Source organism: Guptibacillus spartinae (genome assembly GCF_028610625.1).
Lineage (GTDB): Bacteria > Bacillota > Bacilli > Bacillales > Guptibacillaceae > Guptibacillus > Guptibacillus spartinae.
This window is the reverse complement of sequence record NZ_JAQQWU010000011.1, coordinates 1-115343: the sequence shown is the minus strand read 5'-3', so window position 1 is coordinate 115343 and position 115343 is coordinate 1. Positions and strand designations below refer to the sequence as shown.

Annotated in this window: 103 protein-coding genes (1 of these 103 running past the window's edge); 41 read left to right on the top strand and 62 right to left on the bottom strand. The window is 39.4% G+C overall.

Annotation, left to right across the window (positions count from 1 at the left end; all coding sequences use genetic code 11):
- Both menD and PQ511_RS17490 read right to left on the bottom strand, forming a co-directional pair.
- Positions 1-1728, bottom strand: the 5' portion of a protein-coding gene (gene menD, locus PQ511_RS17495; protein WP_273853215.1) for a 2-succinyl-5-enolpyruvyl-6-hydroxy-3-cyclohexene-1-carboxylic-acid synthase. 24 nt of this gene lie to the left of the window's left edge; 1728 of the gene's 1752 nt are visible here — the first part of the coding sequence; it begins with the start codon at positions 1726-1728; its stop codon lies beyond the left edge, outside the window.
- A complete protein-coding gene (locus PQ511_RS17490; protein WP_273853213.1) occupies positions 1721-3124 on the bottom strand; it encodes an isochorismate synthase in 1404 nt (467 codons plus the stop codon). Before PQ511_RS17490 ends, menD begins: the two co-directional genes overlap by 8 nt.
- Before the next feature lie 274 nt (positions 3125-3398).
- Between PQ511_RS17490 and PQ511_RS17485 the strand changes: the two genes are divergently transcribed.
- From PQ511_RS17485 to PQ511_RS17475, 3 genes are all read left to right on the top strand, one after another.
- Positions 3399-3677, top strand: a complete 279-nt coding sequence (locus PQ511_RS17485; RefSeq protein ID WP_098444637.1) for a hypothetical protein — start codon at positions 3399-3401, stop codon at positions 3675-3677.
- Between the two features lie 215 nt (positions 3678-3892).
- On the top strand, positions 3893-4837 hold the full coding sequence (locus PQ511_RS17480) for a 1,4-dihydroxy-2-naphthoate polyprenyltransferase (RefSeq protein WP_420541729.1): 945 nt from the start codon (positions 3893-3895) through the stop codon (positions 4835-4837).
- A gap of 242 nt (positions 4838-5079) precedes the next feature.
- Positions 5080-5460: a hotdog fold thioesterase gene (locus tag PQ511_RS17475; RefSeq protein WP_273853212.1), complete on the top strand. Its 381-nt coding sequence runs from the start codon at positions 5080-5082 to the stop codon at positions 5458-5460.
- Positions 5461-5665: 205 nt separating this feature from the next.
- Here PQ511_RS17475 and PQ511_RS17470 read toward each other — a convergent pair whose 3' ends face one another.
- Positions 5666-5827 (bottom strand): hypothetical protein, encoded by a 162-nt coding sequence (locus PQ511_RS17470; RefSeq protein ID WP_273853210.1) that lies wholly within the window; start codon positions 5825-5827, stop codon positions 5666-5668.
- 73 nt (positions 5828-5900) lie between these two features.
- Here PQ511_RS17470 and PQ511_RS17465 point away from each other — a divergent pair, with 73 nt between their 5' ends.
- Positions 5901-6617: a thermonuclease family protein gene (locus tag PQ511_RS17465; protein ID WP_273853209.1), complete on the top strand. Its 717-nt coding sequence runs from the start codon at positions 5901-5903 to the stop codon at positions 6615-6617.
- A gap of 93 nt (positions 6618-6710) precedes the next feature.
- Complete coding sequence (locus PQ511_RS17460; RefSeq protein WP_273853206.1) at positions 6711-7265, top strand: DUF3231 family protein; 555 nt, start codon at positions 6711-6713, stop codon at positions 7263-7265.
- A gap of 32 nt (positions 7266-7297) precedes the next feature.
- Here the strand turns inward: PQ511_RS17460 and PQ511_RS17455 are convergent, their stop codons facing one another.
- From PQ511_RS17455 to PQ511_RS17435, 5 genes are all read right to left on the bottom strand, one after another.
- Positions 7298-9322, bottom strand: coding sequence for an ABC transporter ATP-binding protein (locus tag PQ511_RS17455; RefSeq protein ID WP_273853204.1), 2025 nt, complete (start codon positions 9320-9322; stop codon positions 7298-7300).
- Positions 9323-11074 carry an ABC transporter ATP-binding protein gene (locus tag PQ511_RS17450; protein WP_273853202.1) on the bottom strand — a complete coding sequence of 584 codons (1752 nt, stop codon included), beginning with the start codon at positions 11072-11074 and terminating at the stop codon, positions 9323-9325.
- A gap of 328 nt (positions 11075-11402) precedes the next feature.
- Positions 11403-12449 carry a M20/M25/M40 family metallo-hydrolase gene (locus PQ511_RS17445; protein WP_420541728.1) on the bottom strand — a complete coding sequence of 349 codons (1047 nt, stop codon included), beginning with the start codon at positions 12447-12449 and terminating at the stop codon, positions 11403-11405.
- Positions 12450-12581: 132 nt separating this feature from the next.
- The gene (locus tag PQ511_RS17440; protein WP_273853201.1) at positions 12582-13538 is read right to left on the bottom strand and encodes a carbohydrate kinase family protein; all 957 of its coding nucleotides are present in this window, start codon (positions 13536-13538) and stop codon (positions 12582-12584) included.
- Between the two features lie 98 nt (positions 13539-13636).
- The gene (locus tag PQ511_RS17435) at positions 13637-15007 is read right to left on the bottom strand and encodes an aldehyde dehydrogenase (protein WP_420541727.1); all 1371 of its coding nucleotides are present in this window, start codon (positions 15005-15007) and stop codon (positions 13637-13639) included.
- A gap of 180 nt (positions 15008-15187) precedes the next feature.
- Between PQ511_RS17435 and speD the strand changes: the two genes are divergently transcribed.
- Positions 15188-15580, top strand: a complete 393-nt coding sequence (speD, locus tag PQ511_RS17430; protein WP_224593757.1) for an adenosylmethionine decarboxylase — start codon at positions 15188-15190, stop codon at positions 15578-15580.
- A gap of 43 nt (positions 15581-15623) precedes the next feature.
- On the opposite strand, the gene PQ511_RS17425 is transcribed toward speD, so the two are convergent.
- Entirely contained in the window at positions 15624-17438 is a 1815-nt protein-coding gene (locus PQ511_RS17425; RefSeq protein ID WP_273853199.1) for a terpene cyclase/mutase family protein, read from the bottom strand.
- Positions 17439-17569: 131 nt separating this feature from the next.
- Between PQ511_RS17425 and PQ511_RS17420 the strand changes: the two genes are divergently transcribed.
- A complete protein-coding gene (locus PQ511_RS17420; RefSeq protein ID WP_273853198.1) occupies positions 17570-19072 on the top strand; it encodes a hypothetical protein in 1503 nt (500 codons plus the stop codon).
- 40 nt (positions 19073-19112) lie between these two features.
- On the opposite strand, the gene proC is transcribed toward PQ511_RS17420, so the two are convergent.
- The 5 genes from proC to PQ511_RS17395 form a co-directional block, all read right to left on the bottom strand.
- Positions 19113-19910 carry a pyrroline-5-carboxylate reductase gene (proC, locus tag PQ511_RS17415; protein ID WP_273853197.1) on the bottom strand — a complete coding sequence of 266 codons (798 nt, stop codon included), beginning with the start codon at positions 19908-19910 and terminating at the stop codon, positions 19113-19115.
- A 74-nt stretch (positions 19911-19984) separates the two neighbouring features.
- Entirely contained in the window at positions 19985-21631 is a 1647-nt protein-coding gene (locus tag PQ511_RS17410) for a b(o/a)3-type cytochrome-c oxidase subunit 1 (protein ID WP_273853196.1), read from the bottom strand.
- Positions 21628-22101 carry a cytochrome c oxidase subunit II gene (locus tag PQ511_RS17405; protein WP_273853195.1) on the bottom strand — a complete coding sequence of 158 codons (474 nt, stop codon included), beginning with the start codon at positions 22099-22101 and terminating at the stop codon, positions 21628-21630. The genes PQ511_RS17410 and PQ511_RS17405 overlap by 4 nt, the downstream gene beginning before the upstream one ends.
- Positions 22102-22116: 15 nt before the next feature.
- Positions 22117-22278, bottom strand: a complete 162-nt coding sequence (locus PQ511_RS17400; protein ID WP_273853194.1) for a cytochrome c oxidase subunit 2A — start codon at positions 22276-22278, stop codon at positions 22117-22119.
- A gap of 189 nt (positions 22279-22467) precedes the next feature.
- A complete protein-coding gene (locus tag PQ511_RS17395) occupies positions 22468-23193 on the bottom strand; it encodes a Crp/Fnr family transcriptional regulator (protein ID WP_273853193.1) in 726 nt (241 codons plus the stop codon).
- A 174-nt stretch (positions 23194-23367) separates the two neighbouring features.
- Between PQ511_RS17395 and mobA the strand changes: the two genes are divergently transcribed.
- A complete protein-coding gene (gene mobA / locus PQ511_RS17390) occupies positions 23368-23901 on the top strand; it encodes a molybdenum cofactor guanylyltransferase (RefSeq protein ID WP_273853192.1) in 534 nt (177 codons plus the stop codon).
- Between the two features lie 151 nt (positions 23902-24052).
- Entirely contained in the window at positions 24053-25180 is a 1128-nt protein-coding gene (locus PQ511_RS17385; RefSeq protein ID WP_273853191.1) for a CapA family protein, read from the top strand.
- A gap of 200 nt (positions 25181-25380) precedes the next feature.
- Here the strand turns inward: PQ511_RS17385 and PQ511_RS17380 are convergent, their stop codons facing one another.
- Entirely contained in the window at positions 25381-25578 is a 198-nt protein-coding gene (locus tag PQ511_RS17380; protein WP_273853190.1) for a hypothetical protein, read from the bottom strand.
- Between the two features lie 82 nt (positions 25579-25660).
- On the opposite strand from PQ511_RS17380, the gene PQ511_RS17375 reads away from it, so the two are divergent.
- Positions 25661-26125, top strand: a complete 465-nt coding sequence (locus tag PQ511_RS17375; RefSeq protein WP_273853189.1) for a divergent PAP2 family protein — start codon at positions 25661-25663, stop codon at positions 26123-26125.
- A 370-nt stretch (positions 26126-26495) separates the two neighbouring features.
- Here PQ511_RS17375 and PQ511_RS17370 read toward each other — a convergent pair whose 3' ends face one another.
- Complete coding sequence (locus PQ511_RS17370) at positions 26496-26744, bottom strand: hypothetical protein (protein ID WP_224592863.1); 249 nt, start codon at positions 26742-26744, stop codon at positions 26496-26498.
- A gap of 205 nt (positions 26745-26949) precedes the next feature.
- On the opposite strand from PQ511_RS17370, the gene PQ511_RS17365 reads away from it, so the two are divergent.
- A complete protein-coding gene (locus PQ511_RS17365; RefSeq protein WP_273853188.1) occupies positions 26950-28071 on the top strand; it encodes a DEAD/DEAH box helicase in 1122 nt (373 codons plus the stop codon).
- A 73-nt stretch (positions 28072-28144) separates the two neighbouring features.
- On the opposite strand, the gene PQ511_RS17360 is transcribed toward PQ511_RS17365, so the two are convergent.
- Complete coding sequence (locus tag PQ511_RS17360; RefSeq protein WP_273853184.1) at positions 28145-28936, bottom strand: TIGR00266 family protein; 792 nt, start codon at positions 28934-28936, stop codon at positions 28145-28147.
- Positions 28937-29044: 108 nt separating this feature from the next.
- Positions 29045-29431, bottom strand: a complete 387-nt coding sequence (locus tag PQ511_RS17355; RefSeq protein ID WP_273853183.1) for a response regulator — start codon at positions 29429-29431, stop codon at positions 29045-29047.
- A gap of 283 nt (positions 29432-29714) precedes the next feature.
- Here PQ511_RS17355 and PQ511_RS17350 point away from each other — a divergent pair, with 283 nt between their 5' ends.
- A complete protein-coding gene (locus tag PQ511_RS17350; RefSeq protein WP_255461919.1) occupies positions 29715-29843 on the top strand; it encodes a hypothetical protein in 129 nt (42 codons plus the stop codon).
- 154 nt (positions 29844-29997) lie between these two features.
- Here PQ511_RS17350 and PQ511_RS17345 read toward each other — a convergent pair whose 3' ends face one another.
- From PQ511_RS17345 to PQ511_RS17330, 4 genes are all read right to left on the bottom strand, one after another.
- The gene (locus PQ511_RS17345; protein ID WP_273853182.1) at positions 29998-30630 is read right to left on the bottom strand and encodes a YtxH domain-containing protein; all 633 of its coding nucleotides are present in this window, start codon (positions 30628-30630) and stop codon (positions 29998-30000) included.
- 2 nt (positions 30631-30632) lie between these two features.
- A complete protein-coding gene (locus tag PQ511_RS17340; protein ID WP_273853181.1) occupies positions 30633-31073 on the bottom strand; it encodes a DUF948 domain-containing protein in 441 nt (146 codons plus the stop codon).
- An 88-nt stretch (positions 31074-31161) separates the two neighbouring features.
- Positions 31162-31716 (bottom strand): HD domain-containing protein, encoded by a 555-nt coding sequence (locus PQ511_RS17335; protein WP_273853180.1) that lies wholly within the window; start codon positions 31714-31716, stop codon positions 31162-31164.
- The gene (locus tag PQ511_RS17330) at positions 31703-32893 is read right to left on the bottom strand and encodes a DUF418 domain-containing protein (protein WP_273853179.1); all 1191 of its coding nucleotides are present in this window, start codon (positions 32891-32893) and stop codon (positions 31703-31705) included. The genes PQ511_RS17335 and PQ511_RS17330 overlap by 14 nt, the downstream gene beginning before the upstream one ends.
- A 291-nt stretch (positions 32894-33184) precedes the next feature.
- Between PQ511_RS17330 and PQ511_RS17325 the strand changes: the two genes are divergently transcribed.
- Positions 33185-33715 carry a sigma-70 family RNA polymerase sigma factor gene (locus tag PQ511_RS17325; RefSeq protein ID WP_273853178.1) on the top strand — a complete coding sequence of 177 codons (531 nt, stop codon included), beginning with the start codon at positions 33185-33187 and terminating at the stop codon, positions 33713-33715.
- A 12-nt stretch (positions 33716-33727) separates the two neighbouring features.
- Entirely contained in the window at positions 33728-34333 is a 606-nt protein-coding gene (locus tag PQ511_RS17320; protein WP_273853177.1) for a hypothetical protein, read from the top strand.
- A gap of 33 nt (positions 34334-34366) precedes the next feature.
- On the opposite strand, the gene PQ511_RS17315 is transcribed toward PQ511_RS17320, so the two are convergent.
- Together PQ511_RS17315 and PQ511_RS17310 are read right to left on the bottom strand one after the other, a co-directional pair.
- Positions 34367-35659, bottom strand: coding sequence for a DUF2254 domain-containing protein (locus tag PQ511_RS17315; RefSeq protein WP_273853176.1), 1293 nt, complete (start codon positions 35657-35659; stop codon positions 34367-34369).
- 111 nt (positions 35660-35770) lie between these two features.
- The gene (locus PQ511_RS17310; RefSeq protein ID WP_273853175.1) at positions 35771-36271 is read right to left on the bottom strand and encodes a methyltransferase family protein; all 501 of its coding nucleotides are present in this window, start codon (positions 36269-36271) and stop codon (positions 35771-35773) included.
- Positions 36272-36749: 478 nt separating this feature from the next.
- On the opposite strand from PQ511_RS17310, the gene proB reads away from it, so the two are divergent.
- From proB to PQ511_RS17295, 3 genes are all read left to right on the top strand, one after another.
- Complete coding sequence (proB, locus tag PQ511_RS17305) at positions 36750-37892, top strand: glutamate 5-kinase (protein ID WP_165997402.1); 1143 nt, start codon at positions 36750-36752, stop codon at positions 37890-37892.
- Positions 37893-37925: 33 nt separating this feature from the next.
- Complete coding sequence (locus PQ511_RS17300) at positions 37926-39191, top strand: glutamate-5-semialdehyde dehydrogenase (RefSeq protein WP_273853174.1); 1266 nt, start codon at positions 37926-37928, stop codon at positions 39189-39191.
- Between the two features lie 181 nt (positions 39192-39372).
- Complete coding sequence (locus PQ511_RS17295) at positions 39373-40482, top strand: NADH:flavin oxidoreductase (RefSeq protein WP_273853173.1); 1110 nt, start codon at positions 39373-39375, stop codon at positions 40480-40482.
- A gap of 89 nt (positions 40483-40571) precedes the next feature.
- Here the strand turns inward: PQ511_RS17295 and PQ511_RS17290 are convergent, their stop codons facing one another.
- The 6 genes from PQ511_RS17290 to PQ511_RS17265 form a co-directional block, all read right to left on the bottom strand.
- Positions 40572-41201: a YczE/YyaS/YitT family protein gene (locus PQ511_RS17290; protein ID WP_420541730.1), complete on the bottom strand. Its 630-nt coding sequence runs from the start codon at positions 41199-41201 to the stop codon at positions 40572-40574.
- Positions 41202-41442: 241 nt separating this feature from the next.
- A complete protein-coding gene (locus PQ511_RS17285; protein ID WP_273853172.1) occupies positions 41443-42399 on the bottom strand; it encodes a peptidoglycan-binding protein in 957 nt (318 codons plus the stop codon).
- Between the two features lie 312 nt (positions 42400-42711).
- Positions 42712-44463 carry a thiol reductant ABC exporter subunit CydC gene (gene cydC, locus PQ511_RS17280; protein WP_273853251.1) on the bottom strand — a complete coding sequence of 584 codons (1752 nt, stop codon included), beginning with the start codon at positions 44461-44463 and terminating at the stop codon, positions 42712-42714.
- Entirely contained in the window at positions 44460-46175 is a 1716-nt protein-coding gene (gene cydD / locus PQ511_RS17275) for a thiol reductant ABC exporter subunit CydD (protein ID WP_273853171.1), read from the bottom strand. Before cydD ends, cydC begins: the two co-directional genes overlap by 4 nt.
- Entirely contained in the window at positions 46175-47188 is a 1014-nt protein-coding gene (gene cydB, locus PQ511_RS17270) for a cytochrome d ubiquinol oxidase subunit II (RefSeq protein WP_273853170.1), read from the bottom strand. The genes cydD and cydB overlap by 1 nt, the downstream gene beginning before the upstream one ends.
- Positions 47185-48579 carry a cytochrome ubiquinol oxidase subunit I gene (locus tag PQ511_RS17265; protein ID WP_273853169.1) on the bottom strand — a complete coding sequence of 465 codons (1395 nt, stop codon included), beginning with the start codon at positions 48577-48579 and terminating at the stop codon, positions 47185-47187. Before PQ511_RS17265 ends, cydB begins: the two co-directional genes overlap by 4 nt.
- Positions 48580-49006: 427 nt before the next feature.
- On the opposite strand from PQ511_RS17265, the gene PQ511_RS17260 reads away from it, so the two are divergent.
- Positions 49007-49909: an EamA family transporter gene (locus PQ511_RS17260; protein WP_273853249.1), complete on the top strand. Its 903-nt coding sequence runs from the start codon at positions 49007-49009 to the stop codon at positions 49907-49909.
- Positions 49910-49955: 46 nt separating this feature from the next.
- Here PQ511_RS17260 and PQ511_RS17255 read toward each other — a convergent pair whose 3' ends face one another.
- Positions 49956-51116 (bottom strand): TerD family protein, encoded by a 1161-nt coding sequence (locus tag PQ511_RS17255; protein WP_273853168.1) that lies wholly within the window; start codon positions 51114-51116, stop codon positions 49956-49958.
- Between the two features lie 304 nt (positions 51117-51420).
- Between PQ511_RS17255 and PQ511_RS17250 the strand changes: the two genes are divergently transcribed.
- Entirely contained in the window at positions 51421-51855 is a 435-nt protein-coding gene (locus tag PQ511_RS17250; protein ID WP_273853167.1) for a MarR family winged helix-turn-helix transcriptional regulator, read from the top strand.
- Between the two features lie 58 nt (positions 51856-51913).
- On the top strand, positions 51914-52540 hold the full coding sequence (locus PQ511_RS17245) for an FMN-dependent NADH-azoreductase (protein ID WP_273853166.1): 627 nt from the start codon (positions 51914-51916) through the stop codon (positions 52538-52540).
- 64 nt (positions 52541-52604) lie between these two features.
- Here the strand turns inward: PQ511_RS17245 and PQ511_RS17240 are convergent, their stop codons facing one another.
- Positions 52605-53477, bottom strand: a complete 873-nt coding sequence (locus tag PQ511_RS17240) for a pirin family protein (RefSeq protein ID WP_273853165.1) — start codon at positions 53475-53477, stop codon at positions 52605-52607.
- A gap of 225 nt (positions 53478-53702) precedes the next feature.
- On the opposite strand from PQ511_RS17240, the gene PQ511_RS17235 reads away from it, so the two are divergent.
- The 8 genes from PQ511_RS17235 to essA all read left to right on the top strand — a co-directional run bounded on the left by PQ511_RS17235 (position 53703) and on the right by essA (position 64762).
- Complete coding sequence (locus PQ511_RS17235) at positions 53703-53900, top strand: spore coat protein (protein WP_273853164.1); 198 nt, start codon at positions 53703-53705, stop codon at positions 53898-53900.
- Between the two features lie 15 nt (positions 53901-53915).
- Positions 53916-54413: a spore coat protein gene (locus PQ511_RS17230; protein ID WP_273853163.1), complete on the top strand. Its 498-nt coding sequence runs from the start codon at positions 53916-53918 to the stop codon at positions 54411-54413.
- 499 nt (positions 54414-54912) lie between these two features.
- Entirely contained in the window at positions 54913-55206 is a 294-nt protein-coding gene (locus tag PQ511_RS17225; RefSeq protein WP_273853162.1) for a WXG100 family type VII secretion target, read from the top strand.
- A gap of 56 nt (positions 55207-55262) precedes the next feature.
- The gene (gene yukD, locus PQ511_RS17220) at positions 55263-55505 is read left to right on the top strand and encodes an ESX secretion system protein YukD (RefSeq protein WP_273853160.1); all 243 of its coding nucleotides are present in this window, start codon (positions 55263-55265) and stop codon (positions 55503-55505) included.
- 14 nt (positions 55506-55519) lie between these two features.
- Positions 55520-56788, top strand: coding sequence for a type VII secretion protein EssB (essB, locus tag PQ511_RS17215; protein WP_273853159.1), 1269 nt, complete (start codon positions 55520-55522; stop codon positions 56786-56788).
- A gap of 15 nt (positions 56789-56803) precedes the next feature.
- On the top strand, positions 56804-61255 hold the full coding sequence (gene essC / locus PQ511_RS17210) for a type VII secretion protein EssC (protein WP_273853158.1): 4452 nt from the start codon (positions 56804-56806) through the stop codon (positions 61253-61255).
- Positions 61252-64299, top strand: coding sequence for a type VII secretion protein EsaA (gene esaA, locus PQ511_RS17205; RefSeq protein WP_273853157.1), 3048 nt, complete (start codon positions 61252-61254; stop codon positions 64297-64299). Before essC ends, esaA begins: the two co-directional genes overlap by 4 nt.
- Positions 64289-64762, top strand: coding sequence for a type VII secretion protein EssA (gene essA / locus PQ511_RS17200; RefSeq protein WP_273853154.1), 474 nt, complete (start codon positions 64289-64291; stop codon positions 64760-64762). Before esaA ends, essA begins: the two co-directional genes overlap by 11 nt.
- A 62-nt stretch (positions 64763-64824) precedes the next feature.
- Here essA and PQ511_RS17195 read toward each other — a convergent pair whose 3' ends face one another.
- Positions 64825-65844, bottom strand: coding sequence for a serine hydrolase domain-containing protein (locus PQ511_RS17195; protein ID WP_273853153.1), 1020 nt, complete (start codon positions 65842-65844; stop codon positions 64825-64827).
- Between the two features lie 229 nt (positions 65845-66073).
- Between PQ511_RS17195 and PQ511_RS17190 the strand changes: the two genes are divergently transcribed.
- The gene (locus PQ511_RS17190; RefSeq protein WP_273853152.1) at positions 66074-67726 is read left to right on the top strand and encodes a M4 family metallopeptidase; all 1653 of its coding nucleotides are present in this window, start codon (positions 66074-66076) and stop codon (positions 67724-67726) included.
- 66 nt (positions 67727-67792) lie between these two features.
- Here PQ511_RS17190 and PQ511_RS17185 read toward each other — a convergent pair whose 3' ends face one another.
- The 3 genes from PQ511_RS17185 to PQ511_RS17175 all read right to left on the bottom strand — a co-directional run bounded on the left by PQ511_RS17185 (position 67793) and on the right by PQ511_RS17175 (position 71026).
- Complete coding sequence (locus tag PQ511_RS17185) at positions 67793-68866, bottom strand: M42 family metallopeptidase (protein WP_273853151.1); 1074 nt, start codon at positions 68864-68866, stop codon at positions 67793-67795.
- Positions 68867-68936: 70 nt separating this feature from the next.
- A complete protein-coding gene (locus PQ511_RS17180; RefSeq protein WP_273853150.1) occupies positions 68937-70553 on the bottom strand; it encodes an ABC transporter substrate-binding protein in 1617 nt (538 codons plus the stop codon).
- Between the two features lie 32 nt (positions 70554-70585).
- Positions 70586-71026: an Lrp/AsnC family transcriptional regulator gene (locus PQ511_RS17175; RefSeq protein ID WP_165997453.1), complete on the bottom strand. Its 441-nt coding sequence runs from the start codon at positions 71024-71026 to the stop codon at positions 70586-70588.
- 432 nt (positions 71027-71458) lie between these two features.
- Between PQ511_RS17175 and PQ511_RS17170 the strand changes: the two genes are divergently transcribed.
- The 5 genes from PQ511_RS17170 (at position 71459) to PQ511_RS17150 (ending at position 77337) form a co-directional block, all read left to right on the top strand.
- On the top strand, positions 71459-73543 hold the full coding sequence (locus PQ511_RS17170) for a ribonuclease YeeF family protein (RefSeq protein WP_273853149.1): 2085 nt from the start codon (positions 71459-71461) through the stop codon (positions 73541-73543).
- Between the two features lie 33 nt (positions 73544-73576).
- On the top strand, positions 73577-74086 hold the full coding sequence (locus PQ511_RS17165; protein ID WP_273853148.1) for a hypothetical protein: 510 nt from the start codon (positions 73577-73579) through the stop codon (positions 74084-74086).
- A 42-nt stretch (positions 74087-74128) separates the two neighbouring features.
- Positions 74129-74548 (top strand): hypothetical protein, encoded by a 420-nt coding sequence (locus PQ511_RS17160; protein ID WP_273853147.1) that lies wholly within the window; start codon positions 74129-74131, stop codon positions 74546-74548.
- Positions 74549-74582: 34 nt separating this feature from the next.
- Complete coding sequence (locus PQ511_RS17155) at positions 74583-75971, top strand: vWA domain-containing protein (protein ID WP_273853146.1); 1389 nt, start codon at positions 74583-74585, stop codon at positions 75969-75971.
- A gap of 157 nt (positions 75972-76128) precedes the next feature.
- A complete protein-coding gene (locus tag PQ511_RS17150; RefSeq protein ID WP_273853145.1) occupies positions 76129-77337 on the top strand; it encodes an aminotransferase-like domain-containing protein in 1209 nt (402 codons plus the stop codon).
- 75 nt (positions 77338-77412) lie between these two features.
- Here the strand turns inward: PQ511_RS17150 and PQ511_RS17145 are convergent, their stop codons facing one another.
- Complete coding sequence (locus PQ511_RS17145; RefSeq protein WP_273853144.1) at positions 77413-78663, bottom strand: VWA domain-containing protein; 1251 nt, start codon at positions 78661-78663, stop codon at positions 77413-77415.
- A 129-nt stretch (positions 78664-78792) separates the two neighbouring features.
- A complete protein-coding gene (locus tag PQ511_RS17140) occupies positions 78793-79287 on the bottom strand; it encodes a lactoylglutathione lyase family protein (RefSeq protein WP_098444693.1) in 495 nt (164 codons plus the stop codon).
- A 139-nt stretch (positions 79288-79426) separates the two neighbouring features.
- On the opposite strand from PQ511_RS17140, the gene PQ511_RS17135 reads away from it, so the two are divergent.
- Entirely contained in the window at positions 79427-79756 is a 330-nt protein-coding gene (locus PQ511_RS17135; protein WP_273853143.1) for a winged helix-turn-helix transcriptional regulator, read from the top strand.
- Between the two features lie 66 nt (positions 79757-79822).
- On the opposite strand, the gene rpiA is transcribed toward PQ511_RS17135, so the two are convergent.
- Positions 79823-80488: a ribose 5-phosphate isomerase A gene (gene rpiA, locus PQ511_RS17130; RefSeq protein ID WP_273853142.1), complete on the bottom strand. Its 666-nt coding sequence runs from the start codon at positions 80486-80488 to the stop codon at positions 79823-79825.
- Between the two features lie 176 nt (positions 80489-80664).
- Between rpiA and PQ511_RS17125 the strand changes: the two genes are divergently transcribed.
- Positions 80665-81075, top strand: a complete 411-nt coding sequence (locus tag PQ511_RS17125; protein ID WP_273853248.1) for a cbb3-type cytochrome c oxidase subunit I — start codon at positions 80665-80667, stop codon at positions 81073-81075.
- 198 nt (positions 81076-81273) lie between these two features.
- Positions 81274-82407 carry a zinc-dependent alcohol dehydrogenase gene (locus PQ511_RS17120; protein ID WP_273853141.1) on the top strand — a complete coding sequence of 378 codons (1134 nt, stop codon included), beginning with the start codon at positions 81274-81276 and terminating at the stop codon, positions 82405-82407.
- Positions 82408-82502: 95 nt separating this feature from the next.
- Here the strand turns inward: PQ511_RS17120 and PQ511_RS17115 are convergent, their stop codons facing one another.
- Positions 82503-83300 carry a cytochrome c oxidase assembly protein gene (locus PQ511_RS17115; RefSeq protein ID WP_273853140.1) on the bottom strand — a complete coding sequence of 266 codons (798 nt, stop codon included), beginning with the start codon at positions 83298-83300 and terminating at the stop codon, positions 82503-82505.
- Positions 83287-83775: a DUF2243 domain-containing protein gene (locus tag PQ511_RS17110; protein WP_273853139.1), complete on the bottom strand. Its 489-nt coding sequence runs from the start codon at positions 83773-83775 to the stop codon at positions 83287-83289. The genes PQ511_RS17115 and PQ511_RS17110 overlap by 14 nt, the downstream gene beginning before the upstream one ends.
- A 235-nt stretch (positions 83776-84010) precedes the next feature.
- Between PQ511_RS17110 and PQ511_RS17105 the strand changes: the two genes are divergently transcribed.
- On the top strand, positions 84011-85087 hold the full coding sequence (locus tag PQ511_RS17105) for an AbrB family transcriptional regulator (RefSeq protein WP_273853138.1): 1077 nt from the start codon (positions 84011-84013) through the stop codon (positions 85085-85087).
- A gap of 110 nt (positions 85088-85197) precedes the next feature.
- Here the strand turns inward: PQ511_RS17105 and PQ511_RS17100 are convergent, their stop codons facing one another.
- The 4 genes from PQ511_RS17100 to PQ511_RS17085 form a co-directional block, all read right to left on the bottom strand.
- The gene (locus tag PQ511_RS17100; protein ID WP_273853137.1) at positions 85198-86067 is read right to left on the bottom strand and encodes an alpha/beta fold hydrolase; all 870 of its coding nucleotides are present in this window, start codon (positions 86065-86067) and stop codon (positions 85198-85200) included.
- Positions 86068-86367: 300 nt separating this feature from the next.
- The gene (locus PQ511_RS17095; RefSeq protein WP_273853136.1) at positions 86368-86952 is read right to left on the bottom strand and encodes a DeoR family transcriptional regulator; all 585 of its coding nucleotides are present in this window, start codon (positions 86950-86952) and stop codon (positions 86368-86370) included.
- 178 nt (positions 86953-87130) lie between these two features.
- Positions 87131-88477: a hypothetical protein gene (locus tag PQ511_RS17090; protein WP_273853135.1), complete on the bottom strand. Its 1347-nt coding sequence runs from the start codon at positions 88475-88477 to the stop codon at positions 87131-87133.
- Between the two features lie 588 nt (positions 88478-89065).
- Positions 89066-89656 (bottom strand): TetR/AcrR family transcriptional regulator, encoded by a 591-nt coding sequence (locus PQ511_RS17085; protein WP_273853134.1) that lies wholly within the window; start codon positions 89654-89656, stop codon positions 89066-89068.
- 755 nt (positions 89657-90411) lie between these two features.
- Here PQ511_RS17085 and PQ511_RS17080 point away from each other — a divergent pair.
- The gene (locus PQ511_RS17080) at positions 90412-91983 is read left to right on the top strand and encodes a high affinity choline transporter 1 (RefSeq protein ID WP_273853247.1); all 1572 of its coding nucleotides are present in this window, start codon (positions 90412-90414) and stop codon (positions 91981-91983) included.
- Between the two features lie 621 nt (positions 91984-92604).
- Here PQ511_RS17080 and betA read toward each other — a convergent pair.
- Complete coding sequence (gene betA / locus PQ511_RS17075) at positions 92605-94284, bottom strand: choline dehydrogenase (protein ID WP_273853133.1); 1680 nt, start codon at positions 94282-94284, stop codon at positions 92605-92607.
- A gap of 172 nt (positions 94285-94456) precedes the next feature.
- Entirely contained in the window at positions 94457-95929 is a 1473-nt protein-coding gene (gene betB, locus PQ511_RS17070) for a betaine-aldehyde dehydrogenase (RefSeq protein WP_273853132.1), read from the bottom strand.
- A 286-nt stretch (positions 95930-96215) separates the two neighbouring features.
- Here betB and cudC point away from each other — a divergent pair, with 286 nt between their 5' ends.
- Entirely contained in the window at positions 96216-96767 is a 552-nt protein-coding gene (gene cudC, locus PQ511_RS17065; protein WP_273853131.1) for a choline uptake/conversion transcriptional regulator CudC, read from the top strand.
- Between the two features lie 172 nt (positions 96768-96939).
- The gene (locus PQ511_RS17060) at positions 96940-97821 is read left to right on the top strand and encodes a glycine betaine ABC transporter substrate-binding protein (protein ID WP_273853130.1); all 882 of its coding nucleotides are present in this window, start codon (positions 96940-96942) and stop codon (positions 97819-97821) included.
- Positions 97822-98022: 201 nt separating this feature from the next.
- On the opposite strand, the gene ltaE is transcribed toward PQ511_RS17060, so the two are convergent.
- The 15 genes from ltaE to PQ511_RS16985 all read right to left on the bottom strand — a co-directional run bounded on the left by ltaE (position 98023) and on the right by PQ511_RS16985 (position 114948).
- Positions 98023-99048, bottom strand: a complete 1026-nt coding sequence (gene ltaE / locus PQ511_RS17055; protein ID WP_273853129.1) for a low-specificity L-threonine aldolase — start codon at positions 99046-99048, stop codon at positions 98023-98025.
- Positions 99049-99124: 76 nt separating this feature from the next.
- Positions 99125-101287, bottom strand: a complete 2163-nt coding sequence (locus tag PQ511_RS17050) for a GDYXXLXY domain-containing protein (RefSeq protein ID WP_273853128.1) — start codon at positions 101285-101287, stop codon at positions 99125-99127.
- 247 nt (positions 101288-101534) lie between these two features.
- Positions 101535-102041, bottom strand: coding sequence for a pyridoxamine 5'-phosphate oxidase family protein (locus PQ511_RS17045; protein WP_273853127.1), 507 nt, complete (start codon positions 102039-102041; stop codon positions 101535-101537).
- A 68-nt stretch (positions 102042-102109) separates the two neighbouring features.
- Complete coding sequence (locus PQ511_RS17040; protein ID WP_273853126.1) at positions 102110-102859, bottom strand: SDR family NAD(P)-dependent oxidoreductase; 750 nt, start codon at positions 102857-102859, stop codon at positions 102110-102112.
- 482 nt (positions 102860-103341) lie between these two features.
- Positions 103342-104814 (bottom strand): argininosuccinate lyase, encoded by a 1473-nt coding sequence (gene argH / locus PQ511_RS17035; protein WP_273853125.1) that lies wholly within the window; start codon positions 104812-104814, stop codon positions 103342-103344.
- A gap of 229 nt (positions 104815-105043) precedes the next feature.
- Positions 105044-105895 (bottom strand): DegV family protein, encoded by an 852-nt coding sequence (locus PQ511_RS17030; protein WP_273853124.1) that lies wholly within the window; start codon positions 105893-105895, stop codon positions 105044-105046.
- A gap of 318 nt (positions 105896-106213) precedes the next feature.
- The gene (locus tag PQ511_RS17025; protein WP_273853123.1) at positions 106214-106900 is read right to left on the bottom strand and encodes a DUF421 domain-containing protein; all 687 of its coding nucleotides are present in this window, start codon (positions 106898-106900) and stop codon (positions 106214-106216) included.
- A gap of 313 nt (positions 106901-107213) precedes the next feature.
- Positions 107214-108149, bottom strand: coding sequence for an aldo/keto reductase (locus PQ511_RS17020; RefSeq protein WP_273853122.1), 936 nt, complete (start codon positions 108147-108149; stop codon positions 107214-107216).
- A gap of 298 nt (positions 108150-108447) precedes the next feature.
- Entirely contained in the window at positions 108448-109788 is a 1341-nt protein-coding gene (locus PQ511_RS17015; RefSeq protein WP_273853121.1) for an FAD-binding oxidoreductase, read from the bottom strand.
- A 412-nt stretch (positions 109789-110200) separates the two neighbouring features.
- Positions 110201-111280, bottom strand: a complete 1080-nt coding sequence (locus PQ511_RS17010; protein WP_273853120.1) for an RES family NAD+ phosphorylase — start codon at positions 111278-111280, stop codon at positions 110201-110203.
- The gene (locus PQ511_RS17005) at positions 111277-112218 is read right to left on the bottom strand and encodes a sce7725 family protein (RefSeq protein ID WP_273853119.1); all 942 of its coding nucleotides are present in this window, start codon (positions 112216-112218) and stop codon (positions 111277-111279) included. The genes PQ511_RS17010 and PQ511_RS17005 overlap by 4 nt, the downstream gene beginning before the upstream one ends.
- A gap of 2 nt (positions 112219-112220) precedes the next feature.
- A complete protein-coding gene (locus PQ511_RS17000) occupies positions 112221-113066 on the bottom strand; it encodes a sce7726 family protein (protein WP_273853116.1) in 846 nt (281 codons plus the stop codon).
- Between the two features lie 642 nt (positions 113067-113708).
- Complete coding sequence (locus tag PQ511_RS16995; protein WP_159787660.1) at positions 113709-113903, bottom strand: helix-turn-helix domain-containing protein; 195 nt, start codon at positions 113901-113903, stop codon at positions 113709-113711.
- Positions 113890-114042: a hypothetical protein gene (locus tag PQ511_RS16990; protein WP_273853115.1), complete on the bottom strand. Its 153-nt coding sequence runs from the start codon at positions 114040-114042 to the stop codon at positions 113890-113892. Before PQ511_RS16990 ends, PQ511_RS16995 begins: the two co-directional genes overlap by 14 nt.
- Positions 114043-114102: 60 nt before the next feature.
- The gene (locus PQ511_RS16985; protein ID WP_273853114.1) at positions 114103-114948 is read right to left on the bottom strand and encodes a hypothetical protein; all 846 of its coding nucleotides are present in this window, start codon (positions 114946-114948) and stop codon (positions 114103-114105) included.
- Between the last annotated feature and the right edge of the window lie 395 nt (positions 114949-115343).

Genomic DNA, 115343 nt, shown 5'->3' with positions numbered 1-115343 from the left:
CACGATGGCAGTTTCCTTCGAAACCTTTGCAAACATTTCGCGATGAAGTAAAAGATTTGCATCACGATCGGTAGGAACTTCTATAATGCTTAGACCATGGTGGTTCTGACTTTTCACATATGCCTCTCTAAACTCGTTCCAATTTGAAATACGTTCAAAGCTTGCCTCATATAAAGCCGCCGCATGCTCATAATTTAAGCCATGTGGCGTTCCGAACAGTTGCTCGAAATGATTGCTTTGCTCACGTTGAGGTAGAAATGAGAAAATTCCTCCCCCATCGTTGTTCACTACAATGACAGTCAAATTGATTTCATATAGCTTGGCTAATAGAAGACCATTCATATCATGGTAAAAAGAAAGGTCTCCAATAACGAGAACGCTAGAAGAATAGGCCGTACTTGCTCCAATAGCTGTAGAGATAATGCCATCAATCCCATTCGCCCCTCGGTTTCCCATTACGGTTGGACGAGAATTTTCCGGCAAGAAAAAGTTCTCCATATCCCGAATTGGCATACTATTGCCTACGAAAAGAAGCTCTCCCGCACTCATCAATTTCCCTAATTCTCTAAACACATGACCCTCGAATAGTCCATCAGAATCCAAATCTTTGTGAAGCAATGGAAGAGTTGTTTGGTTCACGGCATTCCACTTTTCCAACCAATCCGTCTCATTAAAGCCCGTCCTTCCTACAGTTGGAAGGAGACTGTTCACGAACGAGACAGGGGAAACGGTTAGCATATCCGAACTAGCTAGCGTTGGGTCTCTCCAGCCTCTCTCATCGACAACAATTTGAACAGGGCTAGCTACCTTCTTCATAAAGAGCATAAAAGCTTTTGAAACCGGCATTGCTCCAAACCGAATGACCACTTCAGGATAAAGAAGCGAATCAACATCACCTCTAAGAAACGCGTCATATCCTTCAATAAGGTTAGGAGAGTCTGAATGGCGACACTTGGAAAGAGGGTCCGCTAAAACGGGATAACCCAACTTCTCAGCCAAAGCAAACAGGGGTTCAGCTAATTCTTCACTATCCTGTGGGCCGACTACAATAATGCCTTTTTTACCAACCAGTTTGTTTGCATACTCCGCTATGACCTCTTCACTTAGCATACGTAGATGATCCGTAGCCTTTACCCAAGGGCTATGATCGGCCCGTCCCTCAGAAAAGAGACCTGAATAAGCAAGATCTGGTATTAAGGGATCTCTAAATGGAAAATTAAGATGCACAGGACCAGCTGGCACACTCGATGAAACAGCTGTCGCTCGAGAAGCCGCTGTTCGGACATAACGATTTAAATCTGGAGACGAGGAAGGCATCGCCATTTCCATAAACCACTTCACATAGTCGCCATATAGCTTGATTTGGTCAATCGCCTGTGGCGCGCCATTATCACGTAGCTCATGTGGGCGATCACCAGTCAACACGATCAACGGAACATTCGATTGAGCAGCTTCAATAACTGCTGGATAATAATTCGCTCCAGCTGTACCAGAAGAACAAAGAAGGGCGACCGGTTCTTGATGCGCTTTAGCCATGCCAAGGGCAAAAAAACCAGCAGATCGCTCATCAATGTGCATCCATACTTTTAATAAAGGATGCTCGGCCATCATCATGGCAAGAGGGGTAGAGCGCGATCCTGGACTAACAACAGCATGTTTTACGCCTGACCGCACAAGCTCATCAACAAATGAACCAACGTAGCTTGATAATATTTCTTGATCAGTCATATCTCTTACCTCCAAGTGCGGTTAGCATCGGTTTAAACTTCATTTTTGTTTCTTCATACTCACTGTCAGGGTCTGAGTCTCCAACGATGCCACACCCTGCATAGAGCGTAGCCTGATCGTCATCTAATAAACCTGATCGAATAGCAACAGCAAATTCACCATTCCCCTGATAATCGACCCACCCAACCGGACCAGCATACCAGCCACGGTCGAGTTTTTCGATTCGCTTAATCTCATTGACCGCCTCTACTTGAGGGTATCCGCCAAGCGCTGGCGTCGGATGCAAACGTTCAACCATCCGTAGAAGACTTGTTTTTTTGCCAGCCCTTGCGACAACAGGTGTAAACAAGTGTTGAATATGAGGCGTTTTTAAAATTTCAGGAGTTGATGGAACTTGAACAAATTCACACTCCTTTTCCATCGCCGTTCGAATCATTTGAACAACTAAATCATGTTCGATGCGATTTTTTGGATCATGAAGTAGTTCTTGTCCAAGCGCTTGATCTTGTTCTTCTGATTTCCCTCGTTGAATCGATCCAGCAAGACACGTTGAATAGACCTGATGCCCCTCTCGTTTCACTAAGCGTTCAGGTGAGGCACCAAGAAAACATTTTTCTCCGTATTCAAATGCAAACACATAGCTATCATTTTGCTGATCTTTTAAATTCGAAAGCGTTCGTGTAGAAGAAAATGACTGGGTGGCTTGCAACTTAATTTCTCTAGCCAGTACTACTTTAGCTAGCTGACCTTCTCGTATATTCCGAGCAGCACTTCGTACCGTTTCTTTCCACTGAATAGGTTGAATCTCTTCTATAGAAAATGAGCCTCCATTTTGTGGGTTTACGGTCGTAATTTTGTTTAGCAAGTCAGCGTGTTGCTCGAGAAGCTTATCTGAGAGTTTCTCTGGGTCGTCATCTTTACTTACCACAGCGTTTATTGTAAGCCAAGCCTGGTTAAGTGCAGAAGTTAGCATCATTTCCGGAAGAACCATACCGCCCTCAGGAAATCCTCTCCACTCACCGCTTTTAGGGGCAAGGGGATCGAAAGAAAAACCACCAAGCAGTACAGGTCCAACACCTGGACGAGATGGCGCACCATCAATTACAGCATTTTCAAGAAACCGCTGCCACTCTTCTTCTATTGTACGGAAGCGATCGCGGTCCGCATGAAATTGTTTCATTCGTCCGAGCCCAACAATGGTCGTATCATTCTCTGGATCAGACCAAAACGTTCGATCATATTTATAAGTAAACGAACCTGCTGCATAAAAGGAGAGGGGATCGACAGCAGCTACTGATAGCACCTGACTAACAAGTACAGACGTTCCCCGCTTTTCTGCCTTACTAACACCTTGATGAAGCAGGCTAAATAGTTCTTGATGTTGTAATGTAGACACCGACTTCTCCCCCCAACTTTCTGTCCATGCAAAAGCAGACCGAGTTAGCCTCGGCCACAGTTAATTAAAGGATACACCTGCGTAGCTAAGACTGTCAACGAAGCTGTTTGACCGTTTTTACGACCTTCTTATGTATTGATTCCCCATCTGCGTTAAAAAAACCATTTTAATGCTCCGCAAGTGCCCTTAGCAAAATAATTGATGCGCATACACTGATAAAAGTAGACGATGGAAAATTGTCGTCTATACACTAAATGATGAGGGAGTGTCTCACATGTCCAGACACTATTATCATGGAGTTTGTCGTCAGCATATTGGACAATGTGTTGAAATCAAATGCCATGACGGTCAATTGCACAGAGGCCATATTGAAGACGTTGATGATGAATTCGTCTACATTCGCCCTTTAAATCGCAATTGTGATGGACCACAACATCCCGAGGGCCCCGGAATGTTTTTCTTCGGTGCTTTTGCAGGCGGCTTTCTTGGCGGATTATTAGGGGTAGGTTTGGGAAGCATCGCGTTTTTTAGACCCTATCCCTATTATTACTAATGACACAAAAGCGATCACTTACTAGTGATCGCTTTTGTTTGTGCCCATTCTCTTTTAAATAACGATTGTTAGCCGATGATGGGCTTTTTTTCTATTGACAGAGACTTCTTGATATTGACAAAAGGATTGACACCCTTTATCCGTTTTTTTAAACTATAATGGTTACATGGGGAATTATTAAGAAGTTTATTATTTTAAGGGAGAGACATGATTCTATGGAAGAGCGTATGAACAACAGCAACGATAAGCTGAACAAAGTGACGCCTTCAAAACCAACATGGCAGGTGTGGTGGCGCCTATTGAGACCTCACACATTAACTGCTTCCTTCGTCCCGGTTTTTCTGGGCACAATGCTTGCCCTTCAAAGTCATACATTACATTTTGGATTGTTTATGGCGATGATGATCGCTTCTATCCTTATTCAATCAGCAACAAATATGTTTAATGAATACTATGATTTCAAAAGGGGCCTTGATCACGCTGGTAGCGTAGGAATTGGAGGCGCCATCGTACGAGATGGAGTTAGTGCTAAAACGGTTTTGAACCTTGCTCTTATTTTCTTTGGAGTAGCCATTCTTTTAGGTGTATACATCTGCATTTTAACAACATGGTGGATTGCAGTTATTGGTTCCATCTGTATGGCTGCAGGATATTTTTATACTGGTGGGCCTTACCCAATTGCCTATACGCCTTTTGGCGAAATTGCTGCCGGCGTTTTTATGGGACTTATCCTTGTTTTACTGTCATTTTTTATTCAAACAGGCCACATTACATTTGAAAGTGTTCTCGTTTCGATTCCTATTTCCATACTTGTTGGCGGCATTCTTATGGCGAACAATATCCGTGACCTAGAGGGTGACAAAGAAAAAGGACGTAAAACACTCGCGATTCTACTTGGCCATGATAAAGCTGTGACCTTTTTAGAATGGATGTTTATTGTTTCTTACCTTTGGGTTGTTGCACTTATCATTACCATTGATTCATCTCTGTGGTTGCTGTTAATCATTCTAAGCATACCTAAAGCATTCAAAGCCATTCGCTTGTTTGAAGGAAAAAAAGAGGCAGCTCAAATGATGCCTGCTATGCAAGCTACAGCTCAAATGCACACCCAGTTTGGGTTATTAATGGCGGTTGGTTTATTGCTCGCTTACTTTATTTGATAGGTATTCAAGTCAGAGACGAACGCAGTCTCTGGCTTTTTTATATCATTAGAATTGCCCCGTTTGTTCCCGTATTTAAAACATAGAGAAGATTTGAGATAGATGAATTGAACGAATTTCTGTTGAATTTTTACTTTTTCTAATAGATGGCTCGTGTATACTGTAAACATGTACATAGAAAACGGTGTAGGCGTCGGTTTAAAGTTAAGGGCTGGACGCTACAGCTGAATTGGAGGAATTTGATGGAATTTGAAAACACAATGCTCGAGGCACTAGGAATTACAGCCATTACATTAACTCCTGAGAAAGTAATTCTTGAAATGCCAGTCGGTCCAAGTACTCATCAACCACTTGGCTTTCTTCACGGTGGCGCATCTGTTGCGCTTGCAGAATCAGCAGCTAGCATTGGAGGCACGCTCAATCTAAACGCAGAAAACGAAGCAACGTTCGGAATGGAAATCAATGCAAACCACCTACGCAGCAAGAAAGACGGCGTCGTCCGAGCCATCGCTGAACCTATTCATATCGGTAGAAGAACCATGGTCTGGGAAATCAACATTGTCGACGAAAAAGAAGAACTAATCTGCATATCCCGCTGCACCCTAGCCGTTAAAAGGTATTAAGAAAAGCGGAAGTGGGCGTTTAGAGTCGACAAGCGCTGGAGCGCCATAAAAAGAACACGGTCTTTGTGTTCATTTTATGGGGTGAAGCGATCGAGACCCTGCCCACTGCAGCTAGACATGAAAAGCGGAAGCGACCGAGGGTCTGACCACATGCAGTTCAACATTACTACACTCATTTAAACGATAGAGCCTAAAAAGAATCCCGTCACGATTGACGGGATTTCTGTTCTATTTTTCGTTCACCAATTTCTCGATAATTTTCATGATACGTGTCTGATATCGCATAATGACAAGCATCGCACACCATCCTTCTTCTTTCCCACGGGAAGAGCAATTCTTTCTCACAGTAAATACATCCGTGATTCAATTGGATCACCCCCTTTTAGAGTATGACAAATCAGGATGTCTAAGACCTAAAAGCAAGGAAAGGAGAACGCAACATGAAACTTAACCTATTACCCTATTTATTCATGTTACTATTGCTAGCTGCCTGTTCTGTTAGTTCCTCTCATAACGATCTTCCAGAAAACACGATTCCAGCCACGGTTGATCGAATCGTTGATGGCGACACATTAAAGGTCACAATGAAAGATCGAGAAGAAACGATTAGACTTCTTCTAGTTGATACACCCGAGACAAAACATCCAAGTAAGCCTGTTCAGCCATTTGGACCAGAAGCCTCTCAATTTGCAAAAGAGCAGTTAGAAGGCCAGGAAGTGGGCATCGAGATAGATGTCTCAGAACGTGATAAGTATGGTAGACTGCTCGCATACGTATGGATCGGGGATCAGATGTTCAACGAAATGCTTCTTGAAGAAGGACTGGCGAGGGTTGCGTACATTTATCAACCAAACGTAAAATATGTCGATCAATTTCAAAAAATACAGCGCAAATCTCAAGAAGAAGGAAAAGGTATTTGGAGCATGGAAGACTATGTTCAGGAAGAAGGGTTTAACGAAGAAGCCGAAACGCCTAATTCTTCTATTTCAAAGAAAGATTCTAACGAAAAATGCCAAATCAAAGGAAACATTAACTCAAAAGGTGAAAAGATCTATCATGTTCCTGAAGGTTCTTATTACAAAATAACGAAAGCAGAAGAAATGTTTTGTAGTACAACGGAAGCAGAAGCAGCTGGTTTTCGTCCATCTTCTAGATAAATAGAACTAACGTTTATTTACCCTCTCACTTTAGGCAAGCGCACATAATTTATAACCTCCTGAACCATTATAGGATAGAGGAGGTAGCTGACGATGAAATCTATTTTAAAATCAATGCTTGGGATACTACAATCTCATACTGACAATGAGCCAAAACCACCATTACATGTTGGGGAAGTCATGAACTGCTGGACAACTTTTGCAATTTTTAAAGAAGCGCAAGTTTTTTATCGCATGGCCTTGAATACAACTGATGACGAGCAATTAAAGAAAAAGACACAGGAGATTTTTAATGCTTCTGTTAGGGACCAGAATAAACTAAAACATTTTCTAATAAAAGAAGGGGTGCCTCTCCCCCCTACTTCTGAAGCAAAACCTGATTCTTCTTCAGATAAGATTCCAATGGGTGTGAAGCTAACAGATGATGAAATTGCCAACGGAATCTCTCTGAAGCTCGCCTCTGTAAATGTCCTCTGTGCAACGACCGTTTCTCAGTCTATTCGAACCGACGTGGGGTTAATGTTTCTTGAGTTCCAAACTCACATTCTCCTTTTTGCTGCGGATTTTAAAACGTTAATGGAAAAGAGAGGGTGGCTAAAATCACCTCCCCCATACCTTCCACCAGGTGCACCAACACAAAAGCCGTAGCTATTAAGGCTACGGCTTTTACTCATTTTCTCTTAGACGGCTTGCTCAATCTTTTTTCCTTGTTGCAGCTGATACATTTGAAAATACCTTCCTTTTTGCTTCATCAATTGGTCATGATTGCCTCGTTCAACAATCTCGCCTTGATGAAGAACAAGAATTTGATCTGCTTCTCGAATCGTTGACAATCTATGGGCAATGATGAAGGTTGTACGGCCCTTTTTCAAAATATCCAGCGCGTTTTGAATCATCATTTCTGTTTCAGTATCAACATTGGAAGTCGCTTCATCAAGTATAAGCACGGCAGGATCAAACGCCAAAGCCCTTGCAAACGAAATGAGCTGACGCTGTCCTGACGAAAGCGTGCTTCCTTTTTCAATAACTGGCTCATCGAAACCTTTTGGAAGTGAACGAAGTAACTGTTCAGCCCCCACATCCTTTAACGCCTTTTCTACTTTTTCTCGTGAGATCGCTGGATCATCAAGGCTTACATTAGACGCAATCGTCCCTGTAAATAAAAATGGATCTTGAAGAACAATCGCCATATGCTGCCTTAACTGCTGCTTTGGAATATCCTGTATGTTCTCTCCATCAATAGATATCTTGCCTTTTTGATTATCATAAAATCGGAACAATAAATTCATAATTGAACTTTTTCCCGAGCCCGTATGCCCTACTAAGGCAATCGTTTGACCTTTTTTCGCCTCAAAAGATAAATTCTTCAGAACGTACTCCTCTTCTTTATAGGCAAATGAAACATCATCAAAAGTAACATTTCCATCGTAGCGTGGAAATGTTCCATCTGATACATCTTCCCCTTCTTCGTCTAGGAGCTCAAAAACTCGATCTGCAGCCACCAGTGCCTGTTCTAAATTCGCAAGCTGATTGACCATGTTTGTAACTGGTTGAAACAACCGATTTAAATAATCGACAAACGCATAGAGAACACCAAGACTGATAACGGTACCTGAAGTAAGCGATGCACCTCCAAAATACCAGATCAGCGCGACAAAGGAGATATTTCTCAAAATGTTTACGAGGTTATGAGACATTAAAGAATTTAAATTTAATAGCTTATTTTGATAAGTGAAGTGACTATCATTTAACTCTTCAAATTCCTGCTCCGTCATTTTTTGGCGTTTAAACGCTCTAATGATTGACATACCCTGAATGGATTCATTAATCATTGCATTAATATCACTTATCCTCGTCCGAATCACTTTATTGAATTTCGAAGCATATTTCCGGTAAACAATGATCCATACAACGAGGAGGGGAACGATCGTTAGAGTAATAAAGGCAAGTTTTACATCTAGCAAGAACAGAGCAATGAAGATTCCAGTCATATAAAAAATACTGGTAAAAAAAGTTGCAAGCACGGTAACGTATAGTTCACGTATCGCCTCTGTATCATTCGTTATTCTAGCCACTACTTTCCCTGCTGGTAAATTATCAAAGTAATTGATGTGTAGACGCTGAATTTGTGCGTAGACATCTGTCCTCATTTTTTGAATAATGCGGTTGGCTGAAGTTTGCAAGAGTAGTCCCTGACCATATTCAAAAAATGAAGCAAAGACAAGAAGTCCAAAATAGAGTGCTATGAGCCAAATCATCGGTTCAACTTGAGGTTGATAAAAAGCAAGTAGCTGTTCATTGCTTATTTCAGATGTTTCATAGGATCGTTGTTCTCCATCTTTTTGGATCGTAAGCGTATCTCCCTCTACCGCTCGCTCTCCATCGAAGGCGATCGGTTCATCAACAAAGTAATATTCCCGCCCCACTTGAAGAATCCTTACTTCTTCTCCTTTCCCTTCATTTTTCTCAAAATGATCACTCCGTTTATACCACTCGCCTTCATATCGAACAGCGTCTTCTCCTACTTCAGCTTCATACCATGGATATTCAACTCCAAGAATATGAACATCAATCATCCGTTTAGCAATGAAAGGACCAGATAGTTCCGCTGTAACAGCAACGGTTAAAAGCAGAAGTGCAATGATAATATTTTTCTTAAAACCAAGCGCATATTTTACCAGCCGTTTTCCTACATGTCGATTCATTTACAGCACCTCCTTCAGAGAATCTTCAAGCTGCTGTCTGTCATATTGCTCTCGATACCATCCTTTTTGATCAAGAAGCTCTTCATGGGTACCTTCTTCAATGACTTTTCCTTCTTCAAGTACAACAATCCAATCAGCATGCTTTACACCCGAGAGTCGATGTGTTGCAATAAGCGTTGTTTTTCCCGTGCGCTCTCTCCGTAAATTGGAAAGAATTTGCGCTTCTGTTTTCCCATCAACAGCTGACATCGCATCATCGAGGATTAGAATCTCTGGGTCAACCATGAGTGCTCGAGCAATCGAAACTCGCTGTTTTTGTCCTCCTGAGAGAGCCACTCCTTTTTCTCCTACAAGCGTTTCTAACCCCTGAGGAAGAAGATGGATGTCTTTTTTAAAATCGGCTAGATGAAGCACGCGATCAACTTCTTGATCAGTTCCATCTTTCTTACCAAAAAGTAGATTTTCTCGCACAGATCGAGAGAACAACATTTGATCCTGTGGAACGTATCCAATCCATTTCTGAAGGGTTTCAAGAGAAAACTCCTCGATCGGTATTCCAGATATGCTAATCTTCCCGTCTCCAACTGGATATTCTCGTAACAATTGTTTCAGTAAAGTTGTTTTGCCACTACCCGTTCGCCCAACGATGCCCAGCGTCTGTCCTTTTTTCAAGGTAAAAGAAATATCATCTAAATTCGTGACAGATGAGGATGGATACGTGAACCGTACATTCTTAAATGCGATAGTGCTAGGTGAATCGATGCTTTTCGGAGAGTGATGTTCCTTAACATCTTCTTCGTAAGATAACGTATCTAGCACACGGTTTAATGATGCATTTCCGCGTTGCATAACATTAATAAGTTCCCCGACCGCAATCATTGGCCAAATCAGCATTCCGAGATACACGTTAAATGATACGAGCTCACCTAACGTGAGAACTTTATGAAAAACAAGATACGCGCCGTACCCTAAACCAATTAAATAACTGATACCTACTAGAACTTTTATCGTCGGTTCGAACAAGACATCTACCTTTGCTACTTCAATGTTTTTGTTGTATACATCTTCTGTTAAAGTTTGGAATTTTTGTTGATCGGCTCGTTCCTGAACATAAGCTCGTGTTACCCGCACCCCAGCAATTGATTCTAGCACTTGATCATTCATATGCCCGAATGAATCCTGGGCAGCAGTAAAACGCTTATGAATGATCTTCCCATAACGATTCATTGCAAGGGCCATTAAAGGGAGAGGGAGAATCGCTGCTAGCGTTAACTTCCAACTAATCAAAACACCCATCGTAACCAAGATAAGAAACATAAAGATGGTTGAATCGACTAAAGTTAAAATCCCAAATCCTGCTGTTAATGATACAGCTTTAAGATCGTTCGTTGCTCTTGCCATTAAATCCCCAGTTCGGTTTTTTTCGTAAAACGATGGGGTCATTTTAAGGAGGTGTTTCATAAATCGAGATCGAAGCATTCTTTCAACTAGAAAAGCACCACCAAATAGCTGGTACATCCATACATACGTAACAAGGTAAACGACAATTAATAACGTGCCATAAAAGAATAGATAATTTCGTAAGCTTTCCCACGTCAAACTTCCCACATTAATTTCATCGATCGCCATACCAATTAATTTAGGCGGAATAACTTCTAGAATGCCACCTAAAATTAACAACCCGATAGCAATGCTATAGCGCTTCCAATGCTGTTTAAAAAACCAACTTAATTTGCGTAAAATCGTAAACATTCTCTTCCCTCCAATCTTTCCTCACCAATGTGCATGGAGAGGCGGCCACTTCTTTAACCACTGTCACCATTTTCAGAAATTAAAAAAGACATAGCCGTATGCGGCTATGTCTCATAAATTCATTAGACATAAAAAAGGCACACGTCTAAGACGCGTGCCGTTTCCTTTAGGTGACAAAGGGGTTACTTCACTGGCAAAGTGCGTCTATGAGTACATGAAATTTGTTGGGCTCTTTCTTTTAAAACATGTCTCATCACACACACTCTCCTTTACCGTAATTTTTTCACTCTGTCATCTTAGCATTATTGTCACAATTTTGTCAATATTATTATTTACTTAACGGATTTACACTCTCTTCACCCGTTAAATCAGCAATCATTTCAACTAACAAATCAATTTCTTCCTGCATATCTTTAAGACTTACTGTTTCTACAGGCGCATGCATATAACGTAACGGAAGAGATACGAGAGAAACCGGAACACCTTGTCCGGTTAACCGAAGCTTATCAGCGTCGGTTCCTGTCATTCTTGGTGTTAATTCATATTGAAGTTTAAGATCAAGCTTTTTGGCAGCTTTTTCGAGTAGCTGGTTGATTTTAACATTAATTGGAGCCCCTTTTGCAAGAACTGGTCCGTCTCCTAGATTAACCTCCGTATGTTTTCTTGCATCAATTCCAGGATAGTCAGACGAAAATGTGACATCGCAAGCAATCGCCATCGTTGGCTGAATACCTGCACCAGCAAAATATGCTCCACCCATGTTTGTTTCTTCATTGACTGTGCTAACCGCATAGACACCAACTTTAGGATTACGCTTTGCAACTTTCCGAAGAACCTCTGCGACGATAAACGCACCGGTACGATTATCCAGACCTCTACCACTTATCCTGTCATTTAATAAGTGTTCAACTTCTCGTTTGTAAACAGCTAAATCCCCTATTTGAACATACTTTTCAACCTCTTCTTTCGAAGTCGCACCACAGTCTATGTAAAGATCTTCAAAATTGAATTCTTTTGCTCCCCCATGGTGCTCCGCATTTACGCCAAATACCCCAGTTAATTTTCCATGCGTGCCAAGAATCGTTACCTTCATGCCTATTGCCGGTTTATGGCTAATACCGCCTAACTTTTCTACACGAATAAATCCATCATTATCAATTTTTTTCACCATAAAGCCTATTTCATCACAGTGCCCTGCAAGTAAAACTTTATATTCAGCATTTGGATTAAGAATGCCAATCGCATTTCCTGCATTGTCTGTTTTCATTTCATCTGCAAATTCCTTCACATAGTTCATCCACTTATGCTGTATTTCCATTTCTGCTCCAGATGGTGAAGGGGTTGATAATAATTCAAGTAAAAATTCCTGATTCATAAGAAGCACCTCCAAATAGTTGAATCGTTCTTTTTTCATTGTATCTTACAGCTAGTCTTCATTCTAGTTTTGGATAGGATTGATTCTCTTTAAATCAAAAAAGCCCCCCGTATAATTGTACGGGGCAGCTGGTTATTTCAATTCTTTTAATAAAATTTCTTCCACTTCTTCTTTCGTTGGCAGGGCCGTCATCGCGCCTTTTGTTGCAGCCGCTAATGCACCAGAAACGCTCGCAAATTGCGTCATTCGCTCAAGCTCTTCACGCGATAGTTCAGAGAGTGAGCCATGATATTCGTTAAAACCATGAAGAATTCCAGATACGAATGCATCCCCAGCTCCTGTTGTATCAACTGCTTTCACCTTCATTGCTGGAACTCTAAGAGAATAATCAGGTGTATAAACTAGACTACCTTCCCCACCCATCGTAATGAAAATGACTGGTATACGGTAATGAGCTAGCTTTTTAATTCCGGCTTCGACGGTTTCTTCACCCGTTATAAAAGTAAGTTCTTCTTCTGAAAGCTTTAAAATGTCAGCTTCAGATAACATCGAAATAATCGTTTCTTTTGCGCGATTTTCACTTTCCCATAGACCAAGTCGTAAGTTTGGATCATAAGAAATGAGCAACCCATTCTCCTTCGCTTTTTCAACTGCTTTCTTTGTAGCGGTTCGAGATGGTTCACTAATCATGGAGATCGATCCGAAATGAAGGATGCGATGACGCTCAAATAATTGATCGCTAATTTCTTCCACGTTCAAGAAGCGATCCGCACTTGGGTTTATGTAAAAATCAAAGCTCCGCTCCCCATTTTCTGCATTCGTTACAAATACTACACCGGTTCGTGCAGATTCAGTTAAAATCATCGTGGAGACATCCACACCATAATTCTTTAACGTTTCTTGTAGAAATCGTCCAAGCACATCATCGCCAACTTTTCCAAGGAAAGTGGCGTTAACACCTAGTCGAGCAAGACCAACCGCTACATTTGCTGGAGCTCCCCCCGGGCTTTTTTGATACGTCAGATTATCTTTATCAAGAGGAATAAAATCGATTAATGCTTCCCCTAAACTAATAACACCTTTACTCATTTCGCATTCCTCCTACGCCATTGATAGAGCTGCCTCAAACGATCAGCTTTTCCGTCATCATACCATGACAGGGTAAAACACTAAAGAATTAAACGATCTTATCCCATAATTTTTTTGATGATTTTCAAGCCATTTTTAGCAGATGGATAACGAAATGCAAAATCAAATTTCGTTGTTTGTTTTACAATACTCTTCTGATGTGAGAACGCTTCAAAGCTTGCTTTCCCATGATAACTGCCTGTACCACTGGAACCTACGCCACCGAATGGCAAATAAGGAGAGACGATGTGCATAAATGTGTCGTTCATGCATCCCCCACCAAAGGAAATAGACGAATTAATCACTTCTTGCTTTTCTTCAGATTCAGAGAAAAAGTAAAGTGCCAGCGGTTTTGGGCGGCGGCGAACTTCGTCAATAACCTTATTAAGATCTGAAAATTCCAGCACAGGTAAAATAGGACCGAAGATCTCCTCTTGCATCACTGAATCTTCCCACGAAACGTTGTCCATAATTGTTGGCGCAATAACTCGATCACTTTCCTTATGCTGACCTCCAATGAGTACGTCTCCATCGGCTAAAAAGCTTTTTAAACGATCAAAATGACGCTTACTAACAATATGACCGTAGTTTTCATTAGAAATTGGATCTTCACCATAGAATTCGAGTAGCACCTGATTCATTTGTTCAATTAATGCCAACTTCACGTCGCTATGAACATACAAATAATCAGGCGCGATACACGTTTGACCGGCATTAGTGAATTTCCCCCACATGATTCGTTTGGCAGCAAGAGTCAAATCAGCATCTTTATCAACAATTGCCGGACTTTTCCCTCCCAATTCAAGCGTCACAGGAATGAGTTGTTTGGCAGCCGCCTCCATCACAATTTTACCTACTGGAACACTTCCAGTGAAAAAGATATGATCAAACGGTTGTTTTAAAAGTTCTGTACTAGTCTCAACTCCGCCTTCAACAACAGCAATATACTTTTCAGGAAAGACTTCACGAATCATTTTACTTATAAGACTTGAGACTGCAGGCGTTAATTCAGATGGTTTTAATACCGCACAATTGCCGGATGCGATCGCTCCAATGAGTGGAGCTAACTGAAGTTGAAAGGGATAATTCCAGGGCGCGATAATTAAAGTGACGCCATAAGGCTCTCGGTGAATGATGCTTTTGGAACCAAAATGAGTAACAGGAGACTTTACTCTCTCCGGCGTCATCCACTCTTTTAAATGTTTTAACGTAAACTTAATTTCTTCTAAAAGAAAGCCAATTTCAGTCGTATAAGCTTCCCATTCTGATTTGTGCAAATCCTCTTTAAGCGCTTGTAAAATTTCAGGTTCATATTCTTTGATAATCTCTCTTAAGGTTTCAAGCTGTTTTTTTCTATACGAATAGAACTTTGTTTCTCCTGTATAATAATATTCCTTTTGCATCGATACTTTTTCAGCAATGTGTTCCACCTTACACTCTCCTTATAAATTAACTTTATGGTTTCTTAGTTTAAACATTTGAACATAAGATGTCAATGTTAAAGATTTTCTATAGGTTTACTTCTTCCTCTTTGAGGGGATATCCTGCATAAAAGCAATTCCTGTAATCAACACTATACAAGGATGTAGTTTAAAAGGAGGCTATTTATTATCGAAACACTTGGTCACCATATCATTGCTGAAATGTGGAACTGTAACAAAGAAAAATTAAACGACTTAGTCTATATAGAGGAAACATTTGCTAGCGCTGCTCTTGAAGCTGGCGCGGAAATAAGGGATGTTGTATTTCATCCATTTGAACCTCAAGGCATAAGTGGGGCCGTTATTATAGCAGAATCTCACTTAACCATTCATAGTTTCCCCGAACATGGCTATGCTTCAGTTGACGTCTATACCTGCGGAGATAAAATTGACCCTTCCGAAGCTGCGAATGCCATAGCAAGGTCGTTAGAAGCTAAAACCATTCACACAGTTAAAATCCCCCGTGGCGCAGGAGAAATTACTGTTAAAGAAATTGAAAAAAGTGGTGTAGAATCACCATAATGCACGAGAGAGGCGGTGCCATTCGCCTCTCTCATATCTTTTTTTACAGATTTATTTGTAACTTCTTATAGTGAGAAAGTGCAAGGAGTGGCCAAATCACATTATAACTGTGATACCGGATATAAAAGCCTCCTGGTAACCCAGCACCAGTCGGATAAGTGCGTTCTTCTTTATCAAAAGATTCTTTAAGAAGGTAATCCACCCCTCGATTTAACGATTCACCCGTTGCTTTACATATGGATAAGGCATCAACGGCCCAAGCTGTTTGAGATGGCGTGCTAAAATGTAAAGGAACATATTTCATTTGATCATCACTTTTACAGGACTCCCCCCATCCTCCATCTTTCCTCTGAATTTTTTTTAGAAATTGAATCCCTTTATGAACTGGAAGAAAATCAGAAGAATAGCCTGCTGCTTTTAATGCGGTTAAAGCTGACCAGGTACCATAGATGTAACAAATTCCCCATCTGCCTCTCCACGAGCCATCCCTTTCTTGATTTTGAATCAACCAGTTGATCCCCCTTCTAATTGAAGGATGCTCCCGATTTAGTTCAGCATAATTACATAAAAACTCAATTGTTCTTCCAGTTAAATCTGCCGATGAATCATCTGGAAATGAAGAGCTCGCCCCATCAATTGGTAATTCTTTTAATAATATTGCCTCGCGATCCGGTTCAAACGCTGGCCAACCTCCATCCTGGTTTTGCATCGCAAGAACCCAACTGACTCCTTGGTGCCAGCGGTTTGATACCTTTTTCAAATCTTTCAATGCTCTTAATGCAGCCGTTGTATCGTCTATATCAGGGTGAAGTGTATTTCCCTCAGAAAATCCCCATCCCCCTGGTGAAATTCCTTTCTTTGTAATGGACCAGTCCCCATATTTCGTCTGTTGATGGTTGACTAAATAATGATTAGCCTGCCTCGCAGCTGGTACTGCATAAGCTAAACCCGCTTCTTGTATCGAAAGAGAAAGAAGAGCAGTATCCCAAATAGTGGACGGTGAATTTTGCAGATGAGATTCTGGATCCCAAACCATTCCTTTCAGGGCATAAAAAGCACGTAAAATCGCGGGAGCATTTTTTTCATACCCAAGCGCCAACATGGCATAAATCATAAAGAAAGTAGCCGTTGCATAGTTCAATAATGACCCATCTTCTTCTACTCTCTGAAGCATGTATTGTTCCGCTTGCTTTCTCGCCTTGTATAGTACGTTTGAAGGGAATTGACTAACAACCTTCCACGCGCTATTCAATCCAATGAATCGATCCTCCAAAAGTAAATCAGTAAGATCAGGCGTCCACTTCGTTGTAATGGAGTAACGAAGATCCTGACATAGGAGAATGGGTGCAAAATGCGCTCTTGCATAAGAACTTAAATCATAGAAAGAGATTGGGGAGATCTGTGGTATAAGGAGGAAGAGCAATGGGAAATGACCTAATCGAGGCCATTTTAGTTGACCATTTAATGCTAGAAAAACAGCCGTCATCGAATCAACCCTTTCGAGCCCTCCCCATTTTTGGATATAGTGTTTCGCTTTTTTCATTTCAGTTTTTTCTGCCGGTATTTCACCTGAATATAAGAGACTATAATAAGCCTGGACAGTTGCAGACAGATTCCCTTGATCGTCTTCATATAACTTCCAATATCCTTCTTTAGATTGTTTTGATAAAAGGCGTTGGATGAGAGCATTTAATAATGATTTTTCTGGAAGATCCAGCATTCGTATTAAAACAATCATCATCGCATCTGTTAAAAGGCTATTTTCAAAACAAAAACGAAAAGCACCATTTTCCTGTTGATGTTTAAGTGCTTCTCTCGTCAACTCTTCCAATTTTCGTTCTAATTTTTCCCTCTTCATTACGCTCCTCCTTGAAGTAGGCTATCGTATTGTATTCACAAAATCTTTTGGCGATTCACACCAAAAACCATTGTAAATTTTTTGAAACTTGTGTAAAATTCAATCGTATGTAAGGAACAAGGAGGAATAAAATGAAGAAAATAGGACTACCCCTTCTCACCGGTCTTATCATTTTACTGTTGGTTTATTTTCATCAGTTAGCTATTCTTCAAGAAAAACCGGCTGCAGATTGGAGCAGATCAGTCAGTCTTGATGTGGCTGCTGAAGACAACGAGATGTTTGTTCAACGTGAGGGAAATAGCAGCACTCTCTTTTTTAGCGGTAATCCCGTTCGAAAAGTTGTGGTGAACGAACAATTAGACACAACGACAGAAAAACTCAACTACACCATTCCAGAAGGCTATTCATTTTATGTCGATGATCAACAGGCCATTTATAAGAAGAGCGATGAATTGATTTATGCGACAAATGGAAAAGAAACACCCATTCTCAACGATATTGAAGGCATCAATGTATCAGAAAATGGTGTGATCGCTTGGTCGCGGCACACTGCATATACCATTTCACCAGACGGCAAAATCCAGTCAGAAACCGAATTACCTCAATACATAAAAAGCGGAACATTGACTGAAAATGGACTAGCATTCCTTTATGTTCAATCGGAAGATACCAATCAGTTTCTTACACTTAATGCTGAAAAAGAACCCCGTATTTTGTATGAAACGCCCCTTACATCAGGAGAAATCTACAGCAACCTTCAAATGATTGAACTTGGGGACAAACTTACATTCACTTATACGGTTGGTGCTACAAGGCAGGGGACACGAATAATCAATACATATCTAGGAGAAAGTGCGGGGGGTAAAGAAGCCGACGTTCATCTTTTAAAAATCAAAAATGCAGAAACAGGTGACAGCTTCGAAAAACCTAATTACTTCTCTTTAACAGAAAAAGATGGTGAAGCGCATCTTCTTTTTAGCTCAAATGGAGAAATTTCACCAAAACGCTCCGTCATTAGCATCTATGAAGCGACACAACAAGACGGAAAGTGGGTTGCATCCCGAAGGAGTACGACAGAGGAGTTATCCATCCGCCCTGTTTCCATTACAGATCAATCTCTCGTTTGGATGGACCAAGAGAAAAGCGAACTCGTCTTACACGGCGCCTCCACGGATCCTACTGTTGTGAAAAAAAGCAGCTCACTATCAAGTGATGATTTAACCTATGCCCTTTACTATACGTTCACAGCGATTGTTGGCATGTTTGCGATGTTAGCTTTCTCATTTGGCTTTCTGATCCTACCTGCCGTAGCATTAATGTACTTCTATTTCGCCAATACGACAGCAATTGAACAAGACAAAAAATGGGTTGAATGGACAATCGTTCTGCTTTGTGTCGCATCTCAAATTCTTTTCCTTCCATCTATTCTTGATGGACCATTTCAGTATCTTGCTCCATCCTACTTAACCTTTGCAGGGGCAGCATACGTTTGGCCACTGATTGTCTTTGTTGCTGCTTATCTCATAAGTCGTTTGGCTCAAGATCAAGAGTGGACCATCATGCAGCGGACCTCCTATCAGCTTGGATTAAACCTGGGGATTTTGATCTTCCTATTAGGACCTTATATTCTCTAACGACTAAAAAAGCATGCCCTCTAGCAGAGGACATGCTTTTTTACTTTGCTTGTTCAGCAGCTTTATGATTGACAGCTAATACGGCTTCATGAATAAGTTGAGTGAATTCAGCTTTTTCTAGAACTTCAAGTCCAGCAGCTGTAGCCCCTCCCGGTGTTGTTACTTGATCGCGAAGGTCTCCTGCTTCACGTCCATCTTTGAGCATGGACGCTGAACCATAAATCATTTGCACAACGAGCTTTCTCGCTACTTCTGATGATAAACCGTAGGATGCTGCCGTCTTTTCAAGCGCTTCGGCGAAATGATAGACAAAAGCAGGGGCACTCCCCGTGATCGCTGTTAGATCATGAATCTGTTGTTCTGATAACTCTTCTGATTCCCCGATGGCATTTAGAATCAGTTGAAGGACTCTTCGATGTTCTTGCTTCACTTCTTTGCCACAAGTATACAGTGACATTGACTCCCCAATATCAGCAGCAGTGTTTGGCATAATCCATGCTGTTGGAAGCCCCGGTAAGGAAGCTTCTAATACAGAAGGGCCAATTCCAGCCGCCACTGTAATTACAAATTGTTCCGTTACTTTACTAGAGAGCTCATGAAGCACCTCAGGATGAGCCGCGGGAGGCATCGCTAGAATCACAACATCATGTTTCGAAAGTACATTTTGCCATGCACCCGTTTCCACATGATACGTTGCTTTCAAGTGAGCTAATTTCGTTTGATCCGATTGATTTGAAATTGTAATCTTCCCAATCGAATCCGACTGTTTTAGTCCAGAGAAAATAGCCTCAGCCATTCGTCCGGCACCAATAAATAAGATATTCGGTTTATCCACCATAACCCCTCCTCAATTTCCTCCTTAACTATACCAAAAGGTTTCAAATTAGAAAAACGCCGGCTAATTGCCGGCGTTTACCAGAATTTATATCCAGGAGAACCTGGTGGAGCATGCTCAATCATATGAACCACGGGTACAGTATAAGCTACAAGAATAAGTACAGTGGCGATACCGAGCCATAATCTCCAATTCTCTAATATAGAAGGCGTTTTCTCGGCGCCCTCTGCCACTTCCCCAATCGGAAAATCTTCTTTCCCTTTTGGAGCAAAAAAAGCAAGATCCGTTATAATGTAGATTAATAGCAAAATAGCAATAAAGAGAATCGAGCCACCAACCGCCATTGCCACCTCATAAGGCATCCAACCTAAGGCATCAGGATTATTCTGATAGGTTGTATAAGCTGTTCTCCTCGGGGCACCAAGTAAACCAACGGTATGCATCGCCCCTGACATAAAGAACATGCCAACCGCCCATAAAATCGTTTGCAAGTTTGCCATTTGATGCATTTTACCTGTTAGCACACGACCAGTTAGGTGTGGGATTAGCCAGTACGCGATGCCGAAGAACGTTAGCGCCACACTCGAAGCAACCGTTAGATGAAAATGCCCGGTCACCCAAAGGGTATTATGAACAATTTGATTCATTTGGTTACTAGCATTAATAATTCCACCCGCACCTGCCGGAATGAAGATTAACATACCGACCATCGGAGCAAAGAATCTCGCATCTTTCCAAGGCAATGCACGAAACCAACCAAATAATCCTTTCGCTCCCTTTTTCCGCCCTGCCATTTCAAATGAAGCAAATAGTGAAAAGGCAGTCATGAGAGAAGGAACGATGACCATGAACGTTAACACAACCTGTAAATATTTCCAAAATGGAGATATGCCAGATTCAAGTAACTGATGATGGAAACCAACCGGAATTGAAAACAACAAGAAAAGGACAAAAGACAACCGTGCTAAAGAATCACTAAAAATTTTACCTCCAATGATTTCAGGAATAATAACATACCAGCACACGTAGGCAGGTAATAACCAAAAATACACGAGAGGGTGACCAAAATACCAGAAAAGCGTTCGACTGAGTAAAATATTAATCTCATCAACCCAACCGAATGACCAGGGAATGAACTGAAAGATAACGGAAACAGCGACTCCAATCGTAGCGACAAACCACAAAACCATTGTCATAACAGCCATAAAGCTAAATAATGGTGAAATTTTTTTATGAGAAACCTTTTTCCAAATATAATACTGATGACACATTGCGCCGCCCGCTAACCAGGTCCCAACAATAAATAACGTAAGACCAATATAAAACCATGGGGAAGCTTTTAACGGGGCATAAAAAGTATATAGTACGGTTCCTTCATTTAACAAAATCATGATTGTTGTAAGTACCGTTCCAATTGTCATCACGATGTAGCCAAGCCACCCCAATCGATAAGGCTGATCATAGAACTTCCCCATTGTCCTGCTCATGCCGGCATAGAAAAACCCAATAATAAAATAAGTTGTAAAAACTAGTGCAAGTAAAATACCGTGAGCTGTCAGGAGTTGGTAATAACCTATCCCTGCTGGAAGTACAATGGTTCCACTTCTTACAAGTGTTTGCAAAAGCCCTGCAATCCCACCCAAAAGCACAGCTGCGAAAGCAATATAGAGATGCGCCATACTAAGCTTTGCATCATTTCGATCAACGATCATTTGGTTCATCATTTTATCACCTCCAGAGGGACACCCATTGCCTGGTGACCTACCCCACAATATTCATTACACAAAATGAGAAACTGACCTGCTTCATCAAATGTATGTGTAATTGTATTAACATGACCTGGCGTAATCATCATATTGACATTCGTTTTCGGAATTTGAAAACCGTGAACCACATCTTTACTCGTTACTTTAAAATGAACCGTTGCGCCTTCAGGAATTTTCAGTTCATCGTTTGATTGAAAAGTAAAAGCCTGCGCAACTAAAACCAACTCATATTCGTTATCACCAATCTTCTTTAACCCCGGATCGTCAAATGGTGCCGTTAAATCGACTTGAGTAGGGTCTAGAATATCACGATCACTTGGTGGTGTATGCCCCATTGCGAAAGCATTCACACCTATTACCAATAAAAACACAACAAGTGCACCACTTCCGATTATTAGCCATAACCTTTCTAATTTGTGCATGTGCATGTTGTTTCCCCCTTTCTAAAGACGAACGAGATAAAGCCAGTAGACGCCAAACCAGGATAGGACAATAAATCCCCCAAGTAACATGACAGCGATCATCGTTCCTTTCAGGTTTGGTCCTTCTTCCTTTGTCGTAACGACTTTTCGAGCCGTTTCCTTTTTCTCCTCAAGAACCCCCATTGTTCCTCCTCCTTTGTATGCTCGGTATAAATTTAGTTTAGGAGAATGTCCGGGTAGAAGCTGTGACTTAACTCACAAAACAAAGGGAGGTTTTGGATTTGGTCAATAAAACCCAACTTTAGCCAATATAGTAAGTTTTCAGCCAATAAAACCTCAAAAAAAAAGAGAGCAGGTAACTCCCTGACCTCTTTATAACCGACATATGTTTTTAGGACAGCCTTCACAATGACAAATGGCTTTAAGTCTTTCAAGATCCTCAATCATGATCGTCCCGTTTTCATAAGCAATGATTTCATCCTTTTTTAATTGATTTAACATTCGGTTCACCGTTTCACGCGTTGCGCCAATTAAATCCGCAATTTCCGTATTTGTAAATTTTGTCGTTAAACGAATGGTATTTCCTTCTTCAATACCATAACTGTTTGCAATTCGAATCAGTGTAGAAGCAAGGGCACCGTGCTTACCAAAAAACATTAAATCACGAAGTTTCGTTTGCGTAAAACGCTGCATATATCCCATCCATTTCATAAATTCAATAGCAAGGTCACCGTTCTGCCAGAGGATAGTTTCTAGATCTTTCTGCTGTATGATGCCAAGACTACAATCTGTCATCGCTTCTGCACTAAAGCTATTAAGAATATGGGAGTCATCTCCAATTTCACCAAATAAATCGCCTGCCTGGAAATGGTAGAGTACGAGGTCCTTGCCTTCATCTGAACTTTTCGTAAGTTTCACCGCTCCACTTTTTAAATAATAAAGATGACTGCAGTTATTTCCTTCCCAGTAGATCTTCTCACCACGTTTCACCTGCTGCTCATACATTAACTCTTCTAATTTAATAAAATTCTCCTTCGTAAATGACTGTGTATTGTACCCACCTTTATTCATCATCGTAACTGGACAAGTGATTTTCATCATTTTCCCCCCTAGAACACTTCTGTTACTTCTATTATAGAAGGTCACTTCTTATTCAGGTGTGATAAACATCACATCTCGCTCATTTCCCCAAAAATATGTGACATTCCTTACAGTAAATTTATCAAGCGCAGGATACATTTAGACTAACAAACGAATTGGAAGGTGAAGAGCATGCTAACAGGAGTTATTTTAGCCGGAGGACCAAATGATCATGTCTACGGTCGTCATAGATCCCTTCTACCGCAACATAGTGAACCGCTTATTCAGTTTCAGATTAGAGAAATGCGGAAGATCGTTGATGAAATAATCGTCGTGACAAATACGCCTAGAGAACTACTACCATATGTACCAGCCGATACCCGCATCATAACAGATTTTTTCCAAAACAAAGGACCGTTAGGTGGACTACACGCTGGGCTTTCACTTTCTAGAATGGAAGTTGCTTGGGTCATCGAATCAGATAACCTCATGCCTTCTACTTGTGTGGCAAGTAGATTAATAAAAAATTTATTGAAATTGGAGGTGGATGCAGCACTTCCTATTATCAACGGGGCCCTAGAAGCATTTGAAGGGGTTTACAGGACAAGCGTAAAATCAAAATTGACGGAGTTTCTTCAACAAGAAGAGGCTAGCGTTTCTTCGTTTCTAGAAAACATTACCACCTCCTCAGTCATCCTTGAAAGTGATCGCCTCTTCCTCAAATAGACATGGCTCACGAGCCATGTCTATTTGAATAAATCCTTTTCCTTTCTTAACATGAAAACTCCCTTTTATAAATCGACATGCTTTTCTGATAAAAAGGTGGTACGATAACGGTGAGAACGCTTTACCACATAAATGGATATAGGTGAAAACAATGAAAAAAACGCTACCTCTACTCATCATCCTTCTAATTTCAATTGGAGGATTGAGCTTTTGGCTATCCAGTCAAAAAGAAGAGCCTAAAAACGCATCAGATCTCCAAACTTATCGAAACGTGTCGCAAAATTTGGAGCATGCTTCTCTTGATAAGAGCTCTGTAACACTCGCGGCAATTGGAGATATTCTTATCCACGATCGTGTATACGAAAAAGCAGTAGAAGGAGGAGGATACAATTTTAACCCGATGCTTCAAGACGTTCAAAACCTCCTACTAGATGCAGACATAACCATCGCTAATCAAGAAACGGTCATCGGTGGAACAACAATAGGGCTTTCTTCGTATCCCGCGTTTAACAGTCCAACTGAAGTTGGCGACGCCCTTAAAAATGCCGGAGTTGATATCGTTTCAATGGCAAATAACCATACATTAGATCGTGGAGAAAAGGCGATTCAAAACGCCATTCAACACTGGAAGAAAATCGATATGCTTTATACTGGAAGCTACACATCGAAAAAAGACCGTGAGCAAATTCGAACGATTGAGCATAATGGCATCACGTTAGCTTTCCTTTCTTATACGTATGGGACAAACGGCATTCGTCCTCCTGCTAATAAACCATACCTCGTAAACTACATAGATAAAAAGGTGATGAGTCGGGATATTCAAAATGCGAAAAAACAAGCTGACGGGGTTGTAGTAAGTGTACACTTTGGAACTGAATATGAACGGTTACCGAATCATACCCAAATAGAGCTGAGTTCATTTTTAGCTGAAGCAGGAGCTGATCTGATTTTAGGTCACCATCCACATGTGCTTCAACCATTAGAATGGATTGAAACAAAAGACGACCGGAAGGTTCTTGTTGCTTATTCATTAGGTAATTTCTTGTCCGGTCAAAAGGGAGATTACAAAGATATCGGTGGAATGTTAAAAGTAGAATTTGCGAAAGAAAAGTTTAGAGGCAATACGACGTTCTCGGTCACATCACCATCTTTTATCCCTACGTTTGTAGACAAAGAATATCATGTTCATCCATTAAAAAAAGTAAAACCAAAACGATTAGATGAGATTAACAATCATATGAGCAAATGGATTCCGAATTTAAAGGTACCGAAGTCATAAAAAAACTGCACTGATATGGGGAGCATCGCGTTCTATCCACATTGGTGCAGTAAATTATGACACTATGCCTGTCACGGTTACAACTCTTCTCTTGAGTTCCTTCCCTTCATTTTTTGTTTCTAGCGTAATGGAAGAAAGGAATTTGATCCTAACTTGAATCGGCTTTCAATCACCTCTCGCAAGCTCACAAGCTAAAAAGCTTAGGTTAATTGAGACGAACCGTGGTTTTCCTTTTCCACTCCAGCATTCATAAATCCTTCTAAATCACCAAGCTGGTTCACTGAAGGAGTAAGAGCTAATTTTTCTAAAACTGCCACATAGTTCTCTTTATTTGAATCGTTCATTAGTGAGGTTAACGCAGAACGTATTACCTCTGCCTCATGCTGAGTAATGTTCAAAGCTTTCTCTCCTTTCATTGTCATTCATATTTTTTCCTGCAGGTTTCATAAACATGCGGTTTTTTGCCAGAATAACAATGAGGTGAGTAAAATGAATAAAGGGATAAACGTGGCACTTTCAGCCATTTTTCTAGCACAGGGTTTAAAAATACTGACACATAAAACGACATCAGGCAAGTGGGATTGGCGTCCTCTCTTTCAAACAGGCGGCATGCCAAGTTCTCATTCAGCAGGGGTATCTGCATTAGCTACTTATACAGCCTTAGAAACAGGAAGGCATTCAATTGAAACCGCCCTTGCTGTTGTTTTTGGAGTTATTGTCATGTACGATGCTCAAGGAATAAGGCGACACACAGGTGAAATTGCTCAACTTGTTAATGACCTTGATGAAGACATTGAGCTTTTATCAGGTCATTACCCTGACCTGCTCCATGCAAGAAGGGATGTAGAATTAAATGAACTGCTTGGACATCAGCCCGCCGAAGTTGGCGGTGGCGCCTTACTCGGTATTGCACTTGGATTATTAGGGTATTTTTCTAAAAAATAACAGAATCCTATTTGACTTATGCAATCAAACGTGTATAATAAGTAATTGGGTATCAACAAACCCCTATTAACAACTAGCTCCTTTAAAATAAGGAGAACTAAAATTCATAACTGGAAAGGTATGAACAGCATGATTCTAATTGGCTTGTATCAAGTTAATGGCCATACTACAATTGCTGTTGATCCTCCTCACTCACACTGGCGCGGCTTCGGAGCCGTAAGGATGGAAGAGAGGTAGGGCTTTCGTTGTTTGAGAGATCAACAGATCTCTATGGTATGTTTACCGCGGCAATGAAGGAGTTACTGTTAATAAATAACGATCGTTATATATAATGAAAGAGCGCATCGAGGCGATGCGCTCTTTATCCATTTTATGGAGAAATTTGTTCGTTTTTTTGAGCAATAATATCCGCTATTACACCACCCGTGTATAGGATCGAAGAAATGATGCCGCTGATGCCAAATGCCCCAATTCCAATTAGCCAACGCATTGGATACGGCTCCTCAATTGTAGCGTAATTCGGTAGGTTTTCTCCTAGCGTAATGCCAATAAAAATTGCGGCGATGATTCCGGTAAGTAATGTATATACAGCCATTTTTCTAAGTAAGTATCCATTCATGTCCGTTGTCCCTCCCTCTAGCTTGTTTATTCCCTCTTAGAATTCAACAAAACATTAATAGACGCCCTAACGAAAAAGATTCCGATCGCATTCTGAGAAATTGCTGACTATGTTAAAATAAATATGGCTAAGATAACCGAAACAAGCTTGATAAAATAATCCTGCCTTTCAGGTGGAACGTATATGATAATAAAGGAGTAACCCTATGACTATGTTTGATCAACACCCATTCCTTAATGAAAACTGGAAATCTTCTGGTTTTACAACTTTCTCTGCTGTCCAAGAACAAGCGATCCCTCGTATCTTGAATGGAGAAGATTTACTTGTTGAAGCACCTACTGGAACTGGTAAGACACTAGCCTTTCTATTACCAATTATGCAGAAACTTGATCCAACTAAGAAAAACACGCAGGCAATCATTCTAGCACCAACTCGAGAACTTGCCATGCAAGTATTTGAAGTTGCACAGAAATTTTTACAAGGTAGTGAAATGACTGCAGCCTCCATGATAGGAGGAGCTGCAATCAAACGCCAATTGGATAAACTAAAAAAACACCCACAGCTAATCATAGGAACACCAAACCGAATCGCAGAACTAATAGAGATGAAGAAGCTTAAAATGAATGAAGTGAGAACCATCGTTGCCGATGAAGCCGATCAGGTGCTACATCCATCTACAATGGAAGATGTCTCTTACATTTGTCAGTCTGCTTTAAGAGACTGTCAGCTTCTCTTCTTCTCAGCTACGCTTAGTGACAAAGTCCTCATGCAGGCGAAAAAGCTTTCCGATAATCCTTCTGTGTTAAGCATTAAAGCTACAGCTGAAGCAAAGAAAGCCATCAATCACAGTTATTACGTAACCAACCGTCGCGAGAAACCCGAATTACTTCGAAAACTTGCACGTAAAGAAGGGGTTAAAGCTCTAGCTTTTGTGAATAATAGCAACTACCTTTCCCGTCTAAAGGACATTCTTGCAACTAAGAAAATCTCTTTCGACGTATTAGACAGTTCTACGAATAAGACTGAAAGAAAAAATGTCTTAAATCGTTTCCGCAATGACCAAATTCAACTATTGCTCACAACTGACCTTGCGGCAAGAGGATTAGATATTGATAACATTACACATGTTTTCCACTACGACTTATCTGAGGATGCCAAAACATACCTTCATCGTTCAGGCCGCACAGGACGAATGGGGAAAGAGGGCTCCGTTGTAACACTTCTGCTTCCCGGCGAAGAAAAATACCTGGAGAAAATCACACAAAAACTAGATCTCGAATTAACGAGAAAGAATGCACCAGCTCCTAAAGCTCGTAAGCGCAAATAAAGATTCACTCCCTAATCTAAATAAAGCAACCTTCCATCTCTTAATGATGGAAGGTTGCTTTTTAAAATAAGAATTAATCTCCACTAAACATATCAAAGAGTCCTTTTGCCATACTACCTTCTCCTTTACTCCCGCCTGGAGTTTGTGGCATTGCAGCGAACACGCGACTTGCTAAGCGACTAAATGGAAGAGATTGAACCCAAACCGTCCCTGGCCCTTTGAGAGTGGCAAAAAACAATCCTTCTCCGCCAAACAAAGCTGTTTTTATTCCTTTTACAAACTCAATATTATAATGAACATCGCCTGTCATAGCTACTAAACAACCGGTATCAAGGCGAAGCGTTTCACCTGGCTGTAGTACTTTTTTATGTATGGTTCCACCAGCGTGAACGAATGCTAAACCGTCTCCTTCAAGCTTTTGCATAATAAATCCTTCTCCGCCAAAGAACCCGGTTCCTAACTTCTTTTGTAATTCAATCCCAACCGATACACCTTTTGCAGCAGCGAGAAAAGCATCTTTTTGACAAATAATTTTTCCTTCCCATTCACTCAGATCCATTGGAATAATTTTGCCCGGATAAGGAGAAGCAAAGGATACGTGCCTTTTCACCTTTCCTTCATTTGTAAAAGCCGTCATGAAGAGACTTTCACCTGTAAGTACGCGTTTTCCTGCACTAAACAATTTCCCTACTAAACCACTCTGGCGTTCGCTTCCATCGCCAAAAATCGTTTCCATTTCAATGTGATCTTCCATCATCATAAGACTACCTGCCTCAGCTACAACTGTCTCTCCTGGATCCAGTTCGACTTCGACAAACTGCATATCATCTCCATATAACTTAAAGTCAATTTGGTGATTGTTCAATCTATGACTTCCCTTCTCTCGATCATCGATTAACATACGTTTAAAAAATGAATTGGTTTCAAATATAATCGAAAAAACCTGCTCTCTAATGAAAGCAGGTAAAAAAAATTATTTGGTGCGTACGACCTCTTTCGTATCAAGTGGGATGACACGTTTAACAGTTCGACACACTTCTTCGATATCAAATGGTTTTGCAAAATGTGTGATTGCACCAAGCTTCATAAATTCTTGTACAAGCTGTAATTCACCATAGGCTGTCATAAAAATAACCTGAACTTCTTCATTAAACGTTTTGAGAGTTTTAAACACTTCTAATCCGTCCATACCGGGCATTTTCAAATCGAGGATTACAAGATCCGGACATTCCTGTTTCACAAGCTCTATGGCTGTCATTCCGTTCGCAGCTTGCAGCGTCTGGTACCCTTCTTTCTTAAATAGTTCGCTTAACAACACTCGAATGCCATACTGGTCGTCCACAATTAATATTTTCTTCATCGTATGCCCACCTTTTTTGCGATATAGTCTCAGTTCATGCGACTTCTTATCATTATTGTGCATCATCTATTCATGAAAGAAAATAACTTCGTCGAAACTAGTCATGAGATTACAAATCTCGCACATTTTCGCCTTACTTATTGTTCATCATTAAGAAATGAAAGCGTTTTATCAGAAACACAGGTGCTTTTTTACCATTTTATAACTTTTTACAATTTAAGCGTTTTATCTTTTTCGTGTGGGGAAATGATAGGTAGATTAAAATTAGGAGGGTTTAAAAACCATGACTGGTCCAACCATTCAGACCATTAAAGAAATCGAGAACAAAGCGAAGAAAGAACAACTTGAAGCATCGAAAGCAAGAAGCGTTGTCCGAGAAGCTACAAAAGTAAACTCGATCCACCCGTCCTAATTTTCATATTCAGACAAAGAAAAAGCAGAGGAAACTCCTCTGCTTTTTCTTTTGATTAGGCTATGTGAATGAGTGGTTTTACTATTTGGCTCTCGAGAAATCAACAATATAAGCTAGCATAAGCTTTAATTAAAAAAAACCGCCAAGGCGGTTTTTACTTCGAGTCTTTCTCATACGTTCTTTTTAGTTCTAACTCAGCAGCTTCATCCAGGGTTTCCGGATGATCCGGGTCTCTTTCAAGTGTTCGTTCAACATCACGTTGAATAACATCGTCAAATGTGTCGGCACCTTCCGTTTCAACAATAATCTTTTCGATATCGTGATTTACAACAGTGGAAGTCGGTACTTCTGTTTCGTCGAGTTCAGCTGCTCGCTTGATCGAATATCCACTAACAAGCGCTTCCTCTTCTGGTTGAGATGAATCAGTTTTACGATTTTTCACTTTACTTACGATATCGTTCGACTTTGTTTTAACCGACTGTGCAAATGCATTTGATTTGTTTTTCACATTACTAGTCACTTCAACACTCTTATCTTTCGCTTTTGTCACGCCACCACTAATGTCATTTCGCAAGTCTTTTCCCGCTTTCGGGGCAAGCAATACGCCCGCTGCAGCTCCTACAACACTCCCAGCTAATGCAGCAATTGCTGGCCCTTTAAACTGACTTTCTGACTTAATCGGGTCTGAAGAATCAATGCGAATCACTTCTCTTGTTGAGGATGAATACCCTTCTGGTGCTGGTTCATGTTCAACCTTCACATCATGGTTTGATTTTGACTCTTTCATCTTTATCCTTCCTCCTTAACAGATTGAATGTTGGATTTTTTGATTCGATACTTCTCCCACATAGCCAGAGCAGTACTTCCCCAATTCGCCGCTTCTGCCGCTTTTCCCTGCCTGGCTTCTACGCCTTTTTCAACCGAATTGCTTAATTTGGAAAAAGAACGCGTTAAGTTTTGCAGAGAGGCACCTGTTTCTTGGACGGATTGAAAAACTGGTGAGAATTTCCCTACTTTGGATTGTACTTCATCTGCAAGTACATTCGTTTTGTGGAGCATCATCGTTGTTTCTTTTGACAATCCATCAATTTGTCCCTGAAGGGAATCAATCATTTCTGCCGTGTTTGAAAGTGTTTTTTCCGTCGACTTTAATACTTTAATTAAAAAGATACTAAGTACTGCGAAAACAATCGCGATAAGAGCTACTGCTAAATAAAGAATAATTTCCACTTCAATACCTCCTACTTCTATTCGAATATAATTACCAATACCCCGAAGTAGGAAATGTAATCATGAAATTCAGATGACAAACATTACGTTAATCTTCAAAAAGCGCATGAATCATGTCTTTTAACTTTGAGAACAAAGGGAAACTAGATTCTGTTTCTGAAAGATTAGCTATTAAACTTGTATAAACTGATTCATAGTACCAGCGCTGCTTTTCTTTTCCACGGTTAAATCGTTCCCACACTTGTTCTCCTTCTTTTTCGTAATCGGATTTAATCGTCGTTAAGTTATGCAGTTTATCTGCACAAGCAATTTGCTTAACAGGAAATGAAGCGATCCTTAACGTGCTTATTGTATGAGTTTTTCTTTGTTCCCAGCTGAGACTTTTATCGGGCTCAGAACATCCACTGACTAAATCAGCAATGACTTGACCAAATTCCTTTTTAAGCATTTCATATGTTATTGCAGTATCTTCTACAACATCATGAAGGATTCCCGCTGCAATGGCTTCTTCTGATGCGCCAGCTTCTAATAAGTAGAACCCTACGGTTACCGGATGGGAAAAGTAGGGTAAGGGCAATCCCTTTCGATATTGACCATCGTGAGCGACCGCAGAAAATGAAACTGCTTTTTCAATCAGTTTCATAGGCAATCTCCCCTTTCTGAGGTTTTTTTAATGGAAAACGCGTCCGGTATGTACCCATTCTCCAAATCCATTCAAACGGACCGTATCGAAATTTCAATAGCCACCATCGGCTAAAAACAAGTTGGATTAGAAAGATGCCTATTACTAGCAATATACCCGTTGTCACTTCAATTTTTCCATATAAACTTAAACCATAATGATAGAAAAGTAGCGTGCTCACAATGGACTGCAAAAGATAGTTTGTTAATGCCATTTTCCCAACCCATTCGAGTGGCTTTAGTGTCTTTCCTGAATAATAAAGTAGAGAAATAGCTGACATATAAAAAAGTGAAAGGAGGGGGCCACCTAAACTATCTTGAAGATGTGAAAAGGCGTAAGCATCAAACAGAAAAGGCGTTAATTTAACAACAAAACCAATTGCTCCTACAAAAAGCAGTTTTTTTACAAGAGGCAAGTGTTTCGCCTCCCCGTTAAACCACCCTTCCTTCGCAAACGCGGCACCAATTAAAAAATAGGGAAAAATCGAAAATAGGAGAAAACCTCCATTTATCCCACCGTTCACGTAAGTCCAATCGCTCAGACGTTGAGTTAATATTTCTACGTAACTACCTGCCCCGTATATAAGAAGGGACTGTTGAATCGCTTCAGGATCATGCGATGTAAATTCCTCGCTACCAAATGGCAACAATAAGAAGAAGAAAATAATGGCATAAAACAACCATAACCCCAGTCCGATCTGCAATAGTCGCTTACCTTTTAATTTAATAAAGGCAAGCAATAGAAAGCCACATAGACTATACGTAAACAAAATATCCCCATGCCAAATGAAAACAAAATGCATGACACCAAAAAGAAACAAGATTACCAAACGTCTCACCATAATCGGAAGAAAAGGGACATTACGAGCCGTCAAACGATTTATTAGAATAATAAATCCATATCCGAATAAAAATGAAAATAAAGGGTAAAAGCTTGCTTGTGCCAAAATATCAATTATAATCATAGCGAACTGATTCCATTGATCCCCCCAGTAGCTTAGCTGATCGATGTACATCCAAGGCGAGTGAAAATCTACCATGTTTACAAAAAAGATCCCTAGTAAGGCAAGACCACGCATGGCATCAATAGAGAATATTCTCTCCTTGGTCGGTGTTGGAACTGCAGTTGATTTAATCAATTTATTCCTCTTTTCATTCTAATTTACTCCTCATACCCACTCGTTCCACATGAGGTGAACAATCTCCTTCCTAATCCACCGATGTCTACAATGAAATCGAGATGTTATCCTATTCACTCCTCCTATACTGGCGTTAATGAATTATTTTTATATAATTAAAGGAAAATCTACCAAGATCCGTTAAATCTATTCTATAATAGACACATACACAAATTATGGAAATATATTATGAAACCCTTCGCGCATGTTACTCGTCTTTTGTTTGAAGGGCCGAAGGAGGAAGACGCAACCTTGGGGAACAAAGAACCATCCAACTATCTTGATCTTACCAATAAGGAAGCGGTCCTTGAAACAATTATGGATGAATATGGCGAAAGTGTTGTTTGGCTTGCTTTCAGTTATTTAAAAGATAAAGGAAAGGCAGAAGATATTGCGCAAGAAGTATTTATTACTTGCTATACGAAACTAGACACTTTCAATATGGAAGCTTCGCTAAAATCCTGGGTATTAACCATTACCGCAAATAAATGCAAAGATATTCTTAAGAGCTGGGGATATCGCAACATCATTTTTGCTCAATCCCTGTTAAGTACCTTTAAACAACATGCTTCAGAACCCGATATGGTACTTATCGGATCTGAAGAAAATAAAGAGCTTGCATTAAACATTCTCAAGCTTCCTACTAAGTATAGAGAGGTTATTTTTCTTCATTATTTTGAAGACTTAAAAGTACAAGAAATCAGTGAACTGCTTTCCATTAAGGAAAACTCGGTAAAAACGAGATTGCGACGTGCCAGAATGCTTCTTAAAGAAATGTACTAAGGGGAGGTTCCCATGGACAAACAGTTAAAAAATCTCCGCGCCAGAATGATTGATACAAAGGCAGTCACTTTTACTCGTACACATAAAAATGAGGTTTGGAAAGGAATTAATAGAGTTGCTTCTTCAAAAAACAACGATCGTTTTGGTAAAGGAGTGTATCAGAAAGCCCCCGCAGTCCTGACTTACCTTACACTTCTAATTCTGCTAGTCGGCACCGCTTTTTTCGCTGCATCTGAAAGCGGCATTTTACGAGACAACCAATCGGCTAACGTTCACTCGCTGACTGAAGAAGAATTATATAACAATCTGTGGCAATCCACATCGCTTATAATGAATCCCAGCGATGAAGAGAAAATCCGTTCCATTGCACTTTCTTACTTAGCTAACTACGATAATTGGAAGATCAGCAATCCAGAAGCACACTATAAAGAACGACCTGCGATTCTCGCTCAAGGTAAAATTACAGAAGGATATTTTGAGAACATGACATTTAGTATCTGGATTGATCCTGAAACAGGTCTCCCCCTCAATTTCGTCATTCGAAATCAAAAAAGTAGTATCCTTGAAGAATTCTCTATACCAAATGAGGCACTCGCAAAGGTGGAGGATCAAAAATAAAGGCATCCGATATTTCAACGGATGCCTTTCTACTTATTTACATAGATCATTCAATACTTCTGACGTGTGCAGAAGAAACTCGCGGTCAAGGTCAGGAAGTTCATTAAGATCAATGCTATTTAATAAATATTGATGGAACCTCATTACGTCTGCTTTTATTTCCTTACGCTGTCCCTCTGCAGTTAAAATTAGTGCATCTAGTATCCCGTTTAGCATCGATACATCTTCTTTACCGTAATAACGTATTTGATAAAACGACTTATAAAGATATTGAAAGAATGGTTTTGGCGTTGATAAAACGCGGAGGTTTCTATCTTTATCAAAAAAAGCTTCTTTTGGATCATACGTATGACCGATCTTTGAAAGGATGGTACCAATGCGGTTCGTACAATTAATGGCTGTATGTGGATCATTGACTGATGGTGAGATCGCTCTAAGCGCAATGTCCACCAGTTTTTGAATTGAAAACTCTAAATCCTGATCATTGATTCTTTCCGTTCCGATCGCAATTGAATTTAAGAAACTGTCTGCAGAAAAAGTGGAAGACCCTTTCATCCACACTGTAGCGATTCTAGATCCTTCCTTCACATAATTCCCTACATCAGCATTAAGTCGAATAATGCTTTCAGTTTGAGTGGCGAGCTCAACGAGTTTCGAGTAAGGGATTTGCTGAATATAGCCCATCTTATGACTATAAATTGGCATCCCATCTTCTTCCCTCAGTTCACTTTCTTCCCAACGATCCCACTTCTCGAACGCCTCACCTGCGTAAAGTTCACTTTTCTTTTCTACAAGATAAAGGGATCTTCTCGTGATTTTTTCAATTAAATTATTTACCTGAACAAACGTGGCAGAATGATGAATAAATAAGATGAAGAACAATAAACAAGTTATTGCAAGAATTACGGTTAAAAGTGGTGATAGGATGACACGGCTGTCTTTACCCGTTAAAAGAAGCATGTTCACCAGTGCAAAAACAAATCCCGCAACAAAAACCCCTAGAACATGTTGTGTAAAACGATCTGAAATAAAATCTTGTAAGGTTCTTGGCGAAAATTGTGAGGAATACGTTGTCAGAACAACCATGATGGATGAGAATGAAATGGTCGTCATTGTTAAAATAGCCGTTACAAGCGGACCGTATAGTGACTGTGCAATTTTTTCAGTTGCAAGAAACAGCTTTGGTAATGTTCCGTCAAGCTGAGAAATATACATTAGATCAATCCACGTACTTAACCCCACTATCGCCAAAGAAATAAGGCCATAAACGACTGGCAGAAACCAGAAGCTATTACGCAGGTTAATCGAAGTTTTAGAATAGTTCATTCCTTAAAGTCCTCTTTCAGTATTATGTCATCTAATTCTTGTTCCCTCTTTTAATGATACTAATCCCTACTTATGAACATGGATCATTTTTCCACCAAGGTTCATTCAAGTCTAATAAATAAACGGTACTAGTCGATATCTTTCCTTCCCCCACTCGTGATAAGTTTCCCCAACAGAAGCATAGAGCATTCTTTCTTCAATATGAATTCGGTACAGAAGTGCTGGAACAAGCAAGAGAATGGATAAGAGTACCCCTCCCCACGTCCCCAGGTAGATTGGTAACCCCACTAATATAAGAAGTAATCCAGTATATAAAGGATGACGCAACAAACGGTAAGGCCCTGAGCTTACAAGGTCTACTTTACGCTCCACGACCACGTCTCTTGAAAAAAAGTGCCCTAGCTCTTGAATTCCCCAATATCTTAAACCAATTCCACTGCCATAAAAAATCAACCCGATCAATTGAGTAACTAGGGATTCTCTAAAGACTAATTTTCCAAGTTCACTAAAAAGAAGTGAACCTATAATGGCCAAACTGATCATAGTAAGAATCCAAATAAATGATCGCTTTTCCGACGAAGTGGATTCGGTATTCTTTTTACCACGTTTCATCACAAATTCACATATCCATAAAACAGTTAATATAACGAAAAATGCGTCGATTAAGAACATACCATCATCCCTTCTACATCCTTTTATCAGCAGTATACCAGAGTTCACAACTGGCTGTCCGATAGGTATGTGTTACATCTGCATAAAACTCTCCCTTTATACAAAATACACTATGTAAGCCCTTACATATAGGGGGATCTTCTAAAATATTACATACAACGAAACGAATAAAATGGATTAAATTGTAAATAAATCGACTTTACCAGACCTTATATACCGTGATAAGCCAGCCTCTCATCTTCTAAGCTTATGTGAAACGAGTTTAGAGCGAGCATCGTCCAAATTCATACTTATTCTCCTCGTATGCGGACTATTTGGCCATGTCATGTTGTCACGATATGCCCGTTTGTTATACTCATTACAGTCAATTGATTAAAGCAATCACACATTTAACGGCAAGTTATATAGGAGTGAAATAATGAATCTAAACGACGGAAAAAAACGAATCGTAATTAAAATCGGAAGCAGCTCACTAACGAGCAGACTAGGTGACATTAGCCGAAGAAAACTAGAAAGACTAGTAGATGATATTGTCATGTTAAAAGATGAAGGCCATGAAGTTCTTCTTGTGTCATCAGGAGCAGTAGCCGCCGGTTACCGCCGCCTAGGGTGTCTTGAACGGCCAACATCACTTTCAGAAAAGCAGGCCGCTGCATCAATCGGTCAGGGACTGTTAATGGAAGCTTATTCAGAACGCTTCATATCTCACGGCTATACTGCTTCACAAATTCTGATTACGCGGAGTGACTTTTCTGATCGCAAAAGATACAACAACGCACGAAACACAATTAATGTTCTATTAGAAAGAGGAATTGTTCCAATTGTTAATGAAAATGACACTGTAACAGTAGAGCGTTTGAAATTTGGTGACAATGATACACTTTCAGCAAAAGTTGCTGCACTCGTAAGTGCCGATCAACTTATTATTCTTTCAGATATAGATGGGTTATATAGTGAAGATCCTAGAAAAAACCCGGATGCTAAACTTTTAGAACACGTAACTGAAATTACACCAGAAATCGAAGAATCCGCCGGAGAACCTGGTAGTTCTGTCGGTACTGGTGGTATGAGATCCAAAATTGATGCTGTCAAAATTGCGATGGCTTCAGGTACACCTTCTTTCCTAGGTAACGCGACAACAAAAGGAATCATTTATAATGCGGTTCACCAAACCGCGACTGGTACGTACTTTACGCCAGAAGGTCAAGCTGAGCTTGATAATAAAAAACAATGGATTGCGTTTAATTCAGGTCCTGAAGGTGAAGTGATCGTGACAGATAAAGCAAGCTCTGAAATTTCTGAACATGAACGTAGCCTACAACCTGTAGGCGTGCATTATGTACACGGACATTTTAAGCCAGGAGCTGTTGTGAAACTAACAGACATGGATGGTGAAGAAATCGGTCTTGGTGTAACGAACTATTCTTCCAAGCATTTGAAAATGATTAAAGGACTATCTACTGATGAAATCTCTGAGCTTATCGATATTTCAGTGAAAGAAGCCGTCCACATTAACGATTTCGTTTATCACGATCAGCTAGCTATTCCACTCGGCTCGTAATAAAATAAGAATAAAAAATATAGGAGGCGTTTGATGACTACTCTAGATCCAATTAAAGTCAATGTAAAAGAACAAGCAAAGCAGGCACAGGGGGCTTCTAAAACCCTCTCCCTGCTAACAACTGAGGAAAAAAACCAGGCGTTGCTCACTATTGCAGACGAACTTGAGAAAGAAACAGACTATATTTTAAACGAAAATAAGAAAGATCTTGAGCGTGGGAAAGAAAAAGGGTTTACAGAAGCGTTCATGGATCGCTTAAGTTTATCAGAAGAGCGTGTGAAAGACTTTGCGAATGGACTTCGTGAAGTGGCTGAACTCGAGGACCCAGTAGGAGAAGTCATTTCGGACTGGTCACTTGATAATGGTATGCAAGTCGAACAAGTACGCGTTCCACTAGGCGTTATCGGTATGATTTATGAAGCACGACCAAACGTAACGGTTGATGCAACCGGTCTTGCTCTTAAATCAGGTAATGCAATTGTACTAAAAGGTGGCTCTAACGCTCTTAATTCAAATAAAGGAATTGTTCGCGTTATTCATGCAGCACTTCCAAAAACAAAAATTCCTGTAGAAGCCGTTCAATTGATTGCAACAACAGATCGCGAAGCAACAAGCCAGCTCTTTACAATGAAAGAACACATTGATGTTCTCATTCCTCGAGGAGGTGGTGCCCTCATTAACACCGTGGTGAACAACGCAACGGTACCAGTCCTTGAGACGGGTGTAGGAAACTGCCACATCTATTTTGATCAGTCAGCAGAAGTTGACAAAGCGATTAATATTTTAATCAATGCGAAAACGGATCGTCCTGCGGTTTGTAACGCCGTAGAAACGCTAATCGTTCACAAAAAGTGGCTTGAAGAAAATCAAGATGCTCTTGAAAAAGCATTAGCTGAAAATAACATTAAAATTCACGGTGATGAACATATCGTAGGTACATTTAAAGATGCTGTTCTTGCTGACGAAGATGACTGGAGTAACGAATACCTTGGTCTTGAAATTGCAATCAAAACAGTCGAAAATACGCAAGAAGCGATCGATCATATTGAACAATATGGCACGAAACACTCTGAAGCGATTATTACAGAAGATGCAACATCAGCTTCTCTATTCCGCAATCTTGTAGATGCAGCTGCTGTTTATCATAATGCATCAACTCGCTTTACAGATGGATCGGCTTTAGGCTTTGGTGCAGAAATCGGTATTTCAACCCAAAAGCTACATGCAAGAGGTCCTATGGGACTACCAGCTTTAACTACGATTAAATATTGCATGACAGGTACTGGTCAAATTAGATAATGTAACCTCCACCACCCTTTCAATGAAAGGGTGGTTTTTTAATGGATGGCCACTAATCCCCTCTTCCTACTTATATAAATAGCTCAGTGCGCATGCTACCCATTGAGCATAACTTTCGTTTATTCTATTGGTTGCCTTTATAATGATAACCATAAATGAGACCGTTGAAAGGATGACTGGAATGAATCACAACAAATTATTTACTTCAGAAAAACTCGGAAAGCTTTCACTAAAAAATCGGTTTATCGTCGCACCTATGACTCGCATTACCGCAACAGATGACGGAAGTGCCACCACGACTATGCGCGATTACTATGAACGTTTTGCGAAAGGAGGATTCAGTGCTGTTATCACTGAAGGCATCTATACAGATGAGCTTTACAGCCAGGGCTATTTAAATCAGCCTGGTTTAACCAACCATAATCACATTGAAACATGGAAAAACGTAACTTCATCCGTGCATGAATACGGAACTTCCATCATTGCTCAACTGATGCATGCTGGGGGTCAAAGTCAGGGGAATGCTTATACAGATGTCACCGTTGCTCCTTCAACGATCCCACCAAAAGGAGAGCAGCTTGGGTTTTATGGAGGATCAGGATCTTTCAAAACACCGAAATCTCTTTCTTTAGATGAAATAAAGGAAATAAGGCACTCATTTAAAAAAGCAGCTCGTCATGCAGTGGAAGCAGGTTTTGATGGTGTTGAAATTCATGGTGCAAACGGGTATCTACTTGACCAATTTTTAACAGACTATTTAAATGAGCGTGAAGATGAATATGGTGGATCGCTTGAAAACCGACTTATGCTCTTAGCGGAAGTGATCGAAGATGTTCGAAATGAAGTTGGAAAGAACTTTACTGTTGGCATTCGTTTATCTCAAATCAAAGTTGCTGACCCAGCCTATAAATGGCCTGAAGGAGAAAAATCAGCAAAGCTCATCTTTTCAACGTTAGAAAAAGAACTTGATTATATTCACGTAACTGAGCCTGATGGCACTCAACCTGCTTTTGGAGACGGCACTAAATCATTAGCTGCTGCTGCAAAAGCCTATAGCTCTATTCCTGTCATTGCAAATGGACAGCTAGGTGATCCTGACAAAGCAAGTAGCCTAATCGAAAAAGAAGAAGCTGATTTTATTAGTCTTGGTACAAGCGCCCTCGCTAACCCTGATTACCCAAATCGCCTGTTAAACGGAAAAGAACTAAAAGTGTTTGATTTTGAGAGTACTCTCCTTCCTCTTGCCTCTATTAAAGAACATGAACTTAAAGAAGACATTATAAGAGACTAAGGAGTATAAGATCTCTCTGCAAGAATGATGAGGGAGAGAAGGCGTAAAGAAAAAACTATATTTAAAGCCTGCCGAATTCGGCAGGCTTTTTATGAGGCGGATTCATTTGAAGACAATGGCTCTCGATAATTTAACATGGTATCTAACAATGTTTTACATTGAGGCATTGAAAATTGAATAATTTTACCTAGCATAAAAGCAATAACAATACTTCCAATCCCAACAGGGCCTCCAAGTAACCAACCAAAAAACAATACTGCGATTTCGATTCCATTTCTTACCCAATCAATCCGCCACCCTGTTTTTTCAACAATGAGTAGCATGATTCCATCCCTTGGTCCTGCCCCTAGTCCAGACGTTACATATAAACCGATACCATATCCGAGAACAACAATACCGACTATAAATACAATTCCCTGAGAAAGCAGCGTCACTGGATCTGGGAGAATATATAAGAAGAAATCAATAAATAAACCGAGCAAAAGCATATTTAAAAAAGCGCCTAATTGTGGCATTTTTTTTGTGTATAGTGATGTGAATGCAAGTATAATAAATCCAGTAATGATAGACCAGCTACCAATCGTTAAGCCAAATTGCTTAAATAAGCCATAATGAAACACGTCCCAAGGACCAATTCCGAAAGCTTTTCCTTTAATTGTCATGGCAATACCTAGACCAAGTACAGCTAGACCAACCAAGAAAAAACTCCATCGAATCATTTTATTTCGCACTATAAAGCACCTCTTAAACCACACAATTTCAAACCTATGAAACTATATCATAGGAACGAAAACATAAAAACCACTCGGTAAACTAGGGAATGAAGCACATTGTTTGCCCAGCCTGGAGTCCATGTAAAGTGATGGAAAATAAGTGGTTCATCAGGAAAAACGAAATAAAATAGAAAATAAAAAAACTGCCTGATGATGTCATCAGGCAGCGATCTTCTTTTTCATTCTATTAGTCAAGAACTGTTACAGTAACTGTCTTACGACCAAAGTCTAATGCATCTTGTTGGTCGGCCATGAATAAATCAACTCGGTTACCCTGGATTGCGCCGCCAGTATCACCTGCAACTGCTTCTCCGTAACCTTCTACATATACTTTAGAACCTAGTGGGATGACATCAGGGTCAACAGCGATTACTTTTTGATTTGGATTAGCTCTTAAATCAATACCAGTTGCTGTTACGCCTGAGCAACCTGCACAGAATGCAGTGTAAGCTGTAGCTTCCATCTGAATTTCTTGTCCACTTGCCTGAGAAGATTTGCTTTCAGTGTTTGATTCTTTTGCAGGCGTGGAATTAGAAGTAGTAGATGTTTGAACTGCTTCTTTATTTGTTGCTTCTTTTTTAGCTGGTGCTTCTTTCTTAGTTGATGCTTTTGGTGCAGGAGCACTTCCGCCATTAAGTACAGACCAAGTATTTTTACCTGCAATACCGTCTACTGATAGACCGTTGTCAGCTTGGAAAGCACGAACGGCTTGTTCAGTAATCGGGCCATAAATTCCGTCTACTGTATAGTTATAATAACCGCCAAGCTCTTCTTGTAGTGCTTGTACCTGATGACCGCGGTCACCTTGTACTAGCGTACGCATAGCTTGTCCATTATTTACGCTTTGCATTGCTGAAAATGTATTTGGACCTGCGATGCCGTCAACTGCAAGACCGTGTTCTTTTTGGAATTGCTTTACAGCACCTTCAGTAATTGATCCGTAGTATCCTGTAGATTCATCATAGTTGAAATACCCTTTGGCAGACAGTACATCCTGTAACTCGACAACGTCGCCGTGTTTTTCACCATAAGAAAGTGTTTGATCTCCTAGTGCCGCCTCTGAAACTACCGGACTAGCAAACATCATTCCAGCTAGTGCTGTGGATGTAACCACGTTTCTTACAATGTTTTTACGAGCTACCATGTATACATTCCTCCTGAGAGTTTTAATATTGGTGTTGGTTTGTTTATCTCTCAATCACCCATGTTCCACATGATAACAGGCAAATATAACACAGTGATTTTAGTCCAATAACAAGTCAGTTACATAAATATGACAGATTAATACGGTTTTTATAAACTTTGCACAATATAGTACTATATACCTATTTACGTCAGGGTTTTATTACAAATATGTCAAAAAACCAGTAAAATCACTAGTTTTAGGTTCTTCACTAAGAACAAAACTCTATCAAATCTTTTAAAACAATCAATTGCAATCTAATGCTTAGTTCTTTTAACCTATCATCTTATCGGTCACATGAAAGTTTTCTATTTGAAAAGGAGTATCTAATTCATAAAGTCTCCTATAACGGTCACTCGCCAATAACAACTCGTCATGCTTTCCTTCCATGACAATTTCACCATCTTGCATGAATGCAATATCATCCATGCTCTTCATCCCTACAAGATGATGAGTTACCCAAACAATCGTATTCTTTTCAAGGACACGAAAGATCGTAGATAGCAAAGCTTGCTCTGTTCGTGGGTCAAGCCCAACAGTTGGTTCATCTAGTAAAACAACAGGTGTATCTTGTAAAAGAATACGAGCTAGAGCTATGCGCTGACGCTCTCCCCCAGAAAATCGCATCCCTGCTTCATGCATCGATGTTTGATAACCTTCAGGTAAAGAAACAATAAAATCATGAAGTTGAACGCTTTTCGCAGCTTCATAGACCTCTTCATCTGAAGCAGACGGCTTACCAAGGCGAATGTTATTCAATACCGATGTATTAAAAAGATGCGGCTGTTGGTTCAGCACACTGGATAGATTATCACCCTTAAATTGGGAGGTTACTACACCGTCTATCGTTACCCTCCCTTCTGAAGGAGAAGTAATACCTTTTATAAGCTTTAGCAGAGTTGTTTTCCCAGAGCCGCTTGGACCTATAATAGCGAGTTTTGTTCCCTGAGGAAGATCAAGGTTGATATTTTTAAGAATCCATTGCCCTTCCTTTGTTTGATAACTCACTTTCTCACAACGAAGATGACTGTTCTTCCAAACACTTTTCATGATATGTTCTTCTTCTGAAGGCTTCTCCAATGATACTTCTTTCAAACGAGTAAGCGAATCTTCATATCCAGGAAGTTCACTTACAGCATCAGATAATGGAAGAAAGGCCTCTGTTAATGGAAAAAGAATCAGAACAAATGCGGCAATTAGCGTATGAGAAATCTGCCCATCCAAACTCTGATTTCCTGCCCAAACAAGCATAGATAAAACCATAATAGCTACAACACACTGAGCAGCAAAATTTCGATAAGAAAAGAAGGATGACCGATGTCTCTCTTTCTTACAAATTTCCGCGTCCTCTTTTTCAACATTTTTAATAAAGGATTTCTGATGACGGCTAAATAGCCAATCTCCCATTCCAACAACACCATCTGTTAGCGTGCTGTAGTGAGAGCTACGACAACTTTTTAGCTTTGCTACATTTTTACGGGTAACCAATAAAGACACTAAAGGAAAGAGAACGACGAGAATAGCACCATAAATAGCCATTAAACCTGCAAATGCCCAGGAAAAAGATCCTAGCAATCCAATCGTGACAGCATATAAAAAAATTCCGATCACAGAAGGAAAAATCGTCTTAACGTAAACATCCTGCAAATATTCAATGTCTTCGGCCATCACACCAAGAAGATCACCAGTTTTGATACGAGCTCCTTCTTTTAAAATTCTCGGTTCAATGGTTTCGTATAAGCGGGTGCGCATATGTGAAAGAACTTTTAGAATAATGTGGTGACCTAGCAACTTCTCACTATACCTTGAAACGGCACGTAAGATGCCAAACGTTCTTACCGCAACAATCGGCACATAGATTAATAGAAGGTTTTCCGGTCTAGTGGCAGCTTTAGAAATAAGAAATCCGGATGTAAACATAAGAAAAGCTGCAGAAAAGACCGTCACTATACCCAGTAAGATGACAAGCGAGAAGAGCTTTGCATTTTCTTTTAAATATGGAAGGATCCATCCCTTCTCCATTATGACACCCCCTCAACTTGTAAACACACCATTTGATAGTAGCTTCCTCTACGAGACATCAGTTCTTCATGAGAACCAACCTCAACCAACTTTCCTTTTTCAAGCAGTAGTATTAGATCCATATCCATCATCCAATGCAGACGATGGGTGGCTATGAAAACAAGTTTATCTTCTAATAATGGAAGGATTTTTTTCTTTATCTCGTATTCTGTTTCAACATCGAGCTGGGCGGTTGGTTCATCAAGAAGCAGAATGGAGCGATCTTCAAGAAAGGCGCGAGCTAACGCGATCCTTTGTGCCTGACCACCGCTTAATTCTCTTCCACCTTCCCCGATCAATTCATTTAAGCCATTAGGAAGTTGATCAATCACTTTCCTCAAACCAGCTGCTTCTGCAGCGCGTTCGACTTCTTGTAATGAAGCATCGAGGTTATAGAAACGAATATTGTTTGCTAACGTATCATGAAAAAGATGTGGGTGCTGCGGGATATAGAATAACTGTTTCTGCCATTCATCATGTTTTAGATGGGTCAATTCCTGCCCACTTAACTCAATTCTCCCTTCACTTCCTTCAAGAAATCCTCCTAAAACATCAATTAAGGTCGATTTACCAGAACCACTTTCTCCAATAATCCCTACTTTCTGCTTTCCTTTTATTGAAAATGAAACGTTTTGAAGAGCTTTTCTTTCAATGTCATGATTGACGGAAAGATGCTGGACCGTTAAAAGATCTTTATCGGACCATTCAGGAATCGCTCCACTTTCTTCTTTAAAATCTGGTGTTTGAATCATATCCAATAACCTTCTTCCTGCTTCTTGCCCATCTAGTGTGGCATGATAATCATTTCCTAACTCACGAACGGGAAGAAAAAATTCAGGAGATAGAATTAATATCGTAAGAGCAGGCAATAAAGAAATCTCTCCTTCTACAAGTCGCAATCCAAGAAATACAGCGACTGTAGCAATTCCTAACATTGTAAAAAAATCAAGAGCAAACGAAGAAAGAAAAGCGACTCGAAGCGTACTCATTGTCGATTTTCGATATTTCTCACTCACTTCTTTCATACTTCCAGCGTGCTTTCCACTCAACCCAAGGTACTTTAGCGTCTCGAGTCCGCGAAGGGAATCAACAAAATGATTGGATAAAACACGATGAGTATGCCACTGCTTATCTGCCTTCTTCTTTGCAGCTAATCCAAGTAAGATTAGAAAGCCGATCAAGATTGGCAGAGTTAAACTTAAAATAATGGCTGACGTTACATCAAGAGTCCAGACATAGACAAAGACAAGCGGAGCAATAAAAAGCATGCCCGTTAATTTAGGCAGAAACAACTCCAAATAAAGGCGGAATTGTTTGACTCCATCAATTAGTAATGTCACAAGATTCCCAGTCCCCGATTTTGCTGAATAGCGTGGACCTAACGCAAACAATTTTGAAACAGCTTCTTTTTTTAATGAAGAAGTCGTTTGAGCTGCAAACCGATCGATTACTCGGGTCATGATCAACTTAATAAGATGCCTGATAATAAAAGCAGCGAGGAAGCAAAAAACAACAATCAAAATCCGCTGCAGTGTTTCTCCATTAAAGAGTCTTGTTACCGCTTCTGCTAGCCACCTTGCCTGCAAAATAATCGCAGTCCCTTGAAGAACAGTTAATACAGTTAGGATAAGCAGCACCTTTTTGACGTCTTTTATTTGAAATAGAATTTCCCCCATTAGTAAATCATATCCTTACCATCTACACGCTTTCTGAACACATAGTAACTCCAGATTTGATAACCAAGGACAAAAGGAAGAAGGGTGAGCGCCACGATGGTCATCACCTTTAAGGAATAATTTCCAGAAGAAGCATTATAGACGGTTAAATTATAAGCGGCATCAATTGAGCTAATCATTACGCGGGGGAATAATGCTGCGAAGATGGTAGAAACTGTTAATGCGATCCCAGCACCAGTCATTCCAAACGCCCACCCATCACGCTGCTTTTTCAAAAAGACAATCGCCAACAAGTAACTTAGTACAATCAATCCAACAAGCAATACACTCACAACACCACGGTTACTGAATAAATCCGTTTCAAAATTAGAGAGTCCAACAAAAGCAACTAAGGAAACCAATACACCATAAATCATTTTTCTCGCTAACTCGCGCGCACGCTCCTGAAGATCACCAACTGTTTTAAGTGTAAGAAACACGAGTCCGTGTAAAAAACAAAGCATTGTTACTGTTATCCCCCCGAGAACGGTGTAGACATTAACATAATCACTAAATTTAGCATGGATATTCATTTGTTCATCGATTGGCATTCCTCTTAAAATACTTGTAAAGAGGACACCAAATAGAAATGGCGGCATGATACTTCCCCCAAAAACAACCCAGTCCCAGGATTTGATCCACTTAGGAGTATCAACCTTTCCTCGAAATTCAAAAGCAACACCCCGACCAATGAGTGCTAGAAGAACAAACACGAACGGGATATAATAACCACTAAACATCGTCGCATACCAGTGAGGAAAGGCCGCAAAGATGGCTCCACCCCCTGTTAGCAACCACACTTCATTCGCATCCCAAAATGGACCAATCGTATTTACCATGATTCGGCGCTCTAGCTCATTTCTTCCGAGGAAACGACTCGCCATTCCCACACCGAAATCAAACCCTTCGAGAAAGAAAAATCCAACAAACAAAACAGCTACAAGTATAAACCACAATTCATTAAGTGCGATCATAAATAAGCCCCCTGATCAAACGGATCAACTGCCACTTCTTTGTCCACATGAGCGGTATGTTCAGATCCTTTTTTAATTTCACGAACGAATAAGTAAACGAGTAAAACAGCAAGAACCGTGTAGATGGCTGTAAAGGATAGGAAAGAAAACAACAATGACGCTTTTGATACGTTTGGAGAGACAGAGGCTGATGTTGTCATCATTCCGAATACTGTCCACGGCTGCCTTCCGATTTCCGTCATAATCCACCCGGCTGAATTTGCTATAAAGGGAAATGAAATGAGCCATACCATTCCTTTCAAGTAAAATCGGCTATACTCAAGCTTTTTATAGAAATTTAATAACAGTCCGAGGAAGGAAGTGAAAATCATCAGCATTCCAGCACCAACCATAATGCGAAAGCTCCAGAAAGTCGTTTTAACTGGAGGAATATAATTCCCCTCTCCGTATTTTTCTTCATACTCTTTTTGCAAGGTCTTCATACCCGGTACTTCACCACTGAATTCTTCGTAGGCAAGGTAACTAAGTGCATAAGGTATGTTAATTTCAAAAGCGTTTTCTTGATTGGTGGAGTCAACCAGCGCGAAAGCCGTCCAGGCTGCGGGATCACCACTGTCTTCCCATAGCGCTTCACTAGCCGCCATCTTCATTGGCTGTGATTCCATCAAATGCTTCGCCTGTGCATGACCACTAAATGCAACGCCCATACCTGAAATAAATGCCACAATCATGGCAATGTTAAATGACTTTTTAAAAAATGCGACTTCCTGTTTACGGAGAATTTTATACGCACTTACCCCTCCGATAAAGAAAGCACCAGTTGCTAGTGCACCAAAGATTACGTGGGGAAATTCGACGAATAGCTGTGGATTTGTTAGAAGTGCGAAGAAGTCATTCATCTCTGCTCTTCCGTTTCGAATTACAAACCCTACTGGCTCCTGCATAAATGAATTTGCCGCTAGAATCCATAACGCCGACATTAACGTTCCTAGTGAAACGAGCCAAATGCACATTAAATGAAGTTTCTTAGATAAGCGATCCCATCCAAAAATCCATAATCCTATAAAAGTGGATTCCATAAAGAACGCAAGTAACGCTTCAATTGCAAGTGGCGCTCCAAACACATCCCCTACAAACCGTGAGTATTCGGACCAGTTCATACCAAACTGAAACTCCTGAATAATCCCCGTCACAACCCCTACAGCAAAGTTAATCAGAAACAAATGCCCCCAGAACTTTGCCATGCGCTTATACATGTCGTCTCCTTTCACAACATAAAGCGTCTCCATAACGGCAACAAGAAACACAAGACCGATGGACAACGGAACAAACAAAAAGTGAAAAATAGTCGTCGATCCGAATTGTAGCCTTGCTAAAAATAGTTCACTCATACCAAGTCCCCCTCAATTCTTTCAAGTGATTGTTCACACATGCACAAAACAAAGCATGTACTTTCAATCACTATTTAGATAATTTCTCCTATGACATAAGTCGCTCTTAACTTCTTCTTAAGATTACATCAGACGTTAAAACGAGTGATGGGATGAATTTGAACGGTTTTTGTCTGTCGTGTGTGCGAATTTCGACAGTTGAATTAGAAAGAAAGAAAATTGTGAGGGATGTCACAGACTGAGAAAAAATGAGTATTAATTCGACAGAAAAGAACATTATTCGGGTGGTGCCAGGCACTTTTCCTCAATTAACCATTGCTTTATTTGGCGTATTTAAGCTATATTTGAATTTGTGTTTTCCAAATCAAAAGCGCTTTCATCGAGATACAATGAAGCTAGAGTAACTGGAGGCAAACGTTCAATGAAAATGTATTTATATCCCCTGCTTGTCATTATTGGAGCGAGTAGTTACGGGGTTGTATCCACTATTATTAAATTAGCAATGGGCAGTGGCTTTACTGCATCCGAAGCCGTTACAAGCCAATTTTTTATCGGTTTTGTCATTGCAGTGCTGATCTTTCTTATTACTAACCGACAAAAGCTAAGTTTCGCAGGTATTAAAATCCTAATTTTCGCGGGGGTTTTTACAGGCTTAACGAATATCCTCTACGGTCAATCATTAAATTATTTACCAGCATCCCTTGCTGTCGTATTGCTCTTCCAATTCACCTGGATCGGCATGTTGATTTCAAGTATTACGAAACGTCAGCTTCCAACTCGTATGGAAATGCTATCACTTATTATATTAATAGGTGGAACGATTCCTGCTGCTGGACTTTTGGATGCAGATTTATCCAACATCCCTTTTCAAGGCTGGTTATGGGGACTTGGAGCGGCACTTTGTTATTCGCTCTTTCTTTATTTTAATGGGAAAGCAAACGCTAAAATGAATACCTCAAACCGATTGGTCATCGTATCGTTTTTCGCATTCTTGGTGTCAGCAGTTTTTCAATCTCCAGAGATTATTTGGAACGGAACATTGCTGGCAGAAGGTCTTTGGATCTATGGAATTGCACTTGGCCTCTTTGGAATGATCATTCCTGTATTTCTATTTTCCATCGCCATTCCTAAGGTGGGCCTTGGAAAATCCTCCATTCTAAGTGCGATTGAACTTCCGATTGCTGTCATGGTTTCTGTCATCTTATTAAGTGAAACAGTATCCATTGTGCAAATTGCAGGTATTGTGATCATTATCATCGGCATGACGCTGCCAACTCTTTTCAGTGAACATATAAGCATTAGCAGGAGAAAAATAGTGGAACAACAATAATGAAAACACCTCATCCAATTTGGATGAGGTGTTTTTGATTTACTCTTCATTTGAATTCCATAGGTCCAACATTCATTTCAAACGACCCATCTTGATACAAAAGTGGTGATCGCTCCGTCCCACTTTTCGAATATTTCTCCACATGACTAACACTCATATCATGAGGATCAGTGAAATCAATCTTCGCAATCGCTACCCAATAAGCAAAGTTATTCTTTTCAAAAAGTGGAGACGTTACGTTTTGGCCCATTTGGTTATCAACAACTGCTTTTGCCTTCATAGATTTAAAGCTTCCTATTCCATTAGATACCGCACTATACGCAGAAAACAACACATACTTTAGCTCTGACGGTTTATGGACAACTACCGTTTCCTTTCCTGCTCCTTGTGCATCCCCATCTAACGTAATGTACGGTTCTTTATGCGCATGGCCGGGCGTCCTATAGTACACTTTTCCTTCCGTACCATCTTTCAGAACATAGAAGCAATACAAATCCAAGTCTTTCTTACTTTTCCATTCAAGCGTTGCAACTACTTTCTCTGACTTCCTAATAGAGATTGCCTCTTTTTTCTTTAACGTAACCGTTAGTGGAACCACCGCTTCCGGTGGCGACTGTATTGGCGGGTTAGGGGTTAATTGCGGCTTTTCTACCTGTTGTTCGCTACTTTCAACCTCAATGCCGAAATTCTCACAAAGGGCGGCTAATCCACCAAAGAAACCACTCCCAACCGCACTAAACTTCCAATCTCCATTATGTAGATAGAACTCTCCTACAACAATCGCCGTCTCTTTCGTTAATTCTTCCCCAAAAGTAAACGAAACGAGATTCTCTCCAGTCGATTTATCTGTCATACGAAGCGACAATGAAGATACTTGACCAAAATTCTTCCCTCTTTCTTCCCCTTCATGAATCGTTAAGGTAAAAGCGATTTTCCTAATGGAAGAAGACAACCCATTTAAAGATATGTGCGTTTCGTTTCGAAAATCTCCCTGCATGACTTGCTTCACACTTTGGTCAACACTTTCAGGCTGACCATAAAACAAGAAACTCTCATCACCACTGCATTTTCCTGTTTCATTTAAAAGAAACGCAGCTGCATCTACTTCAATTCCTGTATGATCATGCTGCCAATCTAGCGTTACAATTAGGTCCGATACACTTCTCCCTTTCGTAATCGGGACCTTTTGACCTCTACTAACAATCATTCGATGCCCTCCCCCTAATCTATTATTACCCTCTATCATTATACCTTATATTGGTAAGCAGGACGGTGGGACTGGAAAAACTGCTCCACTATGAAAATCCCTGGTGCCATTGTAAACAAACCCTAAACATATCTAAATATAGAAAAGGAAAATAGACAGACTTCCAATCATTAGTCCAGAGCTTATCGGTACTCTTCTAGAATATAAGAATGTGGTTCACTCCATCCATTGACTTTTTCATCAACTATTTTTATACTTAAGCAAGTAAATAGTATGTGTAGCAACTAAAAGGGAGAGTTCTCATGTGAAGCTATCATTTCAAGAATATATTAGTATTCAAATTCATAAAACGGATCTCAACCTGACTAGTTTTATTAAACAAAAATTAGAAGGGTTTAACTTAGCACCAGAACAAAATTTAATTATGCTACTGCTCTGGGAAAAGGACGGCTTAACGCAGAATCAACTTGCTCAAAAACTCGGTAAGGATAAAACAAATATTGCGAGAATGGCAACAAATCTTGAAAAAAAAGGGTTTATCAAACGAATAACGCCTTCCAACGATCGTCGTTCTCTACAACTTTACTTGACTACTGCTGGTAAAGAGCTCGGTGATAAGGTCCTTCCTATTTCAGAGGAGTTTGATGAGATCGTCTGCAAAGGGCTATCTCAACAGGAGATAAGAGAATTTGAAAGAATTCTTTCCAAAATCAATGAGAATGTACAAAACTCCAGATAACCTGGATGTTTTTCCCTAATAGTTGCTACAACAACCAAAAAGATGGAGGATTTATTTTATGGCTAATGTTTTATTCATCAAAGCGAATTCACGTCCGATTGATCAATCAGTGAGTGTAAAGCTTTATCATACGTTTTTAGAAAGCTATCAGAAAGCTCACCCTAACGATACCATTACAGAACTTGATCTCTACAAAGAAAATCTTCCATATTATAATACCGATCAAATTAATGGGATGTTCAAACTCTCTAAACAACTGGAGTTAACAGAAGAGGAAGTGGTTGCTACGGAACAAGTAAACCATTATTTACATCAATTCCTTGAAGCAGACAAAATCGTTATTGCATTTCCACTATGGAATTTTACGATTCCAGCTGTCCTGCATACGTATTTCGACTATTTGGGTCAAGCAGGGAAAACGTTCCGTTATACCGCTGAAGGTCCAGTCGGATTATTACCCGAGAAAAAAGTTGCCTTGCTAAATGCCAGAGGCGGTGTATATTCTGAAGGTCCTTCTCAAGCTTCAGAAATGGCCGTTAATTATGTTAAAACGCTAATGAATTTCTGGGGCATTGAGGATACAACCAGTATCATTATTGAAGGACATAACCAATACCCTGATCGCGCTGAGGAAATTATTGAAGATGGTCTTGAAAAAGCAACAACGCTAGCAGTTGGCTTTTAATTTATCCTATTAGGGAAGCCCCCTACCGAACATATCGGTAGGGGGCTTCTTATTGTAATTATCTTTAAACAGCAGGAGGCCCGAATTTCCCATTATGAAAATCACGGTATGCCTCTTTAATTTCTTCCATTGAATTCATAACAAATGGCCCATATTGAACAATGTCTTCTTTAATTGGAGCACCAGAATAGACTAAAATCCTAGTACGTCGACTCTTTGAAGTAATCGCCAGTTGACTTGATAGATTTGCACTTCCATGCTCCTCATAAGATAACGTGGCAGCTCCATGTTTTTTAAGGTTCACCTTCTCTGCTCCTAAGTCCACCTCGCCGCCCAGAACGTAGAGAAAAGCATTATGGTTTTCAGGAAGATGATGCGTGTAAGTAGCTCCCTCTTCAAGGGTAATCTCCGCTAACGTAATTGGCACTAATGAACGAAGTGGTCCTTCCTCGTCCAACAGATTACCGGAATAAACTCTTACGTTTCCGCCCTCTACATTTACTAATGGGGCATCTTCTCCATACACATTCTGATAACTTGATTCTGAGGTCTTTAAACCCTTAGGTAAATTCAGCCAAAGTTGGAGCGTGTGCGCTATATCATTGTCTACGCCTTCTTCAGCATGCCTTGCTCCACCCCCAGCATTCATATACTGAACATCACCAGGCTCAAGAATTTCTCTAGCCCCACCGTTATCAATATGTTCCAATCTCCCATCGATAACATACGTAATCGTTTGAAAGCCACGATGAGGATGATCTGAAAAAGTTCCTCTTTTAAACCAATCCTCTGCCATCAGAATAAACGGGTCAAAATCAGCCGAACGATCCGGAGGCAGTACCCAGCCTTTCTGAACAGCAGGAAATTGACCTTCTTCATATGACACATACCAGTGATCTTTTACACTTCTTTGAAAAAGTTGATTTGATGAAGTCAATTTACTCCACTCCTTTTTTTAATACTATTGTAAGGATAACACCTATTAGTTGCTATAGCATCTAATAGGCATCAAACGACTCCACACATTCATCATTTTTCATAATAATGTCGATCTTTGCCACTTTGTCCTCTACACCTTGTCCAAGAAATCATACATATAAATATCCAGCAAAGTTTTTCAGCTGGCTCACTAAAGACTTCATAAAGAAGGAGGTAGGAAAAGTTGAGTGAATTGAAAACTATTCTGTCTGATGGATTAAAAAAGGAAAATCGAAATACTTTGTTGGATCTTCTTTTATCAGATGTACTAAAGAAGAACGGGGTTTCAGAAAAGGAATTAAATTTATCAGTTGAACAAAAACAAAAAATCAAAGATGTATTTGCAACTATTCAGAAACAGGTTGATCAAATAACAAAATAAAAAGGAGTTTTTTATATGAGAGACGTTTGGGTACGCCGTGTAGACTGTGGAAAGCCGGTTAACACGACTAACAATAATACGAAAGTTACTAGACAGTGGAACGCACTTGATGCTTCATGTTGTCATCCATCTTTTGCAGATAAAACCATTGAGCAGGAAGCAACGGAAACTTCTAAAACGGTTCAGTATTCAGAGGAATCGATTACAATTGTAGATTCATGTGATATTAATATTTCTTCAACTGACTTACAAGCTGCTATTTCACTTCAAGTTGCTCTTCAAGTTGCAATTGGGTTAGTACTAAGCATCTCACTTGGAGATAACGAGCAAGCTGACCAAATTGCTCAAGAACTGTTCCAAAAAATTTCAGTAAAACAAATCAATCGCCAGCACACATTTATTGAAAACTCAAGAAATGTCACGATTGCTACGACAGATGCTGACCTGACGATTAACATTCAAGTATTGCTTCAAGTATTAGTTGCATTATTGGTAAGACTTGATATTCTATAATTGGCATCCATATCTAACACTCCATTAAAGTGTTCGGATATTACTCCCCGGAATATAAGATACCAATTATCGTTTTCAATGAGTCTATCAAATTAAAAGCTCAATAATTTATAAAGCTACGCTCGGATTTTTCAGTGCGTAGTTTTTATATTGTATTCTCCCCTAATTATTTAAGTTACTAGATATCAATTTAATTATTAATATCTAGTCCTTAAGTTACAAATAAAGCGCTTCCTCTTTGTTTTCTTAATTCAAAATTAATTCATATCGAACATTTACTTATTCCATATCTTATAAAATTAATCCATAATTTACATTTTTATGTTTATTAACTGGGAATTAAGGGGTAATATGTCATAGTATATAAGTTTCATTTTTTGACAATGTGTGCATTTATCCTATCAAGTTATTACAAATTATGCTAATTATATATAGGAAAGACTCATGCATTTCTAAAGGTATAATGCACACATTACTAATTTAAGAGGAGTGATTGTGAATGGCAGGACAAATTCGAGTAACCCCAGAAGAACTAGAAAGTATGTCTCACCGTTATTCAGCAGAATCAGACAAAGTTGGAGAACAAGTGAATAGCTTAAATGAAATTATGGGTCAGCTTAAAGGAATGTGGGAAGGTGAATCAAGTCGTGCTTTCGAAGAACAATACGAAGCGCTTAAACCTTCATTTCATCAAATGCAACAACTGTTAGAAGAGGTTTCTACACAGCTTAAAAGTACAGCTAGATCTCTTGATGAAGCTGACAACCAAATTGCTAATCAAATTCGCGGATAAGCGACAAAGAATTGATCGGGAGCGCTTAGGCGCTCCTTCCTTATGAGGTGAACAATATGTATATTGAAGTAACTGTTGATCTTCAACGTTATAAAAAAGGTCGTTTTCTTGACCTCAGGCTATCAAACTATCATTCAGTGAAAAAACTTATAGAAATTGTGTGCCAAACCGAACAAATCGATACTCCTCCTCTTCAGACGCAATGGATCCGCCTTATGAATAAGCATAAAGTTGTAGCCGCTAATGAACGTTTGATTGATGCTGGAATTATGACAGGAGATCGTATTGAAATACTTTGAAGGAGATCACTGCCATGTCAACTCAAATGGAACCTTATCTTGAAAGCCAAATAGATGCAAAGATCATACATGAAAAAGAAGCTATCACTTTTCTTTTTCAGAAAGAAAAAATTAAATTTGATGAATTAGCAGAAATTCATTTCCTAAGCGAGATGGATACTGGAATTCCCAAAACAATCGATATAAATGAAGATGAAGTAAGCATTCAGCACACGCTTTCGCCTTCAATTACTACACTTCCAGACCGGTTGAAAGAAATGAACGAGAGTGACCGCCTTGCAAGTGCCTATCAACTCGTTCAAAAAGTGAAGGATCACCGCTATACACGTTTAAACTTGATTGTTTGTCCAGAAAATCTGGTCCTGGATCAGGGATTAACACCATATTTTCTTCATTTTGGTGTAAAAGAAAGCCTTCCTCCATATGAAACCGATCCCGAACGTGTTCTGAAAGAAACCCGAGCGACCGTTGCCGCAATGATAAATCCAGCGCAATCATTTGAACAATACCTATATTATTCGGACACGCTTACACTATCAAAAGAACTAAAACAAGTGCTTCAAGCCAAAACCCTTCATGAGCTTCACCCAATCATACAATCACAGATTGATCACTTACATACGAAAGAATCTGAATTTATTAAAGTGAAGAAAAAGAAATGGAAAACAAGTCGATATCTCCTTTTAGGTGTATCAATTTGCTTATTACCTGCTTTACTTTACTCCCTTTACTCGTTATTTCTACTTCAACCAAAGCAGGAGAATATCGTTCAAGCACAAGAAAACTTTTTAACAAATGAGTACAGCGAAGTGGTCAATTCGCTTCAGTCTTATGAGATTGATGATATTCCTAAGGTGACGCAATATCAGCTTGCCCTCTCCTACATCATTAATGAATCTTTAACGGATGAGCAAAAAGAGAGTGTCCGGAATACAATCTCTCTCCAGTCTGATCCGAAGTACTACGCGTATTGGATTCATATTGGGCGAGGCGAAGCAGAACAAGCTTTAGAAATCGCTCGGTATCTCGAGGATCGTGATTTACTCATGTATGGCATTCTAAAGCGTAAAGAACAGGTAAAAGCAGACTCAGACCTAGTGAGCGAGAAGAAACAGCAAATGATCAATGAGTTAGAGCAAGAATTTGAAGAATATGAAGCCGAAATAAAAAAACAGCAGGAAGAAGAACAAAAAGAGCAGGAAAAAACAAATCAGGAAGAGACAAATAATGTGGACGTACAAGATGAAAAAAAGCAAGATGAACAGAAAAAAGAAGAGAAGTAGATTGGAGGTGAACGAATGGAACAAGTATGGGTATTCTTTCGTGATACGTATCAAACGATGGAACTAGATAGGGAGTCAAACCACCCGATTACAATCGGTGCAAATATTAATCACTCATTTACTATTCCTTCTTCCAAATTGGATGAACATGTCTACTCTATTAAGTATAGTGATCAAAACTACCAGTTATTTAAAGATAGCCACGAACTGATGACAATCACCCTAAACGAGCGTGCCACCTTTCAACTAGGCGATGAAGAAATTGCAATTATGATCACACCGAAAGCAACGAAGCATGTCTATTATGTTGGTGACCAAACAGAAATTACTTTTTCTAAAGCTTTATCTGAGGTTCAATTGAAGCACCTTCCAGAGGACGTTAGCCTAACCCTTTTCCGCGATAGGAAGGATTGGACGGTTAACGCCTCAAGTAAGACAACCGCTTACCAAAATGGTTCCCACTTACATAGCAAATCAACCTTTCAGATCGGCGATGTGCTTTTCTTTGAGATGATGTCAGTATCGTTACTAGCTGAAGATATGATTGAAATATTTAGTCCAATAGGATTTGAAACCTCTCTACCAAAGGCTTCCATCCCTTCTTCAGAAATGAAGAAAAAATATCCGAATTATCGTCGCACACCAAGGATGATGTATGAACTACCTGAGGAAAAGATTGATCTTTCCTTCCCTACTCAGGAGTCGGATCGAAACAATCGAAGCTTATGGATGATTATCCTTCCACCTTTAATGATGTTGATCGTGATGGGGTTAGTCGCCATTCTTATTCCTAGGGGAATCTTTATTCTGATTTCTGTAGTGATGTTTGCAACCACACTTGTTACCTCAACTGTGCAATATTTCAAAGATAAAAGTCATCAAAAGAAAGCAAAAGCACGAAAGAAACGAATCTACAAAAGATATCTTGAAGATAAACGACACGAACTGCATGAATTGGCTCAAAAGCAACGTAAAGTGCTTACGTTCCACTTCCCTAGTTTTGAGCATATGAAATATTTAACAGAGCAAGTGGCCGATCGCTTATGGGAGCGTAACCTTGAAAGCCCGGATTTCCTTCAATTTCGTCTAGGAACTGGAACGGTTCCGGCAAGCTATAAAATTTCGGTTAATTCAGCAGATATGTCCACACGAGAAATGGATGAGCTATTGGAAGAATCACAGAATCTGAAACAAGTTTATAATGAACTGCATTCGCTTCCGATTACCGCAAACTTATTTCAAGGTGCAATTGGTCTAATTGGAAAAGAATCTGTTGTAAAGAATGAACTCCATCAAATCATTGGACAGCTCGCCTTTTTTCATAGCTATCATGACGTTCGGTTTGTCTTCATTTTTCATGAGGAAGAATATGCCGAATGGGAATGGATGAAATGGTTACCGCACTTTCAAATGCCTGGATCATTTTCAAAAGGGTTTATATATAATGAGCAAACCCGAGATCAGCTCCTATCATCAATTTATGAAATGATACGTGAACGGGATTTAGAAGAAGATAAAGAAAAGCTACGCTTTTCACCACATTACGTATTTGTTGTTTCGAATCACAACTTAATCTCAGACCATGTCATTTTAGAGTATCTAGAAAATGAACATACGCATCTCGGCCTTTCTACAATTTTTGTTGCGGAAGCAAAAGAGAGCCTCTCCGATCATATTCATACGCTCATTCGCTACATCAACAAAAACGAAGGTGATATTCTTATTCAAGAGAAAAAAGCAGCTGAAATTTCATTTGAACTTGACCATCACAAACAACATAACAATGAACATTTTTCTCGAATGCTAAGAACACTTAATCACCAGCGAGGCATTACGAATTCTATTCCTGATAAAGTTTCCTTCTTACAAATGCTGAATTTGGAGGATATTGACGAGTTACCTATTTCAACTAACTGGGTGACAAATCAGTCCTCGAAGTCGCTTGCAGCCCCAGTAGGACTTAAAGGACGACAGGATGTTGTGGAATTAAATCTCCATGAAAAAGCCCATGGCCCCCACGGCTTACTTGCCGGAACAACTGGGTCTGGTAAAAGTGAATTTTTGCAAACATACATTCTTTCACTTGCGGTTCATTACCATCCACATGAAGTGGCATTTCTATTAATTGACTATAAGGGTGGCGGAATGGCTCAGCCATTTAAACAAATTCCTCACCTGCTAGGAACAATTACAAATATCGAAGGAAGTGAAAATTTTAGTACCCGTGCACTCGCTTCCATTAAAAGCGAATTAAAGAAACGACAAACGATTTTTGATCAGTATGAAGTGAGTCACATAAACGACTATACAGTCCTTTATAAAAATGGTGTAGCAGATGAACCGATGCCTCATCTCTTCTTAATTTCAGACGAATTCGCTGAATTAAAAACAGAAGAACCTGAGTTCATTAAAGAGCTTGTCAGCGCAGCTCGAATTGGCCGGAGTTTAGGCGTTCATCTCATTCTTGCCACGCAAAAACCTGGTGGTGTCATTGATAATCAGATTTGGAGTAACGCTCGATTTAGAGTTGCACTAAAAGTACAGAATGTTGAAGATAGTCGTGAAATCTTAAAAAATGGTGATGCGGCATCACTTACCGTTACAGGTCGAGCTTACTTACAGGTTGGGAACAACGAAGTTTATGACTTATTCCAATCTGCCTATAGCCGAGCGACATATATGGAAGATACTTCAGATATGGAAGATGAAGTTGCATTAGTAACGGATCTTGGCCTCGTCCCACTATCAGAACTTTCTTCTTCAAAAGAAAGTAAGAAAAAGAAGCAAAGTGAAATTGAGGTTATTGTAGATAAAATTGTAGATGTTCAGCGAGAGCTTGGCGTTAGAAGGCTATCGAGTCCATGGCTTCCACCACTGGAGAAACGTTTGTATCGTCATGATTTTAACTCTGACAAACAAAGCATATCACTCGCTTTATTAGATGAACCAGAAAAACAATCTCAGTCTCCGTATGATTATGAATTAATCAAAGATGGGAACGTAGGTATATTTGGGTCATCAGGATTTGGAAAAACGCAAACGATTTTAACGTTACTTATGGGGATCGCCTCTACCAATACGCCTGAGGAAGCACAATTTTACATCCTGGATTTCGGAAACGGTGGTTTATTATCAATTAAGAATTTGCCTCATACTGGCGACTACTTCTTAATCGATGAAGAGAAGAAACTAAATAAATTACTTAAATTTATTCAAGAAGAATTTTCAAGGCGGAAACGACTCTTTCAGCGTGAAGAAGTTAGCTCGATTACAATGTACAATCGACTTAATGAAAAGCCTCTTCCTCTTCTCTTCATTACAATTGATAACTATGACCTCGTTAAGGAAGAGTTGATGGATCTTGATCCGATATTCACGCAATTTGCACGAGATGGGCAGTCGCTTGGTATTTATCTCATCTTAAGTGCAACCCGACTCAACTCTGTACGTCAGGCGCTTATGAATAATCTAAAAACAAAAATTGTTCATTATTTATTAGATAACTCAGAAGCTTACACCATTCTTGGAAGAATTCCTTTTGCTCCTGAAGCTATTCCAGGTAGAGCCATTATGAAGAAAGAGAAAACACATTTTGGTCAAATTGTGTTACCTACTAAAGGCGAAGATGATTACGAACAGCTTGCATCCTTAAAAGATGAAGTCCAGATGCTTCAAGAGAACTATCATGATGCAAACAAACCAGAAGCCATTCCAATGTTGCCTACAGAACTTACTTTTAAAACGTTCAAAACGTATATTCCAGCATCGTCCAAAAGCGCTTATCCAATTGGATTGCATGAAGAAACGGTAAAGCCTGTTTCTCTCTCTTTTGCTCAGACCTCCCATTGCCTCGTGCTTGGACAGGCCCAAAAAGGAAAGACGAATATCATGCGTCTACTTACACAGCAAGCAATACAGCAAGAAGAAAATCGTATAGCCGTATTTGATTCAATTGATCGTGGGCTTTTTCATTTAAAAGACGAAGAGAAAACAACTTATCTAGAAACGAAGGAACAAGTTGAAGAATGGCTCGAAGATGTCTTAACAGAATTTAAATCTCGAGAAAATTCCTATTCTGAAAGTATGAATAACAATGAGCCGCTCCCTACATTTTCGAGGATACTCCTCTTCATAGATGGATATGGCCGTTTTTCTCAAACAATCGGATCTGTCCTCCAGGATCAAATCACATCTATGATGAAGAACTACAGTCATTTAGGCTTAAGTATTGTAGCATCTGGGAGTAGCAACGAATTAACAAAAGGTTATGACCCGCTAACAGTTGAATTAAAACAAGTTCGCCAAATCATTTTATTAATGAAGAAATCCGATCAAACTCTTATCAATCTTCCTTTTGATCGGAAAGAGCCAGATATTAAAGCTGGGTTTGCTTATTATGTGCAAAGTGAAAGCGCACAGAAAATTCAGGTACCACTTGTGCAAATAGAAAGGAAGGTACATGCGTGAAAGAGAAAAAAAGCATCTTTAAACTCATACTCGTGACAGCGATCATATTAGTTCTTCCACTCATTTACTTTACTTCGATTGGAGAAAATCCAATGAAAACGAAAGAGAGTGCGACGAAAACCATTGCTGTCATTAATGAAGATACCGGAACCGAAGAAGACGATGAAACCGTAAAATTTGGAAATGACGTCCCTCCACTTCTTAAGTCTGAATCGGAATACAATTGGGAAGTCGTTGGACGCAGTGCGGGAGAAAATGGTTTAAACAACCAAAAGTACGATGCCGTTGTGTACATCCCTTCCACTTTTTCTGAGAAGATTCTAACGTACGATGAAAACCAGCCTGAGCAAACAAAATTAGAATACACTGTACAAAATCAACTAAACGCTATTAATAAAGAGAAAGTATTGCTTGAACTTGAACAAGCAACAAATCGTGTCAATACGAAGATGTCTTCTCTTTATTGGAACTACGTCTCAAATGATCTCGTGAACATCCAACAAGAATTTGATCAAATCGTAGAGAAAGAAAAAGCTTTCCAGCAAACGATGCTTTCCTTTTATACACCTAGTTCCAAAGATTTAGCTCAGCAGATGGAGCAACAAGTTTCAATGCTTGCCACTCTACAATCAACTTCAAAAAATGCTGAGGAACGTGCAGCAGATCAAACCGATACAATGGAAGGCTTTCAAGAAAATCTAACAAACTTTGTTACTTATACAAATGACTATCGCGAATATCAGCAGAAGCAACAAGAAATTCTCGAACAAATTCAAGCCGATTCAGTCGCTTCCATATCACAGGCGACTGAAATGCCTCAGCCTATGTTTAGGAACAACAAAGAATTGTTTGAAGGTAAGTCTGAGAGCGTTCTTGAAAACATGTCTCAAGTTGAAAATCAAATGATTCAGCAGCAAGAAATGTTTGCTGGTCTAAAAGAGCTTCGATATAACCAAGTTGAGCGTCAGGTTAATGATTTCTATACCCTACAAGAACGTATTCTTAATTACTATCAGCAGCTAAAAGATTCAATGATTTTAAATGAACTAGAAGGTGAAATCGCAACGCTAAGTAATAAGCTCGGTGATGGAGATGAGATTGTTATTCCCGATGATCCTGAACTTCCAGAAGTACCTGAAGATCCAGAAGAACCGGGTGATCCAGAAGATCCGGGTGAAGAAGAAGATCCAACTGAAGACCTTATGAAACTTCTAAAAAGCTTACAGGATGAAGAGCCTCCTGTGATTGATGAAGAGGGAGAAACAAACGGTCCTACCCCAGTTGATTTAAGTGCAGAACGGAACGAACTATTAGCCATTGCTCAAGAAATTGTAACGCTCCAAGAGACGCTAATTTCGCTTGAGGAGCCTAAAGTAGAAGACTTGCAAACAGCATCAACTAAACTTCTAACTCTTAATGACCGTATAAAGCAAACTGAACAACAGCTGCTTGCTAAAGAAGGCGGCGAAAATCCACTTGATGGTGAATTAGAAGAATTAAAGAAGCTCATTGAAACACTAACGACAGAGAATAAAAGTTTACTGAAACAAATTGAAGAACTAACAAAGGAAGTCGAGAAGCTAACGCAAGAAAATGAAACGCTCTCGTCTCAAAAAGAAACGTTAATGGAACAAGTTGACGTGTTAAAAGAATCCAATACTGAACTAAAAGACTTGCTTGTAATGGTATCTGATAAAATTTATCGAATCTCCGAAGGAATTAACGAGAAAGAAAACGCAATACTAGCATCACCTGCTTTATCACAAGCTAGAAAAGATTCGTTATCGGTCTATTTCCAACGTCCCATTAAAGGGGCAAACTTAACGGATGTTCTTCAATATTACGCCTATTTAGATCGTTACGAGGCAACGCTTAATAGCATGCTTTCCAAGAACAAAGTGAAGGAAACTGTTCTGCAAGACAATGACCTTCGTGAAGAAGTCAATAGCATGTTAGAACTAACGAATAAAGAAGAAGGTCAATGGGATGCAGTTGGTACTCAGGTACCGAAAACAAGCGATGCTCTCACGACACTACAGGATGATTTTACTGTCTTTTTAGCAGACTATAAAAATGTCCTCGACACACAGCAAACAAAATTGCTTGAAAGCTTGAATGGCATTGAAGAAGAAGCTGACAATGTTCTAAATCAAATGCAACAGGCTCAGCAGCAATCACCTGACGAATCTGCACAGGGAACACAAATTATGAGTAATCACGATCAGGTGAAGAGCCAAATGGGATCGTTATATAATTGGATGGATTCAATTGAAGATAGTCAATCTGAGATATTATCGTACACAGATGAACTCCAATCTAGAGTAGCTGAAGTGCAAACAGATGCCAACACGCTAAACAACAAGTGGGAAACGAACGTAGCTTCTACCCTTATGATCCGCGATGACGTCTTTAACGTTATGGGGAATGCCTTTGTAGATGGTCAATCCAATGATTATGTCTATGATTTTCTTGCTACCCCAATTGATGTCACAGGAAGCGTCTTTACCGACAAGAAAGACACAAACCTTCCACCTGTTGTTATTTTATTCATTATTCTCTTAAGCAGCTTGTTAATTGGTTATGCAAGCTACTATTTCCAGCATGGTCCATGGTGGTTACAAAGTATTTTATTTTTAATGCTTACTAGTATTGTAGGGCTTGTGATTAGCCTCTACAGTTTATCGATTTATCCATTAGGAAACGATCGTTCGATGGAATGGACCATCTTTACAATCTTACTATTATTAAGTTGTGCAGCGTTCATTCGCGTAGCCTTTATGAGTCACCATTTAATCGGATGGCTTGTTACCGTTGGCCTCGTCGCTTTGTTTGTCACGCCTTTACTTGCTCTTTCAACACCAAACTTTAGCTTTACTGACCCAATGTCTCGCGTGTATATGTCTATCCAGAACAGTACTCAAACGCTCTTTTCAGAAGGCGCGATGATTTTATCCGGTATTTTGATCGTTCTGATTATTCTTCAATACGCTCTAAACAAGCGATCAAGGATACAAATAAAAAAGGATGAGGCTCATGAAGCCTAAAATAATCGTTCTGTTCGCATTGGTATTCCTCTGCTGTCACATCATTCCAGTAGCAGCAGAGGTTAACACGGATATCAACGAGCTATTGCCAAATGAATACAAAAAGAACAAATTCAAGAAAAACACTGATTTAATTCATGATTCATCAAACATGAAAGAAATGGAAGAGATATCGAAAGAACAGCAAGCCATTTCTTTTACTGGCGAAAAAGTTTTTAACCCAGACGATACTCGAAATGAATTATTTCTCTCAATGAGTAATGAAAATAGTACCATTAAAGATAAAGCTGAGAACCTTAACCTTTTCTCAAAATCAGAGACTACAGCTTTTGCTTCGAATAGCTCTATCGAAACAACATCATCCTCTTTTCAACTCTTGATTGGAATTTTAATAGGAGTTTGTATCGTTGTATTGATCATTGTATTAACGATCTATCATCGCCTTTCTTCATCCAAAAACTAACCGCACAGAAAAAGCTACGGTCCTCTTATTAGGAGGACCGTAGCTTTTTCCATTTAGATATTTTATCGATGTAACAATTCTTCAATTTCCTTCATGACCTCAAAAGCACCATCACTATGGTTAGAAGGAATGGCGATCTTATATCCACTCTCTGGATAATAAGCAGAATGAAAGCTCACTCCTGGATCATAGCCCATCACATGGTATTTTAGATGACGGCCCTTCCGATTGTTTATCCAAACGCCGTAACCATAGCCTACCCCTTCTTTTACATCGACATGGGTAGTTAATAATTCTTTTGTAAGACCTTCATTCAATAATCGAAAAGCAATGAGAGCTTCCCAGAATTTCACCATGTCAGGTGCTGTTACAAATGCGCCTCCGTCAGATCCACCAATTATCGGGATGGCATACGTATTCGTCCTCCAAGAGCCGTCACTCTCATCAATATAGCCTAGTGCTGTATTTTGCGGAAGACGATCTAAAGAGAAATAACCTGAATCATTCATTCCTGCGGGCTTAAAGATGTTTTCTTCAACATAACGTTGAAAAGTCATTCCAGTTTGCTGCTCGATAATTAAACCTAGCACGATATATCCTGCGTTATTATACCGAAATGCTTCTCCCGGCTGATCGACCATTTCATCATTTTGAAACAGTGGCAGAAAGTCCTGAAGCCTTTTTAGTAGATACATTGGCGTCTGCTTCCAAAGATCTTCAAAGTCTTCCATGACATCCTCATCAAAATAGTCCGGAAGACCCGATGTATGGGTTAACAGGTGATGAATCGTCATATTCTCATTTAAATGAGGAAAAGACACATTCAGACAGTCACTTAGCTTTGTTTCAAAAGATAATCGCTCGTTTTCTACTAACTGAGCAATTGCTATTGCTGTAAACAGTTTGCAACCTGAGGCAATTCCAAATCTCGTAGTCACGTTATTTAATTGCTGTTCTACGCGATTGGCATAGCCAGCAGAAAAGTTGTATTCTATTTCACCTTTTTTAACAACAATAGAACCTGAAAAACCACGATTCCTTATTTGCTGGTCAATAACTTCTTTTTGAAAAAACAACTTCACTAACACCTCTTCGCATTTTTCTACTAAACTTTAACTTTCTATTAAAATTTGCTATTCCCTTTTCTACTCTGATAATTGAGACTACGGAAGTTATTACTTCATTTGTTAATAGTCCAATATAACTATAAATTCAAACTTTTCTATATCTTAAGATAATGAAAACGACTCATGAGTTTCATGCATCTTCCTTATATAATTGTAAATAGATTACATATTAGGAGGAATTTATTTGAGAAAAAAGTTTCTTGCCCCATTTGTTGTGACAACTGCTTTAATCACCGCCTCACTTCCGTATCATAATGTTCTAGCTGAACAGCCTGCTCAAGTGGAAAATCATGCTAAGCAATGGAACGAGAAAGCAAACGTTCCCCTATTTGTAAAAGAAAAACAAGCAGTCAAGCGTTCCTCTACTTCTTCTAATGATGCCTTAACCTTCCTGCAACAAAATAAAGAAAAAATAAAGATTAAAAATCCAAAAGCAAACTTAAAACAGAGCAACTCCGTCAAAGATGAGTTAGGCATGACCCATGTTAGATTTAATCAAACAAAGAATGGTGTACCGGTAGAGGGTGCAGAGATTATTGTTCACTATAATCAGGACAATGAAATTACCGTCGTAAACGGAGCTTATAATGAAGAAGTTGAAGTAAGTAAATTCGATACATCCCCAACACTTTCGACAGAAGATGCCCTGGAGGTCGCAAAATCTTCTACAAGTGCTCCTTCTAATTTGGATCAAGTTCCGACTTCTGAGTTAGTGATTTACCCTTTCGAAGGTAAAAATCATTTAACCTACAAAGTGAATGTAAACTTCTTAGGTGATGAACCTGGTAACTGGTTTGTATTTGTTGATGCAACTTCTGGTAAAGTTGTGGATCAATACAACGCCATTATGGACGCAGGACAGTATAAAACTCAAACCGGTACTGGTACAGGTGTACTTGGTGATCATCGCCTTCTTCACGTGACAAAAAGTAAAGCTGAAAAAGAAGGGATGATTTTTCAACTAGCTGACTATAGTCATGATGGATTAGAAGGAATACTCACCTATGATTACTCTAAAAACTACCTTGATTTATTTTCTAATAACAGTGCTGCATTTAAATCTGAATTTGCAGAACCTGCTGTTGATGCTCATTATAATTCTGAACAAGTCTATGATTATTACTTAAGCGAGCATGGACGTAACTCACTCGACGGTAATGGAATGCCGATTCAATCGGTTGTTCACTATGGCGATAATTACAATAACGCATTCTGGAACGGAACTTACATGGTTTATGGCGATGGTGATGGCGAATTTTTTATTCCCCTCTCTGCTAGCCTGGATGTAGCAGCACATGAAATGACTCACGGAGTAACATCTAATTCAGCTAACCTCATTTACCGTTTCCAATCAGGCGCGCTGAATGAAGCGTTCTCAGATATCTTTGGTGCATTAATCGAAGACTCAGACTGGGAGATTGGAGAAGATATCATGGCACCTGCTGCTGTAGCGGATGGACGCACCTCACTTAGAAGCTTAAGTAATCCGAGTAAATACCCAGTTGGGACGGCTTACGTGCCGTATGGGAATGGTGAAGGTAATTATCCTTCTCATATGGACGAATTCTATGACCTTCCCGCTAGCTTAGATAATGGTGGCGTTCATATTAACTCTTCTATTATTAACCATGCGGCTTACTTAACCGCGCAGGAGATCGGCCGTGATAAGCTTGGACAAATCTATTATCGTGCACTGACACAGTACTTAACGCCTACATCAGATTTTAGTGATGCCCGTCAAGCGATTGTCCAATCAGCTGTTGACCTATATGGAGAAAATAGCACTGAAGTGGTAGCAGCCAGAGGTGGATTTGATTCGGTAGGAATTATGGAATAGCAAGGTTCATAAAAAACAAGCATGCAGAATTTGTCTTCATGCTTGTTTTTCTATGATAGATGTGTTTTACGTATCTAAAAACCCTTTGCCTTTTAATTGTTTCATAGACGTGATGAAATGTAACAGTAATTTTCCTGTATTCGTTAAATCTTTTAAATCAATTACTTCATAAGGAGAGTGCGTATACCTTGAAGGAATAGAGACGCCTCCAGTCGCGATCCCTTCTCCCGTCATATGGATCGCCCCCGCATCAGTACCAATTCCCATAAAAAGCTCCTCTTGATAAGGAATTCCTTCCTCTTTCGCTACACTGATTAGCTGTTGGCTAACTAAGGGATTTGAAATGAGTGATTTATCAGCAAGTTTAATACATGGCCCGCCGCCCAATTTTCTTGTTCCTGTCATGATGACATCATATGTATCACTTGTTGGGGTTGTATCTACAGCAATCGCAAAGTCAGGCTTTACCTTTGCTGCTACCACAGAAGCTCCTCTTAATCCAACTTCTTCTTGCACGGTAAAAGCGAGATAGACATCTCCTCGTTCATTTTTATCCTCTTGTAGTTTACTGATTAATTCAATGAGTATGGCCGTCCCAGCTCGGTCATCTAAAGCCTTCCCCATTGCTTTTGGAGCATATTCTGGCCCTACTTTTTTCAACTGAGTTCCGTAACTTATCGGTTGACCGACTCGAATACCCAGGGCGGCCACTTCTTCCTCATTTAAAGCACCAATGTCGATGTACAACTCCCTATGACTGCTAACTCTTTTAGGATCATCCCACTTAACATAATGAGCAGATATCGTCCCGATGACACCATGTACTGGACCGTTGTCCGATTTAATAACAACTGGTTGAGATAAGAGAATGCGGTTATCGAAGCCCCCAACTACTTCAAACCGTATAAGCCCATTCGATTCAATTTTCTTGACGACAAAGCCAATTTCGTCTGAATGAGCAGCAATCATGAGAGAAGGGTAATCGGAGTTACCATTCATTTTAGCTATGATGTTTCCTAGTGCATCCACTTTACATTCATCAACTTCATCCTTGATAAGGTGAAATACTTTCCTTTGAATGTTCTGTTCAAAGCCAGAGGGGCCAATTGTATCGCATAACTCTTTTAATAAAGTAAACATAAAATAGCTCCTTTTCTTGGAAAATTCCCATAAGGAGAAGCACCTCTTTCATGGAAGTGCTTCTCTCATCTTATTTTGTCAAATACACATTCCAGAACGCATCATCATTCATCGGATGTGGCTCATATCCTTGTACGTAAGACATCTTAGCAAGAGGTGGTGTTGTATGACCTATAAGAGCCCACGGTGCATCCTCATAAAAGACTTCTTGAGCCTCTTTATAGAGCTTAGCTCGCTTTTCTTCATCAAAAGTTGTTCGTGATTCTAGTAAAAGATCGGTAAATTCATCACTCTTATAAAAAGCTCGGTTATTGGCAGGCTTAGTTGCATTTGTTTTACTTAAGTTAGGGAATAAGAAGTTATCTGGATCTGCCATGACCCCTGTCCATCCAAACAAAGCCATATCATGCTCTCCATTACTTGTCTTATCTAGATAAGTGGCCCATTCATAGGTTTGAATTTCTACCTCTACGCCAACTTCAGCTAAATCCGATTGGATCGCTTCCGCAATCTTTAACGGCTGGGGCATATATGGTCGAGGATTGCTCATCCCCCAAAGTTCGGTTTTAAAACCATCTTCAAAACCTGCCTCCGCTAACAATTGTTTCGCTTTCTCAGGATCATACTCATACCCTTCTATATCCTCATTGTATCCCCAAAGAGAAGGTGGAATTGGATTAACGGCTTTTTCAGCCATACCGTTATAAAACGCATCAATAATCGAATCTTTATTAATCGCATAGTTTAATGCCTTCCGTACTTTTGGATCATCAAACGGTTCTTTTTCCATATTGAATGCTAAATAACCAATGTTAAAGCCTGGCCTTTTAATCAAATCAAGATTACCATCAGCCTCAACAGCTCCAGCATCATCAGGACTTAGTCCGTCAATCATATCAACTTCGCCAGTTTGTAAGGCCGTAAATCGAGAAGAATTGTCTGGTATCACTCTAAAGATGAGCTGATCTAGATGAGGAATATCTTTCACATAATAATCTTCATTTTTCACAAGTTGAATCTTGTCATTTCTTGACCAGCTTTCAAATTTAAACGGACCAGTTCCAACCGGATGTTCATTAAAAGTATCACCATATTTTTGAACTGCTTCTGGGCTCGCAATACCAAACATCGGTATCGCCAAATAACTAATAAAAGGCGCGGTCGGTTCTGTTAATTTTATTTCGACCGTATACTCGTCCAAGGCTTTAACATGCTGAATCTTATGGTCTTTATCCCCTTTAAATCCACCATACAGGAAAGAATAGTATGTAAACTCTCCATTATGTTCAGGATGATTAGGGTCCATCCATCGCTCAAAATTGTAGACAACCGCATCCGCATTAAAATCCGTTCCATCATGGAACTTTACGCCCTCACGAAGTTTCAATGTCCACGTTAACTCATCTTTTCCAAGCTCATACTCTGTCGCGAGACCCGGTTGGAGTTCTAAATTTTCATCATACTTAAATAACGTCTCAAAAATATTGTGAGTTACTCGAGTGGATTCACCATCAGTCACATTAATCGCATCCAATGATAACGAATCTGCCCCTCTAGCAAAAATAAGCGTGCCACCATCTTTAGGTTCTCCACCATCACCTGAATCAGAAGCTGAATTATTTCCTCCAGAACAAGCCGTCATCAGTACAAGCACAAGTGTCAAAACGGCTATGATACCTTTTTTCATCTTTACTCCCCCTATTATTTGTACTTATCTCCCTAAAGGATGTCGTGCGTATTTTTAAAAATGTCAAATTGATAGGTTGTATTCACCTTTCGAATCCCTGGTATGTCATAAAGTTTGTATACCATAAGCCGAATATCTTCTTGATTCGGTAAATTCGTTTGAATCATTAATGGATATTCTCCAGACGTAAGCGTAATATAGCGAACCTCTTTATATTCCTTCATGACTGCCACAACCTCTTGCAGGCGGCTCGGTTCAACGTCTACTTGAAAAATTGCTGCCACTTTCACCCCCACCGCTACCGGATCCACAATGCCGACAACTTTGAGAACCTCAGCATCGACTAGCTTCTTATATCTCAAGCGAACTGTTTTCTCTGTTACTTGTAACTCTTCAGCAATATCTTTGAATGACATGCGACCGTCGTGCGATAAACAAACAATTAATCCTCTATCAAGCTCATCTAATTCCATCTCCCTTACCTCCAATCAAAAAGATTACACAGAACAAACATAACTACCATTTTAGTAACAAAATTATTTTAATAACGACGAATAACGGTACTTAATTCGTATTTTTTACCTCAAAATGGATTAAAGGTAGTTTAAACCATATTTAGAATTTTCTCAATAGTAAACATGAATTCTCTTTCCAAAAATTGAGTTCAGAACCACCAATTATATGACTATATTCCTGATTACGGAAAGGAGGTTCCAATCTTTTCATCTAACTATTAAACTTATACATGAACCTCTATCACAAAAGCATTTGAACTCTTTGATGCACTAATGATCGTTTATTATTATGATTTGAAAACATTGTAAAAAGTTGGATTATCACACTTGTTTTCGGGGTAAAAAAGGACTACATAACGGACAATTTAATAGAAAAGGGGCGGTAGATCAGTGAAACTGTTACATACACAATCCTTGCGTAACGGTATTGAACAAAATACAAAACAACTGGAAACTCAGATGGAACAACTTCAACAGCTTGAAAATAGCATTCATGATTTTATAAGTCTGGAGAATGCTTTTAATGGAAAGGGTGGAAAAGCCATTCGTCTTTTCTATCAAGACTGGCATGTTCCACTTGTTGAATACTTCCAACTTTCATTAAAGCAATATCAGCAAAAACTATATGATTTAGTGCAAGCAACGGATGCACTTGAGCCTGCAGAAGATGGGATGATACGGGAAGATTTTCTCGATGGCAACTTAACGAATGGGTTAAAAAGTACAGAAACAAATACCATTAGTTTAGTAGATGATGTAAATGCTAGCATTTCAACGGTAAGTGATATTGTCTCTATCCCAAAACTGAATGATCAAGACTTCCTAAACCACGTACAGCATGCTAGAAATGAAATGGATGAAACCATACACGATTTACACCAATTTGACCAACGCCAAACATCTCACCTAGATGAAATGAAGAAAGACATCCAACAGATCACTCAATATATTAATGAAATGAAAGGCTTAATGATCGGGGGTAAGATCAACCTATCAACCTTTCAATCTGGACAACTGGATCACCTCCAACAATACCAACAACTAAAAGTTTCGCTTGAGCAGAAACAGCAGCAAGAACTATTGTCGATGTTTGGTAATTATTTAACGACTTTCTGGAATATATTTGGTAAAAGTTTCACCTCAAGCTCTCCTACTTATTCTTACGAGCTGTTAAAAGGATATGAACGAGATTTCGCTGGGCTTGCTGAGCTAAGTGGAGCGGATCATCCTAATGCTCAAGAATTTGTTGATGGTACACATCAGGTGGCTAAAGGAAAAGAAATGGATTTATCCATGCTAGAAGAGATGGATGGCGTAGCAATTGAGACATTCAATTTGCGTGGTGTTCCAATGAATTATGCGATTATCAATGATCGTCTCGTTATTTTTAGAAATGAGCCAGATTTGTGGTATTACACGCAGAACACAGAGTACGGTTTAACTGAAGAGATCTTCGGCCAGATCGGCAAAACCACAGCTAGTGCCTTTGGTGAATACTTTATCGGAAAAGGAGCGAGTAAAATTCCAGGCGCTTCTGCATTAAATAACAAAATGGGGAATATGCCAGACATTCCAGGCACTGGCGCTAATTCTGGAGATCTATTAAAAGAACAAGCTTCAGAATCCATTCAGAAGCAAATCCCTTTCTGGAAAGAGATTGTTTCAGCAGAAGTACCAAAGTCTGGTACGAAACAGGTTCTCGTCTACATCGGAGGAGATGGAGAGAATTGGGATCGCCGTGCTATGATCACACTGAGTCCTGACGGCGTTGTTTCGATTGATGATTGGTATGTTGGTGAACAGAGTGAAACGGTGAAAAAAGACAAAGCGGAAACCACCTTTAGCGATTTATGGAACTGGGCAACAGACACCGTTGATGAAAACAACAGTACAAAGGTAACCGAGACGCAAAAGGAAGCAATCAACAAATACGGTTTATCAGAAGGTCAAGAGCTAACGCCTGGTGGTGGGTATGATCTTAATCAGATCCAAAATGATGAAGGGTTAACGATTCATACGACGACGATTGACGAGCAGCCAATTAATTACACGGTGGTTGGCGGAGACCTCGTGATTATCCCTGATAATCCTGACCTTTATTTCTCTCAAACGACCATCGATCATAATGCGTTAACACAAAACATGGGAGATTATGCAAAAAAGATCGCAGAAAGTGCTGGAAATAAAGCGATTGGTGAGGTTGCTGGTCGCGTTCCTGGAGCAGATCATCTTGATGGTTGGCTACAAGGAACACCTGAAGTACCTTTAACTGGTAAGTCGGCTGGTGAATTGATCACAAGTACATCTTCCAAAACACTTCAATCCAATATTCCAGGGTGGGAGAAAATCGTCAATGCACCAGTTCCATCTAGTGGAGAAAAGCAGGTCCTTCTTCAAATTAGTAACGATGGAAAAGAAATCAGTGGCACAAAGCTTTTTTATTTAAAAAAGGATGGAACAGTTGAGCTAAGATAAGGACAAAACAATTTAAATCAGGAGAATTCACTTATGAAAAAAATCTTTTTATTACTACTAACACTCTTTATCGTAGGCGGATGTAATGCAAATGGACAGTCGGTTGAAGATGAGTTCAATCAATATAACAATGAAGATCGCATTGCCCTATTTGAGAAATCCGAAAAAATCTCAGATATGGGAGCAAAGCTCATTGAAAAATATTCACAGCCTGAAAAAGCTCAAACCTACGTGGATGAAGAAATTCTTCCCTTGTTAAAGGATGTCAAATCGCAGGCTGATAATGTTAATGAAAAGCTTGAAACGAAGGAAGTGCAGGAATTGCATCAGCTATTTCTTGATCAGGTTGCAACCTTAACCGATATGTTTGAACTGCAGTCCGACATGCTGGAACTTCAAGTCCCTCCTGTCAGTGAAGAAGATCAACAAAAAACAGAAGAGCTCTATCCAGAACTTCAACAATTATCTAATGAGGTTGACGAGATTGGCCAGAACTATAGTGAAAAACGAAAAGAACTAGAGAAAAAATATGAAAGCTCATAAGAGATCACTTCAAGCGATCTCTTATACATAGAGGATTTATTTATGACTTTTATTTTTCGTATCCTAGCATCCTTTCTTTCAGCAATCAGCATGTCCTTCCTCTTAAGTACAACAGTTTATTTATTCGATCAAGAGGAAACGCAGTTGATCCTCTCAGATATCATGCTATATGCCTACTTGATGCTACCATTTTTTCTATTAATCGGAATACCTGTTTCTCTTTTGATAGATTGGTATTTAACGAAAATTAGGAAGAAAACTTATCTTTATCATATTTTATCTTACAGTACTGTAGGCATCTTCCTTACGTTAATCGTACTATTCACTTTTCCAGGTGGACGAATGATTGAATGGTTCATTAGTTTCAGTGTTCTTACTGTTTGTGCATTGATTTATTTTCATTTTCTATATCTATTAAAAAAATGGTTCATCTTTTATAAAAACATTCCTCTAAAATCGTAGCTACATCATTTCATACTGAATAAGGAGAAAACAAATGAAAGTCCGTACGTTTTTTATTTGCACACTTATCTTTATACTAACGGCCTGTAGCTCGAATAATGTAGCTACCCAGGAACAGCCTTCTGCGCCGAAGAAAGAAAGCAGTGAATCAACCAACAAACAGCCTATCCTTAAAGAAGAGGTTAACCTTTCCGTTTCGTTGGATTCTCTAAAAAAAATGAGTGGTGGAACACTTACAAATGATCTAAGCTACGAAGAAGATAGCAGTGAACTTGAAACAAATCCTGAGTTACCTTCTTCATTATCAGCAAAACTACCAGACTCGTTAGAAAAGCTATCTAAAGAAGCGAATAAACTAAAAGATTATCAAAAAGGGCTTCTAACGCTTCTTTCAAGCCCAAACTATCCAACAGCCATAGAAAAGGCAGAGAAATATGAATCTCCATTCGAAGAACCATATCTTCCGGATCCGACTGTTCAAAAAGAAGATAATCAGGAAGCACCTAAAAAAGCAATCATTCTTCTTGACGCAAGCTCGAGCATGCTGTTAGAGAGCAACGGTGAACAGAAAATGACGACGGCTAAGAAAGCTGTGAAAAGCTTTGCTCAAACGATTGGAAACGATAGTGATGTTTCGCTCCTAGTTTACGGGCATAAAGGCTCTGAAGCAGATGAAGATAAGCAGCTCTCCTGCACAGGAATTGAAGAGGTCTATCCGATGGCCTCCTATGAAAAAGCGGAATTTCAGAAGTCTATAAATGCATTTGAAAGTAAAGGCTGGACCCCTTTAGCGGCAGCCATTGAAAAAGCGGATAAAATGAGCCAAACCTATGACTCCGCGACAACCATTTACATCGTTAGTGATGGAGCCGAAACATGTGATGGCGATCCAGTAGCTGCCAGTAAAAAGTTAAGTGCCAATGGCCATACTGTGAATATCATTGGATTTGATGTGGATGCAGAAGCGGAAAACCAGCTAAAGGAAGTAGCTGATGCTGGAAACGGAGAATACTTTCAAGCAGACAGTCCAGATGACTTAAAGCAAACGATTGAATACGAATGGCTGCCTTCTATGGGTGATCTCGCCTGGGCACATACGATGGCCCCGAACGGATGGGAAATATCTGATGAATACAAGAAAGCAGAACAAGCGCCTAGAGAATTGTTTCATATTTCAAAGCGTGAAGCGTTCCGAATCGATGAAGCGATCAAGATGATGGAAGAGAACGGATGGATGACAGATCAACAAGCAACCGAATTGAAAGATTGGAATAATGAGAGAAGAAACGCATTCTATGAACTGTATCAACAGCTTGGAGAAGAGAATCGCGACAAAGTAAATACACAAGCGGAACAGATTCGAAAGGATATTCAAGATTGGGTTGAGAACATGGAAAAATTGAAAGAGGAAAGTGGAAATTGATTAGGAAAGCATCTGCCACCATAGCAGATGCTTTTTCATTGTCGAAAAACCCATTGAAAAATCCGTTCGTCACCCCCTTTTACACTAGCCTTTCAACGCATTAAAATGCTATAATGACAATATTTTAAATATTAAAATAAAGGAAGGCGTTTTGGTCATGAGGTACGGATTTGCCAAGAGAGTACAGCATCTTCAATCATCTGCGGTACGAGATATACTAAAAATCACGAATAAAGGAGATGTTATTTCATTTGCGGGAGGATTACCAGATGACGAACTTTTCCCTGTAGAAGCCGTACAACATGCGTTCACAAAGACATTTGAGTCTGGTGGAAAAGCATTTCAATACGACGCCACAGAGGGCTATGCCCCGCTTCGTGAAGTGCTTGTCGATCGTATGGGTAAGAAAGGAATCGCTTCAAGCGTAGATGATATTATGCTCACTACTGGCTCTCAGCAAGCCATCGATTTATTTGCACGGGTCATGTTCAACCCAGGTGACATCGTTCTTACTGAAAACCCTACCTATCTAGCAGCTGTTCAGGTGTTTCAATCCTATGAAGTAAAGATTATCCCAGTTGAGACGGATGAGCATGGGATGGTCCCTGAGGATCTAGATGATAAAATGAAAAAGTACAAGCCAAAGTGTGTGTACGTTGTCCCTACCTTCTCTAATCCAATGGGAAAAGTATGGTCGTTAGAAAGACGACAGCATCTATTAGAAACGGCCATTCAAAAAAAAGTGATCATTTTTGAAGATGATCCGTATGGTGAAATCAAATTTGATAGCAGCCAAACGTATACACCAATTTCAGCATTAGACGATGGATCGCACACTGTCTATACAAGCACCTTTTCGAAAACGGTGGTCCCAGCGTTACGAACAGGATGGATCAAAGGGCCTCATCAAATTATCCGTATCATGGCGCAGGCAAAGCAAGCTGCCGATTTGCATTCAAACTCTTTAGCCCATCATGCGCTATACCACCTTTGCACCGACTTTGATTTGAACGGGCACATAAAAAACTTAAGACGAACGTATTATGATCGCATGAAAGTGATGCAGCGTTTGCTTGATCAAGCGGAGCTACCTGGTCTTTCTTATACGGTTCCTAAAGGTGGGATGTTCTTTTGGGTAGAATTACCGGAAGACATTGATACGACCCTTTTATTAAATACAGCTGTAAAAAAAGGCGCTGCCTACGTTCCTGGCGCACCTTTCTATGTAGCAGATGCAAAGCAAAATACAATGCGATTGAATTTCACGCATTCCACTCAGGATAAAATTGAGAAAGGGATGGGGATATTGGTTGAGGTATTTCAAGAGGCAGCCTCTATGGAACACGAGTATCAAAAGACCAACTAAAAAGAGCCGCAATGGCTCTTTTTAGTTGATTTGAGAGAGTTTACAAATTCTACGCTCTTTCATTCGTACTTCAAGCTATTGAATTACGATCATCCCTCTCCTTTTCACTTCCTTTAACCACGAGGGATACTCATTAAACAGACGATTATATAGCTCCTCGTCACTCACCTTATCTAAATCATCAAACGGAAAGAAATCGGCGTTATCTAGGAGTCTACCAGGCAAGTCATCTAGTTTCTGTAAGATACCATAGTTCGCTTTCCCAATCCCGATAAACTGCCAGAAAATATTTTCACTCGAGGCTTTCTTTAGGAGCGAGGAAATTTCGGCGTCTTTGTAGATCCCTCCGTCACTAAAGAATAGGACATAGGTTGGCAAATCGTCGCGCGGTTCTTCCTTTGTGTATTTTTTTAAAATGTCTTTTATCACACCCGGTTCATTATTACCGACTCCTAAACCTCGAAAGAACTTTGGTGCAGGATATGTACGCTTCACATAATCTTCAAAGTCATCTTCTGTCACACTTGGCGCTCTCATCGAACGATCTCCAAAAAACCAGACGTCGAGTACGCCGTCATCATCCATATGGGCTGCAACAGCTAACGCTCGTTCGAATGCTCGCTGTACGGTTCCTTTTTTAAAAAGATTCGCCATCGAACCAGAAGCATCAATGACAACAGCCACTCTTGCTTTCTCATGCTCAATGTTTTTCTTTTTTAAGGAAATCACCACTTGCTTCTTTAGGAGATCAATTTTAGTTAAATTGATTTTAGGAGGCGCCTCCTTGACCTCTACTTCAGCTTCCTCATCCTCTACCGTAACACCATGCGCTTCAGCGAGCGGCTTTAGGCCGCCGTTAAACCCTCTTCCTACCCCCCGTAATTTAAATGTCCCCTTATAACGATACAACTCCGCAACAACTATCGCTTTCTCTTCTTTCGCGTCAGTGACATCGTAGCGAACTTCCGTTGCTCCAGATGAAGCGACTAACGTGCAGCCCTCAACGTCTTGAAACGTACTCGGTCCATCAATCGTGGCAGTAAAAACACATTTTTCGATTTGAGAAGGAAGCTCGTCTAGCATTATCTGGAATGAAACCGACTTATCATTCAACTGCTGAAACTGAACCGCGCGTGAAGGATCAGCGGATTGATTATAGAAAACCATGTAATCATCATTCGGAACTTTTCCATTCTCTCCTACTAAAAAACACGAAATATCCACATCGTGAAATGAACGAAGCCATTCCATCTTCACCTCAACCTGACCTTCTTGAGCTATTGGAGCGTTGCCTCCCGTTTGGAGTGCAAGTGATTGTACAGCCATCGTGATCCTCCCTATGATTGGTTTATGGTTCAATTATAGCAAGAAAGCATTGTCAAATTAGGGAAATAGCGAAACTTTTAATCAGAAAAAAAGAACCAAGAGAATGGTTCTCTTGGTTCACAGAATGATTTAGTAAGCTCCATCCGAATAAGTCAGCTCATAGCTATGAGAGTAGATCTCGAAAATGTTGCCAAATGGATCTTCTACATAGACCATGCGATATGGTTTCTCGCCTGGATAGTACTCACGGATTGGCATGCGCTGTTTCCCACCGTGCTGGACGATTTTTTCAACCATTCCTTCGACATCAGGATCCTGAATACAGAAATGGAAAATGCCTGTCTTCCAATATTCGAAGTTGTTTTCTGGCTTTTCGTTTTCTGGAAACTCAAACATTTCAACCCCAATTTTATCACCTGTTGAAAGGTGAGCAATTCGAAACGTATCCCAATCGTCGCCAAAGACGTCACGGCACATTTGACCGATTGCTGAATCATCATTTTGTACATCAGATGGCTCCATTAAAATATACCAACCGAATACTTCCTTATAAAATTTAATCGCCTCTTCAAGATTTGGTACAGATAGGCCAATATGAGAAAAACTTCGTGGATATGGTAACATAGTTTTGTACTCCTCCTTAGTGATGTTCATGATTATGTTCTGACAACACACGTTTATTATACTGAGGACCAAAACATCATGTAAGACCGCACTTTTTTGTGCGATACTAACCAAAAGGTAAGAAAGGAGTCAATCCATGATGACTTCTCCAGTCGACCAAAACGGAAAATTGAAATGCTCGATTGAATATACACTAAAGAAAATCGGTGGCAAATGGAAAACCGTCATCTTGTGGCACCTCTGTGTTGATGGCAGTTTTCGCTACAATGAATTACGCCGGTTGCTACCAGGTGTCACACATAAAGTGATGAGTCAGCAGCTAAAGGAATTAGAAGAGGAAGGATTCATTGACCGCAAACAACAAAATACCGTTCCCCCAAAAGTGGAGTATTCGATAACGGTAAAAGGAAAAACGTTAATGCCAATTTTAGAGCAGATGCATTTGTGGGGGACAGAGAATCAAAAATAATAAGTGCCTCTTCCTCCTAGTTAGCAAGGGGTGACAAGCACCTTCTTTCATTGATTATCCTGACTCTTATTTTGAAATCTCGTAAATATCCTCTTCACTCGCCACTAATGCCTTTGACACTACTGTCGTAAAAAGGGACACGTCAAGAATACCAGGTATTTCTCTGAGCGTTGTTTCAAGTTGGACACTCTCCTGCCCCTCCTCAAACCACACATCAACTAAAAAGTTTCCATAATCGGTAACTGTATAGCCATCCTTCGCAGAACTTGAACGCACTTCTGCCTTTCCATCCATTTCTCCCACTTTCTTTAACACAAATGCGAATGAATCCCGTAGAATCTCTAGCACGACTGGATGCTTGTAAGTTAACTCAGGAACAACTTTCGAATCATCAACGAGCAAGATATAGTTCCTCGCCATTTTAGCAATGAGTTTTTCTTGCGTATGAATGCCTCCCCCGCTCTTCAGCGCATGCAACTTCTCATCCACCTCATCACACCCATCAAATGCAACATCTATTTCATCAACGGTACTTATTGGTAACACTTCGAGTCCCTGATTTACGCATAGATGCATCGTTTTGAGAGATGGCGTTACGACTTTTACGTTTAACTTTTCTTCCTTAATAAAGTCAATTAAATATCCAATTGTACTTCCACCACCAAGACCGATGATGGTTTCGTTTGTTATGTATGCTAGCGCTGCTTTGGCACACTTTTGTTTAACATTCATTTTGACACCTTACCTTTTTTCAGAGTTTAACTTTTTGTAAGAAAGTTAGCCTTGGTTGGTTTTATTGCACCAAATGAGAAGTTAAAAAGTTGAGAAGTACTCGTCATAATCATCCTTCTAGCAAGATATACTTAAACGGGCTATCAAACATGTATAGGAGGGGTTTTATAGTGAGAATGGGGGTTTGGTTTCTTAAATTGGCAGCTCTTTATTTCCTAATTGGAGTAAGTATGGGAATAGTGATGGAGATGATGGAGGATCACAGTTTGGCAGGGGCTCACGCTCATATTAACCTACTAGGTTGGGCTTCCATGGGCTTATTTGGTTTTATCTATCTTCTATTCCCGAAAGCTAGTGAAACACGTTTAGCAAAACTTCATTTCTGGCTTTACAATGTATCATTCCCTCTATTCATGCTTGGACTATCTTTCTTCCTTTCCGGCAATACCTCTCTAAACGTTCTGCTCATGATCTTCCCAAACCTTCTTGTCATAAGTGTCATCTTGTTCGTTATAAACATGTTTTTAAATGTGAAAGCAGAAGACGTTACTCAATTGCTTAAGAAAAGCGGAAATACGTCACTCTAATTTCATATAGGAGCTCAAGAGTAAAAACATAGTTAACAGATCAAGTTTCCAATTGGTAACTCGATCTGTTAATTCATTCGATCCACCTAAGGACGAATGATAAAAAGCCCCTTCCATAAGTATATTTTCTATTTATTAGCTGAACCTATTGTAGATATGAAGTAGAAGTTAACTTTTTGGGTTGAAAGGAATGTAACTATGAAAGCTGTTACTTATCAAGGAAAACAATCTGTAAGTGTAAAAGAAGTGGAAGATCCTAAAATTCAAGATGCTCAGGATGTCATTATTAAAGTGACATCAACGGCGATTTGTGGGTCGGACTTGCATCTTTACCAGGGAAACTTCCCTCTTCCCGTCGGTTATGTCATAGGGCATGAACCGATGGGAATCGTCGAGGAAACCGGATCAGATGTAACAGCAGTGAAAAAGGGAGATCGCGTTGTCATTCCTTTCACTGTCGCTTGTGGCCAATGTCACTATTGCAATCACCACCTCGAGAGTCAATGCGATAACTCAAATCCTCATTATGATTCAGGAGGGTTATTAGGTTATTCCGAAAAGTTTGGTAACTATCCAGGTGGCCAAGCGCAATACTTAAGAGTTCCCTATGGCAACTATACACCATTTCTTATTCCTCAAGATTGTGAATTAGAGGACGAGCAGTTACTCTTTCTATCAGATGTACTGCCAACGGCTTATTGGAGTGTGGAACACGCCGGTGTTAAAAAGGGAGATACTGTGATCGTCCTTGGTTGCGGACCTGTAGGGCTGATGGCACAACAATTTGCCTGGAAAAAAGGTGCGGAACGTGTGATCGCGGTCGATTACCTTACGTACAGGTTACATCATTCTAAAAAAATGAATCAGACCGAAATTTTTGATTTCACAAAGTATGATGATATGGGGGAAACATTAAAGGAAATCACTAAAGGTGGAGCCGACGTTGTTATTGACTGCGTTGGCATGGATGGAAAGAAATCTCCGCTCGAATTTGTGGAACAAAAGTTAAAGTTACAAGGAGGAACCATTGGACCCATTCAAATTGCTACTAAGGCAGTAAGAAAATGTGGAACAGTTCAATTCACTGGGGTATATGGGGGCTTATATAACATGTTTCCATTAGGTGCTTTTTTCTCAAGAAACGTTACCTTGAAAATGGGTCAAGCTCCTGCTAGAGGGTACATGCCTGAAATCTACAAACAAATCGTAAAAGGAGAAATTGATCCTACTGCAATCATTACGCATAAACTCCCATTACAAGAGGCGGCCCATGGATATAAAATTTTTAATAATCGTGAGGAAGATTGTATTAAAGTAATATTAAAACCGTAAAAAAACAGGGCTAACGAAAAGTCCTGTTTTTTTTTTTTGCGAAACTTTTCCAAAGCTAAAAACCCTCATTTCAATGAAAAATGCGGCCATCAGATCTAAGTTCGTTCGGCAAGAGACAGGCGGGGGCGCGTTGCTCGAAACCACTGGAAACAAAGTATAAAGATAAGAATAATATCAATGGCATCTCCTCCGTAATACATCAGCATTGCCCCGCTTTCTGCTTGTTCCTTAGGGACGCCTAAAGGTGGATAAGCATAGATATATTTTGTTAGAATACCGGGACCAGCTAAAGCAATGATGAAAACAACAGAGCGATACCAAAACGAAAATCGGTGAGGTCTTGGATCGATATAGATGATGGAGATGGTAAACAGATAACCGGCAATAAATACATGAAAGTGTACGATGAGATGAACCCATATGCTTTCATGCATAAGAGAATAGAGATTGGTCGTATACAAAAACCAGAGCCCGCCTATATTGAGAATGGATGCAACAATGGGGTTTGTAACAAAGCGTGATGGCAAGCTTTGTAGCACCTTTGAGACTTTTCTTGCTGTAGCCGTAGGTAATGTTCGAAGCATAAGCGTAACTGGGGCAGCAAGTGCCATAAGCAATAGCGCAAGCATCCCTACTAACAAATGACCAACCATGTGCGCTGTAAAGTTCATATGACCAAGACTTGCCACCGGACCAGCTACTGCAAGAATGGCAAATATAGCGCCTAAAATCCAACAAGTTATTCGATACATCGGCCATTGTTTATATCTTTGATTTGAGCGAATCACTGCCAAAATATATAAAATCAATACAATTGCAAAAGGCAATGCTAACAGGATTTGAGGAACGATTCCTATTACATCTGGATGGGTACTATGATTAGCCTCGCCCATCAACGACTCTCTTTTCTCCCCTTGTCCTTTTTAAAAGGAAAAGCCCAGCGAGGATCATGATAACTGCCGATCCATTCCACACAAGATCATATTTCATAATATTTTCTACATAACGTATCTGGTGGATTTGCATCAGCTTGTGTTGAATGGTTCCATCATATAGTTGAAAACCACCAGCTCCTAATAAAACACCGCTCCACCAACGCTTAAGACTGAACACGCCTCTCCTTCTAAGATCCGCTAATATAAAAAGGCCTCCAATAGTCGCAAACCAACTAAATGCGTGAAAAAGCCCATCTGAAATCAGTCCTATATCCGTAGTAGACTTATCATAGAAATGATGCCAACGTAGCAATTGATGGAAAAGCAACTCATCTAAAAAGGCGGCAAGACCAACTCCAAATAGTAACCCCGACCAAAGATTGCGATTTTCACTAAATACCTGACGTTTCGCTCCCGTGGATTTAGTTGTCATCTTTTTACTCCTTTATTCGATAATCATATTACTCACTAAATTTTACCACGAACTAAATCTTAATAAACTAAAACCATACCAACATGTCTCAGTACATTTCTAGCATAATAAGACCATTTACGTAAGACTTTACAAATGAATCTTCTTTGCCTTCTATGCTAAAATGATGAAACTTGCTTGTACTCCACTAAAGATTGAACGTGAAACCTACACCGTAATTAAAGGAGACGTGTCCATGAAGAAAACAATCTTACTTGTTGTTGCCTTTACTGTTGGTTATTTGTTCGATCTTATGAATATACCAGCTGGATGGCTACTGGGGGCTATGCTAGTCGGGGCATTTTACAGACTCGTTATTGATGATATTTCCTATCCTAATTTTCTTTTTGATCTTGCTTTAGCGATCATTGGTATAAGCATTAGCCTTAGTATTAAAGTCAAAATGTTTAAAGAGGTCACAAGCTACATACTCCCACTCTTTGTCTCGATCACGATCTTGTTAGTTGCCAGTTGGATACTAGGGAAAGTTTTGGCAAAGTATTCAAACCTTGACGGTAAAACGGCTTTGTTCTGCTGTTTACCTGCCGGGGCTTCTGTGATGATGGCACTCAGTCGAGAATATAAAGCAAATCTCGGCATGGTCGCTGCCTTTCAAACAGTTCGTATTATGATGCTCGTCTCTACAATACCACTCGTTGCTGGATTTATGACTTCCTTTATCCCAACTGAAGAGGTTCAAGGTAAAGCAATTAAAACCGCTTCACAAGTAGACATGCCAGGGTGGCTCGCACTGATCTTCTACCTTATACTAATCGGGCTCACTCTCCTATTATCCAAAAAATGGCGGATCCCAATCGCTCCCTTTCTTTATGCGATCATCGTTGGTTTTCTTTTCCACACGTTCATACAGCCCCTCCCTTCAGTGCCAAACCTTGGTGTGGGGATCGGGATGGCTATGTTGGGGGTCATTATTGGCACACGGTTCGATCGAAGTTCACTCGTAGAAATCAAAAATATTGGATGGACGAGTGCGGGAATTTTGCTAGCTTTCTTCTTATTAACTTTCGTCGTCACCTTTGTGTTTTATCTCATGACACCACTTGATTTCATAACGAGCTTACTAGCCATTGTTCCAGCAGGAGCACCACAAATGTCTTCGGTTGCTGCCTCTCTTCAGCTAGACGCAAGTATTGTCGCTGCCATGCAAGTCATTCGCTTGCTTGTACTCGTTTTAATCATTCCGATGCTTGTACCTTTTCTTGTTTCCGGGAATCGGGGTGACGGTTCTCACGATTCATCCTCCGCAAAATAAAAAGGTTCCGTTCATCAAGACTGATGAATGGAACCTTTTTAAAATCATTTGTATATTCCCAGCGAACAAGCTATGAAGATAAACAACCTCAGTAACTCTAGGTTATTCTATTATTTCTTTTCTTCTAAGAAGTTACGCATATACTGGTTAACCACGTTTGGTTTCTCATGATGCGGAGCATGACTTACGCCTTCCATACGATGAATTGTAAGGTCACGAACATAGTCCCCTAATCCATCTAAATTACTGTTTTCAAAAGCTGGATCGGCATCGCCCCAAATGATTAGCGTTGGCGAATCAAACATGTGATACGAAAGATCGAGCGGTTTTTGCACATGCTCTTCGAACGGATAGAAGGAGATAGCGCGGTAATAGTTAAGCATGGACTTCATCGCATCTGGCTGCGTCCATGCCTCTACATATTTCTCTTCATCCGCGTCAGTTAAATACCCTTTTTTCTTCCCTGGAATCGTCATCATCTTTCTTAATCGTTCTGCCTTATTTTCAAGCAGCGCTTCATGAGAATCTGCCTGTTGGAAAAATCCCATATAACGACTCGCTTCTCGCTGTCCTGGATTCTCTTTAAGCTCCCGTCTAAATGTATACGGATGAGGCGCATCAAACATAATCAACTTCTTCACATATTCAGGTGCGGTGTAAGCCAACGTCCACGCAACCGCTCCCCCCCAGTCATGAGCGACTAAAACACAGTCTTTTTCTCCAAAAGCTTCAATTAGCAGCTTGACATCTTCAACCAGAATGGACAGATCGTAGGAGGAAACCCCCTCAGGCTTGTCAGATACGTTGTACCCTCTCATATCCACAGCAACCACGCGATAATCCTTTGAAAACTCTTCCATCTGATGATGCCAGTTGTACCAGAAATAAGGGAAACCATGGAGAAACAGCATCAGTTCTCCTTCTCCTTCTGAAACGTAATGAAGGTTCACATCATTCACTTTTACAAAGCCTTCGTTCATCATTTCATCATCCTTCCTGCAATTATTTCTATCAACGAGAAACATTACTCTTCTTCCCAATCATTCGCAATTAAGAGGTCTATTTTTATGAAAAATTAGGTAATACAACCTAAAAGGCGAGTGAGAAAAAGCGGATGTTATTTTTAAAACGTAGAAAACGCTAACTGCATACAGTTAGCGTTTTCTAGTTTATTTTAGGGGAATGTATTAAGCTAACGAAATTAATTGAAAGATAGATCACAAATATTCACTAAAATTATCATTTTATTTAAACGGGTTCCACTTTCGATTAATGATTATTTAAGAGTGATCATCGCAATGGCAGCCGTGTGTCATTTGTTTTTTAATTTCATGAATAGCTTCATCAAAATTATATAGTTCTCCCCCAAAGCCTAATTGAAATTTTTTTGCTTGTTTTCGAGATCCAAACGTAATGACTTGAGGCTCACAACAATTCAAATTAATATCTGCATTCAAAAGAAATGTAGCCATTTTTGCACTAAGGGTGGTGTCTTGCAAGAAGTCCGTACAAATAATTTGAGCAACCTCTTCTTTAATATCGTCGTAACGAAGTAGTCCACAATGTGGACAGCACGTATGCTCGACCTGTTGCTTCTTTGTAATAAGTTGGACAGATAATCTTGTTTTAGATTCTTTTAGACAGTATTGACAGATACCTGGCGCTAACTCTGGAGATTGATTGACGATTGCGATGCCCCCAGAAGTCTTAAGTACTTTTTCTTCATCTATGAGTGGTTTAACGTCTCGATAAACGGTCATTTCGGATACATTTAAACGATTACTTATATCTCTAATTTTCAAAGATTTTTCTTGTTCCAACCAGGATAAAATTTGTTCTTGCCGCTCAAGTGGTATTTTACTCAACTGACTTCCTCCTAATTGCTTCCTTAACAAGTTTGTGTTCTCATCTTATAATTACAAGGAATAGAAATCAATTAAACAACGATAAAAAAAGCGGTATTTATTTGTAAATAGTTATAAACAAAAATAAGAGAGAAAGGACGATCCCCCTTCTCTCTTGTTTATTCCTCTTGAAAGTCGTTTACTTAGCCATAGCATTCCTGCGGTAAAGTACGATTCCTGTCCCAGCAGCGACAACAGCGAAACTAACAATCATCCAAGTAGTCGTATTTGTTTGATCTGCCATACCGCCCATACCTGTATGTGGCATACCCTCAGGCATTGTAGTGGCACCAAACTTATCTGGCATTTGTGTCGCAATAGCCCCTGATAGAGCTGTACCAATCATGGACATACGCTTAAATCCTTCGTCGTACGTTTGGTAAGCCGTTTCATAGTCTTCACCGATATAAGCTGTAAATACATCGATCACATCTTGTTCATGAGCCATTAGTACTTTCTCAGCTGTTTCAGCAGGAAGGTTCCCTTCTGTTGCAGCGTCAAGGAATGTACCAAGTTCTTTAGGAAAATCTTGCGTTAAAGCTTGTTTCACTTGTGTTTCTTCATCTGCATTATCATTCATTACGGCTGTTCCTAAGTTAGCACTATCCTCATATTGAGAAGAGAAGATTTCAGCAAATTGATTCGCTCCTTCTTCACCATAGATAGATTTAACAGCTTCTTTCATTTCCATTGCATTTTCTTCTAGTTTCTCTGTTACGATCTCAGCATCTTCAGCACCCTCGTACTGTTTCAGACTCGTAAGTACTTGATAGCTATAGTGGATACCTAGCAACTGATTAAATGTTACGCGTAGATCAGAAGCTGGCGTCACAACTTTCGTGTTATCAAATTTCTCCGGCATTTGCTTAACGATTGCTTGTGATAAAGCAGTTCCAATCGTGTACATACGCTTGTACCCTTCATCAAACGTGTCATAAGCTGTTTGATAGTCACCATTGATGTAGGCGTTGAAAACATCGATCACATCTTGTTCATGTGCATTTAGAACTTTTTCTGCCGTTTCAGCAGGTAGGTTCCCTTCTGTGGCTGTATCAAGAAAAGCACCCAATTCTTTCGGGAAATCTTGTAGTAACGATTGCTTGACCTGCTTTTCTTGATCCGCATCTTGATTCATAACGGCCGATCCAAGATTTGCACTATCTTCGTATTGAGAAGCGAAAATCTCAGCAAATTGGTCAGCGCCTTCTTGGCCGTAAAGAGACTTAATAGCTGCTTTCATTTCCTCAGCATTCTGTTCAAGCATCTCCTGAGCAACCATGGCATCTGGAGCATCCTCATATTGTTTAATAGAAGTAAGTACTTGTAATTCAAAGTGCTCAGCTAGTAATTCACCAAATGTAGCACGCAAATCAGCTGCTGGTGATTCAACAGGTGAATTGTGTTTTTCTCCATCATGTGCCATTGCTAACGATGGTACCAAAAGTAACATCGTCATCACTAGCGCAAAAATACGCTTGATCTTCATTATCCCCTTCATCTCCCTTAGATTGTAGTAGCCCATATTTATGAACTCTACTTAGCTAACGTCGCAAAGAAACAGTTGGATCATTTTTCACAATTATTTTCAATTAACTCTCTTTTCTTTTAGGTGAAGTCTACTTAACACTTACACGATTCCAACACAACAATGTCATATCTCGTTTCTTTTTTCATGATTATCATTGATTCTTTTTCTTTAGCAAATCAATTGGAGAGTGGACAATGGAATCTCTTCAATACATATCCGCTTGTCATACTTGAATACATTATAGGATAAATGCTTGGAAATTTATTGCATAAACGATTCTATTTTCGATTGATTACGGCACACTCTTTAGTAAAATCCAGATGGCAAGCCTTATCTACCTCTGTTATAATCTGATCCTTTTTGGCAATGGCCTGTCCAAAAGTTCTGATCGCATTCCTTAATCAAATTCCGTATCCTATGATAAAGTTAGTTTTGAAACTAACTTTTTCCCTTTGTAAAAAGAAGGTTCGATCTGCTAGTTCCCCAGCTACATCCCTAAGTTAACAAGCAGTGAACCGTTCCTAATGAAAATATATTATATTTCTATCACCCATGTATCCCTCTCCAGAAAATACGCCAGGCATTTTGGAGCCGCTGCTCATGCTCCACTTTAGAATAATAAAAGAGCTGTTCAAACGTACCATCAAGCAGGCATATATAGGCATCGATTACCTCATCAGGATCGGCTTGAATTTCTCCTCTTCTCTTCCCCTCTTGTACAACTTCCAGTAAAACGTTCGTTAACGCTTCCTCTGATTGAATAAATTGCTCATTAAATGTGTCTCTCAGTACTAGTGGTGGAAAAAGCATGAATCTCTTAAATAACAGACCTAAATCTTCATTTTCAAGATACGTTGTATGATCTTTCAATAAGCAATATAACTGCTTTTCTGTTGTCACATCCCCATGCTGTTGGACTTGCCTTTCTAGAAAATCTCGATAATCTCGATTGACTTTTTGAAGAATCGCGAAAAAAAGATCTTCTTTACTTGCAAAGTGAGCATATAAAGAGGGTTTCTTAATTCCTACGCATTTCGCAATTTTACTTAATGATGTCCCCTCAAAACCTTTTCTCGCAAATAACGGGAGAGCTGCTCGTTCGATTCGTTCACTCATCGGCAACTTGGTAGATGACACCGTTGTCACTCCTAACATATCTCAGGCTTATCCGTTTTTGTACTCCATTATAAAATTAGGTTTTCCCCATATGGATTTTTCATTGTTTTATGAGCATCAGCATCCACGGAAACAATCCCTTCATTAGCTCTAAATTTATATTATTAAATACTTTCTTAACGTTTTCAACAATCTTAAATGCTATCATTTACGCCTTGATCTGTCAAAAGGCTTCCCAATCACCTTTCCTCACTTACTTTTATAGGAAGATTGATATGAAATGAAATATATAATAATATCCCTATTTTACAAGGAATATATAGATATACCTCTTCTACACAATCATTTGTCTATTGAAGAATAAACGAATAATCCCCCTTCCAGTCAATTCAGGCATATTTGACAAGAAAATCTAATCATGTAATATTTATTATTAAATACGTTAAGAAAGTATTTAACACAATTAATTTTTATGAAAGGGGTACAAGAAATGAAAGTAATGAATGATTATATCCAGGAGCAACTCCCTTAAGTTTACCAATTAAAAATGAACGCTGAAGGTAGCGAGTAAATGAAGAACGGAACAATTGGCAACAAAGTAAAGAAGCACGTTAAAAGCTGATTGTTTATGTCCGACAACAATTGGCTAGACGTACTCCCAACGAGGATACGCTTTAAAAAGGTTTGAACTTAAAAATTTCAAGAGGTGAAGGTATTTGAGTGAAGGAAAAAGTAAAGGTTTAAAAATAGGAACATTTGTAGCAGCTATTTTAGTCATGTTTATTTATTTAGGAACGACCAATTCGAATGTTAACTGGGGCTCCTTTACTGCCATGTTAATCTTCTACGGAATCATCTATTATATTGGCGCATTTATGGCAAGTGGTAAATCGGAATCTGCATCAGATATGATGGTAGCGAAACGTTCTTTACCATTGTGGATCTCGATGTTTACAATGGCTGCCACATGGGTTGGTGGCGGTTACATATCAGGTACCGCAGAATCAACGTATTCACTTGGACTAGTATGGGCACAAGCTCCGTGGGGATATGCACTTAGTTTAATAGTTGGTGGCATCTTCTATGCGAGAAAAATGCGTCGCTATGAATTTATGACCATGATCGACCCACTTGAACAGCGCTTCGGAAAGAAAGTTGCTGGTGTCTTATACATTCCTGCTCTACTAGGAGAAGTCTTCTGGAGTGGTGCAATCTTAACAGCTTTAGGAACAACCTTTGGAACTATACTAGGTTTGGATTTTCAAACGTCTATTATTCTATCAGCCATTATTGCAGTGGCTTACACTGTCGTTGGTGGCATGTGGTCTGTTGCATTTACTGATGTATTCCAAATGCTCGCTGTTATGATCGGACTGTTCTTAGTGCTTCCTTATGCACTATCAGAAGTAGGCGGTTTAAGTTCCGTTTGGAATCACTATCAAACCGATATGGGAAGCTATGCAAGTCTTTTCCCTCCTCTTGATGGATGGAAAGATCCTGAGTGGGGCAACTATTATTGGAACTGGTGGGATTTTGCCTTACTACTCATTTTTGGTGGAATTCCATGGCAGGTATATTTCCAACGTGTTCTATCCGCAAAATCGGAAAACACGGCGATGTGGCTTTCCATTATCGCAGGATTTATTTGTATTATTGCAGCGATCCCAGCCGTTATTATTGGGGCGATTGGATTAGATACTGATTGGGCAAGTTTAGGTGTAAATGCTCCTGATAACCCATCTATGATTCTCCCTTATGTTTTGCAATATTTAACGCCTGGAGTCATTGGGGCGATTGGACTTGGCGCTCTTGCAGCAGCCGTTATGTCGTCGATGGATTCTTCCATACTATCAGCATCTTCTATGGCCGCATGGAATGTGTATCGTCCACTGTTCAAGCCGGATGCATCAAGTGATCAACTAAAGAAAATGATTAAGCGCTCAATCATTTTGGTTGGAATTGCAGCCACGATCATTGCGCTAAATGTGAAAAGTGTCTATGCTTTATGGTATCTAGCTGCAGACCTTGTCTATGTTATTCTATTTCCACAATTAACAACCGCTCTGTTCTTTAAAGATGCGAATAAATACGGGTCAATTGCAGGTTTAATCGTTTCATTCATCCTTCGAATTGGAGGCGGGGAACCGATTATTGGACTTCCAGTATTCCTCCCTTATCCAATGATTGAAGATGGTATTGTCCTGTTTCCGTTCCGAACCCTCGCAATGGTAGCAGGTTTGGTAACCATTATCGTGGTGTCTAAAGCGACCAAGAAAATGTGTCCACCTAAACCACTGTTAATGCCAGCAGAAAGAGAAAATGGCAATGAAAAAAGGATTGCCTCATAGATAAATCAAGACAAATGAAAACGGCCTCCTACATCGCTATCGATGTAGGAGGCCGTTTGTTATTTGCTAGTATTCTTATACTATTCTAATGTACTTAGAATGGTGATTCTTAAAGGTGTAGATTTCACACCCTTTTTGATAGCCTCTTATAGTGACAAGAGGCTTTTCAAATCGTACTTCAAGGAAATACCCTTCTTCCATAGCTTAGTCTCTCAGAATCGGCCCTTAAGCCACTTCAGTAATTCCAGAGAATTTCTTCTCACTAATAAGTACTCAATTACTCTAAAATGTAGCAGGTTTTATACTAACCTCATTGAACCCCACATCCAATTTCATCATAAAAAGATGTATCCTCATTCTTTCTATCATTCACTAGAATAAACCATAAGGAACGACTACATGTATGGGTTAAAAACGATTAGATAAGATTAATTATCTATCATTTATAACATCAAAAGAGCATTCTTTGCCATCAGACATTGAATGCTTCCCGTGAACCTAAAAACGTGAGCTCTATCAAGAGACAAAGTAGCCAGGGATAGAAATAGAAAGCAAACACAATAAGAGAAGGCGTCCTCTCAATCATATCTCACGTTGAAAGGACACCTTCTCCTATAAGCTTTATTTTGTTACCGTACCAGCATCTGCCGGATGAACACCATGACGATAGAAGTCAGCATCAATCGGATCCAGTGGTTTACGTCCAAGAATTAGATCAGCTGCCTTTTCCGCTAACATTAAGACAGGTGCGTGAATATTGCCGTTTGTTACGTAAGGCATCGCAGACGCATCGACTACGCGCACATTATCCAAACCATGAACCTTCATCGTTTTCGGATCTACGACTGCCATAGGATCAGAAGCTGGTCCCATTTTTGCCGTACAAGAAGGGTGAAGAGCTGTTTCAGCATCGTTTCTTACCCATTCCAAAATCTCTTCGTCTGTTTGAACAGAAGGCCCAGGAGAAATTTCTCCAGAGTTATAAGGTTTTATCGCTGGTTGCTTCATTATTTCACGAGAAACTCTTACTGCTTCAACCCACTCACGTTTGTCCTGTTCAGTAGAAAGATAGTTATATACCATGCTTGGATGCTCTTTCGGATCTGTCGAACGGATCTTTAAGGATCCGCGTGCGTCAGAGTACATTGGTCCTACGTGAACCTGAAATCCGTGAGCCGTATCTGCTTTTTGACCATCGTAACGGACGGCAACCGGAAGGAAGTGGAACATTAAGTTCGGATATTTAACATCCTCATTTGAACGCACGAAGCCCCCACCTTCGAAATGGTTCGTCGCAGCAGGACCCGTTCTTCCAAGCATCCACTGCAAACCAATCCAAGGCATACGTGCTTTATTCAAGTTAGGCTGTTCGGAAACAGGCTGCGGACAAGCGTGCTGGATATAGACTTCAAGGTGATCCTGAAGGTTTTCTCCGACACCTGGAAGGTCGACAACTGGTTTAATCCCTAGAGAACGAAGGTGTTTTGCATCTCCTACACCTGACAGTTGAAGAAGCTGCGGCGTATTGATTGCCCCACCTGAAAGGATCACTTCACCGGCTTGTACTTGATGCATTTGTCCGTTTTGTGAATAGGTCAATCCTTTCGCACGAGTACCATCAAAATCGATACTAGCAACGAAAGCGCGGGTCTTTACCGTTAAATTCTCTCGTTTCATAGCCGGGTGTAAATAAGCACGAGATGCAGACAAACGCTGTCCTTTGTATACATGCTTATCAAACGGACCAAATCCTTCCTGACGGAAACCATTCACATCAGGAGTTCGTGAATACCCAGCCTCGACACCAGCATTAAAGAATGCCTGGAACAAAGGATTTTTCGCTGGTCCACGCTCCAATTTAATAGGACCATCGTGGCCACGAAGATCATCATCTGGTGATCCTAAAGCATTCTCCAAACGCTTGAAGTACGGAAGACAGTGGGCAAAATTCCACGTTTCCATCCCTTCATCGGCTCCCCAGCGTTCATAGTCCATTGGGTTTCCTCGTTGATAAATCATACCGTTTATTGAACTTGATCCTCCAAGTAACTTTCCTCGTGCATGCTTAATGCGACGCCCATTCATGTGTGGCTCAGGATCCGATTCATATTTCCAGTCGTAAAGGCTCTTCCCTGCTGGAAACGGCAAAGCTGCCGGCATTTGAATTAAAAGATCCCATGAATAATCTTTTCGTCCCGCTTCTAATACTAGAACACTTTTTGTGCCATCTGCGCTTAGACGGTCGCCGAGTACAGAACCTGCACTACCGCCGCCAACGATGACAATATCGTACTTTTCCATATTGTTGTATTCCTCCTTGAAGTTTTAAAAAGGGAATTACCTGTAGGTCGTATCCCTCTCTTTTCTCTAATAGACCATTTTTCTTCCTATTATATATAGCTCCAGTTTGAGCTTAAGGGAGAAGGGAATCTCCCATTATTTATGATTCAGTAAGTAATAATGAACGACTCGATTAAAACCAATTAATCAGTTCAGGTTTAAGGTTTTGGAAGATATGCTTCGTTTCGGTATATTCTTCTAAACCAGCTTTACCAAGCTCACGGCCGATACCAGACTGCTTAAACCCACCCCAAGGCGCATGCGGGAAATAAAGGTTGAAATCATTAATCCAAACCGTACCCATACGCATTTTCGCGGCACACCGTTCTGCCTTTGCAATATCTTTTGTCCAAACACCGCCTGCGAGTCCATAAATAGAGTCATTTGCAAGCTTAATCGCTTCTCCTTCAGACTGGAATTTCTCAACGGTAATAATTGGACCGAAAGCTTCATCTTGAACAATGCTCATATCGGTTGTGCAGTCTGTGAAAATCGTTGGCAAGTAGAAGAACCCTTGCTGTAGTTCTGGATCTTCTGGACGTTTCCCACCAACAGCTACAGTAGCGCCTTCCTTTATTCCTGCTTCAACATACTTTTCTACTTTCGCAAGATGCTCAGCAGAAATAAGTGGACCCATTTGAGTCTCTTCATCAAATCCACTTCCAAGTTTGAATTTCTTTACACGCTCGACAAGCGCCTCAACGAATTGATCGTGAATGCTTTCTTCAACAATGAGTCTTGTCCCAGCGGAACAAATTTGGCCTGCGTGGAAGAATACTCCGTTTAATGCTTGATCAACGGCGATATCAAAATCAGCATCTGCAAAAATCACATTCGGGTTTTTACCACCAAGCTCTAGTGCAAGGTTCTTTACATTCACGCTTGCTGCTTGCATGATTTTCTTCCCTGTCGCAATGCCGCCTGTGAATGAAATAAGATCAACATCCGTGTTATTGGATAGTTCAGCGCCGACTGTGTTCCCCGCACCAAGAACGAGGTTCGCTACGCCATCCGGTACCCCAGCCTCTTCCATTAGTTCAAATACTTTAATATGCGTAAGCGGCGTAATTTCACTTGGCTTAATAATCAGCGTATTTCCTGTCGCAAGTGCAGGAGCTAGCTTCCATGATGCTTGAAGCAATGGATAGTTCCATGGTGTGATTTGACCACATACACCCACTGGTTCATGAACGACTTTACTAATGGAATTGGCTACAGGAGCATCGATTAGCTCTCCACCATCTTTATCTGCGAGTTCTGCAAAATAGCGGAACACGCCTGCGATATCGTCCATGTCTCCACGGCTTTCTTCAACTGTTTTACCGGTATCCAACGATTCAAGATGAGCAAGTTCTTCTTTATCTCGTTCAATGAATTCAGCAATCTTTCTTACGATTGCTCCTCGCTCAGTTGCAGGCGTAAATGCCCAGTCCCCGTTATCAAATGCTTCTCTTGCAGCGGCAATTGCTGCTTTCGCATCTGATTCGTCACCCTCTGGGACAGTTGCAATGATTTCCTGGTTATATGGGTTAATAATCGTACGCATACGTCCCGAGTTTGCGCCAACCCAGTTACCGTTAATGTATTGTTGTAGTTTAAGATCCAAATTGATCAACTCCAATGCCGAATTGAATTAAGTTTATTAAGAATTTATTTAACACATTTAACGTTAACACGTCCTTTTCAGACTGTCAAAACAAATTCATATGGAAATTTTAGAAAGGATTAAGATCTTCTTAAATGGTTATACCTATTAATGTAGTGATGATTTAGAGAGGTTAAAATAAAAATCTTATATTTGACATTTCATCTGAACAAGTTAACATTAAGTTCGTAAAGAAAATTTGATAAATACTTAACACGATTTACTTTTCTATCGAAGGAGCGACCCAATGAGTGAATCTAATGAAAGACCCAGAATGAAGATTGAAGAAGCTAAAGATAAAGTGATTGGTGCCATTGCCGAGACGATGGACTTATATGGCGTAACGCCTGCTGCCGCTAATTTATACGCGACGATGTACTTTAAAGACCAAATGACTCTTGATGAAATGCGCACGGAACTTGGGATGAGTAAACCAAGCATGAGTACGAGCGTCCGTAAGCTTCAAGAGATTGAGATGGTGAAAAAGACATTTACACGGGGCTCAAGAAAGCATACTTACGTAGCTGAGAAAAATTTCTTTCGTTCCTTTATGGCGTTTTACTGCCAAATGTGGGAACGCGAAGTGAAAATGAATCTGGAAGCCATTGAAGAAGCACAAGAAGATTTCATCGACGTAATCAAAGATTCCACAAGCACTCCCGAAATTGTAGCGACCGCAAAGCAACACTATGATCAATTAGAGGAATCGAAAAAATACTATCACTGGTTAGATGACTTAGTTGAAAGCATACAAAGTGGTAAGATCTTTGAATTTTTACCGAAAGATCAAGAAGATTAAAAGTGACCAGGTAGTTGATCGCTAAGCTACGATTAACTACCTGATATTATTTTGAAGACATACTTACATAAAAACGTAGGCTTAGTGTTGTGCCAACGTTAAAAAAATTCTTAATAGATTAAACTTTTAAGTTATGAGATGAACCATTTACATACAGGAGGAATGCAACGAGATGATACAGAGTAAAAAAGGACTGAGTTTAATGATCGCGATCTTAATGGTCGCTGTGCTGGCCGCTTGTGGGAATAGTGGCAAATCGGGTTCCGCATCAGAGGGAAAAGATAAAACGATAGCCATTGGCCAAATCAATTGGGCTGAAAATATCGCTGTCACAAATATGTGGAAAGTGATTTTAGAAGAGAAAGGTTATAACGTAGAATTTAACTATTTGAATATGGGGTCTACCATGACGGCGTTAGATAGCGGCGATTTAGATGCTAGTTTAGAAGTATGGTTACCGGTTCAGGATGCGAATTATTTAGAGAAATATCAGGATACGGTTAACTTCTCTGAAGAAACGTGGTTTGACGATGCAAAAGTCGGCCTTGTCGTCCCAGCTTATTTGGAAGACATTAATAGCGTAGAAGACTTAAATGACCACAAGGAACTGTTTAATAGCGAAATTGTCGGCTTTGATCCTGGCGCTGGTACGATGGAAGTGACTGAACAACTCATCAAAGACTATGATCTCGATTTTGAACTAGTTCCAAGCTCAGAATCAGCTATGTTAGCTGAAATTAAAAAAGCAGTCAAAGATGAAGCACCTATTGTAGCCCCACTTTGGAGCCCACACTGGGTATTCTCCAAATATGACTTAAAATTCCTAGAAGATCCGAAAAACACATTCGGCGGTGTTGAAAAAATCCACCATGCGACAAGACAGGAATTTGATAAAGATTATCCAGAGGTAAGCAAGTGGTTTAAAAACTGGAAAATGAATGATCAACAAATCGGTGAGCTAATAGACGACGTGGAAAGTAGCGAAGAGCCTGTTGATGGAGCTAAGAAATGGGTTGAGGAAAATCAAGATTTGATTGATGAATGGGTGAAATAAAGATTTAAATCGAAGAAGCTGGTATCTCATTTTATTGGGTACCAGCTTCTTTTGTTTTCAAAGATGTCGTCTCAGGAGTTTTACTTTTATGAATGAGAATTGATTCCGTATACCTCACTTTTTTAGTTTACATCCTGGATCTTGTAAGCCCAATTGACTTTTTTTCTATATGAAAAAAGTGAAAAAACAAATAAGATAAGTTTAATTGTTTAGTATCTTTTGAACGGTGATCAATACTTGATCAATATCCTCTTTAGTAATGCCGTTGTTCGTTACAAATCTAATAATATTTGGGCCGAATGAGCCTGCTAAAATAGTACTTTCTTTTAACTGATCTATGAAGCGCTCCGTGGTTTTGTTAGATTTCGTAATATCCACTAAAATAATATTTGTTTCTACTTTATTTCTAACATCTAATCCATCAATATTTTGAAAGCCTTCAGCTAGACGCTTTGCGTTTTCGTGATCTTTCTCAAGTAGTGTAACGTTTTCTTCAAGTGCAATGATGCCAGGTGCTGCGAGCACTCCCACCTGCCTAAGTCCGCCACCTAACCGTTTACGCCACTTTCGAGCTTGAGAAATAAAATCAGAAGAACCTGCAATCATTGATCCGACCGGCGCGCCTAACCCTTTCGATAAGCAAAATTGAACGGAGTCTGTATACTTCGCAAATTCTTTAACTAAGGTTTGAGAAGCTACAGCAGCATTAAATAATCGTGCACCATCTAAATGAACAGGGATACCTTGTTTTTTCGATAAGTGATAAATTAACTCCATATTTTCAAGGGGAACAACAGCTCCGCCTGCTTTATTGTGAGTGTTTTCTATACAGATTAGTCCGGTTTCAGGCTGATGGATATCATCTCCTCGGATGGCAGCTTCTACATCACTCGGTTCCATAGCACCATTCACACCATCTAGCGTTTTTATTTGAACACCTGCAAAAGCGGACAATGCTGCAGCTTCGTAAAGAAAGATATGGGCTTCAGCTTCCATAATCACTTCTTGACCAGGATTACAGTGTACTAATCCCGCAATTTGATTTCCTTGGGTGCCACTCGTTACAAATAAGGCATCTTCTTTTCCAAGGATATGGGCAGCGAGCTCTTCAAGCTTATTTACTGTAGGATCTTCTCCATAAACATCATCCCCTACTTCAGCTTCGTACATCGCTTTCCTCATCTTTTCACTTGGTTTTGTTACCGTATCACTCCGTAAATCTATCACAATTTGCCCTCCTTTTATCGGTTTAAAAAACAAATAGGTAAGGAAGCCACCTTAAGACAAGGTGACTTTTCTCTTTTTATTCTAACTCTATGAGTAGCGCATTTCCATTTTCACTGACTTTAACGATTGCCAACGTTTTATCCTCGAATACTTGACCCGCCCCTTCCGGAATAAAGAAACTCTCTATACCATATTGAACATCATGATCGGAAAAGGTGGTGCCATTCATCACGATATCATCATCAGAAGGCTCGTATGATTTACTCCACTTATCATCGATTTTGTAAACCCCTCCATACTCATACAATCCACCCGAAGTAGGCGTGAGCACAACTTTTATCTTCTTATTAGCTGGAAGTACGGCACCAGGCAGCGTTGAGATATCGTAGCGCAGCGTCACATAATCCCCTTGTAACATCGAGCGAGGATCCACAGGAGCAAGAGCCAGTCGAACTTCTTTCCCAGATTGAAGCGCTACCTCATTTTTCACGCCATTATAGGTGATGAATGAAACCATCAGAATGACAACCAACCAGATAATTTTCCATCTACCGGCAACGAAAGTAGGTTCTTCAACAGCTGTTCCTTTGTACTTTCGTGATACCATTCTTGTAATCCCCAATACAAGAAGACCCGCTACCAACAACGTGAGCGATTTATGAACGAGCGACCACGCAATGTCATAGTACTTATAGAACAGAAACGCATACCATAGCGTGAGTCCCACCCAGTACCGAAATGGATTAGACTGCCATGGTTTGTAAAAGACAAGAAGCGTGGATAGAAGAAGAAACACACTATTTAGAAGCCAATATAACCACTCGCCTTCAAAGAAGAACGTTAAGATAAACAAAGGCACGATACTATAGACAAGGGCGTTCCGATTGAACCAATCGTCACGTCCAAGAATATGAATCAACCCATTACCAAAAACAAGAACGAGCAACAGCAGGGGTTCATGAGAATCCATCAAAAGTAGTGATTCTTCAACTTTAAATAAAAATAAGAGAAGTACTCCGTTTGCAAGTAGATAAGCATACGAACCAACCCATGCGTTCGTAATGAGTTTTAGTATGACTCCGATCATACAGAAAGAGATGAGCATCACGACGACCGTTTTAGGTAGCAAACCATTGGAAAATGCGTCTATCAGGTTAGCTAATGATAGGATTGACAATCCAGACAGCAGGAGGATTGTAGACAAGAACGGTATTTTATTTTTTAGTAAGAGACCTGGTAATAACAATAGAATAAGAGATGAAAACACAAATGCAAGGGCATGATCCCAGCTGAAGATGAGAAACATGATTCCCGAAAAGGCTGAGATTAACATCACTGTACTGACGACCGTCACCACAAAAAGCAAGGATGATTTAAACATGCGCTTCCAAGCTTCTGATCCCTTTTCACTTCGATCCAATCGAGGAAGATACTTAATGGTGAGAAAAACAATGAATCCTACTACAATTAATAAGAAAAATGGCATAAGATCACCAAATGCATCGCTCAATACGGCTAACATTTTCCCGAATAGGAATAACCCTAGGGCAATTCCTGATAAGATAAACAGTTCCTTTTCTTCCCGATGTTTCCAAAGGGATACGCTAATCACTCCATATCCGACATAAAGCCACGCTATTAGCGTACTGTATTCCCAGTAGCCAAAACTTGAAGCGATAAAGACCAGATGAATCAAACAAAAGCTGCCGAACATGATCCAATTTGAACGGAGCCAAGAGGAACGTGAAAGAAAAAACCACGCATGGGTAAAAAGTAAATAGATGAATATGAGGATCAGTGCGGTACCAGGTGTCCAATCTGGAAAATAAGAAGACGGAAATACATAGAAATAAAAGGCGAGCTGACTTAATAAAAAACCTAATACATAAAACGGTTTATATCCCGTAAGCACTCCAAAAATCACAGCTGGAACTAGCCAGATCAAATATAGGAGATACGAATCTGCATGGGAATTATACGTTTGACCAATGAGCGCAATACTAACCCCAAACGCAATCGTTCCAATCAGCCAGAGCCATCTTTCAAGAAATCGGTGTGAATGTTGGAAACGGCTAAGGATTGTTGCTAGGACAAAGAACAGCAACATAAGTCCAATTGCTAGAAGAATCTTTTCGATCCGCTCGATCCCTTGCCAATTCGATGCAAAGAAATAGATGACGCTACTGATCAGCAGTGATAAACCAAGTAAATAGCCTGTATGAATTCGTTTCAGAGTCATGAGACCTCCTCCTTTATAGAGTGTTTGTGAGAAAGCAACGTTATATGGAGTATATGTCATCTCATTTGTTTATAGCTTAAGTATACTAAAAAACCCTAGGACTCTACCTCTATCATACAAAATGGTCAAAGAAGTTGATTTTTTTCCTATGCCGACCGTTCATAAAACCAATAAAAAACCCTCTTGCTACCTGCAAGGGGGTTTCCTTTACTTTCATATACTAGTTACTAGTCTGGGTCTATCTTCTTTAATTATTAAAGTGTACAGTATCTTTTAAATCGTTGCCTTCTTCTAATGAATGGCGACTAGTCACCTTTTTTACAAACTCTTTAACTGTCTTAACATTCACTCCCGACTCCCAATATTCAGCGATTTCCGGTGTGACTTTAACCAATACAACATCCGGATCATCAGCAGAAGTATTTAGCAGTTTCTCAACCACCTTATTCATGTACTCCTTCTTCTTCTCGCTATCTTGGACCAATTCAGCAGTGCCGCTAATCGATACATAAGATGAACCTGCGTATGCTAAATTCACGGCAGGGTTAAGTTTAATATCTTCATATTTATCAGTATCTTTTTTCGTAATAAACCAGATCTCTTCCCGATCCAATTCCACTTCCTGCGTTTGCATTGGACGAGACATCAGCTTGCCATCTGGAGAAATAGTAGTTAACATGGCTACCTTCTCATCTTTAATCAAATCCTTTATATTTTTAAGGGTTTCCTGATTTTCTGAATGTTGGTTTGTCATTTGCGATTCCTCCTTCAAATAGTGAAACTTACTAAATTAGGTATTATCAACTACGCAGTTAGGAAAAATTATACTCCAAAGGTATTCCCACCATTTACATTGATATTTTGTCCTGTTATAAAGCTAGCCTCGTCACTTGCTAAAAAGCGCACCATATAGGCAATGTCTTCCGGTTTCCCTAACCGGTTCAAAGGAAGGCCATCAATATAACTACCTGCGCTTGCCTCGGAAACGTCACCATGACGCTCAACCGGAGTAAAACCTGGATGCACAGCATTGACTGTGATGTCATGTTTCCCAAGCTCATTTGCCCAGGAGCGAGTCATTCCAATGACCGCAGACTTTGCAGTTACATAATTAGAAAAATCGCTATTACCTAATTCCACAACTTCGCTTCCAATATTAATTATGCGCCCCCACTTGTTTTCTTTCATAGCCCCCATAACCTCTTTTAAAAGTAACAAAGGGGCTTTCACTGTAAACTGCAGCTGATCCAGGTAATCTTCCCAGGTCACTTCTTCCAAAGAAAGTTCTGGCTGTGGACCTGTGGCGTTATTGACGAGAATATCAATCGGTTGCTGGAAAGTCTCTCGTGAAACAGCGACCAACTTTTCAACGTCTTTTTGATCTGTGATGTCTGCTTGAATAGCGATTGCTTCTCCGCCAAGCTCTTGAATATCTCGAACCACGGATTCTGCTTTTTCTCTATTGCTACTGTAATTAATAATTACCTTTATTCCGGATTCAGCAAGTTTCTGTGCAATCACTTTGCCAAGTCCCTTTGAACTGCCTGTTACCAGGGCAACTTTTCCGCTCATAATTTCCTCCTAAGCTCTTGCTTATTCAATTGTTCTTTTCCCTATTTAAGAAACGACTAATCAACATTCATTGTAAGAACAGAGTGACAGGCACCAGTACATATCCCTGTTAACGGAATACCACTTTTGCAAATAGAAATAATGTTGCTGGAAAGTTGTTAGTGAACTTCACAAATGTTCTCCATTTAAAAAACATTGAGAGTTGAAGGATTTATCCTTTTGTCACTCCCAAGTACCTACAATTTTGTTTCCCGCTTTGTCACAAATTTACACGTTTTTCAAATTGAAAAATGTCTAAGTACATTTGGCTCCTTTACCTCAAGAGGGATATTGAGTGATGCCCGCCCGATTACTTGAAATTAGGATATTTCTTTGTGCCTTTTCTTCTATACCTCTCAATCTCTCGTACTAAAAAAGCCCTTGTTTCCAAGGACTTGTGCACTTCTTTATTTAACTGCGTTGGAACCGGTTTAACTATGTCTTCATGATTTTTCCAAGTCTTCTTTAATCGCATCAATCTGTGCGGCATAAGTTTCTACCTTCTCACCCAGATCCCCCCACAGTACTTTCCTATTCTGAACCATCCGCTCAACAACTTGTGGGTTTGGTCCCCCCGTGATGTTTCTTCTTTCAATAAACTTAGAAGGGTCACAAATGTGATGCCAATCTTCTTCTGAAAGTTGGACACAACCGATCCATTCGTTTACTTCAGAAAGGTTTACTTCATATAGCTCTTTCTTTGCCTCGTTTGCTTTTCTACTTACGAAGCTCGAAATCTGGTGAGCCTTTCGAAATGGCACATCATAATCTCTAGCAAGGACGTCAGCTAACTCAGTGATCGTAATCATATTTGTTTTGGCTTGTTGGAGTGCGCGTTCCTTGTTAAATTTCATTGTAGTCATAACAGCTGTTAAGAGCTTTGTAACACGATTGGCTTTATGGAACCCGTTATAAAGATGCGGTTGCAAGTCATCTTCTGTATCCACAATATCGCCATATGGCGTATTATGAATCATCTGAATGACACTTAATCCTTCTCCAACGGCACTGCTAGCCAGCGCTCTTGAATGTTCCAGGGATACCGGGTTTCTTTTCTGAGGCATGATGCTACTCACCTGGACATAAGCATCCGAAACTTTTAGTAAACCCACTTCATTAGAGGCCATACGAAGAAGCTCCTGAATCCACCTGCCCATGTTTGTCATCAAACTAACTAAGGTGAGACCCGTTTCTAGCAAATAGTCTCCTGTTCCAATCGCATCATAGGAATTTTCCATCACGTCATCAAACCCTAGTAGCTCAACCATTCGTTCTCGGCTGATCGGAAAACCAGTCGTAGTAATCGCAGCCGCTCCCATCGGAGAATGGTTGACTGTATGATACGCTTGCCACAAGCGGTCCACATCTCTCGATAGATTATCGGATATGGCGAGGAGATAATGACCAAAGGTTGTTGGCTGCGCAGGCTGCGTATGCGTGTGGGCGGGCATGATCGTATGAAGATGGTCTTCCGCTTGCATAACAAGTGATTGGCCTAGTTTTTTTACGTTCTCCATCAGATCGAGCATATGATCTCGAATCACGATCCGATACATCGCTTCACCCATATCATTCCGACTCTTTGCGATATGCATCTTGCCTGCTAAATCGTCACCAATTACCTTCGCCACTTCGGCTTCCACAAGAAAAAAGAAATCTTCGTACTCTGGGACATAGTTGAGTAACGTCCTCTCCATCTTTGCCACTTCATTTACGCCTTCCAATATCTTCTTTGCCTCAGCATCAGTGAGCATTTTTTGTTCTTTCAGCATCGTTGTATGCGCGCGATGAATCATAAACATGGCATCAAATAAGTAGTCACGCTGGTCTTTAAAAAGCGGTTTGAGCAGCTCGTTTACGTAGGTTTTCCCGGGAAAACTGGATCCATCCTCTAACTCAAAGTCTTCTTTACTCATATTTATGGTTACACCTCTTTTAGTTTGAGCGTATTAACTGGTTTCACTCCAAAGAATGTTTCATTATTGTTTAGTGACAACATACTAAAAAGAGCATAACCCAGTGTGGTTATACTCTTTACTACATATATGTTGCTGCGGCTGAATAGCAGCTTGAACTAGGGCAATGCCACTTAACTTAAACCAATTGAGATCACTAAGAATCGTCCCCCACTGATTCTAGCCCATATTATTGCTCCAATCCCGCTATCCCGAAGCCCCCGGCACCAGAATGAGTTGAAATCATACCGCCCGCTTGGATCCATCTTATATTTTGAAATCCACTTTCTTTGGCAACCTCATCCATCCGCTGCTTGATCTTTTCATCAAGACCGATCGAATAAATAAAATAAAGCTGCTCTCGATCGATGTGGAATTCATTTAAGTAATCTCTCAAAAGCTTTTCACTAGCTCCAATCATTTTCCCGCGATACTTCTTTGTAGACATGAGCTTTCCATCCTTCAACTCGATACATGGCTTTATTCTCAATAGAGCTCCAACCAGTGAAGCCATATTGCTTACCCTTCCTCCTGCTTTAAGAAAATCAAGGCTGCCTGGGATGAAAGCCAGTCTTGATTTAGAAACGGCTGCCTCTATTCTTTCAACTAAGCGTTCCGGTTCAATGCTAGGTTCTTTTTCTAAATCTTTAGCGGCATATAATACAACTGCAGCTAATCCACCAGTAACGTTCAGAGCATCAATGAGAAAAATGTCTTCAAATTCTTCCGCAGCAATGACAGCATTTTGAAAAGAAGAAGATGCTTTTGATGTATAACCAATATGTACAATGATGCAATCTGGGAATTTCTCTCTTATAGTTGCAAAAAACTCTTGATACTCATGAGCATTTGTAGAGGTAGTAGAAGGGATTTTCTTCGTTCGTTCGTAATAGTCATAAATATCCTGGACCGGCAATGAACCGTCTAAATAATCCTTACCATCCATAATGATGTGCATGGGAACGACTTGAATATCATAAACTTCAACTAAATCATCCGGTACGTCGGCGCCGCTTTCGGTCGATAAAATTATTCTTCGCATGCTATCTCCCCCTTGGTTAAATTTAGTTCCTTCACTCTTTCTACACTATGCTTTAACTATACAGGAGAAAACCTTGTTAGCAGTGTGATTCATTTTCTTTGCAGTACTATGTGCAAATTTGATTTGAATTCTACTGCAGATGTGAAAACCATCTTCTTTTGTTTCTCTCAAATTCCTGCCTACATCTCAAAACCACTAATAACATAAAAAAAAAGACCCGATCCCGAAAATGGAATCAGACCCTTCTGTTAATCTGCTTGATAACTTTTCCTTGCATTTAATAATGTTTAATTGACGGTCACTGTGTTTCATCCCTTTCTATTTTAACGTTCCCAGGTTTCCTTTCCCATTATCTACGGTTAAGGAGTAATCATCGTCCCTTACCGAAGCATAAAAGATATGTTTTAGACTTGAAACACCTGCTGCTTTAATTTCTTTTAACAACCATTCTTTGTCTTTATGAATGAGTTCTAAATTTTTATATTGTATTTTCCCCTCAATGACAACCGCAATAGGAAGACCACTATAATCGACATCACAATTTAAAATTTTGGGTGTCACAGGCATAGACTCTTCTTTAGGAAGGACACTAATTTCTCCATTTGGTTCAAGAATAGCGTATTGAATATTGGTCACGTCAGCATAGCCTTTGCTTCTAATACTTGATAATAATTCTGACAAAGAAAAGCGACTTTTTTTCAAATTCATTTTGATTAACTTGCCATGCTTTATCAATATCGTTGGTTCTCCAATTACAAATCGGTTGAGATGCTTGTATAGACTTAATTTTGATAGTGAGATATGTATGATAATAATAATCGCAATCCCTATTAACGCTTGAGTAACCCCTTCGACTTTGATGGCTTTAATCGCCAGGGTAACAATGAAAAATAAGGCTGTTAAATCATGTGGGGTAAATTGAGCTAAGGCGGACTTCCCCATAAATCGTATAACCACGATGGTCACTAAAAACAATAGGAGTACCGTTACGATAAACGAGAGCATTTAGACACCTCTTTGTATAAACCAGTTATTATAAAAGTAAAAACACAGCAAATCATTCTACTACTAAAAAATACTGTACGTTTAATATCTTTACACTATTCAATTATTTTTATGTTAGCTTCCATATACCGTATCTCTCCTATTGTTACCATCTTTGTACACAAACTTTCCAATTCCAAGACTCTAATTGTGAAAATGTGAAGGAAAGGAAACTTTTCATTGAAAAAAGGTGCCTGAGCCTCGATACGCTTCTAAACTAACGTATCGAGGCTCAGGCACCGAATTCACCAAACGGTTCTTAAACTCATCATTTTCACCAGGGTAGTTTCGAACCCATTATTTCTTCCGCCCAAATACCCTTTAACTCGTTAATCATTTCTATCGATAATCTTCCTTCTGATGCAGCTACATTCTGGTTGAATTGGTGACTATCTTTCGCTCCAGGGATAATAGTAGACACTTCTTGATAGGAAAGAATAAATTGCAGTGCTGCTTGTGCCATTGAACGATCATTTCCCAGAATACGTCGAACTTGTTCGACTAACCTTCCTCTTCGTTCAATTTCTTCTGCACTCCATCTGCTTCTAATTCCGCTAAATCGACTATTCCTATCATACTTTCCTGTCAGCCAACCTGAATCAAGAGGAACCTTGGTAATCACGCCAACCCCTTGACGTTCAGCTGATTGTATCGCAGCCGCTGGCTCTTGATGAAAGAGATTAAACATAACCTCAATCACCTGACTGTCCGTATTAGTTAATAGTTCATCCATCTCTACTCCAGTATCGACCGAAGCTCCATATGCTCTGATCTTCCCTTGCTTCTTTAGTTTTTCCAGTACTTCAAACTGCGGGCTGTTTCCATTAAGGGTTGAGAATGGCGGGTTATGAAGGAGTAGACTATCAAGATAATCGGTATGTAACCTTCGTAAACTATCGTCTACTGAGCTCATCAGTTTTTCAGGTTCGAAGTTTTGTTCACCATTCGAATGATGGCCACATTTACTGCTAATGACCACCTGGTCTCTTTTTCCTTTAAAAGCTTTTCCAAGCAGTTCTTCACTTTTCCCAGCTCCATAGTTAGGAGCAGTATCAAAGAACGTACACCCGGAATCCATCGCGTTCCTCACTAAATGAATCGCTTCATCCTCTGTCATCTTTCCCCAGTCCTTTTCATTACCTAGTTGCCATGCTCCAAATCCAACCTCGGAGACTTTTATTCCTGTATTTCCTAAGTTGCGGTGTTTCATGAGATAGTTCCTCCTTCTCCACATTCATATTTCTTTTGAAAGCTGTATGTTTACTATAGTTTTTAGTAGGTATAAGAAATAATACATTGTTCATGAGTGGTTACCCTTCTTAGTTATCATACTAACAATATTTCCCTGATTTAACCTAATAGCAAACGAATAAATAGAAGGCAAAACAAAAACCGTCACTAAAAAAAGAATCATTCCAACCTTTCTAACAAAGAAAGAGGCGCCATTCTTAACAGAATAGCGCCTCTCTTATAAATAAGATCTTTTATTCCTTTTATCATCTAACACTCTAATAAGCTGGAGGGATACTTTGCGGAAAGTGAAATACGTTCATCGGGTCATATTTTGATTTTACTTTCCGGAGTCTATCAAAATTCGTTCCATAATAAGCATGGCCATAGTTTTCAATGTTAAAATCCGGAACGTTAACATAGGATCCCTTGGAGAACGGCTTTAACATCTCGCGGGTTCTTTCCACTAAAGCAAGATTTCTTCGAGCATCTGAAGGATTTGTCCAGGTTGCACTCCACTCAAAATAATATTTTGGGTCACGCCAGAAGAATGCAGTGTCTTTTGGAGATATTCTACTTACTTCACCACCCCAGTTGAGAAAAAAGAAGTTGGATTCGGTTCCGGTTGCTTCCTCAAGAAAACGGCGCATGACTTTTATGGCTTCATCTGGAAATGGTTGAAAACCATATGATGATGAAAATTTATTCGCCATGTCTGACGGAATTGGGTCAGGGACAAGCCACTGGTCAACGACGGATGGCCAGGATGAAGTTTGAATGTTAACCTCTGTTGGCGTACCCGTTCTTAATAATGGTTTTAATAAATTGGTTAACTCCGCTTTTGAACCTAAAAACAGTCCTGTTGCTTGCAGTAACCCATTGTTTTTACTAAAAACCTCCAATATAGCGCCTAATCTATCGTCAACAAAAGGAGCCCACCTTTGCCAAACCTTAACTACCTCTTCCATTTGGTTCCATGGCCATGTAATACTATAAATCGTAGCCTTTGTAGGTGCACGATGCAATTTCAGCGCGTATTCTGTAGCGATTCCGAAATTTCCTCCTCCACCGCCGCGCGAGGCCCATAAGAGGTCAGAATGATTATTATAATCAGCTTTTAGTGTTCTTCCCCTGGCATCAACCATTTTTACTCCAACAAGGTTATCACTAGCTAAACCGATCGTGCGTTGAATTGGTCCAATACCACCACCCAGTGTAAGACCGGCAATGCCGACGGACGGACTATCCCCAAAAGGAAACATAAAGCCTTTTTGAGCTAAAGTCTTTACAACCGGACCTACATCGTTCCCGGTTTCTACAAGAGCTATTTCCTTATTACTATTTAGGCGAATTCGAGTCATCTCGCTGACATCGATCGTGATGCCATCTTTTACAGTAGCCATATTTCTTTCCAAGGAATGGCGCCCACCTCGAGCACGAATAGGAACATTGTTTTCTCGTGCCCATTTAATTGCATTACACACATCATAATGATTTTGCGCGAATACAATCACTAGAGGAAATGTGTTAGTATACGGATTCCAATTTAGCCGTGCCTCTTCATAGCCGGGTTCGCCTTTAAAAATCACTCGGCCCGTCAATTTCGTTCCTGATTTCAATCTATCCACTCCTTCTATTATCACTAAATATCAATACAAATAATTTAGTAATACTATCTTATGCACGGGTATGAAGAGGGGAGTAAGCAAGTATCAGGTGAATTTTGAGTTTAAGAGAAATCGGGTTCTTACGAATCGTGGGGAATTGTGGGCGAATCGTGGGGACGGTTCTCACGATTCATTGTTTTATATTGATAAAATACCCAAACAAGTAAAAACCCCTCTTGCATCCGCAAGAGGGGTTTCATAGATGGAGCATAGCGGGCTCGAACCGCTGACCTCTACACTGCCAGCTATATTAGAATAGTAAAATCCGTATTATAGCAATAAATTGCGTTCATCAGAACACTTATATACTATTGCTTTTATGTAGTTTGTGAAATTTCGTGAACAATTAATTAATCAACAATACTTATTCTACAACTTTTTCTTTTCGGTGAATCACTTCTTTTATGTCATAAACTTGAACATCAATACATTCAAATAATTCTGGATTAAATATAGCTATATTAAATCCCTCTGGATTCATAGTACTTTTATACCTTATTCCTTCATGTCCTTTGCTTTTTAAATAATCAGATATATATTGGGTTGGTAAATAATCAAGTACGCTATCGCCCCTCCTAAGCGGCTTGGCAATTTCATCACTTATTTTCCTAAGATGTTCTTTGTTTACAGCATGTTGCTCTAATCCTATTTCTGAGAAAGGACTTATCTTATCTAGGGTAATAAAATCTATTAATTCAATATCTCTTTTTAACCTAAAGGTACCAACTGTTATGTAATCATGTGTACCCGCTCTTATTTCATGAATTGTAGTATCAATATTGTTAGATAAATACAAATAACTAATACCTAATGGATTTGCCCTTCCATCTGAGGCTTTTCCAATCGGTGGACAACCCATCTCATTAATTGAAAAACCTTCTTCTTGTTGAGAAATTCTTGCCCTATAAAAGGTTTGTTCTTTTTTATAGGAGACTTTTACATAATCACAGAAAATATCTAAGACGTTAGTATTGATAAAATTTGTATTAAATCTATTATGATACTTTATTTCTTTCACAAAACTTTTCCAGTCATTTGTTTTTAGGAGAGAGTTTGATTCCAAGTAATCGCTTTCATTTAATACCAAAATACTAATAGGTGTATTAAACAAGTCTGAAGTCTCATTGTATTTCTCAGCACAAATGTTTTTCACTAAGGGATATATCTTATCTTTCTCAATGTTAAAAATATTCCACCTATCGTCTAACTCATTCTTTAGTAAGTATTTCTTTTCCATTGGAAAATCATCAGGTAATTGTGATTCAGGAGTATATATTTCTAATAATCCATTAAAACTATCTACTAATTCATCATTTTCTTCAGTATCATATATATACCCATTTCTTTTTCCACAAGTATCACACTCAGATTCTACTTTTTTTCCAATACCTTCAATAATAGCTTTTATTTCCGGGTCTTTAAAACATTTAGTGCAACAAATCATCCTTTATTTACCCCATCAAAATATTGACTAATTAATTCTATATGGTGCATAATTGATAGTTTTTTCACAGTACCTAAACCTGGGTATGAACCCTCGTTATAATGTTCCATAAATTTTCTTATACCATAAGTATCTATATCTACAGTATCCTTCCATAAAGCTAACTTTTCGAGTGCTTCATAAAATTTACCTGCAGGATCGGAAATATCGTCATTTGATTCTGACACAAAATGTCTTATCCTTAAATTCATTTCTTCATCATAATATACAATATGTATAGCTACAGCATATGGAGCAAAGCCAGACTCCAAGTATTCTTCACCCACTACAGAGTAATCAGAAAAACCTATAAAACCATCTTCTTTAAAAAATAAATGATCATCGGAAAAAAAGTTGCTTTCAATATCTTTATAATCTGAATTTCTTGCCTCTTTTTCAAATCTATTCGCAATTGATACTCGGCGATCTTTAACTCTTCTCATAAATGCTTTTTTGTCTGGTATTAAATTATATTTTGGATTCTCAATATTGAATATATCAAGATAAATATCTAAGGAATCCTTATCTTTATTAATTACTAAGAGTTCATTTTTTTCTTTACCTTGTTCAAAAATCGGACTTAATTCTTCTCTGCTGTTTTTATTCATTATGTGGGATAAAGTAATATTAGAGTTATGAATAAACTCATCAAATTTTTGTGTCCAATCACTCTTTTTTAACATCGTAATTTCCTTGTTAAAGTTACCTACTTTTGGATTGTGTATGACTGAAATTTCCCTTTCATTATCTATAAATACTTTTAGAGTTTTAATCAAAGTTGCAGATGGTTTGATTGGTTCGATTATTGGATTGATTCTCTCACTTATTAGATCTAATTCAATTAATTCTCTGAGAGCTAAAAGTTCATATTGTCTCCCCCTCAAGTACGGTAAATACATAGCTAACCCCTCCAATGTTTTATTAGAAAATTATTTAATTTTAAATAGTCGTTTTTTCTATATTTTGAAAAGTATACCATAAATTTCAATTCATAAGGGACACTTTTATATTCATCTATCTCAATAAAACCCCTTTGTTTTAGTTGTTGAATTACATATCGATAAGCTAAGTCTATTTCTATGCTGGCAAACATCTTATAACATGTTTTATAGTACTTAACCTGAGAGGTAACAGGAAGCTTTCCATAATGAGAAAGAAGTATATTTTCAAATTCATACTTCCTTAAAACTTTAAATAGTACTGTATGATCTAACTTTGAATTATCTTCTTGAGGTTTTTGCCTTGTACTTATTGTATTTCTATCAGTTAATATACAAATTCCTACATTTGTATCTTCCAACATTCTTTTGGCCTTCTGATAATTCGATTCTGATGTCACAACACAAACGTTGTTGAAAGCTTTATAATAATCATGGAGCTGGCTATCCAAACGATCAAAGGTATCTAATTCAGTTTTTATTTCATAAACTGTCGCTTTTCCATTAATTAATACAAAATCAGCTTTTGACTTATTGATGGGAATTTCTGATAAAGCAGTGGTTGTGTTTAAACTATGCCTTCCAAGTAGGAGTTTGTTTAAAAGTGTGTTTTTATAATAGTACTCATTTCTATATTCTTTCTTCAAGTAATTATAAATTTCACTAATTAATGCTCTATTCTTTGTTGATGTGATATTATTTACGTATCTTTCTACACATGTACTATATAAAGAATTATCATTTTCATTAATTAGGTCCATAAATATATTACGAGTAAAGAGTCTATTTAAAAGCATATTGTTACTCATATCTATGTCCCTCCTTATTTTTAAGCTATATAATTCCCATTTATATCATAGCATATGGTAATTCTTAAGTAATTCTTTTATAATCTTTTAACTTTTGGTTACTCTCTTTTATATAATTGAAGTAATCACATAAATTCATTTTGGTACCTTGAATGTAATTAATGCTCCTCAGTTATTATCCGTTCTTTAACATCACTTCTTTAAATTATTGGATTGTTAAAGTGTTTAGCAAATTGCTGCTACAAATCTAAGTTACTCACACCTATTTCTTCTCGAATCTGATTTAAATAGTACAACTTATTACTCATCTATCACTCACTTATATATAGCTAGCTATATTCTTTAAATGAATTAATTTCCCCTTTTAACAATTTTATAATTAGAAAAAAACCGATGAGTTAACTTATCGGTTTTTTCTAATTTGTTTATCCACTTCTTTGTTTTCTTCTAAACCATTCTCATATTCCTTATATTGAGTCAACGGTACGGTTCTCACAATTAACCATCTACAAACTACTCAGTCTTTAATTCAGTGTATTCTTCAAAGTTCTTCTCTAGATTCACAACACACCTCATCCATTTAAAATATAATTTTAATTAATGTTCTACTATTCCTGTTTAAGTTGTTTATTTATTAGTAACTTAACTACTGTTAGTTGATATCCATTTAAAAAACTCTGTTTTTAAAACCCTTTTACTTCTTCCAAACTTCATTACCGGGAAGTCAGGCCGGTTCATAATTTCGTAAGCAGTTGGTTTTGATACATGTAAAATTTCACTAATATCTTTTGCAGTCAGAATTATAGGGAAATCTTCAATTCCCCTATACTTTTTCATTATAATTACTACCATCTCTAACTATTTCGACATTGTTATTCATTTCTTCTTTTTCATGTTTATTTATCCAACTTTCTAATAACCTCAATGCATTCTCTCTTTTTCTATTATCTTCTTCTTTTCTTTTATTTAATGACATAAAAACAACCTCCTTTTTAGGAGGTTGTTCAGATATACTATTAAGAATTACACTGCAACCTTATAATTGCAGCAGACAAAATTCTGGAGGATTAATTATTTTCAAAGGACTATTTTGAGAAATAATTGTGAAATTCACTTGTGTTGGTATTACCGTTTGCATACTCCCAGTTTTTATATCGAATTCTTTAACTAAATCTAGCAAATATAATATATCTTTGTAGGGACTATCTTTATTGAATAACTCAATAATAAATCCACCATTCATTGATTCCAACCGAATAAAAATATCCTCTGAATCTTCAGTTTCTAAAATTATGCCCCTTACATCATGGCTCTTTTGTGAAGAACAAGAAGCAAGTATTTCTAGAAATTCGTTTTCTTTCATTCTTGATCCTGGTAGGTAACGGAAGTAATTTTCGCACCATTTTTCACTTGGGATTTCTTCTTCCAACCAATCAATTGGAACTCTACTTAATAATGCTATAAAAGCAATAAACTCTTTATTGAAATCAACGTTCGTTTCAATATTTCTTATTTTGGGTTTTGCTTTTGCTCTTGGACCAGATCTCTTTTTACCAATAAATCGAGCAATTGGATTAAAGCTAATTCCATATTTTTCATAGAGTGCCTGTTGACTGAATCCAATAATTTCTTCGTTCATTAACACTAACCGACGTTTTAATAAGGAAAACTTTAATAAATACTTCCTATATAGATCCATATCTTCTCTAAGCTTTATCAATTCGGGCCAAGCAAGTGTATTTCGTTTACCTGAATCATTATGAATATTTATATATTCCTCATCACTTCTTTTATTATGAAGGAATTCTAATGCTTTTTTATAACACATACCTTCATAAGAATCGTTTAATATATCAAGATTAGAACTTGGCTTCTTTTTCATATTCCTCACCAAGTTCAAATTAACTCAATATAAGTAACATTTCTCTGTTGCAATCTTATGATTGCAGACTTTTATAGTTCTTATTCTCTGCTTAAAATTACTTATATTAGTAAGAAAGAACAGGGCAGATATAGTTTTCAATTGATTTTTTATATTAATTAAATAAGAATTTCTAATACTTTTTCTCATTCTTTTCTCCATATCCTCATCCCCTTTCATGAAATTAGTAATAATTAAACAGCATTATTTTTAATTCCAATAAATGAGCTGTTTATTGCAAAATAGAAGTGCAGACCTTTGCAACAGAAAAATGCAGAGTCCTGCACTTATTTTAATAAGGGCATAAAAAAAAAGACTTGCCAGTCACCCCAAGTCCCTCTAACGTAATTGGTGTC

Coding starts and splice junctions, on each gene's coding strand:
- PQ511_RS17485 (WP_098444637.1), top strand. CDS start 3,399: ATGTCCAGACACTATTATCATGGAGTTTGTCGTCAGCATATTGGACAA.
- PQ511_RS17480 (WP_420541729.1), top strand. CDS start 3,893: ATGGAAGAGCGTATGAACAACAGCAACGATAAGCTGAACAAAGTGACG.
- PQ511_RS17475 (WP_273853212.1), top strand. CDS start 5,080: ATGGAATTTGAAAACACAATGCTCGAGGCACTAGGAATTACAGCCATT.
- PQ511_RS17465 (WP_273853209.1), top strand. CDS start 5,901: ATGAAACTTAACCTATTACCCTATTTATTCATGTTACTATTGCTAGCT.
- PQ511_RS17460 (WP_273853206.1), top strand. CDS start 6,711: ATGAAATCTATTTTAAAATCAATGCTTGGGATACTACAATCTCATACT.
- PQ511_RS17455 (WP_273853204.1), bottom strand. CDS start 9,322: ATGAATCGACATGTAGGAAAACGGCTGGTAAAATATGCGCTTGGTTTT.
- PQ511_RS17450 (WP_273853202.1), bottom strand. CDS start 11,074: ATGTTTACGATTTTACGCAAATTAAGTTGGTTTTTTAAACAGCATTGG.
- PQ511_RS17445 (WP_420541728.1), bottom strand. CDS start 12,449: ATGAATCAGGAATTTTTACTTGAATTATTATCAACCCCTTCACCATCT.
- PQ511_RS17440 (WP_273853201.1), bottom strand. CDS start 13,538: ATGAGTAAAGGTGTTATTAGTTTAGGGGAAGCATTAATCGATTTTATT.
- PQ511_RS17425 (WP_273853199.1), bottom strand. CDS start 17,438: ATGAAGAGGGAAAAATTAGAACGAAAATTGGAAGAGTTGACGAGAGAA.
- PQ511_RS17420 (WP_273853198.1), top strand. CDS start 17,570: ATGAAGAAAATAGGACTACCCCTTCTCACCGGTCTTATCATTTTACTG.
- proC (WP_273853197.1), bottom strand. CDS start 19,910: ATGGTGGATAAACCGAATATCTTATTTATTGGTGCCGGACGAATGGCT.
- PQ511_RS17410 (WP_273853196.1), bottom strand. CDS start 21,631: ATGATGAACCAAATGATCGTTGATCGAAATGATGCAAAGCTTAGTATG.
- PQ511_RS17405 (WP_273853195.1), bottom strand. CDS start 22,101: ATGCACATGCACAAATTAGAAAGGTTATGGCTAATAATCGGAAGTGGT.
- PQ511_RS17400 (WP_273853194.1), bottom strand. CDS start 22,278: ATGGGGGTTCTTGAGGAGAAAAAGGAAACGGCTCGAAAAGTCGTTACG.
- PQ511_RS17395 (WP_273853193.1), bottom strand. CDS start 23,193: ATGAAAATCACTTGTCCAGTTACGATGATGAATAAAGGTGGGTACAAT.
- mobA (WP_273853192.1), top strand. CDS start 23,368: ATGCTAACAGGAGTTATTTTAGCCGGAGGACCAAATGATCATGTCTAC.
- PQ511_RS17385 (WP_273853191.1), top strand. CDS start 24,053: ATGAAAAAAACGCTACCTCTACTCATCATCCTTCTAATTTCAATTGGA.
- PQ511_RS17370 (WP_224592863.1), bottom strand. CDS start 26,744: ATGAATGGATACTTACTTAGAAAAATGGCTGTATATACATTACTTACC.
- PQ511_RS17365 (WP_273853188.1), top strand. CDS start 26,950: ATGACTATGTTTGATCAACACCCATTCCTTAATGAAAACTGGAAATCT.
- PQ511_RS17355 (WP_273853183.1), bottom strand. CDS start 29,431: ATGAAGAAAATATTAATTGTGGACGACCAGTATGGCATTCGAGTGTTG.
- PQ511_RS17350 (WP_255461919.1), top strand. CDS start 29,715: ATGACTGGTCCAACCATTCAGACCATTAAAGAAATCGAGAACAAAGCG.
- PQ511_RS17345 (WP_273853182.1), bottom strand. CDS start 30,630: ATGAAAGAGTCAAAATCAAACCATGATGTGAAGGTTGAACATGAACCA.
- PQ511_RS17335 (WP_273853180.1), bottom strand. CDS start 31,716: ATGAAACTGATTGAAAAAGCAGTTTCATTTTCTGCGGTCGCTCACGAT.
- PQ511_RS17320 (WP_273853177.1), top strand. CDS start 33,728: ATGGACAAACAGTTAAAAAATCTCCGCGCCAGAATGATTGATACAAAG.
- PQ511_RS17315 (WP_273853176.1), bottom strand. CDS start 35,659: ATGAACTATTCTAAAACTTCGATTAACCTGCGTAATAGCTTCTGGTTT.
- PQ511_RS17310 (WP_273853175.1), bottom strand. CDS start 36,271: ATGAAACGTGGTAAAAAGAATACCGAATCCACTTCGTCGGAAAAGCGA.
- proB (WP_165997402.1), top strand. CDS start 36,750: ATGAATCTAAACGACGGAAAAAAACGAATCGTAATTAAAATCGGAAGC.
- PQ511_RS17300 (WP_273853174.1), top strand. CDS start 37,926: ATGACTACTCTAGATCCAATTAAAGTCAATGTAAAAGAACAAGCAAAG.
- PQ511_RS17295 (WP_273853173.1), top strand. CDS start 39,373: ATGAATCACAACAAATTATTTACTTCAGAAAAACTCGGAAAGCTTTCA.
- PQ511_RS17290 (WP_420541730.1), bottom strand. CDS start 41,201: ATGATTCGATGGAGTTTTTTCTTGGTTGGTCTAGCTGTACTTGGTCTA.
- PQ511_RS17285 (WP_273853172.1), bottom strand. CDS start 42,399: ATGGTAGCTCGTAAAAACATTGTAAGAAACGTGGTTACATCCACAGCA.
- cydD (WP_273853171.1), bottom strand. CDS start 46,175: ATGGGGGAAATTCTATTTCAAATAAAAGACGTCAAAAAGGTGCTGCTT.
- cydB (WP_273853170.1), bottom strand. CDS start 47,188: ATGATCGCACTTAATGAATTGTGGTTTATACTTGTAGCTGTTTTGTTT.
- PQ511_RS17265 (WP_273853169.1), bottom strand. CDS start 48,579: ATGAGTGAACTATTTTTAGCAAGGCTACAATTCGGATCGACGACTATT.
- PQ511_RS17260 (WP_273853249.1), top strand. CDS start 49,007: ATGTATTTATATCCCCTGCTTGTCATTATTGGAGCGAGTAGTTACGGG.
- PQ511_RS17255 (WP_273853168.1), bottom strand. CDS start 51,116: ATGATTGTTAGTAGAGGTCAAAAGGTCCCGATTACGAAAGGGAGAAGT.
- PQ511_RS17245 (WP_273853166.1), top strand. CDS start 51,914: ATGGCTAATGTTTTATTCATCAAAGCGAATTCACGTCCGATTGATCAA.
- PQ511_RS17230 (WP_273853163.1), top strand. CDS start 53,916: ATGAGAGACGTTTGGGTACGCCGTGTAGACTGTGGAAAGCCGGTTAAC.
- PQ511_RS17225 (WP_273853162.1), top strand. CDS start 54,913: ATGGCAGGACAAATTCGAGTAACCCCAGAAGAACTAGAAAGTATGTCT.
- yukD (WP_273853160.1), top strand. CDS start 55,263: ATGTATATTGAAGTAACTGTTGATCTTCAACGTTATAAAAAAGGTCGT.
- essB (WP_273853159.1), top strand. CDS start 55,520: ATGTCAACTCAAATGGAACCTTATCTTGAAAGCCAAATAGATGCAAAG.
- essC (WP_273853158.1), top strand. CDS start 56,804: ATGGAACAAGTATGGGTATTCTTTCGTGATACGTATCAAACGATGGAA.
- essA (WP_273853154.1), top strand. CDS start 64,289: ATGAAGCCTAAAATAATCGTTCTGTTCGCATTGGTATTCCTCTGCTGT.
- PQ511_RS17185 (WP_273853151.1), bottom strand. CDS start 68,866: ATGTTTACTTTATTAAAAGAGTTATGCGATACAATTGGCCCCTCTGGC.
- PQ511_RS17180 (WP_273853150.1), bottom strand. CDS start 70,553: ATGAAAAAAGGTATCATAGCCGTTTTGACACTTGTGCTTGTACTGATG.
- PQ511_RS17175 (WP_165997453.1), bottom strand. CDS start 71,026: ATGGAATTAGATGAGCTTGATAGAGGATTAATTGTTTGTTTATCGCAC.
- PQ511_RS17165 (WP_273853148.1), top strand. CDS start 73,577: ATGAAAAAAATCTTTTTATTACTACTAACACTCTTTATCGTAGGCGGA.
- PQ511_RS17160 (WP_273853147.1), top strand. CDS start 74,129: ATGACTTTTATTTTTCGTATCCTAGCATCCTTTCTTTCAGCAATCAGC.
- PQ511_RS17155 (WP_273853146.1), top strand. CDS start 74,583: ATGAAAGTCCGTACGTTTTTTATTTGCACACTTATCTTTATACTAACG.
- PQ511_RS17150 (WP_273853145.1), top strand. CDS start 76,129: ATGAGGTACGGATTTGCCAAGAGAGTACAGCATCTTCAATCATCTGCG.
- PQ511_RS17145 (WP_273853144.1), bottom strand. CDS start 78,663: ATGGCTGTACAATCACTTGCACTCCAAACGGGAGGCAACGCTCCAATA.
- PQ511_RS17140 (WP_098444693.1), bottom strand. CDS start 79,287: ATGTTACCATATCCACGAAGTTTTTCTCATATTGGCCTATCTGTACCA.
- PQ511_RS17135 (WP_273853143.1), top strand. CDS start 79,427: ATGACTTCTCCAGTCGACCAAAACGGAAAATTGAAATGCTCGATTGAA.
- rpiA (WP_273853142.1), bottom strand. CDS start 80,488: ATGAATGTTAAACAAAAGTGTGCCAAAGCAGCGCTAGCATACATAACA.
- PQ511_RS17125 (WP_273853248.1), top strand. CDS start 80,665: ATGGGGGTTTGGTTTCTTAAATTGGCAGCTCTTTATTTCCTAATTGGA.
- PQ511_RS17120 (WP_273853141.1), top strand. CDS start 81,274: ATGAAAGCTGTTACTTATCAAGGAAAACAATCTGTAAGTGTAAAAGAA.
- PQ511_RS17115 (WP_273853140.1), bottom strand. CDS start 83,300: ATGGGCGAGGCTAATCATAGTACCCATCCAGATGTAATAGGAATCGTT.
- PQ511_RS17110 (WP_273853139.1), bottom strand. CDS start 83,775: ATGACAACTAAATCCACGGGAGCGAAACGTCAGGTATTTAGTGAAAAT.
- PQ511_RS17105 (WP_273853138.1), top strand. CDS start 84,011: ATGAAGAAAACAATCTTACTTGTTGTTGCCTTTACTGTTGGTTATTTG.
- PQ511_RS17100 (WP_273853137.1), bottom strand. CDS start 86,067: ATGAACGAAGGCTTTGTAAAAGTGAATGATGTGAACCTTCATTACGTT.
- PQ511_RS17090 (WP_273853135.1), bottom strand. CDS start 88,477: ATGAAGATCAAGCGTATTTTTGCGCTAGTGATGACGATGTTACTTTTG.
- PQ511_RS17080 (WP_273853247.1), top strand. CDS start 90,412: ATGTTTATTTATTTAGGAACGACCAATTCGAATGTTAACTGGGGCTCC.
- betA (WP_273853133.1), bottom strand. CDS start 94,284: ATGGAAAAGTACGATATTGTCATCGTTGGCGGCGGTAGTGCAGGTTCT.
- cudC (WP_273853131.1), top strand. CDS start 96,216: ATGAGTGAATCTAATGAAAGACCCAGAATGAAGATTGAAGAAGCTAAA.
- PQ511_RS17060 (WP_273853130.1), top strand. CDS start 96,940: ATGATACAGAGTAAAAAAGGACTGAGTTTAATGATCGCGATCTTAATG.
- PQ511_RS17050 (WP_273853128.1), bottom strand. CDS start 101,287: ATGACTCTGAAACGAATTCATACAGGCTATTTACTTGGTTTATCACTG.
- PQ511_RS17045 (WP_273853127.1), bottom strand. CDS start 102,041: ATGACAAACCAACATTCAGAAAATCAGGAAACCCTTAAAAATATAAAG.
- PQ511_RS17040 (WP_273853126.1), bottom strand. CDS start 102,859: ATGAGCGGAAAAGTTGCCCTGGTAACAGGCAGTTCAAAGGGACTTGGC.
- argH (WP_273853125.1), bottom strand. CDS start 104,814: ATGAGTAAAGAAGACTTTGAGTTAGAGGATGGATCCAGTTTTCCCGGG.
- PQ511_RS17030 (WP_273853124.1), bottom strand. CDS start 105,895: ATGCGAAGAATAATTTTATCGACCGAAAGCGGCGCCGACGTACCGGAT.
- PQ511_RS17025 (WP_273853123.1), bottom strand. CDS start 106,900: ATGCTCTCGTTTATCGTAACGGTACTCCTATTGTTTTTAGTGACCATC.
- PQ511_RS17020 (WP_273853122.1), bottom strand. CDS start 108,149: ATGAAACACCGCAACTTAGGAAATACAGGAATAAAAGTCTCCGAGGTT.
- PQ511_RS17010 (WP_273853120.1), bottom strand. CDS start 111,280: ATGATTTGTTGCACTAAATGTTTTAAAGACCCGGAAATAAAAGCTATT.
- PQ511_RS17005 (WP_273853119.1), bottom strand. CDS start 112,218: ATGTATTTACCGTACTTGAGGGGGAGACAATATGAACTTTTAGCTCTC.
- PQ511_RS17000 (WP_273853116.1), bottom strand. CDS start 113,066: ATGAGTAACAATATGCTTTTAAATAGACTCTTTACTCGTAATATATTT.
- PQ511_RS16995 (WP_159787660.1), bottom strand. CDS start 113,903: ATGAAAAAGTATAGGGGAATTGAAGATTTCCCTATAATTCTGACTGCA.
- PQ511_RS16990 (WP_273853115.1), bottom strand. CDS start 114,042: ATGTCATTAAATAAAAGAAAAGAAGAAGATAATAGAAAAAGAGAGAAT.
- PQ511_RS16985 (WP_273853114.1), bottom strand. CDS start 114,948: ATGAAAAAGAAGCCAAGTTCTAATCTTGATATATTAAACGATTCTTAT.